At 74.3% G+C, this 114,522-nt stretch carries 97 protein-coding genes, 2 tRNA genes and 1 pseudogene (2 of these 100 only partly in view); 44 read left to right on the forward strand and 56 right to left on the reverse strand.

What is annotated here, in order from left to right:
- On the forward strand, positions 1-1,076 hold the 3' portion of the coding sequence (locus tag ABD080_RS07520; RefSeq protein ID WP_343904286.1) for a glycosyltransferase family 4 protein. The gene continues 43 nt to the left of window position 1, outside the view; only the last 1,076 of its 1,119 coding nucleotides appear in the window; the start codon falls outside the window, past its left edge; its stop codon occupies positions 1,074-1,076.
- A gap of 24 nt (positions 1,077-1,100) precedes the next feature.
- Here the strand turns inward: ABD080_RS07520 and ABD080_RS07525 are convergent, their stop codons facing one another.
- The 4 genes and pseudogenes from ABD080_RS07525 to ABD080_RS07540 form a co-directional block, all read right to left on the reverse strand.
- Positions 1,101-1,775 carry a DUF6596 domain-containing protein gene (locus tag ABD080_RS07525; RefSeq protein WP_343904287.1) on the reverse strand — a complete coding sequence of 225 codons (675 nt, stop codon included), beginning with the start codon at positions 1,773-1,775 and terminating at the stop codon, positions 1,101-1,103.
- A gap of 122 nt (positions 1,776-1,897) precedes the next feature.
- A pseudogene (locus tag ABD080_RS07530) lies at positions 1,898-2,299 on the reverse strand (sigma factor); the annotation flags it as partial.
- 34 nt (positions 2,300-2,333) lie between these two features.
- Positions 2,334-2,726, reverse strand: a complete 393-nt coding sequence (locus tag ABD080_RS07535) for a YciI family protein (RefSeq protein WP_137769827.1) — start codon at positions 2,724-2,726, stop codon at positions 2,334-2,336.
- Positions 2,727-2,993: 267 nt separating this feature from the next.
- A complete protein-coding gene (locus tag ABD080_RS07540) occupies positions 2,994-3,893 on the reverse strand; it encodes a C40 family peptidase (protein WP_137769828.1) in 900 nt (299 codons plus the stop codon).
- 426 nt (positions 3,894-4,319) lie between these two features.
- Here ABD080_RS07540 and ABD080_RS07545 point away from each other — a divergent pair, with 426 nt between their 5' ends.
- Genes ABD080_RS07545 through ABD080_RS07575 form a run of 7 tightly spaced genes read left to right on the forward strand, consistent with a single transcriptional unit; the run spans position 4,320 to position 12,353 of the window.
- Entirely contained in the window at positions 4,320-5,150 is an 831-nt protein-coding gene (locus tag ABD080_RS07545) for an ABC transporter ATP-binding protein (RefSeq protein ID WP_137769829.1), read from the forward strand.
- A complete protein-coding gene (locus ABD080_RS07550; protein WP_343904288.1) occupies positions 5,147-6,226 on the forward strand; it encodes an aliphatic sulfonate ABC transporter substrate-binding protein in 1,080 nt (359 codons plus the stop codon). The genes ABD080_RS07545 and ABD080_RS07550 overlap by 4 nt, the downstream gene beginning before the upstream one ends.
- On the forward strand, positions 6,223-7,053 hold the full coding sequence (locus ABD080_RS07555) for an ABC transporter permease (protein WP_377827284.1): 831 nt from the start codon (positions 6,223-6,225) through the stop codon (positions 7,051-7,053). The genes ABD080_RS07550 and ABD080_RS07555 overlap by 4 nt, the downstream gene beginning before the upstream one ends.
- Entirely contained in the window at positions 7,050-9,134 is a 2,085-nt protein-coding gene (acs, locus tag ABD080_RS07560; RefSeq protein ID WP_343904289.1) for an acetate--CoA ligase, read from the forward strand. Before ABD080_RS07555 ends, acs begins: the two co-directional genes overlap by 4 nt.
- 50 nt (positions 9,135-9,184) lie before the next feature.
- Complete coding sequence (gene sfnG / locus ABD080_RS07565; RefSeq protein WP_343904290.1) at positions 9,185-10,369, forward strand: dimethylsulfone monooxygenase SfnG; 1,185 nt, start codon at positions 9,185-9,187, stop codon at positions 10,367-10,369.
- Positions 10,366-11,778, forward strand: a complete 1,413-nt coding sequence (locus tag ABD080_RS07570) for an O-acetylhomoserine aminocarboxypropyltransferase/cysteine synthase family protein (RefSeq protein ID WP_240811243.1) — start codon at positions 10,366-10,368, stop codon at positions 11,776-11,778. The genes sfnG and ABD080_RS07570 overlap by 4 nt, the downstream gene beginning before the upstream one ends.
- Positions 11,775-12,353, forward strand: coding sequence for a CoA-binding protein (locus ABD080_RS07575; protein WP_343904291.1), 579 nt, complete (start codon positions 11,775-11,777; stop codon positions 12,351-12,353). The genes ABD080_RS07570 and ABD080_RS07575 overlap by 4 nt, the downstream gene beginning before the upstream one ends.
- Before the next feature lie 64 nt (positions 12,354-12,417).
- Here the strand turns inward: ABD080_RS07575 and ABD080_RS07580 are convergent, their stop codons facing one another.
- Together ABD080_RS07580 and ABD080_RS07585 are read right to left on the reverse strand one after the other, a co-directional pair.
- Positions 12,418-13,035, reverse strand: a complete 618-nt coding sequence (locus ABD080_RS07580; protein WP_137769835.1) for a pentapeptide repeat-containing protein — start codon at positions 13,033-13,035, stop codon at positions 12,418-12,420.
- Positions 13,036-13,066: 31 nt separating this feature from the next.
- Positions 13,067-13,140: transfer RNA gene (locus tag ABD080_RS07585), tRNA-Met, on the reverse strand.
- A 151-nt stretch (positions 13,141-13,291) separates the two neighbouring features.
- Between ABD080_RS07585 and ABD080_RS07590 the strand changes: the two genes are divergently transcribed.
- Together ABD080_RS07590 and ABD080_RS07595 are read left to right on the forward strand one after the other, a co-directional pair.
- Complete coding sequence (locus tag ABD080_RS07590) at positions 13,292-14,995, forward strand: HNH endonuclease signature motif containing protein (protein WP_343904292.1); 1,704 nt, start codon at positions 13,292-13,294, stop codon at positions 14,993-14,995.
- 216 nt (positions 14,996-15,211) lie between these two features.
- Positions 15,212-16,657, forward strand: coding sequence for a tagaturonate epimerase family protein (locus tag ABD080_RS07595; protein WP_343904293.1), 1,446 nt, complete (start codon positions 15,212-15,214; stop codon positions 16,655-16,657).
- Positions 16,658-16,660: 3 nt separating this feature from the next.
- Here ABD080_RS07595 and hemL read toward each other — a convergent pair whose 3' ends face one another.
- The 8 genes from hemL to hemE form a co-directional block, all read right to left on the reverse strand.
- On the reverse strand, positions 16,661-17,965 hold the full coding sequence (hemL, locus tag ABD080_RS07600; RefSeq protein ID WP_343904294.1) for a glutamate-1-semialdehyde 2,1-aminomutase: 1,305 nt from the start codon (positions 17,963-17,965) through the stop codon (positions 16,661-16,663).
- 124 nt (positions 17,966-18,089) lie between these two features.
- Entirely contained in the window at positions 18,090-19,160 is a 1,071-nt protein-coding gene (gene hemB / locus ABD080_RS07605) for a porphobilinogen synthase (RefSeq protein ID WP_343904295.1), read from the reverse strand.
- Complete coding sequence (locus tag ABD080_RS07610; protein WP_343904296.1) at positions 19,157-20,002, reverse strand: uroporphyrinogen-III synthase; 846 nt, start codon at positions 20,000-20,002, stop codon at positions 19,157-19,159. Before ABD080_RS07610 ends, hemB begins: the two co-directional genes overlap by 4 nt.
- Complete coding sequence (gene hemC, locus ABD080_RS07615; protein WP_137769842.1) at positions 19,999-20,949, reverse strand: hydroxymethylbilane synthase; 951 nt, start codon at positions 20,947-20,949, stop codon at positions 19,999-20,001. Before hemC ends, ABD080_RS07610 begins: the two co-directional genes overlap by 4 nt.
- Entirely contained in the window at positions 20,946-22,196 is a 1,251-nt protein-coding gene (locus ABD080_RS07620; RefSeq protein WP_377827285.1) for a ferrochelatase, read from the reverse strand. Before ABD080_RS07620 ends, hemC begins: the two co-directional genes overlap by 4 nt.
- 34 nt (positions 22,197-22,230) lie before the next feature.
- Positions 22,231-22,968 carry a hydrogen peroxide-dependent heme synthase gene (gene hemQ / locus ABD080_RS07625; protein ID WP_343904297.1) on the reverse strand — a complete coding sequence of 246 codons (738 nt, stop codon included), beginning with the start codon at positions 22,966-22,968 and terminating at the stop codon, positions 22,231-22,233.
- A complete protein-coding gene (locus ABD080_RS07630) occupies positions 22,965-24,479 on the reverse strand; it encodes a protoporphyrinogen/coproporphyrinogen oxidase (RefSeq protein ID WP_343904298.1) in 1,515 nt (504 codons plus the stop codon). Before ABD080_RS07630 ends, hemQ begins: the two co-directional genes overlap by 4 nt.
- Positions 24,476-25,516, reverse strand: coding sequence for a uroporphyrinogen decarboxylase (hemE, locus tag ABD080_RS07635; protein WP_137771664.1), 1,041 nt, complete (start codon positions 25,514-25,516; stop codon positions 24,476-24,478). The genes ABD080_RS07630 and hemE overlap by 4 nt, the downstream gene beginning before the upstream one ends.
- Positions 25,517-25,754: 238 nt before the next feature.
- Between hemE and ABD080_RS07640 the strand changes: the two genes are divergently transcribed.
- Entirely contained in the window at positions 25,755-27,161 is a 1,407-nt protein-coding gene (locus ABD080_RS07640; RefSeq protein ID WP_343904299.1) for a glutamyl-tRNA reductase, read from the forward strand.
- Here ABD080_RS07640 and ABD080_RS07645 read toward each other — a convergent pair.
- Positions 27,126-27,506 carry a hypothetical protein gene (locus tag ABD080_RS07645; RefSeq protein WP_343904300.1) on the reverse strand — a complete coding sequence of 127 codons (381 nt, stop codon included), beginning with the start codon at positions 27,504-27,506 and terminating at the stop codon, positions 27,126-27,128. The two genes, ABD080_RS07640 and ABD080_RS07645, sit on opposite strands and share 36 nt — an antisense overlap.
- 2 nt (positions 27,507-27,508) lie before the next feature.
- Positions 27,509-28,306, reverse strand: coding sequence for a uroporphyrinogen-III synthase (locus tag ABD080_RS07650; protein ID WP_343904301.1), 798 nt, complete (start codon positions 28,304-28,306; stop codon positions 27,509-27,511).
- A 14-nt stretch (positions 28,307-28,320) separates the two neighbouring features.
- On the opposite strand from ABD080_RS07650, the gene ABD080_RS07655 reads away from it, so the two are divergent.
- On the forward strand, positions 28,321-28,614 hold the full coding sequence (locus ABD080_RS07655) for a hypothetical protein (protein ID WP_137769848.1): 294 nt from the start codon (positions 28,321-28,323) through the stop codon (positions 28,612-28,614).
- Positions 28,615-28,632: 18 nt separating this feature from the next.
- On the opposite strand, the gene ABD080_RS07660 is transcribed toward ABD080_RS07655, so the two are convergent.
- The 4 genes from ABD080_RS07660 to ABD080_RS07675 all read right to left on the reverse strand — a co-directional run bounded on the left by ABD080_RS07660 (position 28,633) and on the right by ABD080_RS07675 (position 35,834).
- Positions 28,633-30,012: a M18 family aminopeptidase gene (locus ABD080_RS07660; protein WP_343904302.1), complete on the reverse strand. Its 1,380-nt coding sequence runs from the start codon at positions 30,010-30,012 to the stop codon at positions 28,633-28,635.
- Positions 30,009-32,036: a DUF6541 family protein gene (locus ABD080_RS07665; RefSeq protein ID WP_343904303.1), complete on the reverse strand. Its 2,028-nt coding sequence runs from the start codon at positions 32,034-32,036 to the stop codon at positions 30,009-30,011. The genes ABD080_RS07660 and ABD080_RS07665 overlap by 4 nt, the downstream gene beginning before the upstream one ends.
- A gap of 1 nt (position 32,037) precedes the next feature.
- A complete protein-coding gene (locus tag ABD080_RS07670) occupies positions 32,038-34,320 on the reverse strand; it encodes an acyltransferase family protein (protein WP_343904664.1) in 2,283 nt (760 codons plus the stop codon).
- A gap of 197 nt (positions 34,321-34,517) precedes the next feature.
- Complete coding sequence (locus ABD080_RS07675) at positions 34,518-35,834, reverse strand: UDP-glucose dehydrogenase family protein (protein ID WP_343904304.1); 1,317 nt, start codon at positions 35,832-35,834, stop codon at positions 34,518-34,520.
- Between the two features lie 92 nt (positions 35,835-35,926).
- On the opposite strand from ABD080_RS07675, the gene ABD080_RS07680 reads away from it, so the two are divergent.
- The gene (locus ABD080_RS07680; RefSeq protein WP_343904305.1) at positions 35,927-37,789 is read left to right on the forward strand and encodes a hypothetical protein; all 1,863 of its coding nucleotides are present in this window, start codon (positions 35,927-35,929) and stop codon (positions 37,787-37,789) included.
- Positions 37,790-37,802: 13 nt separating this feature from the next.
- Here ABD080_RS07680 and ABD080_RS07685 read toward each other — a convergent pair whose 3' ends face one another.
- Positions 37,803-39,245, reverse strand: a complete 1,443-nt coding sequence (locus ABD080_RS07685) for a hypothetical protein (RefSeq protein ID WP_137769854.1) — start codon at positions 39,243-39,245, stop codon at positions 37,803-37,805.
- 218 nt (positions 39,246-39,463) lie between these two features.
- On the opposite strand from ABD080_RS07685, the gene ABD080_RS07690 reads away from it, so the two are divergent.
- The 5 genes from ABD080_RS07690 to ABD080_RS07710 all read left to right on the forward strand — a co-directional run bounded on the left by ABD080_RS07690 (position 39,464) and on the right by ABD080_RS07710 (position 45,840).
- The gene (locus ABD080_RS07690; protein WP_137769855.1) at positions 39,464-40,594 is read left to right on the forward strand and encodes a glycosyltransferase family 2 protein; all 1,131 of its coding nucleotides are present in this window, start codon (positions 39,464-39,466) and stop codon (positions 40,592-40,594) included.
- Complete coding sequence (locus ABD080_RS07695; RefSeq protein WP_343904306.1) at positions 40,591-41,706, forward strand: glycosyltransferase; 1,116 nt, start codon at positions 40,591-40,593, stop codon at positions 41,704-41,706. Before ABD080_RS07690 ends, ABD080_RS07695 begins: the two co-directional genes overlap by 4 nt.
- The gene (locus ABD080_RS07700; protein ID WP_343904307.1) at positions 41,703-42,704 is read left to right on the forward strand and encodes a lysylphosphatidylglycerol synthase domain-containing protein; all 1,002 of its coding nucleotides are present in this window, start codon (positions 41,703-41,705) and stop codon (positions 42,702-42,704) included. Before ABD080_RS07695 ends, ABD080_RS07700 begins: the two co-directional genes overlap by 4 nt.
- 188 nt (positions 42,705-42,892) lie before the next feature.
- Complete coding sequence (gene tgt, locus ABD080_RS07705) at positions 42,893-44,218, forward strand: tRNA guanosine(34) transglycosylase Tgt (protein ID WP_343904308.1); 1,326 nt, start codon at positions 42,893-42,895, stop codon at positions 44,216-44,218.
- Entirely contained in the window at positions 44,215-45,840 is a 1,626-nt protein-coding gene (locus ABD080_RS07710; protein WP_343904309.1) for an outer membrane protein assembly factor BamB family protein, read from the forward strand. The genes tgt and ABD080_RS07710 overlap by 4 nt, the downstream gene beginning before the upstream one ends.
- 24 nt (positions 45,841-45,864) lie before the next feature.
- Here the strand turns inward: ABD080_RS07710 and ABD080_RS07715 are convergent, their stop codons facing one another.
- Together ABD080_RS07715 and ABD080_RS07720 are read right to left on the reverse strand one after the other, a co-directional pair.
- On the reverse strand, positions 45,865-46,533 hold the full coding sequence (locus tag ABD080_RS07715) for a hypothetical protein (protein ID WP_343904310.1): 669 nt from the start codon (positions 46,531-46,533) through the stop codon (positions 45,865-45,867).
- Positions 46,534-46,638: 105 nt separating this feature from the next.
- A complete protein-coding gene (locus ABD080_RS07720) occupies positions 46,639-49,623 on the reverse strand; it encodes a glycoside hydrolase family 2 TIM barrel-domain containing protein (RefSeq protein ID WP_343904311.1) in 2,985 nt (994 codons plus the stop codon).
- A 121-nt stretch (positions 49,624-49,744) separates the two neighbouring features.
- On the opposite strand from ABD080_RS07720, the gene ABD080_RS07725 reads away from it, so the two are divergent.
- Positions 49,745-51,274, forward strand: coding sequence for a DUF3375 domain-containing protein (locus tag ABD080_RS07725; protein WP_259362091.1), 1,530 nt, complete (start codon positions 49,745-49,747; stop codon positions 51,272-51,274).
- Here ABD080_RS07725 and ABD080_RS07730 read toward each other — a convergent pair.
- A complete protein-coding gene (locus tag ABD080_RS07730) occupies positions 51,244-52,731 on the reverse strand; it encodes an MFS transporter (protein ID WP_343904312.1) in 1,488 nt (495 codons plus the stop codon). The two genes, ABD080_RS07725 and ABD080_RS07730, sit on opposite strands and share 31 nt — an antisense overlap.
- A gap of 101 nt (positions 52,732-52,832) precedes the next feature.
- Here ABD080_RS07730 and ABD080_RS07735 point away from each other — a divergent pair, with 101 nt between their 5' ends.
- On the forward strand, positions 52,833-53,729 hold the full coding sequence (locus ABD080_RS07735) for a helix-turn-helix transcriptional regulator (RefSeq protein WP_343904313.1): 897 nt from the start codon (positions 52,833-52,835) through the stop codon (positions 53,727-53,729).
- 15 nt (positions 53,730-53,744) lie between these two features.
- Here ABD080_RS07735 and ABD080_RS07740 read toward each other — a convergent pair whose 3' ends face one another.
- A complete protein-coding gene (locus tag ABD080_RS07740) occupies positions 53,745-54,119 on the reverse strand; it encodes an MGMT family protein (RefSeq protein ID WP_377827286.1) in 375 nt (124 codons plus the stop codon).
- Positions 54,120-54,240: 121 nt separating this feature from the next.
- Entirely contained in the window at positions 54,241-56,958 is a 2,718-nt protein-coding gene (locus ABD080_RS07745; protein ID WP_343904314.1) for a hypothetical protein, read from the reverse strand.
- A 161-nt stretch (positions 56,959-57,119) separates the two neighbouring features.
- Between ABD080_RS07745 and ABD080_RS07750 the strand changes: the two genes are divergently transcribed.
- The 8 genes from ABD080_RS07750 (at position 57,120) to ABD080_RS07785 (ending at position 68,298) form a co-directional block, all read left to right on the forward strand.
- The gene (locus ABD080_RS07750) at positions 57,120-57,839 is read left to right on the forward strand and encodes a DUF4194 domain-containing protein (protein ID WP_343904315.1); all 720 of its coding nucleotides are present in this window, start codon (positions 57,120-57,122) and stop codon (positions 57,837-57,839) included.
- Between the two features lie 203 nt (positions 57,840-58,042).
- Positions 58,043-59,116 carry an ABC transporter substrate-binding protein gene (locus tag ABD080_RS07755; protein WP_343904316.1) on the forward strand — a complete coding sequence of 358 codons (1,074 nt, stop codon included), beginning with the start codon at positions 58,043-58,045 and terminating at the stop codon, positions 59,114-59,116.
- A gap of 3 nt (positions 59,117-59,119) precedes the next feature.
- On the forward strand, positions 59,120-60,118 hold the full coding sequence (locus ABD080_RS07760) for a FecCD family ABC transporter permease (protein WP_137769866.1): 999 nt from the start codon (positions 59,120-59,122) through the stop codon (positions 60,116-60,118).
- Positions 60,115-61,134: a FecCD family ABC transporter permease gene (locus ABD080_RS07765; protein WP_343904317.1), complete on the forward strand. Its 1,020-nt coding sequence runs from the start codon at positions 60,115-60,117 to the stop codon at positions 61,132-61,134. The genes ABD080_RS07760 and ABD080_RS07765 overlap by 4 nt, the downstream gene beginning before the upstream one ends.
- A gap of 4 nt (positions 61,135-61,138) precedes the next feature.
- A complete protein-coding gene (locus tag ABD080_RS07770; protein WP_343904318.1) occupies positions 61,139-62,986 on the forward strand; it encodes an SIP domain-containing protein in 1,848 nt (615 codons plus the stop codon).
- Positions 62,987-63,029: 43 nt separating this feature from the next.
- The gene (locus tag ABD080_RS07775; protein WP_343904319.1) at positions 63,030-64,064 is read left to right on the forward strand and encodes an alcohol dehydrogenase catalytic domain-containing protein; all 1,035 of its coding nucleotides are present in this window, start codon (positions 63,030-63,032) and stop codon (positions 64,062-64,064) included.
- Positions 64,065-64,250: 186 nt separating this feature from the next.
- Complete coding sequence (locus ABD080_RS07780) at positions 64,251-67,649, forward strand: ATP-binding protein (protein WP_343904320.1); 3,399 nt, start codon at positions 64,251-64,253, stop codon at positions 67,647-67,649.
- A gap of 160 nt (positions 67,650-67,809) precedes the next feature.
- Positions 67,810-68,298, forward strand: coding sequence for a hypothetical protein (locus ABD080_RS07785; protein ID WP_137769871.1), 489 nt, complete (start codon positions 67,810-67,812; stop codon positions 68,296-68,298).
- Here ABD080_RS07785 and ABD080_RS07790 read toward each other — a convergent pair.
- Positions 68,273-69,730: a maltokinase N-terminal cap-like domain-containing protein gene (locus tag ABD080_RS07790; protein ID WP_343904321.1), complete on the reverse strand. Its 1,458-nt coding sequence runs from the start codon at positions 69,728-69,730 to the stop codon at positions 68,273-68,275. The genes ABD080_RS07785 and ABD080_RS07790 overlap by 26 nt on opposite strands.
- Before the next feature lie 109 nt (positions 69,731-69,839).
- Here ABD080_RS07790 and ABD080_RS07795 point away from each other — a divergent pair, with 109 nt between their 5' ends.
- Positions 69,840-71,819, forward strand: a complete 1,980-nt coding sequence (locus tag ABD080_RS07795; protein WP_137769873.1) for an Ig-like domain-containing protein — start codon at positions 69,840-69,842, stop codon at positions 71,817-71,819.
- Here the strand turns inward: ABD080_RS07795 and ABD080_RS07800 are convergent, their stop codons facing one another.
- The 6 genes from ABD080_RS07800 to ABD080_RS07825 all read right to left on the reverse strand — a co-directional run bounded on the left by ABD080_RS07800 (position 71,820) and on the right by ABD080_RS07825 (position 79,155).
- The gene (locus tag ABD080_RS07800; RefSeq protein WP_343904322.1) at positions 71,820-72,422 is read right to left on the reverse strand and encodes a LytR C-terminal domain-containing protein; all 603 of its coding nucleotides are present in this window, start codon (positions 72,420-72,422) and stop codon (positions 71,820-71,822) included. It lies immediately after the preceding gene.
- A 22-nt stretch (positions 72,423-72,444) separates the two neighbouring features.
- Entirely contained in the window at positions 72,445-73,854 is a 1,410-nt protein-coding gene (locus tag ABD080_RS07805) for a beta-N-acetylhexosaminidase (protein WP_343904323.1), read from the reverse strand.
- Positions 73,855-74,084: 230 nt separating this feature from the next.
- Positions 74,085-75,185: a C40 family peptidase gene (locus ABD080_RS07810; RefSeq protein ID WP_343904324.1), complete on the reverse strand. Its 1,101-nt coding sequence runs from the start codon at positions 75,183-75,185 to the stop codon at positions 74,085-74,087.
- Positions 75,186-75,673: 488 nt separating this feature from the next.
- Positions 75,674-75,750 (reverse strand) — tRNA-Pro (locus ABD080_RS07815).
- A 67-nt stretch (positions 75,751-75,817) separates the two neighbouring features.
- Positions 75,818-76,747 (reverse strand): metallophosphoesterase, encoded by a 930-nt coding sequence (locus tag ABD080_RS07820; protein WP_343904325.1) that lies wholly within the window; start codon positions 76,745-76,747, stop codon positions 75,818-75,820.
- The gene (locus ABD080_RS07825) at positions 76,747-79,155 is read right to left on the reverse strand and encodes a penicillin-binding protein (RefSeq protein ID WP_137769878.1); all 2,409 of its coding nucleotides are present in this window, start codon (positions 79,153-79,155) and stop codon (positions 76,747-76,749) included. Before ABD080_RS07825 ends, ABD080_RS07820 begins: the two co-directional genes overlap by 1 nt.
- Before the next feature lie 221 nt (positions 79,156-79,376).
- Here ABD080_RS07825 and ABD080_RS07830 point away from each other — a divergent pair, with 221 nt between their 5' ends.
- From ABD080_RS07830 to ABD080_RS07845, 4 genes are read left to right on the forward strand one after another with little or no spacing between them, the layout of a single operon-like run.
- Positions 79,377-79,679, forward strand: coding sequence for a WhiB family transcriptional regulator (locus tag ABD080_RS07830; protein ID WP_137769879.1), 303 nt, complete (start codon positions 79,377-79,379; stop codon positions 79,677-79,679).
- A gap of 42 nt (positions 79,680-79,721) precedes the next feature.
- Positions 79,722-79,898 (forward strand): Sp36 family protein, encoded by a 177-nt coding sequence (gene sp36 / locus ABD080_RS07835; RefSeq protein WP_137769880.1) that lies wholly within the window; start codon positions 79,722-79,724, stop codon positions 79,896-79,898.
- A 3-nt stretch (positions 79,899-79,901) separates the two neighbouring features.
- Positions 79,902-80,399: a RidA family protein gene (locus tag ABD080_RS07840; protein WP_137769881.1), complete on the forward strand. Its 498-nt coding sequence runs from the start codon at positions 79,902-79,904 to the stop codon at positions 80,397-80,399.
- A 1-nt stretch (position 80,400) separates the two neighbouring features.
- The gene (locus ABD080_RS07845; protein ID WP_259362115.1) at positions 80,401-81,216 is read left to right on the forward strand and encodes an MBL fold metallo-hydrolase; all 816 of its coding nucleotides are present in this window, start codon (positions 80,401-80,403) and stop codon (positions 81,214-81,216) included.
- A gap of 100 nt (positions 81,217-81,316) precedes the next feature.
- Here ABD080_RS07845 and ABD080_RS07850 read toward each other — a convergent pair whose 3' ends face one another.
- Positions 81,317-81,994 carry a Crp/Fnr family transcriptional regulator gene (locus ABD080_RS07850; RefSeq protein ID WP_137769883.1) on the reverse strand — a complete coding sequence of 226 codons (678 nt, stop codon included), beginning with the start codon at positions 81,992-81,994 and terminating at the stop codon, positions 81,317-81,319.
- 159 nt (positions 81,995-82,153) lie between these two features.
- On the opposite strand from ABD080_RS07850, the gene ABD080_RS07855 reads away from it, so the two are divergent.
- From ABD080_RS07855 to ABD080_RS07875, 5 genes are all read left to right on the forward strand, one after another.
- On the forward strand, positions 82,154-82,849 hold the full coding sequence (locus ABD080_RS07855) for an endonuclease III domain-containing protein (RefSeq protein WP_343904326.1): 696 nt from the start codon (positions 82,154-82,156) through the stop codon (positions 82,847-82,849).
- Positions 82,846-83,580, forward strand: a complete 735-nt coding sequence (locus ABD080_RS07860; protein WP_137769885.1) for an NUDIX hydrolase — start codon at positions 82,846-82,848, stop codon at positions 83,578-83,580. Before ABD080_RS07855 ends, ABD080_RS07860 begins: the two co-directional genes overlap by 4 nt.
- 104 nt (positions 83,581-83,684) lie before the next feature.
- Positions 83,685-84,071 (forward strand): cold-shock protein, encoded by a 387-nt coding sequence (locus ABD080_RS07865; protein WP_137769886.1) that lies wholly within the window; start codon positions 83,685-83,687, stop codon positions 84,069-84,071.
- A 5-nt stretch (positions 84,072-84,076) separates the two neighbouring features.
- Positions 84,077-85,111, forward strand: coding sequence for a DUF3027 domain-containing protein (locus tag ABD080_RS07870; protein WP_343904327.1), 1,035 nt, complete (start codon positions 84,077-84,079; stop codon positions 85,109-85,111).
- Between the two features lie 115 nt (positions 85,112-85,226).
- Entirely contained in the window at positions 85,227-85,553 is a 327-nt protein-coding gene (locus ABD080_RS07875; RefSeq protein ID WP_343904328.1) for a hypothetical protein, read from the forward strand.
- A gap of 37 nt (positions 85,554-85,590) precedes the next feature.
- Here ABD080_RS07875 and ABD080_RS07880 read toward each other — a convergent pair whose 3' ends face one another.
- The 9 genes from ABD080_RS07880 to ABD080_RS07920 form a co-directional block, all read right to left on the reverse strand.
- Entirely contained in the window at positions 85,591-86,748 is a 1,158-nt protein-coding gene (locus ABD080_RS07880; protein WP_137769889.1) for a DNA polymerase III subunit delta', read from the reverse strand.
- Positions 86,745-87,476 (reverse strand): dTMP kinase, encoded by a 732-nt coding sequence (gene tmk / locus ABD080_RS07885; RefSeq protein ID WP_137769890.1) that lies wholly within the window; start codon positions 87,474-87,476, stop codon positions 86,745-86,747. Before tmk ends, ABD080_RS07880 begins: the two co-directional genes overlap by 4 nt.
- Positions 87,473-88,534, reverse strand: coding sequence for a Gfo/Idh/MocA family protein (locus ABD080_RS07890; protein WP_343904329.1), 1,062 nt, complete (start codon positions 88,532-88,534; stop codon positions 87,473-87,475). Before ABD080_RS07890 ends, tmk begins: the two co-directional genes overlap by 4 nt.
- A 77-nt stretch (positions 88,535-88,611) precedes the next feature.
- Positions 88,612-89,505: a carbohydrate ABC transporter permease gene (locus tag ABD080_RS07895; protein WP_137769892.1), complete on the reverse strand. Its 894-nt coding sequence runs from the start codon at positions 89,503-89,505 to the stop codon at positions 88,612-88,614.
- Positions 89,502-90,632: a carbohydrate ABC transporter permease gene (locus ABD080_RS07900; RefSeq protein WP_377827287.1), complete on the reverse strand. Its 1,131-nt coding sequence runs from the start codon at positions 90,630-90,632 to the stop codon at positions 89,502-89,504. Before ABD080_RS07900 ends, ABD080_RS07895 begins: the two co-directional genes overlap by 4 nt.
- Positions 90,629-91,975, reverse strand: coding sequence for an ABC transporter substrate-binding protein (locus tag ABD080_RS07905; protein ID WP_343904330.1), 1,347 nt, complete (start codon positions 91,973-91,975; stop codon positions 90,629-90,631). Before ABD080_RS07905 ends, ABD080_RS07900 begins: the two co-directional genes overlap by 4 nt.
- A 186-nt stretch (positions 91,976-92,161) precedes the next feature.
- A complete protein-coding gene (gene topA / locus ABD080_RS07910) occupies positions 92,162-94,855 on the reverse strand; it encodes a type I DNA topoisomerase (RefSeq protein WP_343904331.1) in 2,694 nt (897 codons plus the stop codon).
- A gap of 83 nt (positions 94,856-94,938) precedes the next feature.
- A complete protein-coding gene (locus ABD080_RS07915) occupies positions 94,939-96,009 on the reverse strand; it encodes a phosphatase PAP2 family protein (RefSeq protein ID WP_343904332.1) in 1,071 nt (356 codons plus the stop codon).
- Positions 96,006-97,640, reverse strand: a complete 1,635-nt coding sequence (locus tag ABD080_RS07920; RefSeq protein WP_343904333.1) for a DUF7059 domain-containing protein — start codon at positions 97,638-97,640, stop codon at positions 96,006-96,008. Before ABD080_RS07920 ends, ABD080_RS07915 begins: the two co-directional genes overlap by 4 nt.
- Positions 97,641-97,719: 79 nt before the next feature.
- Between ABD080_RS07920 and ABD080_RS07925 the strand changes: the two genes are divergently transcribed.
- A complete protein-coding gene (locus ABD080_RS07925) occupies positions 97,720-100,134 on the forward strand; it encodes a DEAD/DEAH box helicase (RefSeq protein WP_343904334.1) in 2,415 nt (804 codons plus the stop codon).
- 11 nt (positions 100,135-100,145) lie between these two features.
- On the opposite strand, the gene ABD080_RS07930 is transcribed toward ABD080_RS07925, so the two are convergent.
- From ABD080_RS07930 to ABD080_RS07960, 7 genes are all read right to left on the reverse strand, one after another.
- Complete coding sequence (locus ABD080_RS07930) at positions 100,146-100,478, reverse strand: Rv3654c family TadE-like protein (RefSeq protein ID WP_343904335.1); 333 nt, start codon at positions 100,476-100,478, stop codon at positions 100,146-100,148.
- Positions 100,475-100,927 (reverse strand): TadE family type IV pilus minor pilin, encoded by a 453-nt coding sequence (locus ABD080_RS07935; protein ID WP_137769898.1) that lies wholly within the window; start codon positions 100,925-100,927, stop codon positions 100,475-100,477. Before ABD080_RS07935 ends, ABD080_RS07930 begins: the two co-directional genes overlap by 4 nt.
- Entirely contained in the window at positions 100,927-101,127 is a 201-nt protein-coding gene (locus tag ABD080_RS07940) for a DUF4244 domain-containing protein (RefSeq protein WP_137769899.1), read from the reverse strand. The genes ABD080_RS07935 and ABD080_RS07940 overlap by 1 nt, the downstream gene beginning before the upstream one ends.
- 128 nt (positions 101,128-101,255) lie before the next feature.
- Positions 101,256-102,347 (reverse strand): type II secretion system F family protein, encoded by a 1,092-nt coding sequence (locus ABD080_RS07945; protein ID WP_343904336.1) that lies wholly within the window; start codon positions 102,345-102,347, stop codon positions 101,256-101,258.
- The gene (locus tag ABD080_RS07950) at positions 102,344-103,537 is read right to left on the reverse strand and encodes a TadA family conjugal transfer-associated ATPase (RefSeq protein WP_343904337.1); all 1,194 of its coding nucleotides are present in this window, start codon (positions 103,535-103,537) and stop codon (positions 102,344-102,346) included. The genes ABD080_RS07945 and ABD080_RS07950 overlap by 4 nt, the downstream gene beginning before the upstream one ends.
- Positions 103,534-104,658: a CpaE-like family protein gene (locus ABD080_RS07955; protein WP_343904338.1), complete on the reverse strand. Its 1,125-nt coding sequence runs from the start codon at positions 104,656-104,658 to the stop codon at positions 103,534-103,536. Before ABD080_RS07955 ends, ABD080_RS07950 begins: the two co-directional genes overlap by 4 nt.
- A gap of 396 nt (positions 104,659-105,054) precedes the next feature.
- Complete coding sequence (locus ABD080_RS07960; protein ID WP_137769901.1) at positions 105,055-105,870, reverse strand: exodeoxyribonuclease III; 816 nt, start codon at positions 105,868-105,870, stop codon at positions 105,055-105,057.
- A gap of 93 nt (positions 105,871-105,963) precedes the next feature.
- On the opposite strand from ABD080_RS07960, the gene ABD080_RS07965 reads away from it, so the two are divergent.
- A complete protein-coding gene (locus ABD080_RS07965; protein WP_137769902.1) occupies positions 105,964-106,812 on the forward strand; it encodes an SDR family NAD(P)-dependent oxidoreductase in 849 nt (282 codons plus the stop codon).
- Positions 106,813-106,855: 43 nt separating this feature from the next.
- On the forward strand, positions 106,856-107,455 hold the full coding sequence (pyrE, locus tag ABD080_RS07970; RefSeq protein WP_343904339.1) for an orotate phosphoribosyltransferase: 600 nt from the start codon (positions 106,856-106,858) through the stop codon (positions 107,453-107,455).
- 92 nt (positions 107,456-107,547) lie between these two features.
- Here pyrE and ypfJ read toward each other — a convergent pair whose 3' ends face one another.
- Complete coding sequence (gene ypfJ / locus ABD080_RS07975; RefSeq protein WP_137769904.1) at positions 107,548-108,468, reverse strand: KPN_02809 family neutral zinc metallopeptidase; 921 nt, start codon at positions 108,466-108,468, stop codon at positions 107,548-107,550.
- Between the two features lie 122 nt (positions 108,469-108,590).
- Here ypfJ and ABD080_RS07980 point away from each other — a divergent pair, with 122 nt between their 5' ends.
- The 3 genes from ABD080_RS07980 to fbaA all read left to right on the forward strand — a co-directional run bounded on the left by ABD080_RS07980 (position 108,591) and on the right by fbaA (position 111,050).
- Positions 108,591-109,259: a DedA family protein gene (locus ABD080_RS07980; protein WP_343904340.1), complete on the forward strand. Its 669-nt coding sequence runs from the start codon at positions 108,591-108,593 to the stop codon at positions 109,257-109,259.
- Positions 109,256-109,891, forward strand: a complete 636-nt coding sequence (locus tag ABD080_RS07985) for an RNA methyltransferase (protein ID WP_137769906.1) — start codon at positions 109,256-109,258, stop codon at positions 109,889-109,891. Before ABD080_RS07980 ends, ABD080_RS07985 begins: the two co-directional genes overlap by 4 nt.
- A 133-nt stretch (positions 109,892-110,024) precedes the next feature.
- Positions 110,025-111,050 (forward strand): class II fructose-bisphosphate aldolase, encoded by a 1,026-nt coding sequence (gene fbaA / locus ABD080_RS07990; protein ID WP_137769907.1) that lies wholly within the window; start codon positions 110,025-110,027, stop codon positions 111,048-111,050.
- Positions 111,051-111,130: 80 nt separating this feature from the next.
- Here fbaA and ABD080_RS07995 read toward each other — a convergent pair whose 3' ends face one another.
- The 5 genes in view from ABD080_RS07995 to ABD080_RS08015 are tightly spaced (at most 43 nt apart) and all read right to left on the reverse strand, a layout consistent with a single transcriptional unit that may run on beyond the window.
- Complete coding sequence (locus ABD080_RS07995; RefSeq protein WP_137769908.1) at positions 111,131-111,451, reverse strand: DUF2516 family protein; 321 nt, start codon at positions 111,449-111,451, stop codon at positions 111,131-111,133.
- A 43-nt stretch (positions 111,452-111,494) separates the two neighbouring features.
- A complete protein-coding gene (locus ABD080_RS08000) occupies positions 111,495-112,802 on the reverse strand; it encodes an FUSC family protein (protein ID WP_137769909.1) in 1,308 nt (435 codons plus the stop codon).
- Positions 112,799-113,242, reverse strand: a complete 444-nt coding sequence (locus ABD080_RS08005; protein WP_343904341.1) for a hypothetical protein — start codon at positions 113,240-113,242, stop codon at positions 112,799-112,801. Before ABD080_RS08005 ends, ABD080_RS08000 begins: the two co-directional genes overlap by 4 nt.
- 31 nt (positions 113,243-113,273) lie before the next feature.
- The gene (gene ygfZ / locus ABD080_RS08010; protein WP_343904342.1) at positions 113,274-114,410 is read right to left on the reverse strand and encodes a CAF17-like 4Fe-4S cluster assembly/insertion protein YgfZ; all 1,137 of its coding nucleotides are present in this window, start codon (positions 114,408-114,410) and stop codon (positions 113,274-113,276) included.
- Positions 114,403-114,522, reverse strand: partial view of a heme-binding beta-barrel domain-containing protein gene (locus tag ABD080_RS08015; RefSeq protein ID WP_137769911.1) — the 3' portion only. Its footprint extends 528 nt past the window's final position; the window shows 120 of its 648 coding nt (coding positions 529-648); its start codon lies beyond the right edge, outside the window — the gene reads right to left on this strand; it ends in the stop codon at positions 114,403-114,405. The genes ygfZ and ABD080_RS08015 overlap by 8 nt, the downstream gene beginning before the upstream one ends.

Genomic DNA, 114,522 nt, shown 5'->3' on the forward strand with positions numbered 1-114,522 from the left:
ACGGCGTGGTGACGAGGCTGCGCCACGCCGTCGAGCGCTACGTGGACCTCGGTCACGAGGTCATGGTCATCGCGCCGGACCTCGGCGTGACCGAGCACCACGGGGCGCGGGTGGTGGGCGTGCGGCCGGTGACGCTGCCGTTCTACAAGCATCGGCGCTTCACCCTGCCGAGCCCCACCGTGGACGGCATCATCCGGGGCTTCCACCCGGACGTCGTCCACGCCGCCCAGCCGATCCTGCTCGCCTCCTCGGGGGCCTTCGCCGCGCACCGCCAGCGGATCCCGCTGGTCGCGAGCTACCACACCCACATCCCGCGCTACCTGGACCTGTACCGGGCGTGGCGGTGGGGCAAGCCCGCCGTGTGGTGGCAGATCCGGCGCAACCACGCCCTCGCGGACGTCAACATCGCGACCTCGGAGACGATGCGCGCCGAGCTCGCCGAGCACGGCATCGAGAACCTCCACGTGGTCCGACGGGGCGTGGACACCCGCACCTTCCACCCCTCCTTCGCGAGCGACGCGATGCGTGAGCGGCTCACGCAGGGGCACCCGGAGAAGAAGCTCCTGGTGTTCGTGGGCCGCCTCGCCGCGGAGAAGGAGATCCACCGGCTGCGGCCGATGATGGACCGCCGCGACGACGTGGCCCTCGCGATCGTGGGCGACGGGCCGTTCCGCGGGGAGCTCGAGCAGCTCTTCCGCGGCACCTCGACCGTCTTCCCCGGCTTCATGGAGGGGGAGGAGCTCGCGAGCGCCTTCGCGAGCGCCGACGCCTTCGTGTTCCCCTCCGTCACCGAGACCCTGGGGCTCGTCATCCTCGAGGGCATGGCCTCCGGGCTCCCGGTGGTCGCCGCCCGCTCCGGCCCCACCCTCGAGCAGGTGACCGACGGCCTGGACGGGCTGCTCTTCGACTCCGGCGACGAGGCCTCCCTCGACGCCGCCCTCGAGCGGCTCGGCGACGGGGAGCTGCGCACGCGGATCCGCGCCGCGGCCCGCGCCGAGGCGGAGAAGTACTCCTGGGAGGCGGCGTCGGACGACCTCCTGCGCTACTACGAGATGGCGATCGCGCAGCACGGCTGAGCAGGCGGGGGCACCCCGGCGGGATCACCCCGGCCGGATCGCGCCGGCGAGGCGGTGCAGGTAGCGCTGCTCGGGCAGGCTGCGCGTGCCCTCGGCGGCGCGGAGGAAGGCCTCCCGGGCCTCGTCGGCCCGGCCGAGCCGGCTCAGGAGATGCCCGGTGACGGCCTGACGCCGGTGGCTCCCCTCGGGGAGCCGGTCGAGGATCTCGAGACCGGCCTCCGGCCCCGCGACCTCGGCGGTCGCGACGGCGAGCCCGAGCGTGACCGACGGCGCCGGCTCCACGGCGTCGAGCATCCCGTAGAGCACGAGAATCTGCGCCCAGTCGGTGTCCTCCATCGAGCGGGCCTCCGCGTGGACCGCGGCGATCGCGGCCTGCAGCTGGAACGGCCCCACGGGCCCCACCGGCAGCGCCCGCTCGATCAGCGCGATCCCCTCGGCGATCAGCCGAGGGCTCCAGCGCGACCGGTCCTGCTCGGCGAGCGGGACGATTTCCCCGGCGGCGTCCAGGCGCGCCGGGGCGCGGGCATGGGTGAGCAGGAGCAGGGCGAGCAGGCCCGCGTTCTCCGGGTCCGAGGGCGCGAGCCGGTGGATCCTCCGGGCGAGGTCCAGCGCCGCCGCGGCGAGCAGCGGATCCGTGCCGCGCACCCGCTCGGTGAGGGCGTGGTCCTGGGCGTAGACGGCCGCGACGGCATGGCGCACCGCGTGCAGACGGGCGGGGAGGTCCGCGGCGGTCGGCGCCTCGAACCGGGCCCCTGACCGGCCAGGGTGCGCTTGGCGCGGCTGATGCGCTGCCCCATCGTGCGCTCCTCGACGAAGAAGCACTGCGCGATCTGGGCTGTGGTGAGCCCGCCGACGGCGCGCAGCATGAGCGCCACCTGCGAGGCCGTGGTCAGCGCCGGGTGCGCGCAGAGCATCAGCAGCAGGAGGGTGTCGTCGGGCGCGTCGGACTCGACGGGGTCCGCCGGATCCGACGCCCGCCCGGGCTCGCGCGCCGCCGCCCGCTCCTCCCGGTCGCGCCGGGCGGCGTCGGCACGGAGGAGGTCCACCGCGCGGCGCGAGGCGACCCGCGTCAGCCAGGCGGCGGGATTCCTCGGCGTCCCCTCGCGGGGCCACTGCTCGGCGGCCGCGATGAGCGCGAGCTGGACGGCGTCCTCGCAGGTCGTGAAGTCCCCGTAGCGGCGCAGCAGCGTGGAGAGGACGTGCGGCGCCTCGCGGCGCCACACGTCCTCCCACTCGGGACAGCCCGGGCCGGGCCGCTCAGGAGACGTCGGGCTCGCCGCTCATGACGGGTCGGAGCTCGATCGTCTCGCCCCGTGCCCCGAAGATCCCGGCGATCTCCTCGGCCCGCTCGGCGGTGTCGACGTCGATGAGGAAGAACCCGGCGAGGTGCTCCTTGCCCTCGGCGTACGGACCGTCGACGGCGACCTTGCGATCGCCCTCCCAGCGCAGCAGGCGGGAGCTGGACGGTGCGGCGAGGGCCTCGGCGTGGACGAGCTCGCCGCGCTCGGTGATCGCGGCGAGGCCTTCCTCGAACGCCCTGCTCCCGGCCTCGCGCTCCTCCTGGGGGAGCGCCTGGTGCTCGGGCAGGAAATCCGGTGTGGGGTGTCCCCAGGGCTGCGGGTTCGAGTGGATGAGGATGACGTACTTCATGACTGCTCCTTCATGGCCTGCTCGGCTGATCGGTCGGGGTGACCGCTCTCGTGCGCGGCGGTGGCGCGGTGCGCCTCCGCCGTCCTGCACCCACACGTCGGAGCTGCGGGCGAGTTCTCGACATGGTCGCACCGACGGCGAGGGATCTCCCGCCGGACGGCCGATGTCGCCGCCCGGGAGACGCCGAGGCCCGGCCCCGCAGGATGCGGGACCGGGCCTCGGTGGAGAGCCCAGGGCTCAGGCGGAGGAGCCGGGCCGGGGGAAGGATCAGCGGAAGGTGACGAACCCGGTGGGGTTGCCCCAGATCTCGCGCTCGACGACCTGCTGCTTGGAGCCGGAGGCGTCGATGATCTCGCCGTCGCCCGCGTAGATCGCGACGTGGCCGGGCCAGGTGACGAGGTCGCCCGGCTGCGCCTCGGACTGGGAGATGCTGCGGCCCTGGTCGGCCAGCTGGCCGGCGGTGCGGGGCACGTCGATGCCCGCGGCGCTGTACGCGTAGTTCACGAGGCCGGAGCAGTCCATGCCGCCGAGCGAGGAGCCGCCCCAGGAGTAGGGGGTGCCGATCGCGGAGCGGGCGGCGTCGACGATCGTCGAGCCGCTCCCGCTCGAGTCCGAGGAGCTCGACGGCACGGCGGTCGCGCCGGCTGGGGTGCCGTTCGTGGAGCCCGAGTCGGAGTCGGAACCGGAATCGGCGGAGCCGCCGTCGAGCGCGGCCCGGGTGTCGGCGCCCACGACGCCGTCGGTCGCGATGCCGGCCCCGGACTGGAGGTCGATGACCGCGTCGCGGGTCAGGGAGCCGAAGAAGCCGGTCTCGGGGAGGTCGGCGCCCTGCGCGTTGAGGGCCTCCTGGAGGTCCTCCACGGCCCGGCCCGAGTCGCCCCGGCGGAGGGTGTCGGTGGACGCCGCGTCGGAGGCCTGCTCGGCGGACTCGGCGGACTCGTCGGAGCCGGAGGCCTGGGCGGGGGCGGAGGTCGCGGTGACCGCGGCCTCGTCGGAGCCCGCGAGCGCGGAGTCGTCGGCCAGCGCGGCGGTGCCGCCGGCGAAGGCGGTGCCGACGAGGACGGTGCCGAGCACGGCGCTGCCGCCGATCGCGTGCGCCGCACGGCGGGAGGCGGTGAGCGGGGTGACCGCGCGGCCGGCGGCGCGGTGGGTGTTCTGGAGCGTCATGGGGGTGGTGATTCCTTCGTGGCGATGCTGTGGGTCTCTCGCGTCCCTCGACGCGATGCTCGCTCCGGTCACGGGCGACATGCGGTGACGTCGAGGGTGGGGCCCGGGCGTCCGGGGAGCGGTCATCGACGCTAGGAGCCGTGCCGGCGGACCTGAAGCGCGTTGAACGAGCCGCATCGAGCCGTTGAACGGGATTTGACCCGCAGCAGCCGCCATTGACGCGGCGGTGGTCCGGCTTGACCTCCCGGCATGGCGTGCGCCATACGGGGCGGCGTCCGCGCGGTGGGGGACAGGGGGAGGGGAGCGGCCCGGCCATGTGACGGGCGCCGCACGGCCGTCACCCTCACGTCACCTTCGCACGGGGCATATGACGGCTGATGACATGGCGGTGGATCGAGTCCGCCATGCGCCGTCATGATCGGCCACATGACCGCACCCGCCCCCGCCCCTGCCCCGACCCGGGACCCGGGCCCGGACTCCCGGCCCGCCCGCGGAGTGCGCCTGGACGGCGTCGCCCGCGGCTTCGACGGCCCCCAGGGCCGCCACGAGGTGCTGCGCGCCCTCGACCTCGAGCTCGCCCCCGGCGGCATCCACGCCGTCATCGGCCCCTCCGGCTGCGGCAAGTCGACCCTGCTGCGCCTCGTCGCCGGACTCGACGCCCCGAGCACCGGGCGCCTCACGACCCCCGGCGCCGAGCGCACCGCCGTCGCCTTCCAGGAGCCGCGGCTGCTGCCCTGGCGCACCCTCGAGGCGAACGTCGCTCTCGGCCTGCCGCGCGGCACCGCCCGCCGCGAGGGCCGCGACCGCGTGCGGCGGCTGCTGCAGCTCGTGGGACTCGAGCACGCCGCCGGCCAGCGCCCCCGCGAGGTCTCCGGCGGCATGGCCCAGCGCGCCTCCCTCGCCCGGGCGCTCGCCCGCGGCCCCGAGGTGCTCCTGCTCGACGAGCCCTTCGGCGCGCTCGACGCCCTCACCCGGCTGCGCATGCAGGACCTCCTGCTCGAGATCCACGCCGCGGAGCCCACCACGGTGCTCGTCGTGACCCACGACGTCGAGGAGGCCCTCTACCTCGCCGACCAGGTCCTCCTGCTGCGCAGCCTGCGCGGCGCGGAGGCCGGCGCCGCCTCCCTCGCCCGCCGGATCGACGTGCCCGGCGCCCGCCCGCGCGACCGCACCGACCCCGCCCTCGCCCAGCTGCGCGCCGAGCTCCTCGAGGGCCTCGGCGTTCCCACCCACCACCACACCGAGGATCCCCGATGACCCCCACCGATCCCTCCTCCCGCTCCCCGTTCCCCCGCCGCGGCCTGCTCGCCGCGGGCGCCCTCGCCGCGCCGCTCGCCCTCGCCGGCTGCGTGGCCGGGGAGAACGCCGACGCGGACTCCGCCGGCTCCGGCGGATCCGACGGCGGCGGCTCCTGGTCCACCGCGACCCTCACGATCGACTTCGCGACCTACAACCCGCTCAGCCTCGTCGTCCGCGACCAGCAGCTGATCGAGAAGGCGCTCGGCGACGGCGTGGAGGTCACCTGGGTGCAGTCCGCCGGCTCCAACAAGGCCAACGAGCTGCTGCGCTCCGGCTCCGCCGACGTCGCCTCCACCGCCGGCTCCGCGGCCCTGCTCGCCCGCGCGAACGGCTCCCCGATCAAGGTCATCGACATCTACTCGCAGCCCGAGTGGTCCGCGCTCGTGGTCCGCGGGGACAGCGACGTCACCGGCCCCGCGGACCTCGCCGGGCGGCCCGTCGCCGCGACCCCCGGCACCGACCCGTACTTCTTCCTCGTGCAGGCGCTCGCCGAGGCCGGCCTGGAGGTCGAGGACGTCGAGGTGCAGGCCCTCCAGCACGCCGACGGCCGCTCCGCGCTCGACGGCGGCTCCGTGGACGCCTGGTCCGGGCTCGACCCGATCATGGGCGCGGCCGAGGTCGAGTCCGGGGACGTGCTCGTCTACCGCAACGTCGACTTCAACACCTACGGCTTCCTCAACGCGACCGAGCAGTTCATCACCGAGCACGCGGACGTCGCCCAGGTCGTCGTCGACGCCTACGAGCAGGCCCGCGCCTGGGCCCTCGAGAACCTCGAGGCGACCGCCTCGCTGCTCGCCGAGGTCGCCGGCATCGCCCCCGAGGTCGCCACCACCGTCATCACCGAGCGCTCGAACCTCGACGTCTCCGGCGTGCCCGGCGACGACCAGACCGCCGTGCTCGAGCGGATCTCGCCCGTCCTCGCCGACTCCGGCGACGTCGCCGGCGGGGCCGACGCCGTCGCCGCGGCCCTCTCCTCGATCGTCCACGCGGACTTCGCCGAGGCGGCGTCCGCGGCAGCGGGGTCCGGGAAGTGAGCGCGGAGCTCCTGACCGGGCAGTCCGCCGACGCCTCCCGCAGCACGCCGCTGCTCGCGGCGCGGCCCCTCACACAGCGGCGCGGGGTGCGGCTCGCAGTCGGCGCGCTGCTGCCGCTCGTCATCCTCGTGGCCTGGCAGGTCGTCACCTCCACCGGCCTCGTGCCCGCCTACCGCCTTCCCGAGCCGCTGAGCGTGCTCACGGCCGCGGGACAGCTCGCCGAGGGCGGTGACCTCGGGCTGCACGTCGCGATCTCCGTGCAGCGCGTGCTCATCGGCTTCGCGATCGGCGCGACCGTCGGCCTCGCGCTCGCCGCGGTCGTCGGGCTGAGCCGCCTCGGCGACGCCCTGCTCGCCCCCACCCTCGCTGCGCTGCGCACCGTCCCCTCGCTGGCCTGGGTGCCGCTGCTGATCCTGTGGATGCAGATCGGGGAGAGCTCGAAGATCACGCTCATCGCGATCGGCGCCTTCTTCCCGGTGCTCACCACCGTCTCCTCCGCGCTGCGCCACGTGGACCCGCAGCTCGTCGAGGCCGGCCGCGCCTTCGGGCTGCGCGGATGGTCCCTGCTGCGCACCGTGCAGCTGCCCGCGGTGGTGCCCGCCGTCGTCTCCGGACTGCGCCTCGCCCTCGCCCAGGCGTGGCTGTTCCTCGTCGCCGCGGAGCTCATCGCCTCCTCGATGGGCCTCGGCTTCCTGCTCAACGACTCCCAGCAGAACGGTCGCGTGGACCGGATCCTGCTGGCCATCGTGCTGCTCGCCCTGCTGGGCAGCCTGACCAACGCCCTGCTGGGCGTCGCCGAGAAGCACCTGCTGAGGAGGTGGGCATGACCACCGCGACCCCCACAACCGCCACGAGCCCCACGACCACTGCCGCCCCGCCGGCGGACGAGTCCCGCCTGGTCGAGACCCGCAGCTACCCGGCCCCCGCGGCCGCCGCCGCGCGGGCGAACGTCGGCCCCGAGGAGCACGCCCGCGCCGCCGCCGACCCGCTCGCCTTCTGGGAGGAGGCCGCGCGCCGCCTCGACTGGGCCGAGCCGTGGCACACCGTGCTCGACTGGCAGGGCCCCGTCCCGGACCCCGCCACCGGCGAGGTGCCGGTGCCCCGCGCCCGCTGGTTCGACGGCGGCCGCCTCAACGTCGCCGAGAACTGCGTGGACCGCCACGTGCGCGCCGGCCGTGGCGAGAAGGTCGCCCTGTTCTTCGAGGGCGAGCCGGGGGACCGCGAGGCCGTCACCTACGCGGACCTCCAGGCGCGCGTCTCCCGCGCCGCGAACGCCCTGACCGCACTCGGCATCGGCCCCGGCGACCGGGTCGTCGTCTACCTCCCCGTGCTCGTCGAGACCGTCGTCATCGCGCTGGCCTGCGCCCGGATCGGCGCGGTGCACTCGCTCGTCTTCGGCGGCTTCAGCGCCGAGGCCGTGCGCTTCCGCCTCGAGGACACCGGCGCGAAGCTCCTCGTCACCTCCGACGGCCAGTTCCGCCGCGGCCAGGCCGTCGAGGTGAAGAGCCAGGCCGACGTCGCCGCCGCCGACCTCCCCGCCCTCGAGCACGTGCTCGTGGTGCGCCGCACCGGTCAGGACGTGCCCTGGACCGCGGGTCGCGACGTGTGGTGGCACGAGAGCGTGGACATCGCGAGCGAGATCCACGAGCCGCAGCCCTTCGACGCCGAGCACCCGCTGTTCATCATCTACACCTCCGGCACCACGGGGAAGCCCAAGGGTCTCGTCCACAGCTCCGGCGGCTACCTCACCCACGCCGCCTGGTCCCACTGGGCCGTCTTCGACGCCGAGGAGGAGGACGTCCATTGGTGCACGGCGGACCTCGCCTGGGTCACCGCCCACACCTACGAGATCTACGGGCCGCTCAGCAACGGCCTCACCCAGGTCATCTACGAGGGCACGCCCGGCGAGCCGCACCGCGAGCGGCACCTCGAGATCATCGAGCGCTACGGCGTCACCGTCTACTACACGGCCCCCACCCTCATCCGGACCTTCATGACCTGGTTCGGGGAGGAGCTCCCCGCGGGCCACGACCTCTCCACGCTGCGCCTGCTGGGCACCGTCGGCGAGGCGATCAACCCCGAGGCCTGGGTGTGGTTCCACCGCACCTTCGGCCGCGGCGAGCTGCCCATCGTCGACACCTGGTGGCAGTCGGAGACCGGCGCGGCGATGATCGCGCCGCTGCCCGGCGTGACGACCCTCAAGCCGGGCTCCGCGACCCGGCCGCTGCCGGGGATCGACGCCGCCGTCGTCGACGAGGCGGGGGAGGAGCTGCCCGCCGGCCGCTCCGGCACCCTCGTGGTGCGCCGCCCCTGGCCCGGCATGGCCCGCACCGTCTGGGGCGACCCCGAGCGCTACCGCGACTCCTACTGGAAGGCCTACGCCGGCCGCGGCGAGCACGGCGGCTTCTACGTCGCCGGGGACTCCGCGACCGTGGACGCCGACGGCTGCGTCTGGATCCTGGGCCGCCTCGACGACGTCGTCAACGTCTCCGGGCACCGGCTCTCCACCATCGAGATCGAGTCCGCGCTGGTCGCCGAGCCCTCCGTCACCGAGGCCGGCGCCGCCGGGATCGACGACCCCCTCACCGGCCAGGCCGTCGCGGTGTTCGTCATCGCGAGCGGCCGCGCCGAGGTGGACGCCGCCGCCCTGCGCGAGCGGGTCGCCCGGGAGATCGGTCCGATCGCCAAGCCCCGCCACGTGCTGGACGTCCCGGACCTGCCCCGCACCCGCTCCGGCAAGATCATGCGACGGCTGCTCGCCCAGCTCGTCCATGCCGAGCGCGACCGCCGCGCGGGCCGTGAGCCCTCCCCGCTGGGCGACGTGACGAGCCTGCAGAACCCCGAGGCCGTCGACGCCGTCGCCGCGCGGATCGCCGCCCTGCCTGCCGGCCACCCGGCCGTGTCCTGACCAGAGCCGTCCTGACCCGGCCCGACCAGCATCGACCCCCAGGAGGAACCATGACCCCCACCGTCCCCCGCTCCACCTACGAGACGCCGCTCAAGCTCGCCTACTGGGTCCCCAACGTCTCCGGCGGCCTCGTCGTCTCCACGATCGAGCAGCGCACCGACTGGGAGTTCGACTACAACCGGCGCCTCGCCCGCATCGCCGAGGACTCCGGCTTCGAGTACGCCCTCACCCAGGCCCGCTACGCCGCGAGCTACGGCGCGGACCGCCAGCACGAGGCGACTGCCTTCTCGCTCGGCCTGCTCGGCGCGACCGAGCGGCTGAAGATCATCTCCGCCGTGCACCCCGGCATGTGGCACCCCGGCGTGCTCGCCAAGTGGCTCATCACCGCGGACCACATCTCCGGCGGCCGCGCCGCCGTCAACATCGTCTCCGGCTGGCTCAAGGACGAGTTCGTCAACTTCGGCCTGCCGTGGCTCGAGCACGACCAGCGCTACGTGCGCACCGAGGAGTTCATCCGCGTGCTGCGCGGCCTGCTCACCGAGGAGGACTTCTCCCTCGACGGCACGTACTACCAGGTCTCCGGCATCGACCTCTCCCCGAAGCCGCTCGAGATCCCCGGCCGCGCGCACCCCGAGATCTTCTTCGGCGGCAACTCCACCGCCGCCCAAGCCACCGCCGGCCGCGTCGCCGACTGGTACTTCTCCAACGGCCGCGACCTCGAGGGCTACGCCGGGAACGTCGCCGGCGTCCAGGCCTCCGCCGCCGAGGCCGGTCGCGACCCGCGGTTCGGCCTGAACGGCTTCGTCATCGCCCGCGAGACCCGCAAGGAGGCCGAGGAGACCCTGCGCGAGATCATCGCCAAGGCCCACCGCCCCGCGGTCGAGGGCTTCGCGCAGTCCGTCAAGGAGGCCGGCCAGTCCACGATGGACGGCAAGGGCATGTGGGCGGACTCCTCCTTCGAGGACCTCGTCCAGTACAACGACGGCTTCAAGACGCAGCTCATCGGCACCCCCGAGGAGATCGCCGACCGCATCCTGGAGTACAAGAAGATCGGCGTGAACCTCCTGCTCACCGGCTACCTCCACTTCGCCGAGGAGGTCGCCGCCTTCGGCCGCGACGTGCTGCCGATCGTGCGCGAGAAGGAGGCGGAGCTCGCCCGCGCCCACGGCACCGAGCTGAACACCGACCTGCTCCCCGTCGCCCCCGGGGTGAGCGCCGAGGAGGCCGCCGCATGACGACCCCCGGCTCCGCGGCCCCCGCTTCCCCGACCCCCGGTTCTCAGGCTCCTGGTTCTGCGACTCCTGAGCGCAGCTTCGGCTTCCGCACCCGCGCCCTGCACGCGGGCGGCACCCCCGACGCCCAGCACGGCGCCCGCGCGGTCCCGATCTACCAGACCACCTCGTTCGTCTTCGACGACGCCGCGGACGCCGCGAACCTCTTCGCCCTCCAGAAGTACGGGAACATCTACTCCCGCATCGGCAACCCCACGGTCGCCGCCTTCGAGGAGCGGATCGCCTCCCTCGAGGGCGGCATCGGCGCGGTCGCGACGGCCTCGGGCATGAGCGCCGAGTTCATCACCTTCGCGGCGCTCGTCGGCGCGGGCGACCACGTCGTCTCCTCCGCGCAGCTGTACGGCGGCACCGTCACCCAGCTCGACGTCACCCTGCGCCGCTTCGGCGTGGAGACCACCTTCGTGGCCTCGTCGGACCCGGAGGACTACCGCGCGGCGTTCCGGCCGGAGACGAAGGTCCTCTACGTCGAGATGATCGGCAACCCCTCCGGGGAGATCGCGGACCTCGAGGGGCTCGCGGCCCTCGCCCACGAGCACGGCGTCCCGCTCGTCGTCGACGCGACCCTCGCGACCCCCTACCTCGTGCGTCCGCTCGAGCACGGGGCCGACGTCGTCATCCACTCCGCCACGAAGTTCCTCGGCGGGCACGGCACGACCCTCGGCGGCGTCGTCGTCGAGGCGGGCCGCTTCGACTGGGGCAACGGGAAGTTCCCGACGATGACCGAGCCCGTCGAGTCCTACGGCGGGATCCGCTGGTGGGACAACTTCGGCGAGTACGGCTTCCTCACGAAGCTCCGCTCCGAGCAGCTGCGGGACATCGGCCCCTCGCTGTCCGCGCAGTCCGCCTTCCAGCTGCTGCAGGGCGTCGAGACCCTGCCCCAGCGCATCGACGCGCACCTCGCCGGGGCGCGCGCCGTCGCGCAGTGGCTCGACGCGGACCCTCGCGTCTCCTTCGTGACCTGGGCGGGCCTCGAGGACCATCCCCATCACGCGCGGGCGCAGAAGTACCTGCCGCTCGGACCGGGCAGCGTCTTCGCCTTCGGCGTCACGCCGTCCGGCGAGTTCGCCGACGAGGCCGAGGAGGCCGCCGCGGCCCGTGCGACCGGCGAGGCCGTCATCGGGAACCTGCAGCTCGCCTCGCACCTCGCGAACATCGGCGACGCCCGCACCCTCGTCATCCACCCCGCCTCGACCACGCACCAGCAGCTCAGCCCCGAGCAGCTGCTCGCAGGCGGCGTGCGACCGGACCTCATCCGGGTCTCCGTCGGCCTCGAGGACGTCGAGGACATCCTGTGGGACCTCGACCAGGCGATCACCGCGGCCACCGGCCGCACCCGGGAGGAGCAGGCATGAGCGGCGCGAACGGCATCAGCATCGAGGGCGCCGGGGCGGCCTGCGCCGTGGGCGGCAGCGCAGGTGGCGGTACGGGGTCGGACGGGACCGACGGGCGCAGCTGGCAGGGCCCGACGGCCCCCGAGCGGCTCGCGATCCTCCGGCGCGCGCGGTCCATCGCGATCGTCGGCGCCTCCGCGAACCCCGCGCGGGCGAGCTACTTCGTGGCGACGTACCTGCTCTCCTCGAGCCCGTACGACGTCTACTTCGTGAACCCGCGGGCGGAGGCGATCCTGGGACACCCGGCCTACGATTCCCTCGCGGATCTCCCCGTGGTGCCCGACATCGTCGACGTGTTCCGCAAGGACGCCGACCTCCCCGGCGTGGCCCGCGAGGCCGTCGCCGTGGGCGCGAAGGCGCTGTGGCTGCAGCTCGGATCCTGGAACGAGGAGGCCGCGGCGATCGCCGAGGAGGCCGGCCTCGACGTGGTGATGGACCGCTGCGTGAAGATCGAGCACGCCCGCTTCCACGGCGGCCTGCACCTGGCCGGCTTCAACACCGGCGAGATCAGCTCGCGGAAGCAGCGCCTGGCCTGAGGCGGTGAGCTCGTGAGGCGGTGAGCTGCTGAGCCGGTGAGCTCCTGAGCGGAGGAGCCGCGGGTCAGTCGGCGACGCGGATCCCGAGCTGCTCGGCGAGCTGCGGGGCGAGATCCATCAGCTGCGCGGGGCCCACGGTGGCCCCGCGCAGTGCGTCCACCCCGTGCACCACGCCCGGGCGCACCTCGCGCAGGTCCACGTCGACGCAGGTCGCGCGGTCCATCGTGAGCTCGTCGATGCGGCAGTCCCGCAGCGCCACCCGGGTCAGCCGCGCCTCGGTGAGGTCGAGGCTCGTGATCGTCGCGTCCTCGATGACGACGTCGGTGAGCTCGGCGCCGCGCAGGCTCAGCCAGTCGACCTTGCCGCCGCTGATCAGCACCGAGCTGAGCGCGGCGCCGTCGAGGGCGAGCGCGCCCACCCGGGGCGAGAGCAGCTCGACCTCGCGCCAGGAGCCGTCGGTCGCCCGCAGCTCGGGCGCTCGGGGGCGGTCCAGGCGGCTGGCCACGATCCGGGAACCGCGCAGGTCGACGCCCGTGAGGTCCGCTCCCTCGAGGAGCAGGGAGTCGGCGAGCTCGTCCGGCCGCAGGGCCTCGGGGCCCGCCGGCTCGAGGGCGGCGGCGTCGAGGGCGGTGAGCGCGGGGGCGCGGAGGCGGGAGCGGGCGCGGCGGGGGAGCGGAGGCATGGGCCCGATCCTGCCATCCGGGTCCGACGGGACGCTCCGGCAGGATTCGAACCTGCGACGTACTCCTTATGGGGGAGCTGCTCTACCGGCCTGAGCTACGAAGCGATGCCACCACCGTGCCCGATACCGGGCTCCCGGGGCCAGCGTCGCGTCATCTTCTGTCGCGGGCCCGGCGATCGTTCCTCCCCATCGCCTGCTCGTCCACCGCCGGCGGTCATCCGCTGCGGGCGGGCGTGACCCGGCGGAGGCTGGGGACATGACCGAGCACGCACAGGACCCCGAGCACCCGGCAGGCGACCCGCCGCCGGATGTCGGCGAGAGCCTGCCTGGCCCCGCGCAGGGACCGGCGCCGCAGGAGCTCGCCGCCACCCTCGGCGACCACGCGCATGCGCTGCTGGGCGTGCTCCTGGACAGCGAGGGCACCTTCGACGCGGGCATCCACCCCAGTGCGCACTTCACGGCCCTGCTGCAGCGCATCGTCGAGCTCCGCGGCGTGCTGGACGCCCTGGCCCCCGCGGCGCAGACGGCGATCGCGGAGGCGACCCGACGCGAGGAGCGGGGCGCCCATGCCGCCGCCGAGGCCGATCATGATCAGCGCACGATGCGCAGCACCGACCGCGGCGCGGACCAGGCCGCCGCGCGGGAGGTCTCGATGGTCACGCGGCAGTCGCCCGCGCGGGCCGTCTGGTCCCTCTCCGCCGCGCAGCGCCTCGTCCGCTCCCTGCCCTCGATCCACGAGGCGGTCGCCGTGGGCGGCATCGGCGCGGAGGCCGCGCTGCGGGTCGCGCGCGCCGTCCGCGTGCTCGACGAGGACGGTCGCGCGCAGGCGGACCAGGCGCTCGCGGCGCGGCTCCCGTACCTCGACGCCGCCTCGACACGGCAGTGGGAGGACGAGGCCGCCGCCGCGGTCGAGGCCGCGGATCCGGAGGGTGCGGCCCGGCGCCGCCAGATCGCGCGCCGGCGGCGGCACCTGCGGGTGCACCGGCGGCAGGACGGCATGGCCTCGGTGACCCTGCACCTGCCCGTCGTGGACGGGGCGCTGATCGGCAAGCGGTTCGCGCTCGAGGCGGAGCGTCGGCGGGCGGCGGGCGACCGCACCGGGCACGGCGCCCTCATGGCGGACCTCGCCTCCACGGTGCTGCTGGGCGGCCCCGTCGCGGTGCCGAGCGTGATGCCGTCGTCGGAGACGGGACCGGAGACGGAGACGGCGCCGGAGCCGGTGTCCGCGCCGGAGCCGGTGTCGGTGGCAGATCCGGAGCCGGCGGCGGTGGAGGACTCGGCGCCGGGATCGGAGCCGTCACCGGAGGGGACGGAGAGCACGACGGAGGCCGAGGACGAGGCAGCGGCGCCGGGGGCGGGCCCGTCGGGCTCCCCGCCCCGGGTCACCCTGGAGATCGGCGTGCTCATCACCGAGCGCACGCTCCTCGCGCCCGAGTCCGGGGACGTCGCGCACCTCGAGGGCTACGGCGCCGTCCCTGCGGAGGCCGTGCGGGAGCAGATCCGACGGGCGCTCGACCCACCTCCACCCGGGGAGCCGGACCCCTTCGGGCTCGCGGGGGCGAGCGTGCGCACCGTGTTCCGGCGCTTGTTCACGCATCCCTCGACCGGCGAGCTGATCGCGGCCGACTCCCGTGCTCGAGCCTTCCCCGCGGGGATGCGACGCTTCCTCACCTGGCGCGACACGACTTGCCGCGGGCCGTTCTGCGACGCGCCCATCCGTCACATGGACCATGTGCTGCCGTATGCGGAGGGCGGGGCGACGAGCCTGGACGACGGCCAGGGCGGCTGTGCGTACTGCAACCTCGGCCGTGCGGAGCAGACGAGGTCGGTGGCGCGCGCGGAGGACGGCATGCCCGGGCACCGCGTCTCCTGGAGGAGCCGCAACGGGGTCACCCGGGTCACGGGACCGCGGGCGCTCACCCCGCCTGCACAGGCGCCCCCGCCGTCCGGCCCGGACTGACCCGTCCCCACCGGACCGACCCGTCCCACCCTGGCTGACCCGCCCCACCCTGGCTGAACCGCCCCCGGTGGGGGAGGCTCTCGTGAAGCTGCAACGTGTTTCAGGCAGACCATCGAGGGAAAGGGCTTGCCGGCGGGCGCGACGTATGGAAACGTTTGCAGTCCCAGGCTCCGCGGCACCACGCTGCACCCCGCGTCATCGAGGACACGAACAGACATGACCCTGCGCACCGCTTCCCTCACCGCCGACGTCACCCGCACCAGCGACGGCAGCAGGCTCCTGCTCCGCGCGAGCGACGCCGCCGCCCTCGCCGGGTTCGACGGCGAGCTCAGCACGGACGGCGGGGACCACCTGCTCGCAGGCCCGCTCTCCCACGAGAACGCCGTCGCCCTACGGGCCGCGATCCCCGCGCTTCGCCCGCAGCTCGTCACCGGTCACCGCACCTCCGTGGGCACCGGCGACCGGCTCGGCCTCGCCACCGCCGGCCAGGCCGCCGCCTTCGCCGCAGTCGGGGGGGACGTGCTGCCCGTGCTCGCCCAGCAGTCGATCCGCGAGATGGACCGTCTGGGCCGCAGCGCCCGCGAGGTCATGGACGAGGCGACCTTCGGCCTCGTCGAGGCGGGCTGGGACCGCGGCTACGGCGCGGACTGCGACCACATCAAGACCACCGAGGGCATCGACCGGGGCCTCGACGCGGGCTTCACGATGTTCACCCTCGACCCCGGCGACGCGGTCCAGGACGTCACCGCCGGGGCGACCCTCGAGCAGGCGCTCGCCCTGCCCTGGGATGTCCTCGAGGACACCTGGGAGGGCACCCTCGCCCGCTACGCCGGCATCCGGGTCGAGGTCGCGCCGGGCCTCGTCCTCGAGCCGGACGAGCAGGAGGTCCTCACCGCCGTCGTCAAGTACGCGGGCGCGGTCGCGGAGGCCATCGGGCTTTACCGCCACCTCCGCGAGGGCGCCGCGCGCGCCGGGTACGAGGTCGAGGCCGAGATCGCGGTGGACGAGACCGCGTGGCAGACCTCCTTCTTCGAGCACTACTTCCTCGCCGCGGAGCTCCGTCGGCTCGGCGCCGAGTGGTTCAGCTTCGCCCCCCGCTACGTCGACGGGTTCGAGAAGGGGCTGGAGTTCCTCGGCGACCACGAGGAGCTGCGCAGCAACCTCGCCGCGCACCACGCGATCGGCGAGCTGTTCGGCGGCTACAAGATCTCGCTGCACTCGGGCTCGGACAAGTACTCGATCTACCCGCTCGCCGTCGAGGCCACCGAGGGCCTCGTGCACCTGAAGACCTCCGGCACCAGCTACCTGTGCGCCCTCGAGGTCGTCGCCCGGCGTGATCCGGAGCTGTTCGCGGAGATCTGGCGGATCTCGCGGGCCGCCTACGCCCGCGCCGCCGCGTCCTACCAGGTCTCCGCGCAGGTGGAGAACACGCCCGAGTCCCTCGAGGGTGTGGACCTGCTGGCGCTGCTGGAGGGGGCCGACGGCAGGCAGATCCTCCACGTGGGCTACGGCGACTCGCTGACCACCGAGCTCGTGGACGGCACGCCGCTCGTGGAGCGTCTGCGCGCGGTGCTCCGTGAGCATCACGAGGACTACGTGGCCGTGTTGGTCCCGCACCTGAGCCGGCACCTCGAGGCCTTCGGGACCGTGGCCGTGCGCTGACCCTCAGTCCGAGGCGGCCGCTCGTGCCGCTGCGGGCAGGGCCTCGGCGATCCGGTCGATGACCTCAGGAGTGTGCGCCGTCGAGACGAACCAGGCCTCGAAGGCGGAGGGCGGCAGGTAGATGCCGCTGTCGAGCAGCGAGTGGAAGAACCGCGTGAAGGCGGCGGTGTCCTGCGCCTTCGAGTCCTCGTAGGTGCGCACCGGCTCGCTGCGGAAGAACACCGAGAACAGGGTCCCGGCGGTCTGGATCACGTGGGGAACACCCGCCGTCGTGAGCGCCTCGGCGACGAGCTGCTGGAGCGCCGCGGAGGCCCGGTCCAGGTGGGCGTAGGCGGCGTCGTCGAGGCCCGCGAAGGTCGCGAGCCCGGCGGCGGTCGCGAGCGGGTTCCCCGAGAGCGTGCCCGCCTGGTAGACGGGGCCGGCCGGGGAGAGCAGGTCCATGAGATCCGCCCGGCCGCCGAAGGCGCCCACGGGGAGACCGCCGCCGATCACCTTGCCGAAGGTCATGAGGTCCGGCGTCCAGCCCTCGCCGTCGATGCCGTAGTAACCCGCGGCGCTCGCCCGGAAGCCGGTGAGGACCTCGTCACTGATCACCAGGGCGCCGCCGCCGTGGACGATGCCCGCGAGCTCGCGGTGGAAGCCCTCCGGCGGGGTCACCACGCCCATGTTGCAGGGGGCGGCCTCGGTGATGACCGCGGCGATCTCGTCACCGCGGGCGGCGAACAGCTCGCGCACCGCGTCGAGGTCGCCGTAGGGCAGGACCACGGTGTCCTTCGCGGTGGAGGCCGTGACACCGGCGGAGCCGGGCAGGGCGAAGGTCGCGACGCCGCTGCCGGCCTCGGCGAGCAGCGCGTCCACGTGCCCGTGGTAGCAGCCGGCGAACTTCACGACCACGTCGCGGCCGGTCGCGGCGCGGGCCACGCGCAGCGCGCTCATCGTCGCCTCGGTGCCGGAGTTGACCAGGCGCAGCCGCTCGATCGGGCCCACGCGCCGGGCGATCTCCTCGGCGAGGGAGACCTCGCCCGGCTGCGGGGCGCCGAAGGAGAGCCCGCGGCCGGCGGCCTCGCGCACGGCCTCGACCACGGCGGGGTTCGCGTGGCCCAGGATCATCGGCCCCCAGGAGCCGACGAGGTCCACGTACTCACGGCCGTCGGCGTCGGTGAGCAGCGCGCCGGAGGCGGAGGTGAGGAACGGCGGGGTCCCGCCCACGGAGCCGAAGGCCCGCACGGGCGAGTTCACGCCGGAGGGGATCACGCGGCGGGCGCGGGCGAAGAGCTCCTCGGAGAGGCCGGCGGGGGTCGAGGTCATGGCGGGCTCCTGTATCAGGTGCGGTGGCGAGGTCAGGTGCGGTGGCGAGGGGGCGACGGTGGGGTCGGATGCGGGGTCGGATGCGGTGGCGGGGTGCGGTGACGATGCGTGGCGGAGGCCGGGCTCAGAGGAACTCGCGGAGCCCCTCGGGCAGGCCGTCGCGGAACCACCCGGCGACCTCGCTCGCGTGGTAGGTCAGCACGGTGCTCGCGCCGGCGCGGCGGAAGGCCAGCAGCGACTCGAGGATCGTGCGCTCGCGGTCCAGCCAGCCGTTCGCGGCGGCCGCCTCGATCATCGCGTACTCACCGGAGACCTGGTAGGCGCCGACGGGCACGGGGGAGGCCTGGGAGACCTCCTTGAGCACGTCGAGGTAGGGCATGCCGGGCTTGACCATGACGAGGTCGGCGCCCTCGGCGACGTCGAGCTCGAGCTCGCGCAGCGCTTCGCGGCCGTTGGCGGGGTCCTGCTGGTAGGTGCGGCGGTCGCCCACGAGGGAGGAGTCCACGGCCTCGCGGAAGGGGCCGAAGAACGCCGAGGCGTACTTCGCGGTGTAGGCGTAGACGACGGTGTCCTCGTGACCGGTCACGTCGAGCGCGTCGCGGATCGCCGCGATCTGCCCGTCCATCATCCCGGAGGGCCCCACGAGGTGCGCCCCGGCCTCCGCCTGGGCGACGGCCATGTCGCGGTAGCGCTCGAGGGTCGCGTCGTTGTCGACGCGGCCGTCGGCGTCGAGCACGCCGCAGTGGCCGTGGTCGGTGAACTCGTCGAGGCAGAGGTCCGCCATGACCACGGTGTCGTCGCCGAGCTCGGCGCGGAGCCGGGCGAGGCCCTGGTTGAGCACGCCGTCGGGATCCGTCGCGCCGGAGCCGATCGCATCCTTCTCGGTCGGGACGCCGAACAGCATGATGCCGCCGACCCCGCGCTCGACGGCCTCGGTCGCGGTGCGGGCGAGGGAGTCCAGGGAGTGCTGGGCGACGCCGGGCATGGAGGTGATCGGGCGGGAATCGCCGCCCGTGAGGTCCTCGGCGACGAACATCGGCAGCACGAGGTCCGCGGGGCGCAGGGTGTGCTCGCGCACGAGCGAGCGCAGGGCGGAGGTGGAGCGCAGGCGGCGGGTCCGCTCGACGGGCAGCGGGCCGGTGGGCAGGGAGTTGCGGGCATCCGACGGGGTGCGGGGCTGGGACGGGGTGGTCATCGATCCTCCTGGGGGTCGTCGGTGGGGGTCTGCGAGGCGGGGCCGGGCCCGTGCAGCGCCTGCTGCACGGCGGCGGCGAGGTGGGCATCGTCCGGGGCGTCGGCCTGCACGCTCACCGTGAGACCGGCCTTGCGCGCGGCCTCGGTGGTGGGTGCGCCGATGGTGACGACGGCGGTGCCGGCGCCCACGCCGATGCCGGCGACGTGGCGGGCGATCATCGGGCTGGTGAGGACGACGGCCGCGTAGCCGCCCTCGCGGAGCGCCGCCGCCACGGCGGGCGGCGGGGTGAGCGCCTCGGGCCGGTAGGCGGTGACCTGATCGACCTTCTCGACCAGGTCGCCGAGCGCCTCGAGCCCGCGGCGCACGGTCGGCGCGGCGGCCGCCGAGGTCGGGAACAGGACGCGAGCGGGGGCGGCGCCGCCACCGGTCGTCGACGAGCCGGCGATGGCCGGGCCGGCGAGCGTCGGGAACTCCTCGACGAGCGCGGCGCCGGAGCCCGCGGCGACGTGATCCACACGGATCCCCGCCGCTCGCAGCTCGGCGGCGGTGCCGGGGCCGACGGCGATGACCAGCGTGCCCGCGGGCACCACGATCCCCTCCGCCGCGCCCTGCCGCTCCCGGACGGTGAGCAGGGCGCCGACGGTGGTGCGGCTCGTGACGACGAGGTGGGTGTACCGGCCCGCCGCGAGAGCGTCCAGGGCCGTGCGCAGCGCGGGGGAGTCCTCCGCGGTGAGCGCGAGCAGCGGGTGGTGGTCGACGCGCACTCCCTGCGCCCCGAGCAGCGCCGCGAGATCCCCGCCCCGCCCGAAGGGGCGGGGGAGGAGCACCGGGCGGGGCGTCACAGCGCGGTCGCCTCCGCGAGGATCGTGCCGGCGCCGCGGTCGAGGAGGTCGCGGGCGAGCTCCTGGCCGAGCTGCGCGGCCGACTCGCCCTCGCGGGCACTCCGCTCGCCCTCGACGACGCGGGCGCCGTCGGTCGAGATCGCGAGCGCCCGCAGGTTCAGGCTGCCCGCACGCCGCTCCGCGAAGGCGGCGACGGGGGCGGAGCAGCCGGCCTCGAGGGTGCGCAGCAGCGCCCGCTCGGCCGTCACGGCGTCACGCGTGGCGGCGTCCTCGTGCCCGGCGAGGGCCGTGGCGAGCCAGGGCTCCGTGCTCTCGCGGGTCTCGACGGCGAGGGCGCCCTGGGCGGGCGCGGGGAGCATGACCTCGACGGGCAGCAGCTCGCTGATCGACTCCTCCTTGCCCACGCGGCGCAGGCCGGAGGCGGCGAGCACGACCGCGTCGAGGTCCGCGTCGGCGCCGAGCGCGCGGGCGAGGCGGGTCTCGACGTTGCCGCGGATCGCGACGACCTCGAGATCGGGGCGGGCGCGGAGCAGCTGCGCGGCGCGGCGCGGGGACCCGGTGCCCACGCGGGCCCCACGGGGCAGCTGGTCGAGGGTGCGGCCGCCCGCGGCGCAGAGCGCGTCGCGGGGGTCCTCCCGCGCGGGCACGCAGGACAGGGCGATGCCGGGCGCGGGGGCCGTCGGCAGGTCCTTGCAGGAATGGACGATGACGTCCACGTCCCCGTCCAGGAGCGCCTGGCGCACGGCGGTGACGAACACGCCCGTTCCGCCGATCCGGGCGAGCGGGCTCGTGCGGTCCACGTCGCCCTGCGAGCGCACGTGCACGAGCTCCACCTCGCGGTCCGTGCCGGCGACGAGGGCCTCGCCCACGAGCCCGGACTGCGTGAGGGCGAGAGCGGAGGCCCGGGTGCCGAGGCGCAGGGGTGATCGTGCTGGTCGCCCTGTCACCGCTCAGCGCCCGCCTGCTGCTGTCCGGCGCGCCGGACGTCCTCGGCGGAGTCCACGCCACTGGTGGTGGGACGACAGACCCGGCCCACGCAGCAGTTCGCTCCGCAGACATCGGGGGTCGATCCGAAGTCCGTCACCTCCTCGCGCGGGAAAGCGGGATCCAGGCGCTCCTGGACGAGATCCGCGAGGGCGGACACGAACCGAGGATCGGTCCCCGAGGTCGCCACCCGGCGGAACGCGAGCCCGTGCTCGGCGGCGGTCTCCTTCGCCTCGGTGTCGAGGTCCCACACCACCTCGACATGGTCGGTGACGAAGCCGATCGGGACCACGACGACAGCTTCGACAGGGTGCTCCGTCCCGCTGTCGCCGGTCTCCGCGAGCCTGGTGATCACGTCGTTGACGTCCGGCTCGAGCCACGGGATGTGGGGAGCGCCCGATCGTGACTGGTAGACGAGCTCCCACTGCGGCGCATGCGGCGCGTCGTCGTCGATCTGGTCCATGACCCAGCGGCACGCGGCGAGATGCTGCTCGACGTACCAGCCGCCCGAGCCCTCGACGCGCGTCTCCTCCGGGCCCGAGGCCTCAGCCATGGACAGCGGGACCGAATGCGTGGAGAACAGCACCCGGACGTTCTCGGCATCGTGGCCCTGGCTGGCGAGATCGTCGAGCGCGCTGCGCAATCCGTCGAGCACGGGCTCGAGGAACCCGGGGTGGTTGAAGTAGACGCGGGCCTTGTCGATGGTGACCTCGCCGGCCAGCCCGGTCTCCTGGAGGACCATCCCGAAGTCCTCGCGGTACTGACGGCACGAGGAGTAGGAGGAGTATGCGCTGGTGACCAGCGCCAGCGCATGGCGTCTGCCGTCGGCGTGCAGCGCGCGGACGGCATCGGCGTGGTACGGCTCCCAGTTGCGGTTGCCGAAGTAGACGGGAAGATCGATGCCTCGGCGCGAGAGCTCCTGCTCCAGCGCGGCGATGAGCTGCCGGTTCTGCGCCGTGATGGGGGACCGCCCGCCGAGCGCACGGTAGTGCCCCGCGACCTCTTCGAGCCGTTCGTCGGGGATGCCGCGCCCTCGGGTCACGTTGCGCAGGAACGGGATGACGTCGTCCTGGCCGTCCGGCCCGCCGAAGGAGGCGAAGAGGATCGCGTCGAAGTCGCGCGGCTCCGCCCGGCGGGTGTGCGTCGCGGAGCGCGGATCGACGGAGAGCGGGGTGGTCAGGTGCTGATCGGTCTGGGACGGAGTGGTCACGGTGTCCTCGTGGGGGGGTGCTGGCGGTGGGAGGTCAGGCGAGCAGGGCCGCGACGTCCGCGAGGGAGGCGAGGCGGCGACCGGCGTGGAAGGGGAGCTCGTCGCGCACGTGCAGACGGGCATCGGAGTAGCGCAGGTGGCGCATCATGTCGACGAGGTCGTGGAGGTCATCCGCCTCGAAGGAGAGCAGCCATTCGTAGTCGCCCAGGGAGAAGGCGGCGACGGTGTTGGCATTGACCTGAGGGTAGTCGCGGCCCAGGAGGCCGTGCTCGCGCAGCATGCGCTGACGCTCCTCCTCGGGCAGCAGGTACCACTCGTAGGAGCGGACGAAGGGGTAGACGGTGATCCACTCCTTGCGGTCCCGCTCGGGGTCGATGAAGGCGGGCACGTGGCGCGAGGCGAACTCGGCGCGGCGGTCCACGCCCACGGCGGCCCACGTGCGCTCGAGGAAGCCGCCGGCGGCGGAGGACTCGAAGACGCGGATCGCGGCCTGCAGGGCGGCGGCGTCCTCGGAGCGGAGCCAGATCATGACGTCGGCCTTGGCGCGGAAGCCGGTGAGGTCGTAGTAGCCCAGCAGGTGCGCACCGAGCTCCTCGATGCGGGCGGAGACCGCGGCGAGGGCGTCCTCGATGCGGGCGGCGGTGGTGGTGCCGTCCTGGGTGAGGCCCGCGAGACGGCGGTAGACGGTGTAGCTCGTGTAGTTCGTCGTCGTGAACTGGTCCGAGGGACCCTCGGCCGTGGGAGCCGTCGAGGAGAGGGGAGCGCTGGTCATGAGGGGTTTCCTTCCGCGGTGGTGGGCGTGGTGGACGAGGTCGGTTTCGAGGCGCGGATGATCGCCGCGATGCCGGTGCCGGCGCGCCAGGTACCGGCGAGGTCGAGGCCTGCGTGCTCGGGCCGGGCGAGCAGCGCGGTGACCTCGGCGAGGGCCTCGGCGTGGCCGGGACGGGCCTGGCGCATGGCGCGGTCCCAGTCGATCACGGCGCTGCCGAGGAGGTCCTCCCGGCGCAGCGGCGTCCCGAGGATGACGCTCGCGTCCGCGATGGCGAGGTCGACGATCCCCGACGGGTCGGGGAGGATCTCGCCAGGCCGGCCGTAGGACAGGCGCAGCACGTGCGGGGAGCGGGCCTCGGGCAGGGCCGCGCGGGCGGCGGCCTGCACGTGCTCCCATTTCGCGCTCACGTGGGTGAGCGCCTTGGCCCGCACTCCGCTCCTGCCGGCGGCACCGACGGTCCCGGGGGCCACCAGCGCGCCGGTGCCGGCGGGGAAGGCGTCGAGCGCGGGGGCGTCGACGACGAGGGCGACGAGGCGCACCGCTGCGGCGGGGGCCTGGGGGATCGCGGCGGAGAGCGTCGGGGCGGCCTCTGCGAGCAGATCGCGCGCGGTGTCCGGCGGGACGGCGAGCACGAGCTCCTCGGCGCTGACGGACTCGGTGCCGAGCGCGACCGTCCAGCCGCCGTCGGCCTTTCGGGAGATGCGGCGCACGGGCGCCTCCGTGCGGATCTCGCCGCCGTGCGCGCGGATCTCCGCGGCGAGGGCCTCGGGCAGCGCCCCCATGGTCGGCGCGAGCGAGCGCACCCGCGTGCCGGGGCTGCCGCGGCGCGCGGACTCCGCGGTGATCGCGCGCACGGCGGCGGTGAGCGAGCCGTGCCGCGCGAGGCCGGCCGCGAGCGGCTGGGACGCGCTCGCGAGCTCGAGCGTGCGGGGATCGGCGGAGTGCACGCCGCCGACGATCGGGGCGACCAGCCGCTCGGCCACGCGAGCCCCGCAGCGGGCGCGGATCACGGCGTCGACGCTCGCGCCGGGGCGTGATCCGATGCGGGCGGGGAGCAGCGGCTCGAGCGCCGCGCGCAGCGAGCCCACGAGGCCCAGCACGGCCCGGGCGTCCCGCGCGAGGGGGCGGGAGGGGACGCCGAGCACGGAGCCCGACGGGGCGGGATGGGTGCCGGCGTCGGAGACGATCCTGCTGCCGAGCCCGGAGCGCGGGGTGACGACCGTCGGGGACCCCGCGGCATCGGGCGCCGAGCCGTCGAGCCCCAGCTCGCCGAGCAGCGCGTCGACGTGCCCGCCGGCGACGGAGTACGCCTCCGCGCCCGTGCTGAGCGGGACCCCGGCGACGTGACCGGCCGCGATCGCCCCGCCGAGGGCGGGACCGGCCTCGAGCAGCAGGACGGAGCGGCCCGCGCGGGCGGCGGAGCGCGCGGCGAGCAGCCCCGCGAGGCCGCCGCCGACGACGACCGTGCGGGCCTCGCGGGTGCGGCCGGCCACCTGCCCCTGAACGGTCATCGCTGGGCGTGCAGGAAGGCGACGAGGTCGGTGAGGACCTGCGGGTCCGTCTCGGGCGGGACGCCGTGGCCGAGGTTCACGACGTGGCCGCTCGCGCCGGCGCCGGCCGCGAGCACCGCGCGGGCCTCCGCGAAGCGCACCTCCTCGGAGGTGAAGAGCACCGCGGGGTCGATGTTGCCCTGCACCGGGGTGCCCTCGGGGAGGATCTCGAGCGCTTCGTCGAGCCGCATCCGGTGGTCGACGCCGACGACGGTCGCGCCGGCCTCGTGCATCGGGCGCAGCAGGTGCGCGGCGCCCACGCCGAAGTGGATCCGGGGGACGGGGAGGTCCGCGACGGCGCCGAGCACCTCGGCGGAGTGGGGGAGCACGGCCTCGCGGTAGAGGTCCGCGCCGAGCGCGCCCACCCACGAGTCGAACAGCTGCACGGCGGAGGCGCCCGCGAGCACCTGCGCGCGCAGGAAGCGGCCGGAGAGCTCGGCGACCCAAGAGGCGAGGCGGTGCCAGGTCTCCGGCTCGGTGCGCATGAGCGCGCGGGTGCGGAGGTGGTCGCGGCTCGGACCGCCCTCGACCATGTAGCTCGCGACGGTGAACGGTGCGCCCGCGAAGCCGATGAGCGGGGTCGTGCCGAGCTCGGCGACGGTCAGGCCGACGGCCTCGCGGATGGGGTCGAGCGCCGCCTCGTAGTCGTCGCCGAGCTTGGGCAGCGCGTCGACGTCGGCCGCGGTGCGGATCGGGTGGTCGAAGACGGGCCCGACGCCCGGTCGGATCTCGACGCCGAGCCCGGCGAGGCGGGCGGGGACGACGATGTCGGAGAAGAAGATGCCGGCGTCCACGTGGTGGCGGCGCACGGGCTGCACGGTGATCTCCGCGGCGAGCGCGGGGGTGACGCACGCGTCGAGCATCGCGGTGGTCCCGCGGGCCTCGCGGTACTCGGGGAGGGAGCGCCCGGCCTGTCGCATGAACCACACCGGGGCGGAGGTGTCCTCACTCTCACCGCGCTCCCCGCGCAGATGCCGCAGGAGTGGCGCATCGCTCACGCCGCCGTCGGCGACGGGTCGCGCGGCGGGATGGGAGGCGGGCAGGAGGGACGGGGCGGCCGTCCGGGAAGACGCCCCCACCTGCGGGAGCGTCGGGACGGGGGTAGGTTCTGACGCGCTGTCGCGAAAAACCTGCTCTGACGTGCTGTTCTGTGCCATGACGCCTCTATTGTGCACACCTCGGGGCGAGCGTGCTCCCAGGGGCGCCCGATCCAGGCCGCGGGCCTAGACTGCGGCCATGCTCGCTGCCCTCCGCGCCTCCCACGAGCACCTCGATCTCGATGTGCTCGACGCCCTCACACAGGACGCGGACACCCTTCCCGCCCGCATCGCGGAGCTCAACGCCGCGAGCGGGGCGCTCGAGGGATGGGCCGTCGTCTCCACCTGCAACCGCCTCGAGATCTACCTCGACGCCGTGCGCTTCCACGACGGCGTGGACCTCGTGATCGACGCCGTCTCCGCCGCCTCGGGCCTGGACCGCGAGATCGTCTCCCTCTGCTTCGAGGCCGCGATGGGCGACGCGGTCGCCCGCCACCTCGACGAGGTCACCTCGGGGCTGCGCTCCGTCGTCCTCGGCGAGGCGGAGATCGCCGGGCAGGTGCGCGCCGCCTACGAGGCCGCGCGCCGCACCGGCCACACCACCTCCCTCCTGCACGACCTCTTCCAGCACGCCTTCCGCTGCGCCAAGCGCGTCGCCACCCAGGCGCCGATCGGCGCGTCCGGCCGCTCCGGCGCCGCCGTCGCGATCGACCGCGCTGCCGCGGAGCTCGGCGGCATGGAGGGGCGCAGGGCGCTCGTGGTCGGCACCGGCGCCTACGCGCGCCTCGGCGTCGCCGAGCTGCTGCGCCGCGGCGCCGAGCGCATCCAGGTCCACTCGCCCTCGGGCCGCGAGCTCGGCTTCGCCCGCCGCCACGGCATCGAGGCCGTCGGCGCGGAGAGCCTCGAGCAGGCGATCGCGGAGGCGGATCTCGTGGTCGCCTGCTCCGGCCGCGGCACGAGCCTGTTCCCGGACCGCTTCCTCGGCGCGGGCCGCACCGTCGTCCTCGACCTGGCCCTGCACTCCGACCTGCACCCCCTCGTGCGGCACCTGCGCGGCGTGACCGTGCTGGGCCTGCGCGACCTCGAGGTGGGGACGGACGACGCCGACCCGGCCCTGCTGCTCGCCCAGGACATCGTCGAGGAGACCGTCGAGGCCTTCCGCGTGCAGCAGGAGGTGCGTCGCGTGGACCCGGCGATGGCCGCCCTCCGCCGCCAGGTCGCCGACACGGCCGATGCCGAGATCGACCGCCTGCGCCAGGACGTCGACGGCGAGACGGCCGACGTCCTCGAGCGCAGCATCCGCCGGATCCTCGCGAAGGTCATGCACGACCCCTCCGAGCGCGCCCGGCACCTCGCGCAGACCGGCCAGGCCGACGCCTACGTCGAGGCCTTCCACACGATCTTCGGCATCGACATCTCGGGCGAGGGCGTGAGCGCCGCCGCGGTGACCGGTGGCGCCGGCGCCGCCGAGGACGACCCGATGCACACCGCGGGGTGGATGCGCGTGGACCTCACGGTCCCGCCGTCCTCCGCGCGCGATCTCGCCCAGGCCGCCGTGCGCCGCGGGATCTCAGCGACGACGCCGGAAGAGGCGACGACGGCCTGAGCGCGAGGGCGCCGCCGCGTGCGGCACCTCGGGCTCGTCAGCCCCTTCGGCCTCAACGGGCACATCGGGTTCGTCCGTCTCGATCCAGACGTCGGTCCAGCCCACGTCGCTCTCGTCCCGCGGGCGGTACTCGCCCCGCGGCGCCAGCTGATCGGCGACGTCCGCGATCTCGATCTGCTCGGGCGCCCGCACCTCCTCGCCGCGGTGCGGCACCGGGCAGGTCCAGAAGTAGGGGCAGCCGGGGCATCCGGCGGTCTCCTCGCCGGGCGTCGCCTCCCGCTGCTGCTGGACCGAGTCGACCTGCTGCAGCATCCGCAGCCGGGCGTCGTACGGGTTGATCTCCATGCTCAGGGCCTGCCCGTGACGGGGACGGCGGCGCGGACGGCCGCGTCGACCGCCGCGGCGAGCGCCCACGGGCTGGGCTCGGCCGCCTCGCCGTGGACGGTGAGGCCCTTCGCCTGGGCGGCGCCCGTGGCCTCGTGGTGCACGGTGACCACCCGGATGTCCCGGTGGATGCCGAGGTGCCCGGCGAGGGAGGCGAGCAGCGTCGTGGGCAGCACGACCGCGCTGTACCCCGCGAGCCGCAGGTCCCGGACGACCTGCGGGTCCAGGCTCGTGGTGCGGGGCCGGTAGCCGACGACCGTGGTCACCCGGTGCCCGGCGCGCTCGAGGGAGGTGCGCAGGGTCGGCGGGAGCAGGGCCGAGCCGAGCAGCAGCAGCTCGGACGGCCCGGCTGCCGCGCGGTCACCGGTAGCACCGCCGCCCGCAGGACCGACGGCCTGCGCGATCGAGGCCTCGGCGTCCGAGGCGGTCGCGGTGGGGGTGATGCCGCCCGCCCGGAGCGCCTCCGCCGTCTCGAAGCCGGCGGAGACGACGCGCAGCCCGGGCGGGAGCGCGGAGCCCGTCCCGAGCACGTCCTCCACGAGCAGCTGGGCGGAGAGCGGTCCCTCGACCACCACCACCGCGTAGCGACCCTCGAGGAGGTCCTCGATCGCGAGGCGGGTGTCCGCATCCCGCTGCGGACGCAGCTCGAGGAAGGGGCAGTGGTCGATCGTGTACCCGCGGGACTGCAGCGCCTCGATGAGCGGGACCCCGTGCCCCGCGGCGGAGGGGACGAGGACGGGGAGGGCGCTGGCGGCGGTCATGGCACCATTGTGCCGTGACCAGTCCCGCCCAGCGTGTCCACGACGCCACCCATCGCCTGCTCGAGCTGCTCGAGGCCGGCGAGTCCACGACCGAGGAGGCCATGGCCGTGCGCGGCGAGCTCGCCCTCGCCACCGCCGAGACCGGTCACCTCGAGGACGCCTGGTACCAGGCGGAGGAGCTCGTCAAGGACGCCCAGCGCCGCAGCGGCGGCGACCCGGACCACCCGGCGATCGCCGAGGCCCGCGCGGTGCGCGACGAGGTCGAGCGGATCGCGATCGCCCGGGACCGGGAGAGGAATCCCACCTGAGCCCGGCCGCCGCCGTCCTCAGCCGCGCAGGAAGGCCGCGCAGGCCTTCTGCAGCAGCAGCGGGTCCTCGACCGCGCACATCTCGCGCGCGGAGTGCATCGACAGCAGCGTGATGCCGACGTCCACCGTCGTGATCCCGAGCCGGGTCGCCGTGATCGGGCCGATCGTCGACCCGCAGGGCATGGCGTTGTTCGAGACGAAGTGCTGGTGGGGCACGCCCGCGTCGTCGCAGGCGGCGACGAAGGCCGCGATGCCCACGGCGTCGGTCGCGTAGCGCTGCTGGGCGTTGATCTTCAGCATCGGCCCCTCGCCCAGCCGCGGACGGGTCACGGGGTCGTGGCGCTCGGGGTAGTTCGGGTGCACCGCGTGGCCGGCATCCGCCGAGACCACGAGCGAGGAGGCGAAGGCGCGTCGGCGCGAGGCGTCGTCCCCGCCGAGCGCCGCGTGCATCCGCACGAGCACGTCCTCGAGGAACGGCCCGGCGGCGCCCGAGCGGCTCGCGGAGCCCACCTCCTCGTGGTCGTTGGCGACGAGGAGCGCGATCGGGTCGCCCTCCTCGCGGGGGCCGTCGGCGACGGAGAGCAGGGCCTCGACCTCCGCGTGCACCGAGGTGAGGTTGTCGAGCCGCGCGGAGGCGAGGAACTCCTCGTGGGCGCCGAACAGCGCGGGGGCCTGTGCGTCGACGGTGACGACGTCGAACCCGGCGACGTCCTCCGCGTCCACGCCGGCCTCCGCCGCGAGGATCGCCATGACGTCGAGCCCGCCCTGACCGCCCTGGCCCGCCTGACCCGCCTGACCCTCGAGGCCCAGGACCGGCTGCAGGTGGCGCTGCGGGTCCAGGACCAGCCCCTCCTTGTTCACGGCGCGGTCCAGGTGCACCGCGAGCTGGGGGATCCGCAGCAGCGGGCCGGTGGAAGTGAGCACGGTCGTGCCGTCCCAGAGCGTCAGCCGGCCGGCGAGGCGCAGCTCGCGGTCCAGCCACGAGTTCAGCAGCGGCCCGCCGTAGACCTCGACGCCCACCTGGGCGACGCCCTCCCCGCCGCCGTACCGGGGCGTGGGCTTGAGCTTGAGGGCGGGGGAGTCGGTGTGCGAGCCGACGATCCTCCACGCGCTGCGGGAGTCGGACCCCTCGGGGGCGGACCACGCGATGATCGAGCCGTCGCGGATCACGTAGCGCTCGCCGGCGACGTCCTCCGCGGTCCAGTCCTCGGTCTCCAGCAGGCTCCGGAAGCCGCCGGCCTCGAGCCGTCGGGCGGCCTCGGCGACGGCGTGGTAGCTCGAGGGCGAGGCGGTGACGAAGGCGCCCAGGTCGAGGGCGACGTCGCGGGCCTGCGAGGAGGGGCCGGAGGGGCCGGTGGAGCCGGACGGGCGTGCGGGATGCTCAGCGGTGGAGGTCACGACCTCATTGAACCATCGGTGCCGCGGCAGGGGAGCAGGCGCAGGAGCTTCGCGTCGCCCTCCTGCGCGACGATGACCCCGACGCCGGAGGAGGAGAGGTCCGTCATCCCGGACATCGTGTCGCGGCGGTCCCAGAGCTCCTCGGGCCCGAAGTCCAGGGCGTACTCGACGCCCTCCTCGTGCATCGCGTCGCACACCCGCGGGTCGTGCCGCGCCTCGTCCAGCCGGTCGTGCAGCAGCTTCGTGGAGCGCGGCACCTCCTCGGACATGTACAGGCTCGTCACCTCGCGGTCCGCGAGCGCGTAGACGAGGGAGCTGCCGTTCCAGGGGTTGGTCGCGACCACGGCGTCCGGAGGCACGATCCCCGGCACCTCCGCGAGCAGCGCGCGCTCGTCCGGGGAGAGCAGCTGTCGCCCCTGCCACTGCGGGAACGCGCCGCGCTCCGCCTGGCCGGTCGCGGGGGAGGCCCAGGAGACGGCGAGGACGAGCGGGGCGACGAGCACGCCGAGCGCCCCGATCGCGGTGAGCACGGACGCCGGCGCGCCGCGCGCCGCCGCCCGGTCCCGGAGCGCCCGCCCGATCGCCTCGAGGCCCACGGCGAGCAGGGGCACGGCGAGCACCACGGTCAGCGCGGAGACCCGGTGGTTGTCGCTGTAGAAGGGCCCGGTGAGCAGGTAGCGCAGGTCCCCCTCGGGCAGGGAGCGGATGAGGACGTCGGCGCCGGCGGCGACCAGCCACGGGGCGAGCAGCCAGCGCGAGCGGCTCCGCAGCGCGACCGCGAGCACCGCGACGAGCAGGATCAGCGCGAGCGGCAGGAAGGCCTGCGACGAGTTGGGGGCCAGGGAGAGCACCTGGCGCACCGCCTCCCCGGGACGCGCGGTGCGGTCCCAGGAGGAGGCGCCGCGGGACGGCCGCGCGATGCTCCACCCGACGAGGCCGGCGGCGAGGGCGAGCAGGGCGAGCCCCGCGGTCGCCGCGAGCCCCGCGGGGGCGTCCGCGTCCCCGCGGCGGAGCGAGCGCACACGCATCCCCACGGCGACGAGCGCCATCGGCAGCCCGAGCACGATCGCCGCGAGCGACCCCTGCGGGTGCGCGAGGGTCACGGCGAGCAGGGAGGCGATCAGGATCGCCGCTAGCTGCGCGGGATCGGGCCGGCGCGCGGCGGGGGAGAGGGCGAGCAGGTGCGCGGCCCCGAGCAGCAGCGTGGGCAGCAGGGCGATCGAGAGCAGGTAGGGCAGCAGCAGCCCCCAGCTCATGAGCTCGAGCGGGAAGGCGCCGCTGATCCCGGCGAGGGCTCCGGCGAGGCCGACGGCGGCCCGACCGCCCGAGGTCGCGGAGCCGACGAGGGCCATCATCCCCAGCGGCCACACGAGGCAGCCGGCGGCGAGCATGAGCACGTTCGAGGCGAGGGCGACGTCCTGCCCCGAGAGCTGGGCGACGAGGCTCGCCGCCTGGTGCCACAGGGCCGGGTAGTAGCCGGACTCCCCGGGCAGGCGGGTCATCCCGCCGACGACGCCGACGGAGGCGTCGTGCAGGCGCATCACGTGCCGCACGGCGCTGAGGTGGAAGACGTTGTCGAAGGTCTGGCTGACGGCGTCCACCGACCCCATGCGCCGCAGCTGCAGCACCAGCAGGCTCCCGCCGCCGAGGAGCAGTCCCGCGGCGGGCGCGAGCGCGGCCCGCAGGCCCTCGCGCCCCGTCGGCAGGAGCGGAAGCGCGGGACGGCCTGCGGCAACCAGGTGTCGGGGGCGCGGCCCCGCACGCCGACGGTGCAGCTCGCGCGCCCCGAGCACGACCCCGGCGAGCAGGATCCCGAGGGCCAGCGGCACGAGCAGCGACCAGTCCGCCCGCAGTTCGTGCCCGACCTCCGCGGAGAGCGCGATGACGGCGAGGGAGAGCACGGGCAGCACCGCGCACAGCGCGAGCCCGCGCATCCGCAGGGCGAGCGCGAGGGGCAGCCCCGGCAGGGCCAGCACCGCGATCGTGGCGATCGCGGCGAGGAGGGTCCCGGCGAGCAGGTCCATCTCAGGAGCCTCCTTCCGCGCGCTCCCGGACGCTGAGCGGGCCGGTGGGCCCGTCGAGGACCGCGGTCGCCGCGGGGGCGAGGGCCAGCTGCGTGAAGCGCTTGGTGAGGTGGTCGTCGTCCATGTACACGTAGGTGTCGCCGAGCACGGGGGAGCAGCGGCCCTCGGGGCAGATCTGTGCGCTGAGGTCCAGGAGCGTGAGGCTGCCGCCGCCCTCGGCGGGGGTGAGGCCCGCGGCCGGGTTCTCCGGGGCGAGCTTCGCGGAGGCGTCCGCGCCGCAGGCGGCGTCGGCCTCCACCGGGGTGCCGTCGGCCCCGATCACCGCCTCCGCGCACGCGTACTCGTCCTCGGTCCAGCGCGGGGTGTCGCGAGCGCTGATGACGTCGATGCCGCGCGAGGTGAGCTCCTGCACCGCGGTGACCATGCCCTCCGGCGTGGTCTCCTCGGCGGAGTCCGGGACGGTGCGCGTGGAGCTCGTGAGCACCACGTCGGGCTGCACCGCGTCGAGGTAGGAGAGCACGTAGTCGTTGTACCCCGAGCAGTACCGGCTCTCCTCGGTGCCGGGCACGAAGTCGCAGCTGTCCATGTGGAGGTTCACGACCTGCAGGTCGTGCTCCTGGGCCCAGGGCAGGATCGCGGGGATGTACTGGCGGGCGTGGGAGCTGCCGACGACGACGAGCAGCCCGGCGTGAGCGGTGCCGTCGGGCAGCAGCTGCTGGCAGGGGACGTGCCGGAAGGTCGTCGAGGGGGCGAGGTCCCCGGCGCAGGACTCGGGCAGGTTCGGCCACTGCGAGCCGAGCTCCCAGCCCTGCGGCAGGATCTGGGCGGGCGCCTCGGTGAGCACCTCGTCGGTGGGTTCGGCGGGGGCGGCGGTCGCCGCGGGCTCCGCGGCCGCCTCGCGCTGGAGCAGGCCCCACCAGGTGCCGGTGGTCCCGGCCACGAGCGCCACGCTGAGGCCGACGGCGGCGAGCGCGCGCCAGGGCCGCGCCTCGAGCCAGGCGGAGCGGCGGATCGGCGCGTCCACGAGCCGGGTGAGGCCCCAGGCGAGGAGCACCGCGGCGGTGAGCAGGACGAGCCCGTCCAGCAGACCGGCGCGCTGGTGGCCGCTCACGTGCAGCCACAGCACGAGCATCGGCCAGTGGACGAGGTAGAGCGCGTAGGAGATGTCGCCGACGAACGCCGCGGGCCGGGTCGAGAGCAGGCGGTCCGCGCCCCACCGCGTGCCCGAGTGTCCGGCGACCACGACCGCGCCCGCCGCGATCAGCGGCACCACGGCGATCCAGCCGGGGAACTGCGAGGACACGTCCAGGACGATGCCGACGGCGAGCAGCCCCGCGATGCCCGCCCATCCGGAGAGCGCCCGCAGCGACCGCAGCCGCGGGGCGGTCCCGTCCTCCGGCCGGGCCGCCCCGGTGAGGCGGTCGATCGCGGGCAGGGCGAGGGCGAGCAGGGAGCCGGCCGCGAACTCCCACAGCCGGGCCAGGGTGTCGAAGTAGGCGACCGGCTGCTGGATCGCCGTGGAGTGCACGGACCAGGCGAGGGAGGCCGCTCCGATCACGAGCATGAGGACTGTCAGGGGGCGTCGCACGCCGCGGCCGCGGCGTGCGAGCGGGAGCGCGAGGGCGAAGAGCAGGGGCCACAGCACGAACGCCTGTCCCTGCACGCTGAGGGACCAGAAGTGCTGCAGCGGCGAGGCGGCCCCGGCGTCCCGCGCCTGGTAGTCGACCTGCAGCTGCACGAGCACGAGGTTCTCGACGTAGGCGGCGGAGGCCACCGCCTGCTGCATGATCGAGGGCCAGGCGGAGGCCGGCAGCAGCAGGCCCGTCCCCAGCAGCACGAGCAGGATAGTCACCGCCGCGGGCGGCAGCAGCCGCTTGAAGGTGTGCAGCCAGTAGCGGGGCACGCCGAGCGGGCGGCCGCTCTCCAGGCGGCGCACGAAGGTGCCGGTGAGGAAGAAGGCGGAGAGGAACAGGAAGACGTCGACGCCGCCGGAGACGCGGCCGAGCCAGATGTGGTAGACCGCGACGAGCCCGAGGGCGACGGCGCGCAGGCCGTGCAGCTCGGCGCGGAACGCGGGCCGGGCGCGGGGCCGCTCGGGGAGACCCGCCGGCGCCGGGGCCGGGTCGTCCCCCGGAGCGGCTGCTCGGTCCGGCGTCTCCTCCCGCCCGGAGACCGACTCGCCCGTCGACCAGGCGTCCTGGGCCTCCTGCTCGACGTGCGCCTCGATCGGGCCCTGCAGCCAGTCCTCGAGCGCGGTGGCGCGCGGCGCGAGGGGCGGGCTCAGCCAGTCCCCGAGCCGCGAGCGGGGCGCCGTGCGGGGCTCGGGCTCCTGCTCACCCTGCGTCCAGTCCTCGAGCGCGTCACGCGGCGGGGCAGACCGATCGGGGCGCCCGCGCGGTGCGGGCGCCCTGTCGTCGTCGGGCGAGCGGATCGTCGGCTCTCTGGCGCGGGTCCGAGCTCAGGCGGGGCGGTGCCCGCCGCTCAGGGACGGCCCAGGGACTGGTAGGTCCAGCCGGCGTCGCGCCACTGCTGCGGGTCCAGGACGTTGCGGCCGTCGATCATGTGCGCCGTGCCGACGACCTCCTTGAGGGCGACGGGGTCGAGCTCCTTGAACTGTGTCCACTCGGTGAGCAGGAGGACGAGGTCGGCGTCCTTCGCGGCGGCGTAGGCGTCCTCGGCGATGGCGAGGTTGGGGCGCTCGGCGTGGACGCGCTCGTTCGCGGCGGGGTCGGTGACGACGACGTCGGCCCCGCGGCCGGAGATCTTCGAGGCGATGTACAGCGCGGGGGACTGGCGGGTGTCGTCGGAGTCGGGCTTGAAGGCGGCGCCGAGCACGGCGACCCGCTTGCCGGTGAAGCTGCCGCCGAGGGCCTTGCGGGCCATGTTCACGACGTGGTCGCGGCGGCGGTTGTTGACGTGGTCGACCTCGCGGAGGAACCCGAGGGCCTCGGTGACGCCGAGCTCGCCGGCGCGGGCCATGAAGGCGCGGATGTCCTTGGGCAGGCAGCCGCCGCCGAAGCCGATGCCGGCGCGGAGGAACTTCGGGCCGATCCGGTCGTCCAGGCCGATCGCCTCGGCGATGACGGAGACGTCGGCGCCGGTGGCCTCGCAGACCTCGGCGACGGCGTTGATGAACGAGATCTTCGTGGCGAGGAAGGAGTTCGCGGAGACCTTCACGAGCTCGGCGGTCGCGTAGTTGCCGATCACCAGCGGGGTCTCGACCTCGAGCATCGGCGCGTACATCTCGTCGAGGACCTCACGGGCGCGGGCGGCCTCGGCGGGGTCCTCGGGCAGGCCGTAGACGATGCGGTCGGGGTGGAGGGTGTCCTTGACGGCGAAGCCCTCGCGGAGGAACTCGGGGTTCCAGGCGAGCGGGGCGTTCGAGCCGCCGGCGCGGAGGCGCTCGCGCAGGGAGGCCGCGGTGCCGACGGGCACGGTGGAGCGGCCGAGGACGACGGCCGTGTCCGAGAGGTGGGGGAGGAGGGAGTCGACCGCGGCGTGGACGTAGGTGAGGTCCGCGCCGGCGCCGTCGATCTGCTGGGGGGTGCCCACGCAGATGACGTGCGCGGTGTAGTCCGCGGCGTCGGAGTAGTCGGTGGAGAAGCGCAGGCGGCCGGAGGCGAGCGCCTCGGCGAGGACCTTCTCGAAGCCCGGCTCGTGGAAGGGGGCGATGCCCTCGTTCAGGCCGTCGATCTTCCTCTGGTCCACGTCCAGGCCGAGCACCTCGTGCCCGATCGAGGCCATCGAGGCGGCGTAGACCGCGCCCAGGTATCCACATCCCACCGTCGTGATTCGCATGTCCAGAATGGTAGTCGCAGGCGGCGCCCGTACGATGACACGGTCCCGCGACCCGACCGGGCTCGCTCCGTCTCCGCCCCCGGGAGTCCCCGATGACCGCCCTCGACGCACCGCCCTCCTGGACTCCGTGGAGGGACGGGGACCGTGCCGACGACGCCCGTGCCGCGCGCCTCCCGTGGACGGTCCTCGCCGGGATCGCCGTCCTCGTCTGCGCGGCGCTGAACTGCTACATCGCGCTCGGCGCGGTGACCCCGTCGTTCCCCTTCGACGAGGTGACCCTGCTCGAGTACGCGAGGTACTTCGCGCAGGGCGGCGGGCAGATCACCCCCGTCGAGGGAGCCGGCTACTTCCCGGCGTGGTCGCTGATGATCGCGCCGCTGTGGTGGGTCACCTCCAGCCCGGCCGTGTTCTATGCCGCGGTGATCTGGGTCGGGGTGGGCGTGGCGATCCTCACGATCTGGCCGCTCGCCCTCATCGTGCGGCGCTTCGGCCTGACCCCCGCGCAGGCGGTGGTGGTCGGCGCGATCGTCATGAGCATTCCCTCACGCGCCGTCCAGTCGGACTACACGATGAGCGAGAAGCCCCTCTTCCTCGTCATCGCCCTGCTCGTGCTCGCCGCCATCCGGCTGTGGGAGAGGCCGACGATGCCGCGGGCGGCGGTGTTCTCACTGCTTGCCGTGCTGACCGGGTTCATGCACTCCCGCGCCACCGTGCTGCTCATCGCCTGCCTCATCTGGCTGGCCCTGTTCGCGCTGCGCAGCTGGAAGGCCTCGCTGGTGGGCCTCGCGGTCGCCGCCCCGCTGGGATGGCTCAGCTATCGCTACGCCATGCAGCTGAACGTCGACCTCCTGCAGGGCAGCTTCAAGCAGGGGCTGAACCTCACCGAGAACCTCTCCACCGCACGCCCGTCCATCATCCTGCGGGTCGTCCTCGGACAGAGCTGGAACCAGACCGTGGCCACGCTCGGGGTGTTCCTCGTCGGGGTGGTCGTCGTGCTGTGGATCATCTGGACCGAGCTGCGGCGGCACCGCGCCGTCGGCCCGGCGAGCCTGGTGGGGGCCATGTTCCTCGGGATCTTCCTGGTCTCGATCGCCTCCTGGGCGAACGAGGAGTCCCTGTACCTCGCCGACTGGCGACGCCTGGACGCCTGGATCTACGGACGCTACATGGAGCCCGTCACCGCCCTGATCGTCGCGGCGGGGCTCGCCGCGCTGGTGCGAGGACTGCGCACCTCCGTCCTCGTCGTCGCCGGCCTCGCCGCGCTCGCGGTCATCGTCCCCACCGTGCTGTGGGTCGCTCCCGACGCCCCCACCTGGGGCTACATCACGCCGGCGCACATCGGCGGGGTCATGCCCTGGGCCTCCCTGCTGCCTCACGCGGACGCGGCCACCTGGACCTGGGGACTCGTCCCCACCCTTACCAACGCCAACCGGTTCTGGGCCGTCGCGTCCGTGACCACTGTGGTCGCCATGCTCGTGCTGCTCGCGACGACCCTGGGGAAGGGGCGCCGGGTGCCCGCGATCGCCCTGGCCGGTGCGCTCCTCGCGGCGGCCGGGGTGGGCACCGTCGCCGCGGACCCCGCGACCGACAGCTTCCAGGAGCGCGAGGGCGGGGTGCCGGCGATCGCCGTCGAGGTGCAGCAGATCGAGAGCACCTACGGCCCGCAGGAGGTCGACTACGACCGCACCTGCAAGCCGGCGGGGGTCAACAACGCGGTCGTCCAGAACTACGTGGCCTACTGGATCACGCCGACCACCATGGACACGGTCTTCGACCCCGCCGACTACGACGCCGACGTGGTCCTGTCCTGCGAGGACTGGCCCGAGGCCGCCTCGCTCGGGGCGGTCGCCGCCCGCGGTGAGATCACCGACGGCTACCGGGTGTGGATCATGCCCGGGCCGCTGCAGGACGAGATGCGGGCCGCTGGGGCGCTGGAGGAGCCCTCCGCCGGCTGAGCGGGTGAGCGCGTCAGGCGCGGTGCGCTCTGCCCCGCTCACGCTGCGAGGCGACGACGACCAGCACCGTGGTCGCCGTCGCCGCGAGCACGGCCACCACGAGCAGCGGCAGGGCGAGGTCGGGCCGCAGCGCCGCCTGGTCCGGGGCCGAGATGCGCGGACGGTCCAGCAGATAGCCGACGACCTGCCACCAGGCCAGGACGGACCACGCCGTCAGCAGCACCGGCACAGCTCGGCGCAGCCCCCCGAGTCCCCAGGCGAGCAGCAGGCAGGTCGCCGCCAGGACCGGCAGCGAATAGCGCGGGAAGAGGTTTCCCGCCTCCTTCGAGACGTACACGAACTGCATGAGCAGCAGCACCGCGGTGACCACGGCGAGCATCAGGACCCCCGGCAGGACGAACGGCCGCGGGACGGTCTGCGCCGCCTCGCCCCCGACGACGGCGGTGCGACGGTCCCGCCGCGCGGCGACCAGGGCGAGCACCGCGCCGAACACGACCGGTGCGACCAGCAGGCCCCAGAGCGTGATCCCGCCCGGGGTGTTCCCCGGGGAGAAGACACCCAGCAGCTTCGCCCAGTACGTCGGGTCCGTGACCACCTCGGGCACCGACGGCGGATCGGTGCGGTCGGTGTGCGCCATCGCCCAGTCGGGGTGCCCGCCCGAGACCGACCCGGTCAGGCGCAGGTTGCGCAGGTAGAACCAGCCCGACGCCCCGATCATCGCGAGACCGATCACCGTGGGTCGCAGCAGCCAGCGCAGCCGCGACAGCGGCCCGGGCGCCGCCAGTCCGCGCAGCACGAGCGCGGCGAAGACCACGAGGACCAGCGGCATCAGAGCCAGCCGGGTGAGGGAGGCGCACACCGCGGCGATCCCGAGCACCCACCAGATCCTGCCGCGACCCGGCGCGGCGGGATCGCGCGGCACGGTGATCAGCCGCAGAGCCGCCCCCAGCACCACCGTGAGCTCGAGGGCGGCGATGTCGTCGTTGTAGATCGCGCTGCCCACGCCCATCACCCAGGGGGAGGCGCCCGCGGCGAGTCCGGCGATCCACGGGATCCAGCGCCGCCCGCCCGAGAGCGGCCGCACGGCCCACATGACCGCCGCGCAGAGGGCCGCGGCGAGCACCGTGTTGAGCACGCGCCCCGCCATGCCCGCGATGTACGGGTGCCCGGCGTCGTAGAGGGGCCCCACCACGGGGGCGAGCAGCAGGTAGAACAGAGGCGGGTGCTGCGAGGTCCACTGCACGGGCGGGCGCGTGCCCCAGGGCAGCTGCACCTGCAGGCCCTCTTCGAAGACCGGCAGGTCCCCGTGCCACACCTGCACCGCGTAGTCGAAGTGCGCCATCTCGTCCCCCGAGGAGAACAGCGGGGTGAGGAAGCTGCGGGCGGTGGTCGCGGCGAGCACCATGACCAGGATTCCCGCGGTCACGGCGGCGTCGGCGGACAGGAAACGGCGCACGGGGTGGCTCCTTGGGCGGTACGGGGCGGGACCGGCTCAGCGTAGCGAGCCCGGCGACCCCACTCGGTGGTGGCCGGGGTCACGACATGCGGGTGACGACCGCTACGGCGACCCCCTGGGGTGACCTGGATACACTGACCCGGTTCCGCGCAGTGCCGGGGGCCGTCGGCGGAAGCGTCCGCGGGACCCGGTCACGTCCACGACAAGGTGATGTCCCCATGAAGGTCTTCGTCCAGATCCCGTGCCTGAACGAGGAGCAGACGCTCCCGCTCGTCCTCGACACGATCCCCAAGGAGCTGCCCGGCGTCGACTCCGTCGAGGTGCTCATCATCGACGACGGCTCCACGGACCGGACGATCGAGGTCGCGAAGGCGCACGGTGTGAAGCACTTCGTCGTCCACGCCCGCAACATGGGGCTGGCGCGCTCCTTCCGCGACGGTGTGGACTACGCCCTCGCCCACGGCGCGGACATCGTCGTGAACACCGACGGCGACAACCAGTACAAGCAGGAGCGCATCGCGGATCTCGTCGCGCCCGTCGTCTCCGGCGAGGCGGACATCGCCATCGCGGACCGCCAGACCAAGAAGATCGCGCACTTCTCGCCGTTCAAGAAGGTCATGCAGCAGGTCGGCTCGCAGGTCGTGAACATCGCCGCGGAGACCGAGCTGCCGGACGCCGCCTCCGGCTTCCGCGCCTACTCCAAGGCGTCCCTGCTCCGCCTCAACGTCATCACGCAGTTCTCCTACTGCATGGAGACGATCATCCAGGCCGGCAACAAGCGGCTGCGGATCGCCTCGGTCGCGATCGACACGAACCCCAAGACCCGTGAGTCGCGGCTGTTCAACAACATCTTCCAGCACATGGCGAAGTCCGGCTCCGCCATCGTGCGGGCCTACCTCATGTTCAAGCCGCACCACGTGCTCGGCTGGATCGCTGCGGTCACCGGGGTCATCGGCCTCATCCCGTTCGTGCGCTTCCTGGTCTACGCGATCATGGGCGAGGGTGACGGCCACATCCAGTCGCTGATCTTCGGCCTGATGCTGCTCACCTGCGCGTTCATGACGCTCGTGCTCATGATCATCGCGGATCTCCAGCGCACGAACCGCGTGCTCGTCGAGGAGGCCCTCGAACGGATCAAGCTCGTGCAGTACGGGACGCCGAACAACCCGCTCGTCGGCTCCGGCGAGACCGTGCCCACCTCCACCGGGCCCGTCGCCACCGGATGGGTGGACGGGGAGCGCGTGCTCGACCCGGCGCAGCACACCGGACCCGTCACCGACGACGCGGTCGTGGACCAGTGGGCGACGGCCGTGGGCCGAGAGTCCACGGCTCCCCGCCGCGACGCATGAGCCGCCTGCTCGGGTTCGGCACCTACGACCGTGACCAGCACCCCCGCGTCGGGGTGCTACTGGACGGTCTGGCCGCGAGCGGCTGGGAGGTCACGGAGCTGAACCGCCCGCTCGGGCTGAGCACCGCGGAGCGGGTCGAGCTGCTGCGCAAGCCCTGGCTGCTCGGGAAGCTCGCGCTGCGACTGGGCTCCCGCTGGGCGGGCCTCGCGGCCGGCAGCCTGCGCCTGCGCGGCCGCCGGGCGCCCGACGCGATCGTCGTGGGCTACCTGGGCCACTTCGACGTGCTGCTCGCGCGGGTCCTGTTCCCGCGCACCACGATCGTGCTGGACCACCTCATCTTCGCGGCGGGCACCGCCCAGGACCGCGGCGAGAGCGGCGGCCTCAAGCTCGCCGTGCTGCGGGTCCTGGACCGCCTCGCGACCTCCGCCGCCGACCTCGTCGTCGTGGACACCCCCGAGCACGGCGCCCGGCTCGCCCCCGCCGTCGCGGACCGCGGCGTCGTGGTGCCCGTCGGCGCCCCCGAGGACTGGTTCGCCGCGGCGGAGGCTCCGCGAGCCCCCGCCGGCGAGGAGCTCTCCGTCGTCTTCTACGGCCTGTTCACGCCGCTCCAGGGCACGCCCACGATCGCCCGCGCCCTGCGCCTGCTCCACGAGGAGGGGGCGCCGGTGCGCGCGACGCTGATCGGCGGCGGCCAGGACCTCGAGGAGTGCGAGGAGATCCTCGCCGGCGTCGACTCGGTGACCTGGACCTCCTGGGTGCCCGCGGCGGAGCTCCCGGCCGTGGTCGCCGGCCACGACGTGTGCCTCGGCATCGTCGGCACCTCCGCGAAGGGGCAGGACGTGGTCCCCAACAAGGTCTACCAGGGCATCGCCGCCGGGTGCGCCGTGGTCACCTCGGACACCGCGCCCCAGCGCCGGGTGCTCGGCGACGCCGCCGTGCTCGTCCCCGCGGGGGACGAGGGCGCGCTCGCCGCGGCCCTGCGCCGCCTCGCGGGGGATCCCGCGGCCCTCGCGGCCGCGCACCGCGCCGCCGCCGCGGCCCGGGACGCCTTCCATCCCGCGGCCGTCGTCGCCCCGCTCCGGGACCGGCTCGCGGCGGAGGCCGCCCGATGAGCCGCGTGCTCGAGGTGCTGCGCTCCCGCGCCGTGAAGGCCGGGTTCCTCGTCGTCGCGCTCGCGCTCGCCGTCTGGGCGGTCGTCTCGCAGTGGGACGAGGTCTCCGCGGCGCTCGTCTCGATGGACCCGCTGCTGCTCGTCGCGGCGCTCGCCCTGGGACTCGTCTACGTGGTCCTGACGATGCTGTCCTGGCGGGCGGTGCTCGCCGACCACGGCACGCCGCTGCCCATGAGCTCCGCGGCGCCCGTCTTCCTCGTCTCGCAGCTGGGCAAGTACGTGCCCGGCGGCGTGTGGAACATCGTCGCCGCGGCGGAGATGGGTGCGGACCACAGGATCCCTCGCCGCCGCAGCGTCTCCGCGATGCTCGTGACGCTGCTGATCTCGATGGTCACGGGTCTCATGCTCGCCGCGATCTCGATGCCCTTCTCCCCGCCCGCCCTCGCGGACCGCTTCGGCTGGGTGCTGGTGCTGCTGCCGCTGTTCGTCATCGTGCTGCTGCCGCCCGTGCTGGGCCGGATCGTCGCGCTCGCGCTGCGCGTGACCAAGGGGGAGCCGCTCGAGCGGCCCCTGCGCTGGCGCGGCATCGGCGCGGCCGTGGGCTGGCAGCTGCTCGCCTGGATCGTCGCGGGTCTGCAGGTGTGGGTGCTCGCGGTCGGCGTGGGCATGGAGGCGGACGCCCGCTCGGTGCTCCTGTGCATCGGCGGCTACGGCTTCGCGTGGGTCGTGGGCTTCCTCGTCGTCGTGGTGCCCGCGGGCGCCGGGGTGCGCGAGTCGATCCTCGCGATCATGCTCGGTGCGAGCCTGTCCACGGGCGGGGTGCTGGCGGTCGTGCTGCTCTCTCGCGTGGTGCTCACCCTCGCGGATCTGCTCCTGGGCGGCCTGGGTCTGCTGCTGTCGCGCCGGGCGCGGGCCGCCCGTGCGGCGGCGGCGGTGGGGCGGACGGGACCGACGGAGCCGACGGGGCCGACGGGGCCGACGGGCGCGGACGTCCGCTGAGCCGGTCCGCGGCGGCGCCCGCCGCGAGCGCCCCCGCGGCGAGGAGCCAGCAGGCGGCGAGCACCGGCACTGCGGTGAGGGGCGACGTCGTCCCGGGGGTGGCCGCGGTGAGGGGAACGCGCCGCCGGCCCCCACCGCACGCTCCCCGGGCATGATCCCACGAGCCCGTGTCGTGGGACCATGTCCCGGTGACCCCTGCAGACGCCACCGCCCCCGCGGCCCCGACGGGCGCCGCCTCCGCCGTCCCTCCGCCCTCGGCGCATCCCGGGCGCGCGAGCACCGGCTTCGCCGTCACCGCGCAGGACGGCGAGAAGGCCCGCGCGGGGGTCATCTCCACGCCGCACGGGGAGATCGCGACGCCCGCCTTCATCCCCGTGGGCACCAAGGCGACCGTGAAGGCCGTGCTGCCGGAGTCGATGACGGAGCTGGGCGCGCAGGCGCTGCTCGCCAACGCCTATCACCTGTACCTCCAGCCGGGGCATGATCTCGTGGACGAGGCGGGCGGGCTCGGCGCCTTCATGAACTGGCCCGGTCCCACGTACACCGACTCGGGCGGCTTCCAGGTGATGAGCCTCGGCGCCGGCTTCAAGAAGGTGCTCTCGAGCGAGTTCTCCGGCGGGGAGAAGGCCCGCACGGCCTCCGGTGAGGACGATGCCGTGGCGGAGGGCAAGGAGCGTCTCGCGCACGTCGACGACGACGGCGTCACCTTCCGCTCCTTCATCAACGGCGACGTCCACCGGTTCACGCCGGAGATCTCCATGCAGATCCAGCACGGCCTCGGGGCGGACGTCATGTTCGCCTTCGACGAGCTGACCACGCTCATGAACTCCCGCGGCTACCAGGAGAGCGCCCTCGAGCGCACTCGGCTCTGGGCGATCCGCTGCCTCGCCGAGCACGCCCGGCTGAGCGCGGACCGCACCCATCGGCCCTACCAGCAGCTGTGGGGCGTCATCCAGGGTGCCCAGTACGAGGACCTGCGCCGGAAGGCGGCGCGCGACCTCGGCGCGATGGACGTCGAGGGCTGGGGCTTCGACGGCTTCGGGATCGGCGGGGCGCTCGAGAAGGAGAACCTGGGCACGATCGTGGGCTGGGTGACCGACGAGCTCCCGGAGGCGAAGCCCCGGCACCTGCTCGGCATCAGCGAGGTCGACGACCTCTTCACCGCGGTCGCGGCGGGGGCGGACACCTTCGACTGCGTCTCCCCGTCCCGCGTGGCGCGCAACAGCGCCGTGTACACGCGCACGGGCCGCGTGAACCTCACCGGCTCCCGCTACCGCCGGCAGTTCTCGCCGATCGACGAGACCTGCGACTGCTACACCTGCACGCACTACACGGCGGCGTACGTGCACCACCTGTTCCGGGCCAAGGAGATGCTCTCCTCGACCCTCTGCACGATCCACAACGAGCGCTTCGTGGTGCGCCTCGTGGACCGGATCCGCGCGGCGATCACCGCCGGCGAGCTCGACGCCCTGCGGGAGGAGACCACCGGCGCCTACTACGGCACCCCGCGGTGACCGAGGCCGACGTCCCGGACCCCGGGAGCGCCCGACGTCCCGGGAGCGCCGGAGCAGCCCCGGACGACGGGCCGTCGCGGCCGGACCCGGTCGCCTGGACGGGCGCGGCGGTCGTGCTCGGGGCGCTCGCCGGGGTGTGCGCCCTGCTCGGCGACCATCTGCTGCTGGGTGTGCTGCGCGTCGCCGCGGGCGTCCTCGTGGGGCTCGCGGCGGGGGCCGGCCTGGTGGCGCTGCGGCGGGGCCGGGGTTCGCTGCTCCTGCCCGCTGCGGCGGTGCTGGCGCTCGGGGTCGCGACGGCGCTCACGGCGCCGGCGCTCATCGCCGCCCGCGCACCGTCGCTGGACTCGGCCGCCCTCTCCCGGATCGCCCCGCTCGGCGACGGCGACACGGTGGTCGGCCTCGGCGCGACGGGCGCTCCCGTGCTCGTGCGCCGCGCCGCCGGGGGAGGGCAGCTGCTGAGCGGCACCCGGGTCCAGGCGGTGGGGTCCGGGGCCGACGAGGCGCTCGCCCTCTCCGCGGACGGGACCCGCCTGCTGCGGACGAGCGAGGCGGGCACCACCGTGCTCGACGCCGGCGGGGGCGGGGAGCCCGTCGCCCTCGCGACGCTCCCCGGGCCGGTGCTCGCCCTGGCCGGGGACGTGGCCGTGGCGCGCGTGTGCGAGGCGGGGGCGTGCCTGCTCACCGGGTACGACCTGGCAGAGGCGCCGTCGGCGGATGCCGCGCCGGAGCCGCTCTGGCAGGTCCTCGACGGGGACGCCTCGACGACGCCGCGCGGGCCGGACCCGGGCACGGGCGGCCCTGCCGCCCCGGCGATCGCGGTCGACGACGCGCCCGCGGGTCTGCTCGACGCGATCACGGACACCGGTGTGTTGCCCGCAGTCCCGCTGCGCTTCGACCCGGCCCAGGGGTGGGTGCAGCTGGACCCGACGACCGGCTTCCCGATGGGCCGGGTGCTCGCCGGGCCCGAGGACCTGTGCCGCATCGCCGCGACCGATCCCGCACCCGGCGACACGGAGCCCGTCGTGCTCACCGTGTGCGCGGGGGAGGACGGCGCGATCACCGCGACCGGGTTCCGCGACGGCGAGGAGCTCTGGACCTCGGACCCGTCACCCGCGGGGGAGTGGACGGTGCGGATGGAGGACGGCCGGGTCCTCGCGAGCGGGACCGAGGCGGGGTCCGGCGCGACCGGTGAGATCGTCGCCTCGGAGGCGGGTGGGGCATGGTCCCGCCCCGGCGGGGCCGGGGTGGAGCAGGCGAGCGCGTTCACGAGCCGGGTGGGCATCGACGGCTCCCGCATGGTCGTCACGAACGATCAGGGCCAGCTGCTCGCCTACGACACCGCGACGGGGGAGAACACGTGGAGCGCGCCGCTCGCCTCCCCGCTCGAGGACCTGCGCGGCGACCTCGCGGCGGGCACCGTCGCGGTGGTGACGCCGGCGCCGCGGGAGCGGTCGCTGGACCCGCGCTCAGGCGTGCGGGTGCGCACGATCGACGCGGCGAGCGGGCGGCTGCGGCTCGACCTCGTGGCGCTTGACGGCGACGAGGTCGAGAGCGTGCACGCGCTGGGTGACGGTCGGGCGCTCGTGACGACCGGGGATGCCGCCTACCTCCTCGGCCCGTGAGCGCGGGCGCGAGGGCGCCGGGTGTCAGGCGCGCTGGGCGACCCAGCGGCGGATCATGATCGCGCCGACGAGGAGCGCGCCGCAGATCACGAGCCAGCGGATCGCCTCGAGGACCGCCGAGATGATCGCGACGGCGGTGTACGCGTCGTATCCGGCGTTCGCGACGATCACCTGCGTGATGATGCGGAGGATCCAGGAGGCGACCACGCCCAGCAGGAGCGCCGCGACGATGACGATCGCGCCGGTGCGGCCGCGGCCGGTGCCCTGGACGATCGTCATGATCGCGAGGACCAGCAGCGCGATCGAGAGGATGCCGTTCACCGCGAGAGCGAGGAGTGCGAGGATCCCGCCGATCCCGGCGGTGACGAGGGCGGCGTCGGAGTCCCCTGAGGAGGCGCCGATCGCTCCGGCGGCGAATCCGGTCGAGAAGCCGATGATGTCGACCAGGGCGCGCACGGCGACCACGGCGATCGTGAGGATCAGGATCCACTTCGCGTAGGCGGCGACCTTCTCCTGCGGGCTGCGCGTCACCGGGGCCCACTGTCCCTGGGGTGCCTGGCCCGGCTGGGCCCACTGGCCCTGCTGCGCCTGGCCCTGCGGGGCCCACTGCCCCTGCGGTGCCTGCCCCTGCGGTGCCGGCTCCTGGCCCTGCGATCCGTACCCCTGGCCCTGCGAGCCGTACCCCTGCGTCATGGTGCTCCTCCGTGTCCCCGGGACACGAGCGCGCCCCCGCGTCCAGCCTATCGGCCGGTCACGGGGGCGCTGCACCCCTGTGGACGGGGCGCATGCCTGCTCGGGTCAGGCTCCCGGTGTGAGGCGGAAGCCGAAGCTTCGCTCGGAGGCGTCCAGCACGTACTCCGGGAGCGGCGCGGGGCCGCAGGCCGCGGAGCCCACGCCCTGCAGCGCCGCGGAGAGCGTCACCCAGGTGCGGCCGTCGGCCTCGAGCGCGCCGTCGTGGTCCTTGCGGTCGAGCTCCGCGGTGGACCAGGGCCGCACGGCGAGGCCCAGGCCCTCCGGCGCATGCAGCGCGAGGGAGCCGGCCTCGCCGCGCAGGTCCGCGGCGACGACGCGGGCCCGATTGCCGTTCTCCTGCGGGAACACGTACCGCACCTGCAGGTCCTCGAGGGTCGAGGTCCACAGCCCCACGGTCGCGCCGCCGCCGGTGTCCGGGTAGGACTCGTGCGGGCCGGCGCCGTCGTAGGCGACCTCGTCGAGGCCGCCCGGCAGGGCGAGGGTCCAACCCACGCGCGGCAGCGGGAGGCCCGCGGGCCAGTGCGCGGCCGGGGTGACGGTCACGGCCGCCTCGACGGCGGAGGCGTCGCCGCGCCAGGTGGTCGTGACGTCCGCGCCGAGCGAGCTGCCGTCCAGACCCAGGCGGGTGCGGACCACGAGCGCGTCGCCCTCCGCCGTGAGCGAGACGAGGCGGCGGCGGGGCACGTCCAGACCGATCCGCTTCCAGCGCGCCTCGAGCGGGTAGTGCGTGCGGGCGCGCTCGTTGTCGACGGGGGCGCGGTAGAGGTCGACATCGCTGTGCTCGACCTCGAGGCCGCCCAGGGCGACCAGGCGGCCGAGGTCGTCGAAGCGGGCCGGGCCGAGCGTCCAGGAGCCGTCCTCCGCCCGGACCGGCGCGGCGGCCGCGCCGAGGGCGGGCACCGCGGCCGCGCGGGCCGCGTCGTCCACGTGGTCCGCCGCGACGATGAGGTGGTCGGCGGGGACCGGACCCTCGGCCTCGCGGGTCAGCAGGCGCACCACGGTGACGCCGGCCTCCGCGGCGGGGAGCGCGAGCGTGCCGCTCTCGCCGGGGGCGAGCGCGGGCAGCTCGAGCTCCTGCCACTTCAGCTGGCCGTCCACGGAGACCTCGGCCCGCAGGTGGGAGAGGTCGCGGAAGGCATGGCGGTTGGTGAGCGTCGCCGTGCCGGCGCCCACCTCGAGCTTCACGGGGGAGTAGTGGTGCTTCGCGTCGAGCAGCGCGGGGGAGGGCGTGCGGTCCGGCAGCACGAGGCCGTCGGCCACGAAGTTGCCGTCGTGCAGGCGCTCGCCGAAGTCGCCGCCGTAGCCCCAGATACGGTTCCCGGCGGCGTCGGTCGTGACGAGGCCGTGGTCGATCCACTCCCAGATGAAGCCGCCCTGCAGCGAGTCGAACTCGTCGGTCAGCGCCATGTACTCCTTGAGGGAGCCGGCGCCGTTGCCCATCGCGTGCGCGAACTCGATCCACAGGAAGGGCTTGGTGAGGGCGGGGGCGTCGTCGAAGCCGTCGTCGGACGCGTCGAGCCCCAGGGCGCGCAGCATGCCCACGAGGCGCTCGCGGAACTCCGGGCTGAGGGACTTCTCGCCGATCTCGCGGCTCTCCTGCACCGAGGGGTACATGAGGGAGAAGAGGTCCGCGTCGTCGGTGCGGTAGTCCTGCTCGTAGAGCACGGGGCGGGTCGCGTCGGCGTCCCGCACCGCCTGGATCATCGCGGTGGTGACGGAGCCGGTCGCGGCCTCGTTGCCGATGGACCACAGGACGATCGAGGCGTGGTTGCGGTCGCGGCGCACGAAGCGGTCGCTGCGCTCGACGAGGGTCTCGAGGAAGCGGGGGTCGTCCGCGGGTCGACGGGCCGCGCCGGTGGGGTCCTCGCCCCAGGTGGAGTCGGCGTGGAAGCCGTGGGCCTCGAAGTCGCCCTCGCAGATCACGTACAGGCCCTGCTCGTCGCACACCTCGAGGAAGCGCTGGTGGGGCGGGTAGTGGGAGGTGCGCACGGCGTTGAGGTTGTGCCGCTTCATGAGCGCCACGTCGAGGTCCTGGTTCCCCGGGTGCTGGGTGCGGCCCACGTGCTGGTCGACCTCGTGGCGGTTCACACCGCGGAAGACGACGCGCTCGCCGTTGACGCGCAGCACGTCGCCGTCCACGACGACGCGGCGGAAGCCGAGCTTCAGGCGCACGGTCTCCGCGCCGGAGTCGGCGGTGACGGTCGCCTCGTACAGGGAGGGGACCTCCGCGCTCCAGGGGTCCACGGGGCCGACGGGAACGGGGGTGCCGTCCGCCGGGACCTCGAGGTCGAGGCCGGGGATCCGCACGGTCGCGGGCACGGGCGCGCCGTCGGCGTCGGTCGCGAGCGCCGTGAGGGTGCCCTCGCCGGTCGCGGGGTCGTAGTCGGCGTGGGTGACGAGGTCGTGGATGCCGCCCGCGGGGCGCAGCAGCAGGTCCACGCTGCGGAAGATCCCGGACATCCACCACATGTCCTGGTCCTCGACGTAGGTGTTCACGGACCACTGGACGACCTGCACGTCGAGCCGGTGCTCCGCGGCGCCGTCCTCGCCGGCACCGGCGAGGACGTCGGTGACGTCGAACTCCTGGGTGAGGCGGCTGCCGGAGGTCACGCCCACCTCGGTGCCGCCGATCAGCACGCGTGCGGCGGAGTCGACGCCCTGGAACCGCAGCAGCACGCGGCCGCCCGCGGCGAGGGCATCGGCCCAGTCGGCGGGAACGGCGACCTGGCGGGAGTAGTGCCCGGTGGGGTTCTCGTCCGGGACGTGGGGGACGTCCACGGGGATCGGGTAGACGACGTTCGTGTACTGCGGGGCGCCGTAGCCCTGCAGCTGCCACAGGCCGGGGACGGTGATCGGGGCGGGCTCGCCGAGGTCGGAGCCGTCGGCCCGGGTGCCGTAGCGGAAGTCCCAGGTGCCGTCGAGGCTCAGCTCGGGGGCGTCGGTGTGCAGGTGGGCGCGGCCGCGCAGGCGGTTCCGGCCGGCGGGGAGCTCCTCCCACCACGGGGCGGTCTGCGGAGTGGGGGTGGTCATCGTGCGGCTCCTCGTCGAGTGCGGTGGGACAGGATTCGTGAACGTTCCCGAGGGACAGCGTAGACCCTCGCGCCGCCCCGTCGGGCGACGCTGACCGCCCGCGCCGTTAGACTCGCTCCTCGTGACCTCGCCTGCGCCCGACGACCGGTGGACCGACCGCCGCCATGACGCCGTCGCGGCCCGCAAGGACGCCTACGAGCAGCTCCGCCGGGCGAGCACGTGGCGCCTGCTCGCCGCGACCAAGGCCCCTGCGGTGCTCTCGATCCTGCAGGCGACCTTCCCCCCCGGCGACCGCCGCCTGCCCCGCTCCGAGCTCGTCGCCCGCGTGGGCGCGCACGTCGGCCTGCTGCGCGACGAGGAGCCCGCTCCCGAGGACGGCGCCGTCACCGGCCGCACCGCCGGGGACTACGTCGACACCTGGGTGCGCGAGGGCTACCTCACGCGCCGCGACGACCAGCAGCACAGCGAGACGACCTTCGAGCCGAGCCCCGCCACGATCGACGCGATCCAGTTCATCGCCTCCCTCGAGGACCACCGGCCCACGACCACCCAGTCCCGCCTGACCCTCGTCATCCAGCAGTTCGACCGCCTCGCCCAGGAGACGGAGACGGACCGCGACGTGCGCCTCGCGGATCTGCAGCGCCGCCGCGAGCGGATCGAGCAGGAGATCCGCGACCTCGCCGAGGGGGAGCTGCTGCTGCCCAGCTCCGAGGCCTCCGCGGACCGCCTGCGCGACATCCTCCAGATCGCCGGCGAGCTCTCCGGCGACTTCCTCCAGTACCGCGAGGACCTCCGCGCCGTCGACCTCCACCTGCGCGAGCAGATCCTCTCCCCGGAGACCGCGCGCGGCGAGATCCTCGAGCAGCTGCTCGCGGGCGACGACCTCCTCGGCCAGTCCACCGTGGGCCGCACGTTCACGGCCTTCTTCCGCATGCTCAACGACCCCGTGCAGACGCGCGAGGCGCAGGAGCTCGTGGACCGCCTCCTCGAGCGCGACTTCGCCCGGGACCTCGACCGCACCGAGCGCGAGCGGCTCGCGAACGTGTTCAGCGACCTCTACGAGCCGGCGCAGGAGGTGCTCGACGTCAAGACCGAGCTCTACCGCTCCCTCGCCCGGTTCGTGCGCTCCCAGGACTTCCGCCAGCACCGCGTGCTGCTCGAGGTGCTCCAGGAGGCGCAGGGGCTCGCCCTCGCGCAGAAGGACGAGGTCCCCACGCGCACCCCGTTCCCGCTCGAGCTGGACCTCTCCCGCGTCCTGCTCTCCTCCGTGTCCCAGCAGCGTCTGAAGGACCCCACGGACCCGGGCGCCCCCGCGGAGGCCGAGGTGCACGACGCGACCGCGCTGAGCGTCGAGGTGCTCCAGGACCTCGTGCGCACGAACGACATCGACATCGTGGGCCTCACCGGGCACGTCAACGCCGTGCGTGGCTCGGGCGCGCAGGGAGGCCAGGCCTCGATCGGGGACGTGCTCCGGGCGCGCCCCGCCGAGCAGGGCCTCGCGAGCGTCATCGGCCTCATGTTCCTCGCGACCCAGCACGCCCAGCAGCGCGAGGGCTCCACGGAGATCGTCACCTGGCGGGAGCTGGACGGGAAGGACTACGCGGCGAAGGTCCCCGCGTACTACTTCCTCGAGGACGTCCCCGTCGACTGACGCAGCGAGCGCGCGAGCGCGGCGAAGACGAGCGCGCACAGGGCGTGCACGGCCAGCACGATGACCAGGGCGTGGTCCGCCGCGCCGCCGTCGGCCCCGGCGAGGCCCCGGAACAGCCCGCCGAGCACCGCGACTCCCAGGGTCAGGCCGAGCTGCTGCGCGGTCGTGAAGAGGCCGCTCGCGATCCCGGCGGCCCTCTGCGGCGCCTGCGAGAGTACCGTGCTCAGCAGCGGGCCGAACATGAGGGCCTGCGCGGCGCCCAGCGGCACGAGGCCCCACTGCAGGGCCATCGGCGAGGAGTGGCCGGTGAGCACGAGCGCCGCGAGGGCGAGGAGTGCGAGGGCCTGCGCCACGGCCGCCCGCGTCATGGCGCGCGGCCCCGCCCCGGGCAGGAGCCGCGGCAGCAGCGCGGAGGCGGTCACGAAGGCGATGCCGAAGCCGAGCACGAGCAGGGCCGGGCCGAGGGTCCCGCCGTCCGTCCGCAGCTGGGCGAAGGAGGTCACCTCGTAGAGGAAGGCCCCGTAGGTGACGAAGAACAGCAGGGCCATGAGCAGCCCGCGGTGCACGACCGGCAGGGCGAGGGCCGAGGGCGGGACCACGCCGAGCCGGCCGGCCCGCTCGGAGCGCCGCTGGAGGATCCAGAAGAGGGCGAGGGCGAGGACGCCGGCAGCGAGGGAGAGCAGGGTCCACAGCGGCCACCCGGCGGAGCGGCCCAGGGTGAGCGGGATGACGAGCAGCAGCAGTGTCGACCCGAGCAGCGCGGCGCCGCCCGCGTCGAGGGCGAGCGGGGCCGAGGAGCGGGTGCGGGGCACGCGGGGGAGCCCGGCCGCGCCGATCAGGGCGATGAGGCCGATGAGCAGCTGCACGGCCCGCCAGCCGAGGTGCTCGGGCAGGGCGCTCGCGACGAGACCGGCCATGAGCTGTCCGACGACGGTGCTCACCCCGGCGACGGCCGCGAAGAGCATGAGGCCCGTGGTGCGCAGCGGCTCGGGGGCCGCGGCGCGGATCGTGGAGAGCACCTGCGGGGTGAGCAGGCCCGCGGCGATGCCCAGCAGCACCCGCAGGACGACCGCGGTGTGCAGCGTGGGGGCGAAGGCCGTGAGGACGCTCACGAGCACCATCGACAGGGACCCCACGAGCAGCAGCCGACGGCGGCCCCAGCGGTCCCCGAGCCGGCCCGCGATCACGAGGCTCGCGGCGAAGGCGGTGGTGTAGGCGGCGAGCACGAGCTGCTGGCCGGAGGCGTCCGCGCCGAGGTCCCGCCCGATAGGGTCCGCGAGCACGTTCGCGGAGCCGAAGACGATGTTGACCGGCGCGTACGCGAGCAGCAGCACGGCCAGACCGCCGTGCGTGAGGGCGCCCGCGGCGGGGTCGGGGTCAGCGGCGGGGCCGGTGGGCGGGGCGTGCGCCGCGAGGGCCGGTGGGGTGGGCGCGGGAGCGCGGAGGGAGGACGACATGCCCCGACCCTCCGCCCGCGCGGGTCCTGGGACCAGGAGTGCGCTCATACGGGTACCAGCACCACCTGGATAGCGGGGCCCGTGGGGTCCAGACTGGTCCGGTGTCCGATGCAGAAGTCTCCGCCACCCGCCGCAAGGAGCTCGGTGCGTTCCTGCGCGCCCGCCGCGAGAAGGTGACGCCGCAGCAGGCGGGGCTCCCCGGCTCCGGCCGCCGGCGCACCCCCGGCCTGCGCCGTGAGGAGGTCGCCCAGCTCGCCGGGATCGGCACCACCTGGTACACGTGGCTCGAGCAGGGGCGCGCGACCGGCGTCTCGGACCAGGTGCTCGACGCGGTCGCCCGGGTGCTGCGGATGACGGACGCGGAGCGACGCCACCTCGCGGTGCTCTCCGGCCGGGCCCCCGCGAAGCGGACGCCGCTCATGGAGGTCCGCCCCGAGCACACGGCGCTGCTCGAGCAGCTACTGCCCTTCCCCGCGGCGGTGCAGACCGACGCCTACGACCTCATCGCCGCGAACCGCACCTACCGCCACCTCTTCGGCGATCTCGACGCGCTCCCCGTCGAGGACCGCAACTGCGCCTGGCTGCTGTTCACGGACCCCGACTGGCGCGGCGCCCTCCCGGACGAGGACGAGGTGCTCCCGGACATCGTGGCCCGCCTGCGCGGTCGGCATGCCGAGCACCGCGGCCGCGGCCGGGTCGGCGAGCTGGTCACGCGCCTGCAGGGCACGTCGGAGGACTTCGCACGGCTCTGGGAGCGCGGGGACGTCGCCGACGACCGCTCCCGGCTGCGCCGCTACCGCTCGCCGCGGGCGGGGCTGCTCACCGTGCACTTCCAGAGCCTGTGGCTCGACCCCGACCGCGGCTCCCGGATCGTGGTCATGGTCCCGGCGGACGACCTCACCCGCGAGCGTCTGGTGCGCCTCGCGGCGGCGGTCGCGGAGGATCCGGCCTGGACGGCCCCGCTCGCGGCGGTCGACGGCGCCTCCCTCGTCGGCTGAGCAGCGGCCGGGGAGTCAGTCCTCCTCGAGCTCGGCGAGCGCCGGTGCGGCGTCGGCACGGAGCTGCGCGAGGTCCGCGCCGAAGCGGCTCATCCGGCAGCCGAGCCCGTTGGGCTTGATCTCGATGCCCTCGGCCTCCCAGTGCGGACGCGCCCGGGCGAGCAGGGGATGGTCGCCGCTCGCGTTCGTCACCCGCCACCACGCGACCGACGATCCCCAGGTGCCCATGATGCGGCCCACGAGGCGCGGGCCCACGCCGACGATCGCCCCGACCTCGCCGTAGGCGACGACGCGGCCCGGCGGGATCGCCTCGACCACACGCAGCACCCGCTCGACGGTGAGGTCGTCCATGCGGGTGCGCGGGGTGGTCGGCCGACGGTCGCTGCGCATGGGGGAAGTCTGGCACGCGGGGGAGGACCGGACACGGACGAGCGGCACCCGTCCTGCCGGGGCAGGGCGGATGCCGCTCGTGGTCCGCCGGGTCCCGCGGTGCGGGCTCAGCGGTGTGGGATCAGCGCCGGGGCTGGTCGCCCTCCTCAGGAGGGATCACGCCGTCGGTGCCCTCCTCCGGAGCGCGGAACTCGGGCGATCGGTCGTCGGCCCGACCCTGCCCCTGACCCAGGTAGTCCTCGTCCTCCCGGAGGAACTCCGCCGGCTCGGCGCCGAACTGGCCCTCGCCGTAGGGGGAGACGCGGGGCTGGTGAGGGCCCTGGCCGGCCTGCTGGTCGCCGTAAAGCGGGGCCTGCTCGCCGTACCGCTGACCCTCTCCGTACTGCTGGCCCTCGCCGTACGTCTGGCCTGCCTGGGCGGTCTGGCCGTCCTGGGTGCCCTGGCCGTACTGCGGGGCCTGCTCGCTGTACTCACGGCTCACGCCGTCGTACTGCGGCAGCGACTCGGAGGAGCCGTCCGTGGCGGAGGTCCGCTCGGCACCGGTCGACGCATCCCACCGGGCCTTGTTGGCGGACGCCGTGCGGTCGTCGGCCGCGTAGTCCTCCTGCACGGTCTCGAAGACCGGGGTGGAGCCGGCGGACCCGCCGTCGTTCCCGTCGCCGTCCTCGCGCACCTCCGCCCAGCGCTGCTCGGCGCCGCCCTGCACGGTGGTGCTCCGGCCGTAGGAGCTCTGCTCGTACGAGCCCTGCCCGGCACCGTACGAGGCGGACGAGTCCGGCTCGGACCCGCGGACCTCGGCGCCCTGGCCCTCACGGGTGGACTCGCCGGAGGCGCCGGCGAGGCCGGCCCCGCCGACGGCACCGGCTGCCACACCGGCACCGGCGCCGGTCGTGGTCGTCCCGGACTCCACCGGGCGGGCCTCGCCGTACTCGGTGGAGCGCTCCTGTCCGTCCCGGCGGTCCCCGATCTCGCCGGAGGCGGTGGCGCCGCCCAGGTCGCCCTGCGGATCGCGGATCACGTCGGGGTTGTCCGCGGCGGAGCCGTACCGGGTCTCGTCGCGGTCGCCGTCGGAGCGCTCCTGGCCGTCCAGCGCACGACCCTCCTGCACGAGCCCGTCCTGCTCACGCCCGGAGCGGTCCTGAGGATCGCGACGATCCTCGAGGCCTTGGCGCGTGCCGTCGGCATCACGGTCCTCACGGTGGTCACCGTCCTCGCGGTGATCCCGGTCGGCGCGGTGAGAGGCGGCGGCACCGGCGGCGACGCCACCGGCGGCACCGGCGCCCACGGCGGCGGCGGTCGCGCCGCGGCCGCTCCCGTCGCGCTCCGACTCGTCACGGCCCGCACGGTCACGGTCCGTCTCGTCACGAACGGCGTCGTCACGAGCGGCGTCGTCACGACCAGCGCCGTCACCGACCGGCGCAGCGCGGCGGTCGTCCTGAGCCTCCGGACGGTCGCCGAGGGTGCGATCCTGCTCGGCGCTGCGGTGGCTGTCGACACGGTGGTCCTCGTCGGCACGTCGGTCACCCTCGAGCGAACGGTCGCCCTCCGCGCGGTGGCCGTCCTCGCGGTTCCCGAGGTCCCCCTGCGGGTCGCGGATCACGTCGGGGTTGTCCGCGGCGGAGCCGGGGTCGTAGCCCCCGGCAGCACCACCGGCGGCGCCTGCTGCGGCGGCGGTCCCTGATCGTCCCGCCCCGTTACGATCCGAGCCGACACGACCGGAGTCGTCGCGGAGCTCGGAGCCATCGCGGACGTCGGAGTCGTCCCGACGAGCGGTGTCGTCCCGGCGGTCCGTGCCGAGGCCCGCGCCCTCGTCGCGACGGAGGCCGTCGCGATCGGACGAGGCAGGGTGCTGCTCGGCGCTCTGGGCGCCCTCGGTGCTCTGGGTGCCCTGGGTGCCCTGGGTGCTCTGGGTGCCCTGGGTGCCCTGGGTGCTCTGGACACCGCCGTCGGCCGGACGGTCCTGCCCGCTGACGGCCCGGTCCTGCGTCGTGCCCTCGGCGACGGGCTCCTGGGCATGGCGACCGCGGTGCTCCTCATGTCGCGAGGCGGCGGTCCCGGCGGCGACGCCGCCCACCGCACCGGCACCGAGGCCCACCGCGGCGGCGGTCCCGGCGCCGCTGCTGCGGCGGTGCTCGTCCTGGTCCCCGTGGGTCTGCTCGGTCGTGCGGGACGCGTCGGCGGCGGTGCGGTCGTCGACGGAGCGGTCGACGGCGGCGTCCGCCGTGGTCTCGTGCCGGGTCCCGACCGTGCGGTCCTCCGCACGCGTGTCGCGGCCGTCGGCTCCGGTCACGCCGGCCTCGGAGCCCGTGGGAGCGGGCTCCGCGCGGTGGTCCCGGCCCTGCGAGGCGGCGACCGCGGTCGCGCCACCGGCGCCCGCCCCGGCGGCCGCCGCGGTCCCGGCACCCGAGCCGTCACGCTCGGTGCGGCCGGACGCCTTCTCGTGATCCTCGACATCGGGGTCCAGGCGATCAGCCTCGGCGAGCTGCTCCTGCACCGCCGAGCGGTCCTGCTCGACCGCGGTGCGCTGCTTCTCCGCCTCGGCGCGTCGGCGCTCGGCGTTGATCTGCTCCTGCTCGGCCTCCTTGGCCTTGCGCTCCGCCTCCAGGCGGGAGCGGTCCGCATCGAGCTCGGTCTCGCGGGCCTTGAGGTCGCGCTCCTTCACGGCGGCCTCGTCGGCGCGTGCCTTCTCGCGCATCTCCGCGGCCCGCTGGCGGTCCGCGGCCTCCTGCGCCTCGCGGCGCTTCCGGGCGCTGCGCGCACCCAGGACGATGAGGAGGATGATCAGGAGGATCACCACCACGGCGATCACGATGATCAGGGGGACAGAGACGTCTGACATGGCTGCTCCTTGCCGTCGGTCCCCGGCCCGGCCGGGACGGGGATTCCTGCGGGATGCCCCCTGATTCCACCAGATCACGTGGCCCGGGTCACGCTTTCGACACAATCGGCTTCTCATCCGCCCGGCGTGCACCCCAATGTCCGCCGGTAGGGTAGGGCGCTGTGACGAGCACCGGATACCGCCCCGAGCCCGGCGAGCAGGATGACCTCGACCAGGCCGTCGACGCCCCCACCGCCCCCGGCGGCGCCCTCGTGGACGAGTCCCGCCGGGTGCTCGTGCACCTGATGCAGGGGCCCTTCCTCGACGGCCGCCGCGACCCGAACCGCTACGGGCAGCTGCTGCGGGACCGCGCCGCGATCGAGCGGCGGCTCGCCGACCTCTTCCTCGAGCTCGTCGTGGACGACGATGCGCAGGTCGCCTTCGTCCGGCAGAGCGAGGACGACCCCGACGCCCCCAAGCTGCTGCGGCGGCTGACGGGCCTGAACCGCCTGGACTCCGTGCTGCTGCTCGTGCTGCGGCAGATGCTGCTCACCCAGTCCTCGCGCGGCCAGCGCACCGTCGTCTCCGAGGCGGAGATCCAGCAGGCCCTCGCCGCCTACCGCCGCACCACCTCGACGGACGAGGCCGGCTTCGCCAAGGAGGTGCGCGCCTCGATCGCGAAGGTCCAGCGCGCCGGCCTGCTCGACGAGCAGGGCACGGACTACGAGGTCTCCCCGGTGCTGCGGCTCATGATCGGACCGGACGTGGCGCGCGAGTTCATCGACCTCTACCGGCAGGCGGGCGTCGGCGGGCTCGACGACCCGGCCGACGCCGATGGCGCGGAGGAGGACGGGGACGGCGACGAGGACGCCTCCGCCCAGGAGACCCCCGCGGCGCCCTGATCGCCGGGGGCCGTCGCAGATCTCGCGGACGTGATCCGGGCCGCATTCCGCGTGGGGCCCGACGCTGTGACGGGCACCGATGCCCGGAACGGGTGCTGAGCACGGGTTTCCTGAACGAACTCCAATTGAGCGCATCGGGCGTTGCGTAATAAGGTCAGCCTCACCTCATCCTCTTCCCGAGGGTGCCGAGAGAAGGACCGTCCATGTCGCGCTCGCTCCCGCGCCGCTCCGTCGTGCTCACCGCCCTCGCCGTGCCCGCGCTGACCGCGCTCGCCGCCTGCAGCGGCGGCTCGACGACCACCTCCGCCGACGGCGGCAGCTCCCCCTCCGACGGCGGCTCGGCCGCGACCGGCAGCTTCCCCGCAACCGTCGAGCACATCTACGGCACCACCGAGATCGCCGCGGAGCCCACCCGCATCGCGACCGTCTCCTGGGTCAACGGCGACACCCTCCTCGCCCTCGACATCGTCCCCGTCGGCATGCCGATCGTCGAGTGGGGCGCCAACGACAACAAGTCCACCGACTGGATCGACGCGAAGCTCGAGGAGCTCGGCGCCGCCTGGGGCAGCGACAAGGCCCCCGCCACCTACTCCGAGGCCGACGGCGTCAACACCGACGAGATCGCCGCGCTCACCCCGGACCTCATCGTCGCCGCCTACTCCGGCCTCACGCAGGAGGAGTACGACACGCTGAGCAAGATCGCGCCGACCATCGGCCCGCTCGCCGCCGGATACACCGCCTCCTGGAGCGACGTGCTCACCGCCGTCGGCACCGCCACCGGCCGCAGCGACCGGGCGAAGGAGCTCGGCGAGCAGGTCACCGTCGATCTCGCGAAGGTCGGGACCGACAACCCCGAGGTCGGCGAGTCCACCTTCATCGCCTCGAGCCTCTCGCTGACGGACCACACGATCAGCATCTACTCGGGCGACGACACCCGCCCCCGCTTCTTCACCGCGCTCGGCATGACCCAGGCCGACGTCGTCACGGAGAACACGAAGGACGCGAGCACCTTCTACTTCGAGTGGTCCGCCGAGCGCGGCGACGAGCTCGTCTCCGACGTCATCTACACCTGGGCCTCCGCCGGGGACACCGTCGAGACCTTCCAGAAGGATTCCCTGTTCCAGCAGATCCCGGCCGTCGCGAGCGGCGCCATGGTGCTCACCACGGACGACCACCAGACCCTCTCGATCTCCGCGGCGAGCGTGCTGAGCCTCCCGTGGGCGATCGAGAACGTCGTCCCCTCCGTCGTCGAGGCCGCGAAGACGGCGCAGGCCTGAGACGTGCCCTCCCGCACCACCGTGCTCGTGATCGCCGGGAGCGTCCTCGCCCTGGCGATCGCCTGCGCGCTCTCCCTCATGGTGGGGGCGCGGACGGTCCCCCCGGGCACGGCGTGGCAGGCCCTCGTGGCCTACGACCCGACGCTCGCGGACCACGCGGTGGTGCACAGCCGGCTGCAGCGGACCCTCGCGGGCCTCGCCGTCGGCATCGCCCTCGCCCTCGCCGGCGCGGGCCTCCAGGGCATGACCCGCAACCCGCTCGCCGATCCCGGCATCCTGGGGCTGAACAGCGGCGCCGCCGCCGCGGTCGCCCTCGGGGTGTACCTGCTGGGCCTCGGCTCCGTCACCCAGTTCATGGTCGCCGGCTTCCTCGGCGCCGCGGTCGCCGCGGTGATCGTCTACGCGATCGCCTCCGCCTCCCGCTCCGGCGCCACCCCCGTCACCCTCGCGATCGCCGGGGCCGCCGTCACCGCGGGGCTCGGCTCCGTCGTGAACGGCCTCGTCATCCTCGACCAGGGCGCCCTGGACCGGATGCGCGCCTGGCAGGTGGGCACCCTCGGAGCCCGCGACCTCGGCGACCTCGCCCGGGTGGCACCGTTCCTCGTCGCCGGCGTGCTCGTGGTGCTCGGATCCGCGCGCGCCCTCAACGCCCTCGCCCTCGGGGACGACGCCGCGACCGGGCTCGGCGTCCACGTGGGCCGGGTGCGGACCGTCCTCGGCATCGGGATCGTCCTGCTCGTCGGCTCCGCCGTGTCCCTCGCGGGCCCCGTCGGCTTCCTGGGCCTCGTCGTCCCGCACGCCGTGCGCCTCCTCGCCGGCTCCGACCACCGCCGCCTGCTGCCGATCTCGCTGATCGTGGGGCCCGCGGTGCTGCTCCTGGCCGACGTCGCCGGCCGCGTCGTCGCTCCGCCCGCGGAGGTGCAGGTGGGCGTCATGACCGCGCTGCTGGGCGTGCCCGTCTTCCTCGTCCTGCTGCGCACCCGGAAGCGGGTGGCCCTGTGAGCGCCCGCCGCCGCCTCCGCGTCCCTCTCGCCCTCGCGCTGGTCGTCGCGGGCCTCGTCGTCGTGCGCGTCCTCGTCGGCACGCCGATGGTCTACGCGGACCTCGCCGTGCGCGCCGTGCTCGGCGAGCAGATCCCCGGGGTCTCCTTCATCGTCATGGACGACCGCCTGCCCGCCGCCGTCGTCGGGGTCCTCGGCGGCGCCGCCCTCGGGCTCTCCGGCACCGTCTTCCAGACGATGCTGCGCAACCCCCTCGCGAGCCCCGACGTCATCGGCGTGACCCTCGGCTCCTCCGCCGCGGCGGTCGCCGGGATGGCGCTCGTCGACGCCCAGGGCCTCGCCCTGTTCTGGTGGACCCTGCTCGGCGGGCTCCTCACCGCGCTCCTCGTCCTCTGGATCGCGCAGGCGCACCGCCGCGGCGGGCACGGCGCCGGGGGAGCGGGAGCGGTCGACGACCGCTTCGTGCTCGTCGGCATCGGCGTGGCCGCCGCCCTCCTCGCGCTCGTGCAGTACCTGCTCAGCCGCATGGAGACGAAGAAGGCGGGCGACACCATGCACTGGCTGGTCGGCTCGCTCTCCGGGGCCACCTGGCCGCGGGTCGCGGTGCTCGCCGGAGCGCTCGTCGTCCTGGTCCCCGTGCTCGCGGCGCTCGTGGGCCGCCTGCGGATCCTCCAGCTGGGCGACGACACCGCCGCGAGCCTGGGCCTGCCCGTCCCCGCCACACGCATCGCGCTCGTGCTCGTGGGCGTGCTGCTGAGCTCCTTCACCGTCGCGGTCGCCGGCCCGCTGGCCTTCGTCGCCTTCCTCGCCGGGCCCATCGCGCGGCTCCTCGCCGGGCGTCCCAGCTTCGTCCTCGCCGCGCTGCTCGGCGCGGTGCTCGTGCTCGCGGCCGACGTCGCGGGCCAGAACCTCTTCGGCCGCGTCGAGATGCCGGCCGGCGTCATCACCGGAGCGCTCGGGGCGCCGTTCCTGCTGTGGATGCTCATGCGCTCCTCGACCACCGGCCGCGGAAGGTGATCCCATGGCCCAGCTGACCGCCTCCCACCTGCGACTCGCCTACGACCGCCGCGTCGTCGTCGAGGACCTCGACCTCGCCCTGCCCGAGGGGAGGGTGACGATGATCGTCGGCGCGAACGGCTCGGGGAAGTCCACGCTGCTGCGCGGGCTCTCCCGGCTGCTCCCACCGCAGAAGGGACAGGTGCTGCTCGACGGGCAGGACGTCCACGCCCTGCGCGGCAAGGACCTCGCCCGCCGCCTGGGCCTGCTGCCGCAGTCGCCGATCGCCCCTGACGGCGTGACCGTGCGCGAGCTCGTCACGCGCGGCCGCTACCCCCACCAGGGGCTGTTTCCCCAGTGGACCGACGAGGACGAGCAGGCCGTCGCCGAGGCGCTCACCCTCACCCGCACCGAGGAGCTCTCCGACCGCCTGCTCGACGAGCTCTCCGGCGGGCAGCGCCAGCGGGCCTGGATCGCCATGGCCCTCGCCCAGCGCACCGACGTGCTGCTGCTCGACGAGCCCACCACCTACCTCGACGTCACCCACCAGCTCGAGGTGCTCGACGTGGTCCGCGAGCTCAACCACCGCCGCGGCACGACCGTCGGCATCGTGCTCCACGACCTCCAGCTCGCCGCCCGCTACGCCGACCACCTCGTGGCCGTGCGCCAGGGCGCCATCCACTCCCAGGGCAGCCCCGCCGAGGTCATCACGGCGGAGACCGTCCGCGAGGTCTTCGCCCTCAACGCCCTCATCTCACCCGACCCCGTCACGGGCACCCCGATGGTGCTGCCGCTGACCCGAGAGACGCCCCCCGACTCCCAGGAGGACAGCATGACCGCGACCGAGAGCCCCGCCCGATCCGACGCCGCCGTGCGGGTCCCCGCCCTCGAGGCCAGCCCCCAGCTCGCCTTCTCGCTCACCGTCGCCGCCCGGCGGATGGTCGGCGCGAACCTCGTGCGCCTCACCTTCACGAGCCCCGACCTGCGCCACCTCGGCGTGGGCGGGCCGCTGCTGGACGTGCGCGTGAAGCTCATCGTCCCGGCGCCCGGGAGCACCACGGACCACTTCGCGGCGCTGCGGCCGACGGCGGTCTCCGATCCCTCCGCCTTCGACGGCTGGTACCGCGACTGGCTGCAGGTGGACCCCGCCGAGCGCGGCTGGATGCGCACCTACTCGGTGCGGGCGCTGCGCGGCGCGGGCCACCCCGGGAACGTGGGCCCCGACCCGGAGCTCGACATCGACATGGTCCTTCACCTCGAGGAGCCCGTCGTCGAGGGGACCGGCGTCGCCGCCCGCTGGGCCGCGTCCGCCCAGGTGGGCGACGAGATCACGCTGCTGGGCCCGAACACCCACCTGGTGGGCCCCGACTACGGCGGCATCGAGTTCCGCCCCGGCACGGCGCGCCGCCTCCTGCTCGCGGGGGACGAGACGGCGCTGCCGGCGATCTGCGCGGTCATCGAGTCGCTCCCGGAGTCGTTCACCGGTCACGCCCTCATCGAGGTGCCCGACGCGGCCGACGAGCAGCGCGTGCCCACCCGATCCGGCGTCGAGATCACGTGGCTCGCCCGCGGCGACGCCCCGCACGGCACCGTGCTGGACCCGGCCGTGCGGGCCCTCATCGAGGAGCGGCCCGAGCTCTGCCGGGACTGCACCGTGGGCGTGCCCTCGACCACGGGGGAGTTCGAGGAGGTCGACGTCGACGAGGCGATCCTCTGGGAGACCACCGAGGGCCAGGGACCGTTCTACGCCTGGCTCGCGGGGGAGGCGAAGGTCATCACGACCCTGCGCCGCCACCTCGTCAAGGAGATCGGCGTGGACCGCAAGCAGGTCTCCTTCATGGGCTACTGGCGCCAGGGCCGCGCCGAGGGCTGAACCCGTCGGTCGCGGCGGCACGGGGACGCGCGAGACTGGTCCCATGAGAGCCGTCGTCATCGAGCAGTTCGGGGTGCTCCCCGCCGTCCGCGAGGTCCCCGCGCCCGCCGCCCCCGCCGGGGCGGTGGTGCTCGACGTGGAGGCGACGGGCCTGTGCCGCTCCGACCACCACGCCTTCACGGGGCATGACGGAGACGTCACGCTCCCGCACGTGCCCGGCCACGAGCTCGTGGGCCGGGTCGCGGCGCTCGGCGAGGGCGTCCGGCGGGTGCAGGTCGGCGACCGCGTCACGACGCCCTTCGTCGAGGGCTGCGGCCGCTGCCGCTGGTGCCGCGAGGGCGCCTCCCAGGTGTGCCCCGACCAGACCCAGCCCGGCTTCACGCACGACGGCTCCTGGGCGGAGCAGGTCGTCATCCGCGCCGCGGACCACAACCTCGTGCCCGTCCCCGAGGACCTGCCCGCGGAGGCCGTCGTCACCCTCGGCTGCCGCTTCGCGACGGCCTACCGGGGACTCACCGCCCGCGCCGGCCTGCGCGCGGGAGAGGGCGTCGCGGTGATCGGCTGCGGCGGCGTGGGGCTCTCCGCGGTGATGATCGCAGCCGCGCTCGGGGCGCGACCGATCGCGGTGGACGTCGACCCGGGAGCGCTCGCGCTCGCCCGCGACCACGGCGCCGAGGTGCTCGTGGACACCTCGGGCCTCGACGCCGCGCAGGCCGCGGCGGCGATCGTCGAGGCCGCGGGGAAGCGTCCCACCGTGACCGTCGAGGCCCTGGGCCGGGAGCAGACCACCGACGCGGCCCTGTTCGCCCTCGCCCCGCTCGGCCGGCACGTGCAGATCGGCCTGTACGCGGCGCCGCCGCGGCTCGCGATGCCGCGGGTGATCGGGCAGGAGCTGACGGTGCTCGGCAGCCACGGCATGGCCGCCGCCGACTACCCGGGCCTGCTCGAGCTCGTGGTCTCCGGGGCGCTGCGCCCGCAGGACCTCGTCACGCGCACCCTCGATCTCGAGCAGGCGGGGGAGGCGCTGCTCGAGCTCGGTGAGCGCACGCGGCCCGGGGTGACGATCATCCGGCCGTGACCGGCGGGCGGCGTTCCAGCGCCGCGCGCAGGCTCTCCTCGAACGGGGTGCGGGTCTCGCCGAGCTCCTCGCGAGCGGGCAGCAGCGCGCGGTCGACGCCGCGGGCGCGGGAGCAGAGCGAGCCGGCGAGGACCGCGCGGTCCCTCGGCCTGCCCGGGGCCTGATCCGGACCGGTACCCTTCCAGGGTGACTTCCGCGACCGACACCGCCCAGGACGGGCTCGACCTCCCGGGCGTGCCCGAGGGTGCGAGCGCCCCGGACGAGGGCCCCACCGATCCCCAGCACCCGCACCCGGGCCAGTGGCGACTGACGCACCTGCAGGTCTCGAACTGGGGCACCTTCCACGGCACCCACGACCTCGCGATCTCGCCCAAGGGCTTCTTCCTCACCGGCGGGCCGGGTACGGGCAAGTCCACGCTCCTGGACGCGATCAGCGCCCTGCTCACGCCCCCGCGCACGCTGCAGTTCAACGCCGCCGCCTCCGATGCCGGCCCGGCGCGCTCGAAGTACCGCCGCACCGTCGCGAGCTACGTGCGCGGCGCCTGGGCGATGCACTACGACCAGGCCACCGGTGAGTTCAGCCAGGAGGTGCTGCGCGACCGCAGCACCCTGTCCGTGGTCACCCTGCGCTTCTCCGACGGCCGCGGCGGGACCGTGCAGCTCTCCCGCCTGCTGCTGCTCCACGCCGGTCACAGCGCGGACAGCGACGTCAAGAGCCTCTACGTCATCGCGCGGCAGCCGCTCGACGTCGCGGACCTGCGCCCCTTCGTCTCCACCCAGATCGAGGGCAAGGCGCTCGCCGCGGCGTTCCCCGGCACCGAGACCTACCGACAGTTCCGTGAGTACCGCGCCGCCTTCTGCCAGCTCCTCGGGATCCCCGACGAGAAGGCGCTCGGCCTGCTGCACAAGATCCAGTCCGCGAAGGAGCTCGGCGACGTCAACGCGCTGCTGCGCGACTACATGCTCGACGAGCCCCGCACCTTCGACCTCGCGGACCAGGCGCTCGCCAACTTCCACAACCTCTCCGAGGTCCACGAGGCCCTCGTGACCGCCCGCGAGCAGCGGGACCTGCTGCGCGGCCTGCGGGAGAACCACACCTCGTGGACCGAGATGCGCCGCCGCGGCGGGGAGCTCGTGGACCGTCGGGCGGACATCGACGTGTTCGCCGCCCAGCACCTCGTGCGCCTGCTCTCCGGCGAGGAGGAGCGGCTCCAGCTGGACCGCGACCGCCTCACCGCGCAGCAGCGCCGGCTCACCCAGGACGTCGCCGAGGCGCGCGGGGACCTGTCCCAGCTCAAGGAGCAGCGCAAGCGGGCCGGCGGCGGCGAGATCGACGACTGGAAGCAGCAGATCGCCGGCCTCGAGGTCGAGCGGGAGCGGCGCCGCGAGCGGGCCACCGAGTTCTCCGCCCAGCTCGCGACCGTCGAGCTGCGCTCCCCGGCCGGTGAGGACACCTTCCTCGCCCTCCAGCGGGAGGTGCAGGCGCTGCGCGCCTCCCTCGAGGAGGAGGAGCGCGGGGCCGACGCCGCGCGCTGGGAGGCGGAGGCGGCGGTGCGCGAGCTCGGCACCCAGCTCCAGCGCACCCGGGAGGAGCTCGCCTCGCTGAGCTCCCGCGCCTCGAACCTGCACTCCGAGGACGTGGCCCTGCGCGACGCGATCGCGCAGGAGGTCGGGGTCGCCCCCACCGAGCTGCCCTTCGCGGCGGAGCTGCTGCAGGTCAAGGCCGGGGAGGAGGAGTGGACGGCCGCCGCTGAGCAGGCGCTGCGCGGCCTCGCCCGCTCGATCCTCGTGCCGGACCGCGTCTACCGGCAGGTCGCGGCCGTCATCGACCGCACGAAGCTGCGTCGTCGCATCTCCTACAACCGCATCAACACCGACCTCCGTCGGCCCTCCCGCGGGATCGACGAGCGCTCCCTCGCCGCGAAGCTCGACGTCAAGGACGGCGAGTTCCACGCCTGGCTGAGCGGGGAGATCGCCTCCCGCATGGACTACACCTGCGCGGAGGACCTCGAGGAGTTCACCCGGCTGGGCCGCGCGGTGCTGCGCTCGGGCCAGATCAAGCACTCCGCCTCCCGCCACGAGAAGAGCGCGGACCGCCAGATCAACGACCGCTCGCAGTGGGTGCTCGGCTTCGACAACCGTGCCAAGCGCTCGGTCTTCGAGGCGGAGCGCACGCGCGCCGAGCAGGCCCTGTTCGAGGCGCAGGCACGCCGGAAGGACGTCGAGACGGAGGCCGGGCGCCGCCGCGAGCGGCTCTACGCCCTGCAGGCGATCAGCACCGTCTCCTGGGACGACATCGACGCCGCCTCCGTGGCCCGGCGCGTGGCGAACCTGCGGGACATGGTCCGCGCGGCGGAGGACGGCTCCGCGGCGCTCACCGAGCTGGCGCGCCAGATCGACGAGGTCGAGGCGAGCATCGCCGAGAGCGACGAGGAGCTGCTCGAGGTGGTCCGCACCGCCGGCCGCCTCGGCGAGCAGGCCGAGCGCGCCGCGGAGCGCCTCGCCGAGGCCCGCGAGCGCCTCGAGGGAGCGACCCTCGCCCCCGAGGTCGAGGAGGAGCTCTCCGAGCGCTTCGCCGCGATCGCGCCGACGATCGTCCTGTCCACGATCGACCAGGTCACCAAGGACGCCTCCGCGACGCTCGACGCGGAGCTCATGGACCTCACCCGGCGCACCTCGCGCGCGGAGGAGGACATGCGCACCGCTATGCGCGAGTTCGTGCGGCGCTGGCCCGCGCAGGCCGGGGACACGGTCGCGACCCTCGAGGGGGTCGACGACTTCCTCGCGATCCTGCAGCGGATCGAGGAGGAGAAGCTGCCCGAGGTCGAGGACCGCTTCTTCGAGTTCTTCACCGGGAACACGCTCGGGGACGTGCAGGCGCTCGCGACCGCGATCGCGCGCGAGCCCGCGGAGATCCGCAAGCGGCTGCAGCGCATCAACGCCCTGCTCTCGCAGGTGGAGTTCCACTCCGGTCGCTTCCTGCAGCTGTCGATGCGGCCCGTGCACCTCGCCGCGCTCGACGAGTTCCGCGCGGCGCTCGAGGACGCGGTCACGGGCTCCACGCTCAACGACATGAGCCGCGACCGTGACCTCGCCGAGGAGCGCTTCCTCTCGCTGCGCCACCTCATGGACCTCATCGGCGCCGCCCGCACGCGGGACGACCAGGTCTCCCGTGCGATCCTCGACGTGCGCCGCCACGTCCACTTCCACGCCGAGGAGGTCGACGCCGAGGGGACCGTGGTGCACGCGCACGAGTCCGGCGGTCCGCTCTCCGGCGGCCAGAACGAGCGCCTGACGACCTTCTGCCTCGCCGCGGCGCTGCGCTACCAGCTGGCCGGCACCGGCCAGGAGGTCCCGCGCTACGCCCCGATCATCATCGACGAGGCCTTCTCGAAGGGCGCCGGCAAGTTCATCACCGCGGCGATGGAGTCCTTCCGCCACTTCGGCTTCCAGGTGCTGCTCGCGAACCCGGGCAAGAACCCGCAGGCCCTCGCGCCGTTCATCGGCGGCGTCGGCGTGGTCTCGATCCGGCAGGACCGCTACTCGCAGGTGGCGCCCGTCGAGTTCGTGCCGGTCCCCGGGTGAGGCCGGGCGCTCGGGCGCCATGGGGAGAACTCCCCATGGCCCGCCCCGGCCGCCGTCGATACCCTGACCGCTTCCCCCTGCCCGGCGCCGCGCCGGGAGGGGGACGCGGCGCAGCGCCTCCCGGCGCCGGCCAGGAACGGATCACGAACGGAGTCGCCGCATGACGACCGCGCCGAGCACCGTCGGGACCCCTGCGCAGGCCGCGGTGCACGACCGGGTGCGGGAGCTGCTCACGGCGGCGGGCCGCGCGCTGCTCGCCGAGCAGCCGTCGCTCCAGGGCTTCGAGGACGCCCGCCCCGAGCGGGACCGTCCCTCGGGGGAGAGCGCCGAGGGAGCCCCGACCCTCGTGCACGTGAGCGCGCTGCTCGCCGCCCGCCGCGCCCCGGATCCGTCCCCGGCGGCGGCCGACGCGCTCGTCCGCGCGGTGGACGTCGTCGCCCGTCGGCGCCGCTCCGCCCCGGGCGCGTCCCGCACCCGCCACGGGATCCGCCACGTCGTGTGGGAGCTCGAGGACGGGGACCGGCTCGAGCTCGTGCTCGGCGTGCGGGCCGCGCTGCGCGTCATCAGCGCGCCCTTCCTGCCCTCCCCCGAGGAGGCGGCGCCGACGAGCCCGGCGGCGGTGCTCAGCCCTCGCGCACCGTCCCGCTGATCCTGGTCAGGGCCGCGAGCGGGATGTCGATCCAGTCCGGTCGGTTCCGGGACTCGTAGAGCGCCTCGTAGACGGCCTTGTCCGCCTCGAAGGCGGCGAGCAGCACGCGGGTCGCCGGGTCCTGCGGGGGGATGCCGGCGCCGGTGAGGTAGCCGTCGAGGAAGGCCTCCCGCGCCGCGTGCGCCCAGCCGGAGGCGTCGGTGCCGTGCTCGCGGGCCGTGACCGCGGCGGCGTAGTCGAGGCTGCGGAGCATCCCGGCGACGTCCCGCAGCGGGCAGTCCTCCCGGAGGCGCTCGGCGAGCGGGCGCAGCGGCTCGCCCTCGAAGTCCAGCAGCACCCAGCCGTGCCCGGGCGCGGCGAGCACCTGCCCGAGGTGCAGGTCGCCGTGGATCCGCTGCATCGCGGGCCAGGGGACCTCCGCCGCGCGGTGCAGCAGGGTCCCGAGCGCCTCGACGTGCGCGGCGACGGTCGGCACGGAGGAGGCGACGTCGGTGAGGCGGCCGCGCATCTGCGCGAGCATCCGCCGTGCCTCCGTGTCCCCCGTCGGCACGGTGCCCAGCGCGAGGGCGAGGTCCGCGTGGACGCGGGCGAGCACCGTGCCTAGCTCGCGGAGGGCGGCCTCGTCGAGCCGGCCGGCGGCGGCCTCGCGCAGCATCGTGCGCCAGGCGTCCTCGACGCCCGGCAGGAACTCCTGCGCCACGAGCGCATGGGTGCGCCGCTCCCCGAAGGAGATCTGTGCGGAGCCGAGCACTGCCGGCACGTGCGGGCTGCCGGCGGAGGTCAGCGCGGACTGCAGGATCACGTCGGGGTTCTCGCCGTCGCCCAGGAGGCGGAACACCTTGAGGATCACCGGGGTGCGGCCGGGCTGCTCGTGGATGAGGGAGGTGTTGGACTGCTCGCCGCTGAGCACCCGGGAGGAGGCGCCGGGCCCGGTCGGCGGTGCCGCCAGCGCCGACCGCACCATCGGCGCGGGGTCCGCGAGCAGCCGCAGCCCGGGGCCCAGGGCGCCCGAGCCCTCGGCGAGCAGGGCGAGCACGGCGTCCCGGCCGGCCGGGAGCGCGAGCGCGTCGGCGACGGCGACCTCGTCGGTCCTCGTCACGAGGGCGTCCTCGGCCACCTCGGCATCCGGGGCGAGCAGGGCGAGGGGCACCTGGTAGCGGGCCCGGCCCACGCGATGGTCGTCCACGGCGAGCACGGTCCACAGCACGGCGACGTCGGCCTGCACGCGGAGCCCGGCCCAGGCCTCGACCTCCACGTCGAGGGGCTGGGGAGCGGGGCCCGCGGGACGGTGCGCGAACCAGCGCCGCGTGGGCAGCCAGGCCCCGAGCGGGGCTCGGAGCCGATCGAGCAGCGTCTCCGGGGCGGGCAGCGAGGTGAGGTCGAGGCGTCCGCGAGCGGCATCGGTGGCGGAGGCGGCGGCCGAGGCGTCCATGCGGCCCATGCTAGGGCGGCGACCGGCCCGCGGGGTGCGAACCCCGCACACCGGCCGGTGCGCGCACGAGATCCGGGCGCGGCCCGGGCGCCCTTGCTACCCTGGGCCGGTGCTCGATCCGATGCCGTGCTCCCGGTCGTCCGCCCGGCCGCGCGGCGACCGGCGCGGCCCCCTGGTGCGCGTCGCCGCGACCGCAGGGGCGACGCTGCTGCTGGGCCTCTCCGGGATCCTCCCGGCCTCCGCGCTCGGCGAGGACGGCACCTTCCCCCTCCCGCTCGAGTCCTCGAGCATCTCCGTGCTGCCGGACGCCGTCACCTCGGTCCCGCTCGACGCGCTGATCGACGACGCGCAGCAGGACCAGCTCGACGAGTCCACCGCACGCCTGGTGGTGCCGCCCTCCCTCGGCGAGACCGACGCCGCGGCGATGGCGGTCTCCGAGGACGGTCGCACGCTCACCGTCTCGGGGGAGGGGACCTGGTCGCTGCTCGGCACGACCCTCGTGTTCACCCCGGACGACGGCGTCACGGCCCCCACCCTGCCCGTCGCGATCACCGTCGGCAGCATCCACGGCACCCGCTCGGAGCCCGCGGAGCTGAGCCCGACGGTGCTCGACGTCGCCTCCGTCGCGAACCACTCCGCCGCGGGCGTCGACGTGCCGGTGGAGCTCGGCCTGACGGTGCCCTCGGGCGGCGGGGTCCGGATGACGCTCGACGGGCTGACCGCCCGGTCGAGCCTCTCCTCCGACGGCAGCCGCCTCGTCATCCCCGAGCAGGGCGGCTGGCAGCTCTCCGCGGACGGCTCACGGGTCACCTACTCCCCGGGCTCCACCCGGCTCGGCTACCAGCCAACCCCGGTGCGCTTCGTGGCCCTCGACGCCGAGGGCGCGCCGGTCGGGGCGACGGAGGTCGAGCTGACCGTCCCGATCATCTCGGACCTCAACTGGTCGGCCCCCTACGGCCAGGAGATCCGCTACTCGGTCTCCGAGGGGCAGCAGTACGTGGACCTCTCGACCCTGCGGCTCGAGCCGCCCGAGGGCGGGGAGGGTGTCGAGCTGTCCCAGGACGGCACCCGCGCGGTGGTGCCCGGCCAGGGGGTCTGGACGCTCGACCGCAGCGCGGGGGCGGTGCGCTTCACCCCGGAGAGCGCGGACGTCCACGTCACCGTCCCCATGACGGTCACGGGCACCGACGACCAGGGCAACGACGCGTCCCCCGGGGTGCTCTCCACGGCCTACCCGATCCTCCAGGACCGCTCCCAGGCGGCGACCCCGGGCAGCCCCGTCGTCTTCGACCTCTCCTCCGGGACCCGCGACCTCAGCGCGGACTCCCTCCACCTGGACGAGGCGGCGCTGCCCGACGGCGCGACGCTCTCCGCGGACGGTCTGACGGCGCAGCTGCCGGGGGTGGGGACCTGGACCCTGGACCTCGACGCGCTGACCCTCACCTTCGAGGCGTCGGAGGAGAGGACCGGGGTGGAGAGCGCGGTGACGGTCGCCGGCACGGGCATCTACGCCGACAACACGGCGACCGGGCTGTTCACAGCGCGGATCGTGGATGCGGTGCCGGTGCTCCGCGACGACGCCGAGCGGACCGGCACGGGCGCCCCGCGCACGATCGACGTGCTCGCCAACGACACGGCCGGGACCGCGGCGGCCCCGCTCGTCGCCTCGAGCGTGCGGCTGCGCTCGCTCGACGCGACGAACCTGCAGGACCTCGACCAGTTCACGGGCAAGCGCCTCGTGATCCCGGGGGAGGCCACGTACACGGTCTCGGCCAACGGCTCGATCACCGTCACCCCGGTCCCGGGGTTCACAGGGGCGACGGAGGCGATCGAGTACACGGTCGAGGACGAGGACGGCGTGCCCGCGAGCGCGACCCTCTCGATCGAGGTGGATCCGGGCGGCGCGGTGGTCGACGGCGCCCGCACCGAGCCGAGCGGGATCAACTCGCTGCTGGTGGGTCTCCTGCCGAGCTCGCAGAGCACCTCGGTGGTGTTCGGGACGATCGTGCTGCTGCTGGTCTTCGGCGGCGGGGTGTCCCTCGCGATCGGCCTGCGCATGGAGCGGGACCGCCGCGACTGGGAGGACTGATCAGCCGCAGCCCTCGGGGGTCGCGACCGGCGTCCCGAGCGCCTTCTCCGCGGCGCCGCTGCCGGCGAGGTCGGAGAAGCCGTCGCCCAGCAGCAGGTCCACGCTCGCGTCGTCCCGACCGTCGAGCGTGAGCTCCGCAGTGCCGACCTGCGCGAGGACCGACTGCGCGGCGAGATAGCCGGAGGGCCCGTAGACGATCACGGCGGCGCCGGAGGCCTGCGAGGTGTTGCCGACCTTCCCCGCGGTGTAGCCGCGATCGGCGAGGGACTCGGAGACGCGGCCCGCGAGGCCGCTCCGCCCGGTGCCGTTGAGGACGTTCACGGTGACGTCCTCCGGCGCGGCGGGCACCGCCCCCGCCTCGGGGCAGGTCACCTCCGGCTCGGCCCTGCCGAAGGTCTTCGTGTCGATGACGCCCGGGGCGGGGTTCGGCGTCCGCAGCTGTCCGATCGCGTACGCACCCACCCCGAGCAGCAGGACGGCGGCGACGGAGAAGACCGCGATCTGGGTGATGCGGAACCGCCGGGTGCGGCGGGCGCGCAGGTCGCGGCGTCGGACGTCGTCGGCCGAGCGGCCGTAGGGGTGGGTGCGGTGCGGATCGGACATGGTGGCCTCGCGGGGTCCCGGGTCAGTCCAGCGGGCGGTACCGGATGCCGAAGGCGTCCAGCCGCGGGAGGTGGGCGCGCAGCCGCTCCTCGAACTCGTCCCAGCTCTGCTCGGGGGAGCCCCAGGCGCGCTCGGCGAGGGCGCACACGCGCGGGAACGCCATGTACTGGACCTGCTCCGCGTCCGGGAGGTACTCGGACCAGAGCTGGCCCTGGATGCCGAGGATCAGGCGCTCCTGCTCCTCGGTGATCTTCTTGGGCAGGAGGCGGCCGGTGTAGACGTCCTTGACCGTGGTGAGGCCGCCGATCGCGAGAGGCTCGTCCTCCGGATCGGCCTGGTAGTGGTCGAAGTAGAGCAGGTCCGAGGTGGACACGATGGTCTGGAAGCCTCGCGAGACGGCCTCGGTGACGCCCGCCGGGCTGCGCCAGTTCATGATGACGGTGTCGTCGGGCAGGTGCGTCTCGAGCACCTCGTCCCAGGCGAGGACCCGCTTGCCGCTCTCGGCGAGGACCTCGGAGGCGAACTGCGTGAAGCGCCCCTGGATCTCGGAGACCCGGGTGAGCCCCCACTCGTTCATGCGGCTGCGGGCCGCGCTCGAGCGCTCCCACTCCCCGCGCGGGACCTCGTCGCCGCCGATGTGCACGTAGGGGGCGGGGAAGATCTCCGCGACCTGCGTGAGCACGTCGCGGACGAAGTCGAAGGCCTCGTCGGAGACGCCGAGCACGTGGTCGGAGATCCCCCAGACCTGGCGCACCTCGAGCTCGCGGTCGGGGACGTTGCCGAGCTGCGGGTAGGCGGCGATCGCGGCCTGCATGTGGCCGGGCAGGTCCACCTCGGGGACGATCATGACGCCGCGGCGGCGGGCGTACTCGACGAGCCCGCGCAGCTCCTCCTGGGTGTAGGAGCCCTCGTGGACGGTCTCGTCGAACTCGAGGCCCTCGGCCATCTCGCCGTGGCGGCCGACGACGGTGCGGGTGCGGCGCGCGCCGATCTCCGTCAGGCGCGGGTAGCCCTTGATCTCGATGCGCCAGCCCTGGTCGTCGGTGAGGTGCAGGTGCAGGACGTTGAGGCGGTGCAGCGCGAGGGCGTCGATCATGGTCTCGACCTCCTCGACCGGCAGGAAGTGCCGGGAGACGTCGAGGTGGAGGCCGCGCCAGGCGTACTTCGGGGAGTCGGCGATGGTCACGCAGGGGATCGAGCCGCCCGCGCCGGTGACGATCTGCGCGAAGGTGTTGCGGCCGTCCGCGAGGGCCGCCTCGCTGCCCGCCGTGAGGCTCGCGCCCGAGGGGGAGATCGACAGCGTGTACTCGGTGCGGGGGAGCTCCTCGGACAGCCCCACGGAGAGGCCGTCCCAGGGATCGGTGGTCTCCCAGGTGCCCGCGCTCCAGATGACCGAGCGCGGGAGCGGGACGAGAGCGATGGGATCCGGCATGGACATGTCTCCTGAGACGGCGTCGTTCCTGGCGAGAGGCTTCAGTCTGCCACGTCGCGCGCGTGGTCGTGACGACGGCCACACGGGTGCGCCCCGGGCATGGCGGAGCCCCGGTCGGCGGACCGACCGGGGCTCCGGTCACGGCGTCCTGCTCCTTCCCGGTGACGCGTGCGCGTCGAGCAGGCCGTCGTGGTCCCGAGCGGGCTCGGGAGTCTCGTGGGACCTCCGCGTCAGCGGTAGGTCACGAAGACGTGGGGGGCGCTCCAGATCGAGCGCTCCATGACCCGCTGGCGCGAGCCCGAGGCGTCGATGATGGTGCCGTTGCCGGCGTAGATGCCGATGTGCCCGTAGTCGTTGCCGGTGAAGGCGACGAGGTCGCCGACCTTCGCCTCGGACTGCGAGATGATCCGGCCGCCGAAGGTGTACCCCTTGGCGGTCTTGCGCGACAGGTCGATGCCGGCCTGGTTGTACGCGTGGTAGACGAGGCCGGAGCAGTCGAAGCCGGTGGACGGGCTGGAGCCGCCCCACTTGTAGCCCACGCCGATCTGCGCGCGGGCGGCGGAGACGATGGCCTGGCCGTCGAAGCTCGAGCCGACCTCGTCACGGCTCGTGCCGCGATCCGAGCCCGTAGAGCCGATGCGGACCCCGCGGTCCAGGGCGGACCAGGTCTTCGGGCCCACGACGGTGTCGACGCGGAGCCCGGCGGCGGACTGCAGCGAGCGGACCGCGGAGGCGGTGCCCCTGCCGAAGACGCCGTCGACCTTGAGGTTCGCGCCGGCCTCGTTGAGCGAGGACTGGAGGGTGCGCACGGCCGATCCGCGCGAGCCCTGGCGCAGCAGGGACGAGGAGGAGCCAGCCGAGCTCGAGGAGGAGCCGCCCTTCTTCTCGGACCCGTTGAGGGCGGCCCAGGTCTGGGGGCCCACGACGCCGTCCACCGTGATGCCCGCGGAGGACTGGGCGCTCTTGACGGCGCGGAGGGTCTTCGAGCCGAAGACGCCGTCGGCGGAGATGCCGGCGCCCTGGTCGTTGAGGCTCCGCTGGAGGCTCGTCACGGCGTCGCCGCGGGCCCCGAGGCGGAGCTTCACGGAGGAGTAGGACGAGCTGGTGGCCGGAGCGGCGACCGGGGCGGTCACGGCGCTGCGGACGGTGCTCGCGGCCGGTGCCGGGGCGGCCTGGGCGGAGGGTGCGGACTGGAGGGCTCCGGTCGCGGTGACGGCGCCGAGGACGGCGACGCCTCCCACGCCCTTGCCCACCGGGACCGCGAGTCCTCGGTAGTCGATGACGGCACGGCCGGTCGCCCGGTGCGTGCCTCGTGATGCGGTGCGGAACATGTCCGTCGAGCTCCTTCTCCGTCGCCGCACAGGCTTCACCGGCACGGGGGAGCTGCCGGCCTGCGCCCGTCACCCAGGGAAGCGGAGGAAGCGTCCTGGGCGGTGACGGGAAGGCGGCACCCGGGACGGGTGCCCGGTCGAGGCGGCACCGCCACCTACCGTAGGTGGCGTTCTCAGGGTTCCCCCAGGGAGTTTGCGTCGCACGCGACCTTATTTGACGAAGCTTTTACTCGATTTCGCGAACTACCGCCGTGTCGTTCGGTCGAAACGGGCATCGTCGTGTTAATCACACCGGTGTCATTCGCTCGCGGTGAGAGGGGCGTGCTCGAGATGTGGAGGAGCTGCGGTCGCGAGCTGGGAGCGGGCTGACGGTGCTCGGCGACAGCATCGGGGCCGACGGGGTCATCGGGACGGTCGGGGCCGGGAGGGTTCCGGGCAACAGGAAGGCCCGGGGCTCGCATCCTCGTGGATGCGGGCCCCGGGCCTGGTGGTCGGGGTGACAGGATTTGAACCTGCGACCTCCTCGTCCCGAACGAGGCGCGCTACCAAGCTGCGCCACACCCCGGTGCGGATCCTCGCCTCAGCGAGTCACCGATCAGGAACATTACCAGTGCTCCGGGCGTACGCGGGACTCAGTCGGGCCGTCGGGCCCGCAACGTGAGCAACGTCGCCTCCGGTGGCGTGAACAGACGATAGTTCGAATAGGGGCTCGCCCCCATCCCGGCGCTCACCGTGAGCGGGACGCCCTTCCAGATGGAGAGGCCGCGGGCCTGCTCCCGAGGGATGTCGCAGTTGGTCACGAGGGCGCCGTAGCCCGGCAGCCGCAGCTGCCCGCCATGGGTGTGGCCCGCGAGCACCAGCTCCGCGCCGTCGGCCACGAAGGCGTCCAGCACGCGGCGGTAGGGCGCATGCGCGACGCCGAGCCGCAGCACGTTCCCGTGCTCCGGGGCGGAGGGCTCCACGGGCGCGGGATCGGGGAAGCGGTCGCGCTCGAGATGAGGGTCGTCGACCCCGGCGAGCCGCACCTCGAGCCCGCCGAGCTCGATCGTCGCCCGGGTGTTGGTGAGGTCCTTCCAGCCGAACTCCCCGAGTCGCCGCGCGAGCTCCTGCGTGGGCAGGTCGCCGTCCGTGCGCTCGGTGAGGCCCGCGGGGCGGGCATCGGGGAGGAAGTAGCGCAGCGGGTTCTTGCGCACGGGCGCGAACATGTCGTTCGAGCCCATGACGAAGGCGCCCGGCCGGCGCAGCAGCGGCTCGATCGCCTCGGCGAGCACGGGGACGGCCGCCGCGGAGGCGATGTTGTCCCCGGTGTCGATGACCAGGTGCGGCCGGTAGGTCGCGAGGTGGCGCAGGAAGTCGAGCTTGCGCGACTGGTCCGGCACGAGGTGGATGTCGCTGATGTGCAGCACGCGGATCGTGCGGGCACCGGGCGGCAGGATGCGCAGCTCCTGCTCGCGCACGGTGTACCTGTGGATCTCGACGTGGCGCGCCCACACGTGGGCGGCCGCCACCGTGGCCGCCGCGGCACCGGCGGTGCCCAGGGCGGCCAGGGGGAGGGCGCGCATCAGCCCTTCCCGCTGGACTGGCGGATGGTGACCGTGCTGCCGGGGGCGAGCTTCGTGCCGGGCGCGGGATCCGTCCCGATGACGTACCACTGGCCCACCGTCGCCGAGGGCTCCCGCACGACCTTCGTCGTGTAGCCGGCGGCCTGGAGCGTGGACTGCGCCGCGCTGAGGTAGTTCCCGGAGACGTCCGGGACCGTGCCGGTCTCGGCGGGCTTGCCCGCGGCCGTGTTCGGCGCCGCTCCCGAGGGGGCGGCGGGGAACGCCTCGTTGGGCAGACCCTCGGAGGCCTTCGTCATGTACTCCTGCCAGGTGGGCAGCGAGACCGTGTTGCCCCAGACCTTGCCGCTCTGGAGGACCTCGCCGTCCACCGAGAAGCCCGCGGGGCGCACGTTGGCGTTGGGGTGGCCGAACCACACGGCGGTGGACATCTGGCGGGTGAAGCCGACGTACCAGGTGTGGAACTGCGAGCCGGAGGTGCCGGTCTTGCCGCCGGCGTCGTGGCCCGGGATGACCTTGCCCTTGCCGGTCGCGCGGGGATCGGTGAGGTCCTGCTCGAGGGTCCAGGCGATCTCGTCCGCGACGGACTTGTCCATGACCTGGTCGCACTTGGAGCCCGTGGTCTCCATCTTGTCGCCGTTGCGGTCAACGACCTCGTTGATGCCGGTGGGCTTGCAGTAGGTGCCCTCCGCGGCGAAGGTCGCGTAGGCGGAGGCCATGTCGAGGGCGGAGATGCGCAGCTCGCCGAGGACCACCACGGAGGGGGCCAGCTCGGTGCCGTACATCTCGTCGATCGGCATGTCCCAGGTGGTCTGGTCGTACGGGTTGTAGGTCGCGGGGATCGCGCCGAGGTCGCGCGCGGTGTCCGCGATGTCGCACAGGTCGAGCTGTCGCGCCATGTTCGCGTACGAGGTGTTCACGGAGAACTTCGTCGCGTTGAGGACCGTCTCCATGGAGGAGAGCGGGACGGAGACGGCGTTGTCCGGGTTGTAGCCGGCGGTCTCGTACCAGCGGCCGCGGTTCAGGCACTTCGCGGGGAAGGTCTTCATGACCTCGCGCTTGGTGCCCACGGTGTCGTAGATCGACTTCCCGCTCTCGAGCCACTGGGCGAGCACGAAGGGCTTGAAGGTCGAGCCGACGGGGAAGCCGCTGCCGCCGCCGAGGGACTTCGGGACGTTGTAGTTGATCGCGGTCTCGCCGGCGCCGGCGTCTGCGTACGGGTTGAAGGTGCGGTTCTCCGCCATCGTGAGGATCTTGCCGGTGCCGGGCTCGACCGTGACGATCGAGTGGCCGAAGCCGCTCGCGGAGTCCGCGGGGACCTTCCGGTTGAGGATCTCCTCGGCGTCCTTCTGGAGCTTCGGGTCCAGCGTGGTCTTGATGGTGAGGCCGCCGCCGTAGAGCAGCTTCCGCCGCTCCGCGGCCGTCGGCGCGAAGGACTGGTCGTTGAGGAGGGTGCGCGTGACGTAGTCGCAGAAGAACCCGCTGCCGTCGGCGGAGGCGCAGCCGGCGCGCACCGTCTTGATCTTCAGCATGTCCTCGACGGGCTGCTTCGTGTACTTGTCGTAGTCCGCCTGGTCGATGTAGCCCTGGTCGAGCATCGTCCACAGCACCTCGTTGCGGCGCTTCTGGCCGGCCTCGGGGTGCTTCACCGGGTCGTACTGGTTGGGGCCGTTCGTGATGCCCGCGAGCAGCGCCGCCTCACCGGGGTTGAGGTCCTTCGCGCTCTTGGAGAAGTAGTGCTGGGCGCCCGTCTCCACGCCGTACTGGGAGGGGCCGAACTGGGCGACGTTGAGGTAGCCGTTGAGGATCTCGTCCTTGCTCCACTTCTTCTCGAGCGAGATCGCGAGCTTCGCCTCGCGCAGCTTGCGGCCGTAGGTCTGCTCGGTCGCCGCGTCGATGTCCTCCTGGTCGCCGCGCTGGACGGCATCCATGAGCAGGGCGTTCTTCACGTACTGCTGGGTGAGGGTCGAGCCGCCCTGGGTCGAGCCGCCGCCCGCGTTGCTCGCGAGGGCGCGCGCCATGCCCTTGGGGTCGATGCCGCCGTGCTCGTAGAACCGCTTGTCCTCGATCGCGATCACCGCGTGCTGGATGTTCGGGGAGATCTCCTCGAGCGGGACCATGATGCGGTTCTCGGTGTAGAAGGTCGCCAGCAGCGAGCCGTCCGAGGCCTCGATCCGGCTCGCCTCGTTCAGCGGCTCGACCTCGAGCTCGCTCGGGTACGAGTCGAACAGCGTCACGCCGTCCTCGGCGACGGCCGAGGAGGCGGAGACCGCCGGGAGGAAGAACGCCGCCAGCAGGACTCCACCGAGGAGCGCCACGGCCACGAGGCCGAGGAGCAGGTAGAGGGTCTGGGCCAGGGCGACGGGGAGCGAGCGGGCTCCCTCGGGGCGCGAGGACGTGGAACGGGCCATGCTCCCTACAGTACGGCGGGCCCGTTCCCAGGTTCCATCTGCCATGCCCGCCTGGACGGAATCTTCACGAAGGCTCCCTGTCCTCGGGGAGCGGGTGCGGGGCCCGAGGTCGTGCCCGACGGACCGATCGCCCGGGGCCCGCTTTTGCGCTGTGGCATGGGTCTCCCTAGAGTGAGGGGGAAGCCTACGGATCGACGGAGATCCATGAAGGGGGAGGATCGATGATGATCGGGGCCACCGGGGCCGGGGACGACCAGAGCTGGGCCGCGCGCGGGGCGTGCGCGGGGATGGATCCCGACGAGTTCTTCGTCCAGGGGACGGAGCAGAACCAGATCAAGACTGCATGCGGGAGCTGTCCCGTGCGCACGCAGTGCCTCGCCGACGCGCTCGACAACCGCATCGACTTCGGTGTCTGGGGCGGCATGACCGAGCGCGAGCGCCGCCGCCTGCTGCGCCGGCACCCCGAGGTCAGCAGCTGGACCGCGCTGCTGCAGCGGGCCACGCGGGAGGCGGTCAGCAGCTGAGCCGCCCGCCGCGCGGGGCGCGGCGCCGGTAGGCTCGCCCCCATGAGCGCACCGACCCGCTGGGAGTACCTGACCGTCCCGCTGCTGATCCACGCGACCAAGCAGATCCTCGACAACTACGGCGAGGAGGGATGGGAGCTCGTGCAGGTCGTGCCCGGCCCCAATCCCGAGTCGCTCGTCGCCTACATGAAGCGGCCCCTCGACACGGCGGGGGCCTGAGCCGTGACCGCCGCCCCCGCCGGGCGCATCGCCGCACGCCTCGAGGCGCTGGGGCTCGCCCTGCCGCCCGTCGCCGCGCCCGTCGCGGCCTACGTGCCCGCGATCCGCACCGGTGACCACGTGCACACCTCCGGCCAGCTGCCCTTCGTGGACGGCGCCCTGCCCACGACCGGGAAGGTGGGCGCCGGGGTCGATCCGGAGGAGGCCGCGCGCCTCGCCGCGATCAGCTGCCTGAACGCGCTCGCCGCCGTCGCCGACCTGCTCGGCGGGGTCGAGGCGCTCGACGCCGTCGTCCGGGTCGTGAAGGTCACCGGCTACGTCGCCTCCGCGCCGGAGTTCACTGGTCAGCCGGCCGTCATCAACGGTGCGAGCACGCTGCTCGGCGAGATCCTCGGCGAGGCGGGCACGCACGCCCGCAGCGCCGTCGGCGTCGCCGTGCTCCCGCTGGACTCGCCGGTCGAGCTGGACCTCCACGTCGAGCTCGCGCCCGGGACCGCCTGAGATGGGCCCGGAGCCGCAGCGCGAGCCCGCGGCGCCTCCGGTCGAGCTGCGGCTGGTCCGGGCCGCGAACCCCGGGGCGATGACCCTGGACGGCACGAACTCCTACGTGATCGTCGACGGGGAGCGCAGCTGGGTCGTGGACCCCGGTCCCCGGGACCCGGAGCATCTCGCGGAGCTGCTCCTCGCCTCCGCGCCCCGGCCCCAGGGGGTGCTCGTCACCCACCGCCACCTGGACCACACCGCGGGAGCGGCGACCCTCGCCCGGCAGCTCGCCGCGCGCAGCGGCCTCGAGGTGCCGCTGTGGGCCGCCGATCAGGACGCGGTCACCGGCTCGCGGCCCCTGCCGTCCACCTTCGAGGGGGACCACGGGACCGTCGCGCACGTCATCCACCTGCCCGGCCACACCGCGGACTCCGTGGGCCTGCTCGTGGACGGCGGGCGGCTGCTCAGCGGCGACACGCTGCTGGGCGGCGGCTCCTCGACCGTCATCGTGCCCGACGACGGCGGCACGATCCACGAGCACCTGCAGTCCCTCGCGATCCTGCGGGCCATGGCGATCGACGGCCGGATCAGCGCGATCCACCCCGGCCACGGGCCCGCCGCCGAGGGACCGCTGGACGCGCTCGCCCTCGTGGAGACCGCGATCGCGCACCGCGAGGAGCGGATCGAGCAGGTGCGCCGCGCACGCCGCGCCGGGGTGCTGACCCTGGACCGCCTGGTGCGCGCGATCTACGGCACGGAGCTCCCGCCCGAGCTCGAGAAGGGTGCCCGCTGGAACCTCCGCGCGACCCTCGAGCACCTCGCCGCCGGGCGCTGAGGCCCCGCACCCCACACCTCTCGCATTCCCCTGTCCCCGTCCCGGACGGCACGAGCGCCCGCCCCCCGTGAGGAGGACGGGCGCTCATGCGTGCGAGGGGTCAGCGGGCGCGGCGGCGCAGGCGCTCCACGTCGACGATGAGCACGGCGCGGGCCTCGAGGCGGATCCAGCCGCGCGAGGCGAAGTCCGCGAGGGCCTTGTTCACGGTCTCGCGGGAGGCGCCGACCAGCTGGGCGAGCTCCTCCTGGGTGAGGCCGTGGGCGACCATGACGCCGTCGTCCGTCTGCCGGCCGAAGCGCTGCGCGAGGTCGAGGACGTTCTTGGCCACGCGGCCGGGGACGTCCGCGAAGACGAGGTCCGCGAGGGACTCGTTGGTCTTGCGCAGGCGGCGGGCGAGGGAGGCGAGCAGGTGGCGGCCCACCTCGGGGCGCTGCGCGAGCACCCGGTAGAGGTCCTGCTGGGAGAGCGAGTACAGCGTGGACTCGGCCACCACGGTCGCGGTCGCGTTGCGCGGGGCGGGGTCGAAGAGGGAGAGCTCGCCGAGGGTCTCGCCCGGGCCGAGCACGGCGAGCAGGTTCTCGCGGCCGTCGCCCGAGGCGTGGCCCACCTTCACCTTGCCGGCGCCGATGATGAACAGGCGGTCGCCGGGATCGCCCTCGCGGAAGATCACCGCGCTGCGGTGGTAGTCCTCCTGCTTCATCGACGCGAGGACGGCCTGCTTGCCGTCCTCGTCGAGAGCCGCGAACAGCGGCGACGACCGTACGATGTTCTCGTCCACGGGTCCTCCTGGTGATCGGGTCCCGGAGCCGCCGGGACCGTGCCTGTGCCGATCGTGACGGCGTTCCACCCCTCGGTGGTCGCAGTCACATCATGGGGGAACACTATCGCGCCTGGCGCCCCCAGACCCGCCGCCCCGCCAGACCGAGGAGCCGAAACGATGTCCCAGGCCGCCCCGCGCCGCACCCCTGCGGGCTCCCGGACGGTCCCTCGGGGAGCGGCCGATGCCGCCGCCGTGAGCCTGCGCCTGGCCGCTGAGCACCCTGGCGCACGCACCGAGCTCGACCATCGGGACGCCTTCGAGCTGCTCGTCGCGACGGTGCTCTCGGCGCAGACGACGGACGCGAGGGTGAACAGCCTCACGCCCGCGCTCTTCGGGCGGTGGCCCGGTCCCGCCGCCCTCGCGGCCGCCCCCGAGGAGGAGGTCGCCGCGCTGCTGCGCCCGCTCGGCATGGGCCCCACGCGCGCCCGGCGCGTCGTCGGCCTCGCCGCGGCGCTGCTGCGCGACCACGGCGGCGTGGTGCCGGACGACCAGGCCGCCCTCGAGGCTCTGCCCGGGGTGGGGCGGAAGACGGCGCACGTGGTGCGCGGCGCCTGGTTCGGGCACGAGCTGCTCGCCGTGGACACGCACGTGGGGCGTCTCGCGCGCCGGCTCGGCTGGACCGCCGCGACGGATCCTCGCGCGGTGGAGAAGGACGTCGTGGCCCGGGTCGCCGCCGACGGCGCCCCGGGCGAGCTCACCCGGCTGGGCCTGCGCCTCATCCTCCACGGCCGACGGGTCTGCACCGCCCGGGCGCCCCGCTGCGAGGACTGCGTGCTCGCGGACCTCTGCCCGAGCGCGGGAGCCGCCGCATGACCGGGGGAGCGGGGCTGCCCGCCTTCCTCTCGGGGATCGCGGAGCGCGCCGCCCGGGGCGACGAGGTGCTCGTCGCGGACGTCGGACGCCCCGACGCGCCCCTCCTGCCGCCGCGCGAGGAGGCGCGGCGCAGCGCCGTGCTCGTGCTGCTGAGCGGGACCACCGCGGAGGACGCGGAGCTCGTGATCGAGGAGCGCGGCCACCGTCTGCGCTCGCAGCCGGGCCAGTTCTCGCTGCCCGGCGGCGCCATGGACCCCACCGACCGCGACGAGGTGCACACGGCGCTGCGGGAGGCGCAGGAGGAGACGGGCCTGGTCGAGGGGGCGGCGCGCGTGCTCGGCGCGTTCGCCCCGATCGGCATGCCCTGGCGGCGCCAGTACGTCACGCCGGTGCTCGCCTGGGCGCCCGAGCGGCCGGTGCTCGGCGTGCAGGACCCGGTCGAGGTCGAGCGGGTCGTGTGGGCGCGGCTCCAGGGCCCCGGCTCCCTCGGCGACCCCGCCCGACGGCTGCGCGGCCGGCTCGACGGGATGGACGTCGGCCCCGCCTTCGACCTGCCCGAGCAGGCCTTCGTCTGGGGGTTCACCGCGCTGATCCTGGACCGTGTCCTCGTCGAGCTGGGTCTTCCGTCGGTGCCCCCGGACGCCCCCGCCCGGGAGGTCCCCGCCGAGCGCCGGAGGCAGCGTCCGGACCCCGCACCGGGACGGCGCGTCCCGGGGAGCGCGGGCCTGTAGACTCGATCGGCGGCGGCCCCGTGGGCGGCCCCGCCACGCCCGCGTCCCCGACGCGGGCCCCTCCAGTGACCAGCCCCCAGACCCCAGGACAGGACGGGATCAACGTGCCACGCGGCAAGGTGAAGTTCTACGACGCCGAGAAGGGCTTCGGCTTCATCCTCGATGACGAGGACGGACAGAGCGTCTACGTCCACGCGACCTCGCTCCCCGAGGGAGTGACGACGCTGCGCCCCGGCGCGCGCGTCGAGTTCGACATGGTCGACGGCCGTCGCGGCCCGCAGGTGCTGTCCCTGCAGCTGCTCGAGCCGGCGCCCTCCGTGTCCCGTGCGCGCCGACCGAAGCCGGAGGAGATGGCCACGATGACCGAGGACCTCATCCGGCTCCTGGACGACGCCTCCAACGGCCTGCGGCAGGGGCGCTTCCCCGACCGCGGCCATTCCCAGAAGATCGCCACCGTGCTGCGCGCCGTCGCGGACAACTTCGAGGCCTGAGACCCATGACCCAGCCGACCACCGCATCCCGCCGTCCCCGCACCGCGAAGCCGAAGCTCGACGCCGTCGCGGCCGCCGCGATCGAGCAGGCCCGGGAGGCCCTCGTGGAGGTCACCGAGCCCGGGCAGGTGGGCGAGCACCTGCGCGCCGAGCCCGCCGGTGAGCGGCTGGTCACGCACGTCTTCGACTGCACGATGCCCGGCTACCGCGGCTGGTCGTGGGTCGTCGTCCTCAGCCGTGCGCCCCGAGCGAAGGCGGCGACCGTCGCCGAGACGGCGCTGCTGCCCGGCGAGGGCGCGCTGCTGGCCCCCGCGTGGGAGCCGTGGGCGGAGCGTCTGAAGCCCTCCGACGTGGGCGCCGACGACCTCCTGCCCTTCCAGGAGCAGGACGTGCGCCTCGAGCAGGGCTACGAGGCCACCGGCGACGAGGACGAGGACCGCGTGGCCCAGTGGGAGCTGGGTCTGGGCCGGGAGCGCGTGCTCTCGCCCGAGGGGCGCGTCGAGGCCGCCGAGCGCTGGACCGAGGGCGAGTTCGGCCCGCGGCAGACCTCGCACCGCGGACGCCGCGGCACGGTCACCGCGACCTGCTCGAGCTGCGGCTTCCTGTCGCTGCTCTCGGGATCGCTGCGCACCGAGTTCGGGGTCTGCACGAACGAGTGGTCCCCGGCCGACGGTCGCGTGGTGCACCTGGGCTACGGCTGCGGTTCCCATTCGCAGACCGGCCAGGAGGAGACCGATCACGAGGCCGCGCGCGGCGCCGGCGTCGTGATCGACGAGCTCGAGGCGGACCTCGAGCTCCAGGAGCCCACCTCCGACGAGCAGGCTGCTGACGAGTCGGCTGCTGACGAGTCGGCGTCCGGCGAGCAGGCCGCTGACGAGCCCGTCGTCGTGGACGCCCCCTCGGAGACCGCGGCCGACGCCGAGAAGGCCGATGCCGAGGTGGCCGCCGCCGATGAGGCCCCCGCTCCCGGCGAGGATGGGGATCCCGCTTCGTCCGAGGACTCCGGTCGTCCCGAGAGCGCCTCCACCACCGAGGTCTGAGCCGGGCTCGCACCGGACCGTCCCGTCCCTCGTCCACTCCGGGCAGGACGTGCGTCGCCGTGCCGCCATCGGGCGTGCTCCCCGCGCACTCGACGGGCAGGGCACGGTGGTCGTCATGAAGTCGTCAGTGACCGTCACGCCACGTGCCCACTGGGTCAACGCCTGGTTCCTGAGGCCGTTCGCCCGCCCCGTCGTGCGTATGGACGGGAACGACCACGAGGCGCGGTGGGGCCGGCCGCTCCGGTTCGAGGTCGCCGCCGGCCCCCACGAGATCGGCGTCGGGGCACGCTATCGACGCTCGACCAGCGTCCTCGGCGTGGCGGGGACGCGCATCGAGATCCCGCCGGAGCAGAACGTGATGGTCGAGGCGAGGAACGGCGTCCTCAACCACCAGCCCTTCGTGCTGCGCACGGCCCCGTCGGCGCCGGACCGCGCTGCATGAGACGGAGGACGGCCGGCCGGTCGCCCTTGGCGGCGGGTCAGCGCAGCGAGACCGCGACCCGGGACAGGAGCGCCTCGATCGCGAGCAGCGGCGGCACGTTCCCCGCGATCCGTGAGCGCGCGCCCTGGACCGCCTCGAGCAGACCGAGCGTGGTGTGCGCCGAGCCGCCGGCCGCGGCGTGCTCGATCTCCGGTGCGACCTCGACGTTCACGAGATCGCTGCCCGACCCCAGCTGACGCGTGAGCACGTCCCGCAGCACCGAGTGGGCATCCAGCAGATAGCGGTCCAGCACGTCCCGCACGAGACGGGTCTGGCGGCGCTTCGCGTCCTCCTCGAGCTGGCGCAGCTGGCCGCGCAGCGCCGGCGGGACCTTGCCGTCCTCGATGCCCGCCGAGCGCAGGAACCGCTCCTTCTCCTCGGTCGCGACGAGGTCCGCATGCTCCTTCGCCTCGGCCGTGGCACGGTCCACGAGCGCCTGAGCGGCGAGCACCGCCTGGCCCGTCCCGCGCAGCCCCAGCAGGCTCCGGGCGGACTCCTCCCGCGCCGCGAGGGTGCCCTCCTGGGTCGCGTAGCGCAGGGCGAGGCCGATGTGCCCCTGGGCGGCGCGGGCCGCGCGCACGGCGAGGTCCTCGGGGATGCCGTCCCGTCGCTGCAGCAGGCCGGCGACGACCTCCGCGGAGGGGACGGTGAGGGTCACGAGCCGGCAGCGGGAGCGGATCGTGGGGGCGAGATCCTCCGCGGAGGGGGCGCACAGCATCCACACCGTCGCCGGGGGCGGCTCCTCGATGGACTTCAGCAGCACGTTGAAGGTGCCCGCGCTCATGCGGTCGGCGTCCTCGACCACGATCACGCGGTGCCGCCCCGTCGCGGGGGAGCGCTGCGCGGTCATGACGAGGGAGCGCACCTCCTCCTTCGCGATGGAGAGCTTGTCCGTCGCGACGACGGTGACGTCGGGGTGGGTGCCCGCGAGGACGGTGCGGCACGCGGTGCACTCTCCGCAGCCGACGCCCTGCTCGCACTGGAGCGCCGCGGCGAAGGCGCGCGCAGCCGTGGAGCGGCCGGAGCCGGGCGGTCCCGTCACGAGCCACGCCTGGGCGAGGGACGCCTGACCGGTGGCCGCGCGGTGGAACTGGGCGACGGCGGCCTCCTGGCCCACGACGTCCCGCCACACGGCGCCCACGGCCGGGGCGCTCACAGCTCGTCCCGGTGCTTCGCGGGGACGGGCTGCTCGAAGGTCGGCTCGAACAGCTGCAGCACGCCGGAGACCTTCTCGAGCACCTGGGCGTGCACCTCCTCCTTGGGCAGTGCCGCGTCGATCACGGCGAAGCGGTCGGGATCGTCGGCCGCGAGCTGGAGGAACTGCTCGCGCACCGCCTCGTGGAACTCGAGGCCGGCCCGCTCGAGGCGGTCCATCTCCCCGGGCGCGCGCCGCTCCGCGAGCGCCGCGGGGGGCAGGTCCAGCAGGATCGTGCGGTGCGGCAGCAGGCCGTCCACCGCCCACAGCGACAGGGCGGCGATCTCCCGGGCCTCCAGCTCGCGACCGGCCCCCTGGTAGGCGACGGAGGAGTCGAGGTACCGGTCGCCGAGGACGAGGCCGCCGCGCGCCAGGTGCGGGCGGACCCTCGAGGCGATGTGGTGGGCGCGGTCCGCGGCGTAGAGCAGGGCCTCCGCCCGCGGGTCCACGTCGTCCCCGTGCAGCACGAGCTCGCGGATCTGTGCGCCCAGCGGCGTGCCGCCGGGCTCACGGGTGGTGAGCACGAGGTCCTCGTCGACCATCCGGTCGTGGATGAGGTGGTCGCGCAGCATGGACATCTGCGTGGACTTGCCCGCGCCGTCGCCGCCCTCGAAGGAGATGAACACGCCGCGGCGCGGCGGCCGCGGGGCGGGGACGGTGAGGGCAGGGGGCAGGCCTCCGGGCATCATCGGGCGGCCTCCCCGGGGTAGACGACGCCCAGCTCGGCGCGCACCGCGTCGAGGGTGTTCATGACGGAGAGGGTGTCCGCCCAGCTCATGAGCGGGGACTCGAGATCCCCGGCGGTGATGCGGCGGGCGGCCTCCGCGATCTCGTAGGCCATGCCGTCCCCGCCGATCCCCGGCGCCTCGAAGGAGGCGCTGCGGCCGTCGAGCAGGGTCACGGTGAGCGTGGTGGGCGCGAAGAAGGCGCCCGCGAGGCGCGCCTGCCCCGCGGTGCCGCTGATCACGGCCTCGGTGGGCGTGCGGGCGCGCAGGGTGGTCCCCAGCCGGGCTCGGCCGCGCTCGCCGCGGGCGAGGATGCCGACGTATCCGTCGACGCCCGTGGGGGTGAGGTCGCCGCGCACGGCGAGGTCGGTGAGGTCGCCGAGCACCATCTGGGCGAAGGAGACGGGGTACACGCCGAGGTCGAGCAGCGCGCCGCCGCCCAGCTCGGGGTCGTTCATGCGGTGGGAGGGATCGGTGGGCATCGACTGCCCGTGATCGGCGGCGACCTCGATGATCTCGCCGAGCAGCTTGGACTCGAGCACCTGGTTCAGCACGTCGTAGTGCGGCAGGAAGCGCGCCCACATGGCCTCCATGGCGAAGACGCCGCGCTCCCGCGCGAGGTCCAGCAGCTCCGCGGCCTGGCCGGCGTTGAGCGTGAAGGCCTTCTCGACCACGACGGGGATCCCGGCCTCGAGCACGGGGCGCGCGAGCTCCGCGTGCTGGGCGTGCGGGGAGGCGACGTAGACCGCGTCGATGCCGCCCGCGGCGAGCATCTCCTCGACGTTCGTGAAGGCGCCGTCGGCCCGGTGCTCCGCGGCGAAGGCGCGGGCGCGCTCCGCGGAGCGCGAGACGACGGAGACCACCCGGGAGGCGGTCGCGCGGTGCGCGGTCTCCGTGAACTGGGTGCCGATGTGGCCGGGGGAGACGACACCCCAGCGCAGACCCGGCGCGGCCGCCGGCTCGGGGGTGCGGGGGGCGGGGAGCTCGAGCGGCTCCCCGGGCGTGTTCTCGCGCGAGCTCATGCCCCTAATCTACCGAGCCGTCCCGACGTCCGTGCGGGACGTGGGGACGGCTCGGTCCTGGGGAGGGGAGGCCCGGCTCAGCCCTTGACGGCGCCGGAGGTCATGCCCCGCACGAGGAAGCGCTGCAGGGAGAAGAACACGATCATCGGCACCACCATCGAGATGAAGGCGCCGGCGGTGAGCAGCTCCGTGCCCTGGCCCTGGGTGCCGAGCATCTGCTGGAGGTCCACGATGATCGTCTTGTTCGCCCCGCCGCCGATGAACAGCTTCGCGATGAGCAGGTCGTTCCAGACCCACAGGAACTGCAGGGTCGCGAACGCCGCGATCGCCGGGGAGGACATGGGCGCCACGAGCCGCCAGAAGGTCTGGAAGTGGCTCGCGCCGTCGATCTTCGCGCTCTCCACGACGGAGCCCGGCAGGGTCGCCATGTAGTTGCGCAGCGTGTAGACGGCGAGCGGCATGCCGAAGCCGGTGTGCAGCAGCCACACCGCGACGAACTGGCCGTTGATGCCCAGGCCGCGCGGCCCCAGGAGGTCCAGCATCGGCTGGAAGGCCACCTGGATCGGCACCACCATGAGCGCGACGATGACGATGAACAGGAGGTCCTTGCCGCGGAACTCCATGAAGGTGAACGCATAGGCGGCGAAGGCCGCGAACATGATCGGCAGCACCGTCGCCGGCACCGCGACCACGATCGAGTTCACGAGCGAGGTGCCCATGGAGGCGCTGCCGAGCACCTGGGCGTAGTTGTCGAGGGTCCACCCGCCCTGGGTGAGGGCGCTCCACCAGCCGCTCGTGGCGGCGGCCTCGCGGGTGCGGAAGCTCGTCACGAGCAGGCCGAGGGTCGGCACCGTCCACAGCAGCGCGAGCAGCGGCATGACGATCATCGCGAGCGGGGAGCGCCGACGGCCGTCGGCCATGGTGCCCCGGGTCGACGCCGTCGGGGCGGGGGTGCGGGTCGTCGCGCTCATCGTCCTGCCTCCTGGGCCCGGAAGCTGCGCACCTGGTACACGAGGATCGGCAGCACGAGGATCAGCAGCACGACCACGACAGCGGAGGCCTGGCCCGCCTGCTGGTCCGTGAACAGCTTGCGGAAGAACAGGTTCGCGATGACGTCCGTCGAGTACAGGCCGTTGGTCGTCACGTAGATGACGTCGAAGACCTTGAGCACGAGGATCAGCACGGTGATGAAGACCGCGAGCAGGGTCGCGCGCACCTGCGGGAAGATGATCTGCCAGAAGATCCGCGCCTCGCTCGCGCCGTCCATCCGGCCCGCCTCGATCGTGTCCTCGGGGACCGCCTTGATCGCGGAGCTGAGGAGCACCATCGCGAAGCCCGTCTGCAGCCAGATGAGGATCACCATGAGCAGCAGCGAGTTCAGCCGCGCCGTGTCGAGCTGGTACCACGGCTGCGGGTCCCCGCCGAGGGCGACGACGATCGCGTTGAGCAGTCCCGTCTGCTCGGTGCCGGGGGCGTTGTACGCGTAGACGAGGCCCCAGATGGTCGCCGCGCCCACGAAGCTGATCGCCATCGGCAGGAAGATCAGGGACTTCGTGATCTTCTCGCCCGTGGGGGAGAGCTTGTCCGCGAGCACCGCGACCCCGAGGCCCAGCGCCACGGTCGCGATCGGCACCACGATGATCCACAGCAGGTTGTTCAGCAGGGCGGACCAGAACTCCCCGCTGCCGAGCACGGCCGTGTAGTTCGACAGGCCCGCCCACTCCGTGGAGTCCGCGTTCGCGAAGGAGTACACGACGGTCTGCACCGTCGGGTAGAGCAGCAGCAGGGCGATGAGGCTGAACCCTGGCAGCAGGAAGGCGTAGGGGATCACGCCCTCGGAGAAGCGGGAGGGGAGCCCCTCGACGCACATGTTGAGGAAGCGGAAGAACAGCACGGACCCGCCGATGCCGACCACGAGCCCCAGCAGCCCGATGACGACGCTCGAATTGCCGAACCACTGCGGGTAGTAGGCGAAGGCGAGGAAGATGTTGCAGGCGAGCCACGCGGTGAGCACCATGCCCACCGCGCCGACCACGAGCCGCACGGGCCGGGCGGGGGAGCCGGCCCGCTCCTCGCGCGCTGCGACGGCGGTGGTCACTTCGGCCACCCCGCCTCGATCTCGTCGCACACCTGCTGCGAGTCCTTCGAGCCCTTGAGCCACTCGACCATGCCGGTCCAGAAGGAGCCGCCGCCCACCGCGCCCGGCATGACGTCGGAGCCGTCGTAGCGGAACACCTGCGCGCCGGAGGCGATCTCCGCGACCTGGCGGGTGATCTCGTCCGGGTACTGCGAGGCGTCGAAGGTGGTGTGGGGGCTGAGCCAGCCGCCCGCCTGCGCCCACGGCCCGCCGAACTCCGGCGAGCTCAGGAACCTCATGAGCTTCACGGAGTCGTCGTTGAGGGTGAACAGCGCCGCGAGGTCGCCGCCGCCCAGGATCGGCTGGCCGTCGAAGCCGCCCTCCCAGGTGGGCATCGCGAAGACCCCCACCTCGGAGTCGAGGTTCTTCTGCACGTCCTCCGGGAAGAAGCCCGTGACGAAGTTGCCCTGGCGCACGTACATGGCTTTCGGCGGGTCCTCGAAAAGCGGCAGCGGGGCCTCGGAGAAGGGCGTGTTGAGGATCGTGTCCGTGCCGCCGAGCACGTTGCCCTCGCCCTTGAGCAGGTCGCCGAGGAGGTCGAAGACCTGCACGACCTTCTCGTCGTTGAAGGGCATGCGGTGGTAGATCCAGTCGTCGTAGACGTCCGGGCCGTGGACGCGGAGCATGAGCTCCTCGATCCAGTCGGTGCCCACCCAGCCGGTGGCCTGGTCCGCGGCCCAGCCGTCGGACCACGGGGTGATGCCGTCGGCCTTGATCTCGTCCGCGATGCCGTACAGCTCCTGCATGGTCGCGGGCTCGGCGGAGTACCCGCCCTCCTCGTACGCGGCCTTCGGATACCAGATGAGCGACTTGCAGGCCATGCGCATGGGGGCGCCGTAGACCCGGCCCTGCAGCCGTGCCGAGTCGAGGAAGCCGGGGATGAGCGTGCCGTCGAGCGCGTCGTAGTCGAGGTAGACGTCGATCGGGACCACCTTCCCGCCGCGCGCGAGGTCGAAGAGCCCGCCCGGCTGCGGGAACAGCGCGACGTCCGGGGCGTCGCCGGAGCCGACCCGCTGGCGGATCGTGTTGGTGAAGTCCGTGTCCGCCGTGTACTGCACGGTGACCCCGGACTCCTTCTCGAAGTCCTCGAGGGAGGCGAGGAAGGCCTCCTGCTCCTGGCCGCCGAAGGCGCCGAGCACCGTCACGGTCCCGGAGCCGGGCACGTCGCCCTCGGTGTACTTCTCCGCCGTGGCGGTCGTGCCGCCGGAGGAGTCCGGGTTCTGGAGGCAGCCCGCGAGCCCTACGGCGGCGGCCGCGGTCGCGGCCCCCGTCATGGCCGCGCGCCGGCTGAGGCGTCGTTGCATCATCACTCCTTCGTGGGAGGGCCGTCGGTGAGGTCACTGTAACCGTGCCCGCGCTCGGAAGAGGTCTCGGATCGGCGACGATCCCGCAGGTCGCACGGACGCACGCAGGGCGCGGAGCCTCAGCTCCGCGCCCTGCGCACCGGGGAGGCGGCGACCGACCGGTCGATCCTCACCCCACCCCCGCCGTCACTTCTTGGCGGCGGTGCTCTTCTTCCTCGTCGTGGTCGTCCGACGCGCCGGCTTCTTGGCCGGACCCTTCGCACGCTTCTCCGCGAGCTTCTCGATCGCGACCTGCTCGGTGATCTCCTCGACCTTCTCGGTCGCGCGGAGGGACACGTTCGTCGTGCCGTCGGTGATGTACGGGCCGAAGCGGCCGTCCTTGATGACGATCGGCTTCTCGCTCGTGGGATCCGTGCCGAGCTCCTTGAGCGGCGGCTTCGCGGCCGCGCGGCCGCGGGTCTTGGGCTGCGCGTACAGCGCCTTCGCCTCGTCGAGGGTGATGGTGAAGATCTGCTCCTCGGTCTCCAGGGAGCGGGAGTCGGTGCCCTTCTTGAGGTACGGGCCGTAGCGGCCGTTCTGCGCCGTGATCTCCGTGCCGTCCGCGTCCGTGCCCACCACGCGCGGCAGGCTCAGCAGCGCGAGCGCCTCCTCGAGGGTGATCGAGGAGAGGTCCTGGGACTTCAGCAGCGAGCCGGTGCGGGGCTTGGGCTGCTTGGACTTCGGGACCTTCTTCTCGCCCTCCGCGGGCTCGGGCAGCACCTCGGTGACGTAGGGGCCGAAGCGGCCGTCCTTCGCGACGATCTCGTGCCCGCTCGCCGGATCGGTGCCGAGCACGCGGCCGTCGTCCTTGGCGCGCTCGAGGAGCTCCTTCGCGGCCTCGACGGTCAGCTCGTCGGGCGCGAGGTCGTCGGAGACGTTCGCGCGCTGGGGGTCCGCCCCCTCGATCAGCTCGCCGTCCTCGCCGCGCGCCGCCCGCTCGACGTAGGCGCCGTAGCGGCCCACGCGCAGGGTGATCCCCTCGCCGATCTCGATCGAGTTGATGGCGCGGGCGTCGATGTCGCCGAGGTCGTCGACCATCGGCTTCAGGCCCAGCGGGCCGTCCTCGCCGGTGCCGTAGTAGAAGGAGCGCAGGTAGTCCGCGCGGGAGAGGTCGCCGCGGGCCATGCGGTCCAGCTGCTCCTCCATCTGCGCGGTGAAGTCGTAGTCGACGTAGGTCTCGAAGTGCTCCTCGAGCAGGCGCACCACGGCGAACGCGACCCAGCTGGGCACGAGCGCGGTGCCGCGGCGCAGCACGTAGCCGCGGTCCTGCACGGTCGCGACGGTCGAGGCGTAGGTCGAGGGGCGGCCGATGCCGCGCTCCTCGAGCGCCCGCACGAGCGAGGCCTCCGTGTAGCGGGGCGGCGGGGTGGTCGAGTGGCCGTCGGGCGTGAGGTCGCGGGTCTCGAGCTCCTGGCCCTCGCTCATCTGCGGGAGGCGCTTGTCGCCGCCCTCGTCCTCGCCGCCGTAGCGGCTCGCGTCGCGGCCCTCCTCGTAGGCGGCGAGGAAGCCGCGGAAGGTGATGACGGTGCCGGCGGCGCGGAAGGTCGCCGTGCGGTCGTCCTTCGCGAGGGTCAGCTCGACGGTCGAGGTGGTGCCCTTCGCGTCGGCCATCTGCGAGGCGACGGTGCGCTTCCAGATCAGCTCGTAGAGGCGGAACTCGTCCCCGGAGAGCTGGCCGGCGACGTCCGCCGGGGTGCGGAAGCGGTCCCCGGCGGGGCGGATCGCCTCGTGCGCCTCCTGCGCGGACTGCGACCTGTTCTGGTAGACGCGCGGCGTGTCCGGCACGTACTGGGAGCCGTACAGCTCCGAGGCCTGGGCGCGGGAGGCCCGGATCGCCTCGGAGGACAGCGTCACCGAGTCCGTGCGCATGTAGGTGATGTAGCCGTTCTCGTAGAGCGACTGCGCCACCCGCATCGCCTGGCGCGCGCCGAGGCGCAGCTTGCGGCTGGCCTCCTGCTGCAGCGAGGAGGTCGTGAAGGGGGCGGCGGGGCGACGCGTGTACGGCTTCGACTCGAGGCTCGTGACCTGCGCCGGGGCGCCCGTGAGCGCCTCGACGAGGACCCGAGAGGAGTCCTCGGTGAGCACCACGGCGCCCTGCGAGCGGGGCTTGAGGGATCCGTCGTCGGCGAAGTCGGAGCCGGAGGCGACCCGCGAGCCGTCGACCGTCTGCAACTTGGCGGTGAAGGCGCTCTCCTCGGTCGCGAAGGTGCCGGTCACGTCCCAGTAGTCCGCGGCGACGAAGGCCATGCGCTCGCGCTCGCGCTCGACGACGAGCCGCGTCGCGACGGACTGCACGCGGCCCGCGGAGAGCGAGGGCTTGATCTTGCGCCAGAGCACAGGGGAGAGCTCGAAGCCGACGAGGCGGTCGAGGATGCGGCGCGTCTCCTGGGCGTCGACGAGGCTGCCGTCGATCTCGCGCGTGTTCGACAGCGCGCCCTGGATCGCGTCCCGCGTGATCTCGTGGAAGACCATCCGCTTCACGGGCAGGGACTTCTTGGGCTTGAGGGTCTCGAGCAGGTGCCAGGCGATCGCCTCCCCCTCGCGGTCCTCATCGGTGGCGAGGTAGAGGTCGTCGACGTCCTTGAGCGCCTTCTTGAGATCGGCGACCGTCTTCTTCTTGTCCGCGCTGACGACGTAGTAGGGGTCGAAGCCGTTCTCGACGTCGACGCCGAACTTCCCGTACGGCCCCTTCTTCATCTCCGCCGGCAGGTCGCGGGGCACCGGGATGTCCCGGATGTGCCCCACCGAGGCGAGGACGATGTAGTCGTCCCCGAGGTATCGGCCGATGGTCCTCGCCTTCGCGGGGGACTCGACGATCACCAGATGCCGTCCGCCAGTCACGGTTCGTGTTCCTTCCTCGCCGCGCTCAGGCGGCCCGTCGTCCCGGGAGCGGGATCCGTACCCACCGGGCTCCCGGCGAGTGCTCACGGTACACGCTCGCCCCGGGGGCGCCCCGGGACGTGCGGGACCCGCAGGACCAGCACGAGCGCGAGCCACAGAGCGGTCCCGCCGCAGACCAGCGCGGCCGTTCCCGTGTATCCGGCGGCCTGCTGGGCCGCGTCCTGGAGGTCCAGCGGCAGCGAGAGCGAGGCGAGGGTGAGCAGGCCGACGATCGTCGAGACGAGGCCCACGAGGGCCAGCAGCGCCGAGGCCGCGGAGTCGAGCACACCGTGGCGGGGCCGGCCCCCGACGGGCGGGGCGCCCGCGCGGCGGCGGCCGCGGGCCGAGGCTCGGGCGAGACGGGAGCGGCGCAGCCGGGAGTGGATGCCGTCGACGCACAGGACGAGGAACGTCCAGGTCGCGACCACGAGGATCGCGCCGACCACGTCGCTCGGGCGGTGCCAGCCGAGCACGAGCGTCCCGATGCCGGCGCCGGCCGTCCAGACCGCGCCGAGCAGCGCCACGAGCCAGCGCGCGGCGCCCGAGGCGAGCACGAGCGCGACCGCGGCGCTCGCCGCGAGGGCCGTGTGCCCCGAGGGGAAGGAGTTCGGCGTCACGTCGATGCCCGGGCCGAGCGCCTCCCGCACGACCACGAGGTGCTTGACCACCTGCGTGGTCACGTTCGCCCCCGCGACGAGCGCCGCGAGCGGCACGAGCAGGCCGGGCCGCCGCCGGATGAGGACCAGCACGACGGCGAGCACGAGCACGCCGATGATCACCGGCACGCTCACGCTGCCCACGGCGAGCTCCGCGAGGGCGGAGAAGCGGTCCTCCTGCGACTGCGCGCCGGAGAGGATCAGCTGGTCCAGCCGCTGCCCGCTCGCGGTGCCGACGGCGAAGCGGGCGAGCACGACCGTCGCGACGACGCAGGCGGCCGCGACGAGCAGCGAGAGGATCGGCGCGACGACGCCGCCGCGCACGCGGACCCGCTCGGGCGGCGCGGGCGGCGCCGCGACGGGCTCGTACGTGCTGCGCGCGTCCGGCCCGTGCGGCTCGGACGCCGTGACGGGCTCGTCGGGCGTCCTGGGGTCGGTGGGCTCGGCGGGTGTCGTCACAGGCTCAGCATCCCGGTCGTGACCAGCTCGCGGATCTGCGGGAACAGCGTCTCGCGGGCGTGGTCGGGGTCGGTGTCGGTGAGGGCGCAGACGGCGGAGACGGTCTGGCCCAGGGTGAGGGTGCCGTCGAGGGCGCCGACGGTGGCGGCGAGCAGCTGGTCCGCACGGACCGCGCGGGCGAGGCCGGCCCCCTGGACGAGCTCGATGAGCGTGGGGTCCCAGGCGCCGGGGGTGAGGTGGCGCCGCTCGACGACGTCCGCCGCGCGCACGGGGCGGGAGGCGGCGAGGGCGTCGTCGTCGATCCCGGCGAGGACGTCGATCATCGTGAGCGAGGTGCTCAGGTGGGAGGAGAGGGTGCCCGAGCCGGTGCCCGTCGCCTCCTCGCTGCGCAGGATCCCCGGTCGCGGTGCGGACCCGTGCTCGGGCCGGCGCAGGAGCAGGTAGCCGAAGCCCAGGCCCTCCACGCCGCGCGCGGCGAAGTCGTCGAGCCAGGCCTCCTGCATGTCCTGCCAGCGGGGGTCGCGCTCGGTGACGCCGCCGTCGCGGCCCCAGGTCTCGGCGTACTGGGCCGGGTCCTCGGTTTCGCGGAGGATCACCCAGGCGTCCACGCCGTCGGCGAGAGCGGGGTCGAGCCAGGCGCGCGGGTGCGCGTCCGTCGCCTCGCCCGTGGGCACCTCCCAGTTGCCGAGCATGACGGCGCGACCGCCGGGGGCGAGGTGCGAGGGCAGCGCGCCCAGCAGCTCGGCGAGCAGGGTGTCCCCGGCGCGGCCGCCGTCGCGGTAGGTCCAGGAGCCCTCGGCGCCCGCGGTGCGGTCGTGCGCGAGCGCCGTGTCCCGCGGGGTGATGACGAAGGGCGGGTTGGAGACGACGAGGTCGAAGGTCTCCCCGGCGACCGGCTCGAGCAGGGAGCCGTGGCGCAGCTCGATCGGGGCGGCGCCCTCCTCCGCGTTCAGGGCCGCGTTGAAGGCGGCGACGGCGAGGGCCCGCTCGGAGAGGTCCGTCGCGACCACCCGGCGGGCGTGGCGGGCGGCGTGCAGCGCCTGGATCCCGCCGCCGCAGCCGAGGTCGAGCACGGAGCCCACCTCGTCCCGGGGCGTGATCCGGGCGAGGGTGAGGGAAGCGCCGCCCACACCGAGCACGTGCTCGCCGCGCAGGGGCCGCCCGGTCGCGAGCTCGGAGAGGTCCGAGGCGATCCACCAGGCGATCTCGCCGGCGTCGTCCTGCGCGGAGTAGGGGGAGAGGTCGATCGCGGCGCGCAGCAGAGGCTCCCCGTCGGCCGCGTCCGCCCCCGCATCTGCATGCGCCTCGCCGTCGCCGGCGGCGGGGACGAGGATCCCCAGCTCGAGGGCGCCCTCCGCGCCGAGCGAGGGGAGGGCGGCGTCGATCAGCGGGCGGGGGACCGCGGCGCCCAGGGTCAGCACCGAGAGCAGCACCGCGAGCGGATCCGTGCGGCCGCGCAGGACCCGACGGGCAGGGACGGGGTTCTCGCGCCGCACGGCGGCCACGGCGAGCGGGCCGTAGAGGTCCTCGGTCGCGGCGATCGTAAAGGGCGCCGCGAGGAGGTCGGCGCGCAGGGCGCTGACCAGGGGTGGGATCACCCGCGGCGGGGCGTCCAGGACGTCGGTCTGCATGGCTACGATTGTGCCCCAGCGGGCCCGACCGGGACGTCCGGACATCGGGGGATCCCGCGAAGATCCTGTGAGGAGGAGCATGCGTGCAGGGCAGGCGGACGACCTCCTCCGCGACCTCTCCCTGCCGCTGACCCGTCGCGGCTGCCTCACCCACGTCGAGCACCTCCCCGAGCGGGAGGGGAAGCGCGGAACGTTCCCGGAGTGGACGGACCCGCGGCTCGTGGAGCATCTCGCCGCACGCGGCATCACCGCGCCGTGGACCCATCAGGAGCAGGCGGCGACGCTCGCCCACGAGGGGAAGCACGTGGTGCTGTCCACGGCGACCGCCTCCGGGAAGTCGCTGGCCTACCTGCTGCCCGTGCTGAGCGCCGTGGGGGCGCGCGAGCTCGACCACGCGGCGCCGCGGGCCACGGCCCTCTACCTCGCCCCCACCAAGGCGCTCGCCGCGGACCAGCTCACGAACATCACCGCGATGGCGGACGGCGCCGGGATCCGCGACGCCCGGGTCGCGGTGTACGACGGCGACACCCCGACCGAGCAGCGGCGGTGGATCCGCCGGCACGGCTCGGTGGTGCTCACGAACCCGGACATGCTGCACTTCGGGATCCTGCCGGGCCATGAGCAGTGGGCCTCCTTCTTCCGGGCCCTGCGCTACGTGGTGATCGACGAGTGCCACAGCTACCGGGGCGTGTTCGGCAGCCACGTGTCCCTCGTGATGCGGCGGCTGCGGCGCATCGCCGCCGCCTACCGGGCCGAGCCCACCTTCGTCCTCGCCTCGGCGACGACCGCGAACCCGGAGCTCTCCGCGTCCCGGCTCGTGGGGGAGGACGTCGTCGCGGTGACCGAGGACGGCTCCCCGCGGGCCGGGCTCACCGTGGGGCTGTGGGAGCCGGGCACGCGCGAGGCGGCGATCGACGGCCGCCCGCTCGGGGACGATGCAGGACCCCCCGCTGCCCCCGACTCCCCGGGGCGCCGTCGCAGCGAGGAGCCGCTGCGGCGCTCGGCGACCTCCGAGGCCGGGGCGCTGCTCGCGGAGCTCGTCGCGGCGGACGTCCAGAGCCTCGTCTTCGCGCGGTCGCGCCGGGGTGCGGAGCTCGTCGCGAGCGGTGCCCGGCGGCTGCTCGAGCAGCAGGCGGAGCAGCACGGATCCGGCGCCCTCGCGGATCTCGCCGGGCGGGTGAAGGCGTACCGCGGCGGCTACCTCGCCTCCGAGCGCCGCGCCCTCGAGGACGACCTCCGCTCCGGGGAGCTGCGGGCGCTCGCCTCGACCAACGCCCTCGAGCTCGGCATCGACATCGCCGGTCTCGACGCGGTGATGATCGCCGGCTGGCCCGGCACCCGCGCCTCCCTGTGGCAGCAGATGGGCCGCGCGGGGCGGAAGCAGACCGGGCCCGGGGCGCTCGCCCTGTTCGTCGCGCGGGAGGACCCGCTGGACACCTACGTCGTCCACCATCCCGAGACGGTGTTCGGGGCGGAGGTCGAGGCGGCGGTGTTCGACCCCGCGAACCCGTATGTGATGACCCCGCACCTGTGCGCGGCCGCCTCGGAGCTCGCGATCAAGGACGGCGAGGAGGGGATCTTCGGGCCCACGGCGCGGGAGCTGCTGACGACCCTCGCCGCGCGCGGCGTGCTGCGCCGCCGCCCCACCGGCTGGTACTGGACGCTCAGCGAGTCGGCCCATGACCTCACCGACCTGCGCGGCAGCGGCGGGGAGCCGGTGCGGATCGTCGAGGCGGGCAGTGGCGCGCTGCTGGGCACGGTGGACGCCGCGAGCGCCCACACCCAGGTCCACGACGGCGCCGTCTACCTCCACCAGGGCCGCTCCTACGTGGTGGACCACCTCGACGTGGACCAGGCGGTCGCGATGGTGCACCGCGAGGACCCCCTGCACTCGACGCATCCGCAGTCCCAGTCGACGATCCGGATCCGGCAGGCGGACCGCGAGGTCGAGTGGGCCGACGGCGTGCGGCTGTGCTTCGGCACGGTCGACGTCACGGACCAGGTCACCGGCTACCAGGTGCGGGACGTGTTCACCCAGGCGGTGCTCGCCCAGCATCCCCTGGACCTGCCCGCCCGCACCCTCACCACGAAGGCCGTGTGGTGGGTCGTGCCGAAGGCCCGCACCGACGCCGCGGGCATCCCCGACGAGGAGCTCCCGGGGGCGCTGCACGCCGCGGAGCACGCGGCGATCTCGATGCTCCCGCTGCTCGCGACCTGCGACCGCTGGGACATCGGCGGGGTCTCCTCCGCGCACCACGAGGACACCGGCGAGCCGACGATCTTCGTGTACGACGGCGCGCCGGGCGGTGCGGGCTTCGCCGAGCGCGGGGCCGACGACGCCGCGGCCTGGCTGCGGTCCACGGCGGACATGATCGCCGAGTGCCCCTGCGAGAACGGGTGCCCCGCGTGCGTGGTCTCCCCGAAGTGCGGCAACGGCAACGAGCCGCTCAGCAAGCCGCGCGCCGAGGAGCTGCTGGCCCTCCTGCACCCCTGAGGCCGCCGCGCTCACGGCAGCTCCGCGGGGCCGGGGCCCGCCCGGGAGCGGGCCCCCATCGCGCCGAGCGGTGCGGCGTCGACCTCGACCCGGACCAGCACGTCCCAGCCCTGCACCTCGCAGGAGACGAGACGCGCCTCGTTGCGGGCGGCGGCCTCACCGGCGACCGTGCACGGGTCGCCGCTCGCCGCGGCGAGGGAGTCCGCCCCGGCGAGGGAGGCGAGATCGGCGGCGGTCTCCGCCCGGGACTGGGCGAGCAGCCCCGCGCCCAGCAGCGTGAGGCCGGCGACCGCGGTCGTCATCGCCCCGGTCCAGGCGAGCACCCCGGCGGCGCCGGTGCTCACGGCTGTCCTCCGCCCGCAGCATCCTCGCCCGGTCCGGCCCCACCCGGCCCACCGCCTCCCGCGCCGCCCTCGAGCAGCTGCGGCTCGAGGTGGGCCTGCGCATCGGCGCGCAGCTCCCAGTGGGCGCCGCCGAGCAGCGGGGCGTCCGCGCGATAGGTGCGCCGCGCCTCGACCCGCACCCAGCTGCCGTCCCCGCCGATGCTCACCGTGGTGCCCTCGCCGCCCAGGCGCTGCGCGACCTCGGCGGCGGTGCTCGGGTCCTCCCCGCGCGCGAGCTCGCGGGCGGCGCCGCGGGCCGCGCTCTCCAGGCGCACCTGGGCCCCGATGCCGAGGCCCGCGACGAGCAGCACGGCGACCATCGCGACCACCACGGGCAGCACGATCGCCGTCTCCGCGGTGGCGGATCCCTGGTCCTCCCGCAGGCGGGAGGACCAGGGCCGCCGTGGCATCAGGACCCCTTGGACAGGGCCGAGGTGATGATGCCCATGAGCAGCTCGCGGACCTCGCCGGAGGCCAGCAGGGCCACCAGCACGGCGGCGAAGCCGCAGGCGGCGAGCACGGTGATGGCGTACTCGGCGGTCGAGGCGCCGGTCTCGTCCCGCAGGGCGCGGTCCAGTCGGGAGCGCAGGCGCTCCAGGGTGAGGGACATGGTGTCCTCCTTCTTCTCGGTGACGGCGGACGCCGTCGGGGTGACGCCGGCGGGTGCCGGCGCCGGGCGTGCCCGGGAAGGGCCCGCCCACCGGGGTGTCCCGGTGGTCGTGGGGGAGCGGTGCGGGCTCACAGCGCCTCGCCGCTCAGTCCGACGGTGCCGCCGAGCAGCGACATGACGGTGGGGACGATGCCGAGCACGACGAAGGCCGGCAGCAGCGTCACCCCCGTGGGGACGACGAGCGTGACGCCGAGCCGGGCCGCGCGCTCCTCCGCCGCCCGGGCCTGGCCGCGGCGGGCATCGCGAGCGGCGGAGCGGAGCACCGGGGCGAGATCCGCGCCGGACGCCTCGGCGAGCGCGGCGGACTCGCCGAGCGGGGCGAGGGCCGGGGGCAGGGCGCGGGCGGCGAGGTCGACGGGGATCCCGGCGCGCAGGGCGGTCGCGAGACGGGAGAGGGCCTGCCGCTCGGGGGACTCGGTGAGCGCCTCCGCGACGGCGGCGCAGGACTGCGCGAGCGGCAGACCGGCACCGAGGGCGCCCGCGACGAGCTCGAGCAGCACGGAGGGGTCCACCCCGGTGCTCCGCGCCGGGTCCGCGCGCTGCAGCAGGCGGCGCATCCACCACCAGCCGGCGGCGGTGAGCAGCACCCCGAGGACCAGCAGGACGCGCCCCGCGGCGGTCGTCGCGAGCAGTCGCAGCGGGTCGCCGCCCAGCAGCATGCCGAGGCCCAGCCCGGCGAGCGGCAGCACGAGCAGGATGCGCGCCGTGGAGCGGGGGCCCGCGAAGGCCGTGCGCCGTGAGGAGGCCGCGTCGTGGAGGTCCCGCAGCGCCTCCGCGAGGGAGCGCAGCACGGCCGCCGTCGGTGCGCCGGTGCGCTCGCAGACGGCGAGCGCCGCTCCGAGGGAGGCGACCGGGGCGGAGCCGCGCAGGGCACCCGGCGCGCTGCGGCGGGGGTCCGCTCCCGCGGCGGCCGCCCGGGCGAGATCGGCGAGGTCGCCGGGCGGGAGGCTCCGCGCGACGGCCGCCCAGGCTCCGCGGAGGCTCGCGCCGGTCGCGAGCACGGTGGCGAGCCGCTCCACGAGACGGGCGAGATCGAGCGTCCCGGCGCGGGTGGGGCGCGGGGTGGCCGGTGCCGCCACCTCGCGGACGACGGAGGAGGGCGCGGGCAGCAGCCAGGCGAGAAGCGCCATCGCCGCGATCATGAGTCCGACGACGATCACGGCTCCCGCCTCCCCACGGTGCCGGCCGGAGCAGGAGCCGGAGCCGGGGCGAGGCGGGCGGCGAGGGCCTCCGCTCCCGGTCCCTCGAGGATCCGCTCGCCCGCGGTGCGCAGCGCGGTGCGGGCGACGAGCACCCCCTGGTCGTCCCTCCCGAGCACGGCGATCTCCTCGAGACGCCGCACGCCCTCCCGCCTCCCGAGGTGGACGACGACCTCGAGGGCGCTCGCGACCTGGGCGGCGAGAGCATGGCGGTCGAGCCCGCCGAGGGCGCCGAGCGCCTCGAGACGCGCGGGGACGTCGGCCGCGGTGTTCGCGTGGACGGTGCCGCAGCCGCCCTCGTGCCCGGTGTTGAGGGCCTGCAGCAGCTCCCGGATCTCACCGCCGCGGCACTCGCCGAGCACGATGCGGTCCGGTCGCATCCGCAGGCTCTGGCGCACGAGGGCCGTGAGATCGACGCCCCCCGCGCCCTCGGTGTTGGCGTGCCGGGACTGCAGGTGCACCACGTGCGGGTGGGCGATCTCGAGCTCGAGGACGTCCTCGACGACGACGATCCGCTCGTCGGGCAGCGCCGCCTGCAGCAGAGCCGCGAGCAGGGACGACTTGCCGGTCCCCGTGCCGCCCGTGACGAGGAAGGGCACACGGGCGCGGACGATCGCGAGCAGCACCTCCTGCACGGCGGCGGAGAAGGCCCCGTGGGCCGCGAGCGCGTCGAGGTCCCAGCGGCGACGGCCGGGCAGGCGCAGGGAGATGATCGCGCCGCCGGGGGAGAGCGGCGGCAGGACGGCGTGGAAGCGGATGCCGGAGGGGAGGTGGGCATCGGCCCAGGGCACGGCGTCGTCCAGCCGGTGACCGCCGGCCGTCGCGAGGCGCACCGCGAGGTCACGGGCCTCGGTGGCGGTCAGGTGCACCGCCGTCCGCCGCAGCCCCTCCGCGTCGTCGCGCCAGACGGAGCCGTCCTCGTTGACGAGGAGGTCGGTGACGCCCTCCGCGGCGAGTCCCTGGAGCGGGCCGAGCCCCTCGACGTGGTCGCGCACGGTCTCGGTGAGCTCGAGCATGGTCGCCGCGCCCACGACGACGCCGGCCTCCGCGAGCACCCGGGCGATCCGGGGCACGTCCACCGGTCCGGGCGCGTGGACCAGATCCGCGCGGACCCGGCCCAGGAGGTCGGCGCTCGCGGCCGCGGCGGTCATCGCGCACCGCCGTCCCGGAGGTCCTCCAGGAGCTCCTGGCAGGCGCGGTCGGCGCCGCGGCGGCGCACGTCGAGCAGGGGGACGGCACCGCGCGGGGAATCGCGGAAGTCTGCCGCGAGGGGCAGGCCGAGGTCGGCGGCGACCTCGCCGGGAGCCAGGGGCCCGCGGCGGCGGACCACGAGCGCGGCGAGGCCGGGCGGCAGGTCCCACCGGTCCAGGCGCCGGGCGGCGGCGCGGACGGCGTGGTCGCTCGCGGGGACGAGCACCAGCAGCCGGTCCAGCTGCCGAGCGGCGGCGGGCACGAGGTCCGCGCCGAGGTCCACGACGACGGTCCCGCCCCGGGGTCGCAGCGCGGCGAGGACGCCCGCGAGTGCGGGTGCGCTCGCGCCGGCGCCGTCGGGCCCGCTCGTGAGCAGCCGGATGCCGTCCACCCGGGGCAGGGACTCGCGCAGCGCCTCACCGTCCTCGACGCGAAGGGCGGCCGCCTCCCGCCATCGCCCACCTTCCGTGGGCGGCGCCTCGACGAGCAGGTCGAGGCCCCCGCCCAGCGGATCGGCGTCCACCAGCGTCACGTCCCCCTCGGGCCCGGCGCCGCCGGAGCTCCGGGAGCGGCCGGCGGCCCCGGCGAGGCGGGCGGCGAGGCTCGAGGTGCCGGCGCCGCCGCAGCCCCCGGCGACGCCCACGACGAGCGCGGCGTCGTCGGGCCTGCTGAGGGCGGCGAGCTCGGCGAGGAGACGATCGGACCGGGCGGGGAGGGGGAGGACGGCGCGGGCCCCGGCGGCGAGCGCGGCCTCCCACACCGCGGAGGGCACGGCGGACTCGTCGACGGCGTCGACGACGACCAGCAGCGGGAGCGGACGATCGGCGCGCGGAGGCCCGGCGAGCAGCGCGGCAGGGTCGAGGACCTCACAGGCGGCGGCCGCGGAGTCGTCCTCGAGGAGCGGGGAGCCGACGGCGGTCGCATGGTCCCGCACGAGGTCGCGGAGGTGGGGGTCCGCGCCGCGCCAGCGGGTCCGGGCGCCGCCGGTGCCGGGGCGGGGGAAGCGCGCGGCGCGGCGCGGGTCGACGACGCCGGGGCCGTGGCCGGTGCCGGCGGTGAGGAGAGCGGATTCGCTGGTCATGGCGACATCGTGGGCGGCGGAGCGCCGCGATGGGGCCCGGTGGGCGTCGCTGTGGACGGCGGCGCGATGGGGAGGAACCGTGCCGCCGCGCCTCCCCGGCGGGCCCCTCGTCCCCCGTCCACGCGAGTGCTTGCGCCCCCGGCGGGCCGGGCGTAGTGTGACGTGGACAACGACGAATATCGGCACCGGAACCCACGTGCGACTGGTCCCCGCAAGCGGACCGGCTGTGAGGCGTCGACAGCGCCACCGCAGCCAGACGGTTTTCACGCCTGATCCCGGTGCCGGAACGTCGAGGAGCGGCGGCCGCACAGCGGACCGCCGCTCCGTCCTGTCAGGCCCCGGTCACGCCCCGTGGCGCTGACACCCCGCGACCTCGATATCCCGAGGACGCCCCGCTCAGAGGTCGAGGTCGACGACCACCGGCGCGTGGTCGGAGGCCCCCTTGCCCTTGCGCTCCTCACGGTCGATGAAGGAGCCCGTCACGGCCTCCTGCGCCGCCGGCGAGGCGAGCACGAAGTCGATCCGCATGCCCTCCTTCTTGGGGAAGCGCAGCGCCTGGTAGTCCCAGTAGGTGTAGGTGCCCGGGCCCGGGTGCTCGGGACGCACCACGTCGGCATAGCCCGCGTCGACGACCGCGCGGAAGGCGGCCCGCTCGGGCTCGGTGACATGGGTCTTCCCCTCGAAGAACGCCATGTCCCAGACGTCGTCGTCCTGCGGGGCCACGTTGAAGTCGCCCACGAGCACGGTGCGGGAGCGCGGATCCGCGGCGAGCTCGCGCGCACCCTCGGCGCGCAGGGCGTCGAGCCAGCGCAGCTTGTACGGGTAGTGCGGGTGGTCGAGCTCGCGGCCGTTGGGGACGTACAGCGACCAGATCCGCAGACCGCCGCCCTCCGAGCCGGCGCCCACGGTCGCGCCGAGCGCCCGGGCCTCGACCACGCCCGTCTCGTCCTCCGGCCAGGTCGGCACGTCGGGCAGCTGCAGGGCGACGTCCGTGAGCCCCACGCGGGAGATGACGGCGACGCCGTTCCACTGGTTCAGCCCGTGCGCCGCGACCTCGTAGCCGGCGGCCTCGAGCGGGGCGAGGTCGAGCTGGGCGGGCTTCGCCTTGATCTCCTGCAGGGCGAGCACGTCCACCTGATGGCGGCCCAGGAAGGCCACCACCCGATCCATCCGGGCTCGCAGGGAGTTGATGTTCCAGGTCGCGATGCGCATGGGCCGATCCTACGGGCCCGCCCCGACCGCCCGGCAGGCCCCGATCGACCCGTCGCGTCACCCGCGGGCGCGGGACGGCTCTAGGATCAGCCCATGGCGCGCGCACTCGTCACCGGATCCACCACCGGCCTGGGCCTGGAGTTCGCCTGGCAGCTGGCCGGGACCGGGCACGACCTCGTCCTCGTGGCGCGGGACGAGAACCGGCTGCACACGGTCGCCGAGCAGATCCGCGACGTGCACCCCGTGCAGGTGGAGGTCCTGCCCGCCGATCTCTCCGACCGCCCCCGCCTCGACAAGGTCGCGATCCGCCTGACGGACCCCGTGGAGCCCGTGGACCTGCTGGTCAACAATGCCGGCTACGGTCTGCGCGGCGGCTTCCTCGAGATCCCCGTCGAGGACCACGAGCGGCAGATGGACACCCTCATGCGGGCGGTGCTCGTGCTCTCCCACGCGGCCGCCGGGTCGATGGTGCAGCGGCGCAAGGGCGCCATCATCAACGTCAGCTCCCTCGCGGGCTACACGACGGCCGGTCCCTACGCGGCCTCCAAGAGCTGGGTCACCGTGTTCACCGAGTCCCTCGCCATGGAGCTGCAGGGCACGGGCGTCACGGCGACCGCGCTGCTGCCGGGGTTCGTCCAGACCGAGTTCCACGAGCGCGCGTCGATGCGGATGGACGGCCTGCCGCGGATCACGTGGCTGAAGGCGCCGTTCGTGGTCGAGCAGGCGCTCAAGGACGCCTCGAAGGGGGCGGTGCTGTCCATCCCCTCGGTGAAGTACCGCACCGCCGGGGAGGTCTCGCGGATTGCGCCGCGCTCCATGGTCCGGGCGCTGACCTCGCCGAACTGGTACGGCCGTATGCAGCAGAAGGCCGTGCGCAAGGCCCGGCGCCGCGCCTCGAAGCGGGACCTGCACGCGCCGTGGCAGCGCGACGACGTCCCCTGATCGGGGACCGACCGCCCGGCCGGGACCGTCTACCCTGGGGCGCATGTCCGAGCCTGCCGCCCCCGCCGCCCCCGCCCCTGATCTCGCCGCCGATCGCGAGCGCCTCCGCGAGCTGATCCGCGACCTCGCCGTGGTGCGCGGCCGCGTGACCCTCTCCTCCGGTGCGGAGGCGGACCACTACGTGGACCTGCGCCGCATCACCCTGCACCACGAGGCCTCGCCGCTCGTGGGCCGCATCATGCTGGACCTGCTGCGCCGTGAGGGCCTCGTCCCCGGCGTCGAGGCCGTGGGTGGGCTGACCCTCGGCGCGGACCCGGTCGCGACCGCGATCATGCACGCCGCCGCGGCCGACGCCGAAGCCGCGCCGATCGACGCCTTCGTCGTGCGCAAGGCGCAGAAGGCCCACGGCCTCCAGCGTCGCATCGAGGGCCCCGACGTCACGGGCCGCCGCGTGGTCACGGTCGAGGACACGTCCACCACGGGCGGCAGCGTCCTCACCGCGTGCGAGGCGCTCACCGAGGCCGGCGCGGAGATCGCCGCGGTCGCCGTGATCGTGCACCGGGCCGACGCCTCCCGCGAGGCCGTGGAGAAGGCGGGCTACCGCTACCTCTCCGCGTACGACATCTCCGAGCTCGAGATCTGAGCGCACGCACCCCCGACACGTCGGTGGGCCGCTGTGCTCAGACAGTGCTCGACCGTCTGATCTCCTACCGCTCGTTCCTCGCAGTACGTCGATCAGACAGAGTCCGCGCCGAAGGTGTCGCAGGCCTCGACGGTGCCCTCCTGGTAGCCCGTCATGAACCAGTTCTGCCGCTGCTCCGAGGAGCCGTGGGTCCAGGTCTCGGGCTGCACCTGCCCGCCGGAGACGTCACCCTGGATGTGGTCGTCGCCCACGGCGGAGGCCGCGGAGAGGGCTGACTGGATGTCCTGGTCCGTGAGCGGCTGCAGCATCGTCACGCCGTTGTCGTCGGTCGTGGTCGAGGCGTGGTTCGCCCAGACGCCCGCGTAGCAGTCCGCCTGCAGCTCGAGGCGCACGCCGCCGGACTGCGGACCGGTCTCCTGATGATCGACCTTCGACATCGTCCCGGAGAGGTTCTGGATGTGGTGGCCGTACTCGTGGGCGACGACGTACATCTTCGCGAACTGGCCGCCGTCGGCCCCGAAGCGGGACTGGAGGTCGCCGAAGAAGCTGTCGTCGACGTAGATGGTCTGGTCCGCCGGGCAGTAGAACGGGCCGACGTCCGAGGTCGCGGCGCCGCAGCCCGTCTGCACCTGATCGGAGAAGATGACCGCCTGCGGCTCGCGGAACTCGATGCCGGAGTCCGGCCCGAGCTGCGCCCAGAGGGAGTCCGCGGACTCGACGACGCCCTGTACGAGGCACTTGTCGTCGGTGTTCGCGTCCTCGCCCGTGCTGCACTGCTCGAGCGCGCCGCCTTCCCCGGAGGAGGCGGCCTCGGTCTGGGTGCCCCCGCCGCCCAGCAGGTCCATCGGGTTCCCGCCCATGAGGGTGAAGACGATGACGATCACCAGCAGCAGGCAGCCGCCGCCACCGCCCAGGGCGATGCGACCGCCGCCCCCGCCGCGGGGGAGCATGCCGCCCCCGCCCCCGCTGCGTGTGTTGCCGGACTGGATCTCGGCATCAGGATTGAAGGTCATGGGGGCAGGGTAGACGGCAGGGGCCCCCGAGGGGGAGCGTTCAGGCGCTCCACCTACCATGGGGACGGATCGCGGCGCCGACCCGTCGCGCGAGCATCGACCCTCGAGGAGAGGATCTCTGCATGAACATCGTGGACTGGGCCGTCGCGACGATGGACCGCCTGGGAGGTCTCGGCGTCTTCCTGCTGATCTTCCTCGAGAACATCTTCCCGCCGATCCCCTCCGAGGTGATCCTGCCGCTCGCGGGCGTCGCCGCCGCCGGTCCGGAGCACACCTTCGTGGTCATGCTGCTGTGGTCGAACGCGGGCTCCCTCGTCGGCGCCTGGGTGCTGTACGGGCTGGGCCGGCTGCTGGGGCCCGAGCGGCTGCGCCGGATCTTCCTCGCCCTGCCGTTCGTGCACGTCGAGGACTACGAGAAGACGGTCGCCTTCATGGACCGCCACGGGCACAAGGCGATCTTCTTCGGCCGGATGGTGCCGGGCGTCCGCTCCCTCATCTCGATCCCGGCGGGCCTGTACGCCATGCCGTTCTGGGTGTTCAGCCTGCTCACGGTGTTGGGCAGCGGGATCTGGAACGGCATCTTCCTCACCTTCGGGTACATCCTCGGCAATAACTGGCACATCATCGAGCCGTACACCGACGTCTTCTCCAACGTCATCTACGCGGTCATCGTCATCGCCGTGATCGTGGTGGTCGTGCGGATCCTGCTGCGCGAGCGCCGCCGCCGCGCACTCGGCCTGCCCGACCCCGACGACGCGGTCCGCGAGCAGGAGCACGAGCAGGGCAAGTGAGCACCCCGGCCCCGCGCGAGGTGGGCCTCGGCCCACATCCGGAGCCGTGGCCGGTGGACGACCGCCTCGACCCCGAGCTGCTCGCCCACGGCGACCGGCGCAACGTCGAGGACCGCTTCCGCTACTGGCGACGGGAGGCGATCGTCGCGGAGCTCGACGAGCACCGCCACCCCCTGCACGTGGCGATCGAGAACCTCGAGCACGACGCGAACATCGGCTCGATCGTGCGCACCGCGAACGCCTTCGCCCTCGAGGCCTTCCACATCGTGGGCCGGCGCCGCTGGAACCGGCGGGGCGCGATGGTCACCGACCGCTACCAGCACGAGATCCACCATCCGGATGCGGCGCACCTCGTGGCCTGGGCGCGGGAGGCGGGGAGGCCGCTCGTCGCGATCGACCTCGTCCCCGGGGCGATGCCGATCGAGCGCACGCCGCTCCCGCGGGACGCGGTCCTGCTCGTGGGGCAGGAGGGGCCGGGCCTGAGCGCGGAGCTGCTCGCCGCGGCGGACCTCGTCGTCGGCATCACGCAGTTCGGCTCGACCCGCTCGATCAACGTCGCCGCGGCCGCCGCGATCGCGATGCACACCTGGGTGCAGCAGCACGCGGAGATCCCCGAGGGTCCGTTGCGCTGAACCCGCTCCAGGGACGGACGCGCACCGTCCGTGCCAGGGTGCCTATGGGACACTGTGAGCGATAGGACGACTGTGCGCTGCGCCCTCTGCGCCGACCGTCGTCGCCAGTCGCTTCAGCGAAGGAGAATGCCTCATGGCAGTCGCAACCCCGGACCAGTACGCCGAGATGATCGACCGCGCGAAGGCGGGGAAGTTCGCCTACCCGGCCGTCAACGTCTCCAGCTCGCAGACGGCCATCGCCGCGCTGCAGGGCTTCACCGAGGCCGGCTCCGACGGCATCATCCAGGTGTCCTTCGGCGGCGCCGAGTACCTCTCCGGCTCGACCGTGAAGGACCGTGTCGCCGGCTCCCTCGCGCTCGCCGAGTTCGTGCACGCCGTGGCCAAGAACTACCCGATCAACGTGGCCCTGCACACCGACCACTGCGCCAAGGAGGTCCTGCCCACCTGGGTGGAGCCCCTCCTCGAGTGGGACCTCGAGAACCGTGTGAACAAGGGCCTGGACCCGCTGTTCCAGTCCCACATGTGGGACGGCTCGGCCGTGCCGGTCGACGAGAACCTCGAGATCGCCGAGCGCCTGCTCGAGAAGACCGCCGCCTCGAAGAAGATCCTCGAGATCGAGGTGGGCGTCGTGGGCGGCGAGGAGGACGGCGTCTCCGCCGACGTCGACGAGTCCAAGCTCTTCTCCACCCCGGAGGACGGCCTGAAGACCGCCAAGGCCCTCGGCCTCGGCGAGAAGGGCCGCTACCTCACGGCCCTCACCTTCGGCAACGTGCACGGCGTCTACAAGCCGGGCAACGTCAAGCTGACCCCGTCGATCCTCAAGGACATCCAGGACGCGGTGGGCAAGGAGTACGGCAAGGAGAAGCCGTTCGACCTCGTCATGCACGGCGGCTCCGGCTCCACCCTGGCGGAGATCCAGGAGGCCGTGGACAACGGCGTCATCAAGATGAACATCGACACCGACACCCAGTACGCCTTCACCCGCCCCGTGGTCTCGCACATGTTCGAGAACTACGACGGCGTGCTGAAGATCGACGGCGAGGTCGGCAACAAGAAGGCCTACGACCCCCGCGCCTGGGGCAAGAAGGCCGAGGCCGGCCTGGCCGCTCGTGTCGTCGAGGCCTGCGAGAACCTCCGCTCGGCGGGCACCCACGCCTGAGCCGGGCCGTTCGCGGCAGAAGGCCCCCGGAGCGCTGCTCCGGGGGCCTTCCCCGTTCGTGCGGGGTGAGCGTCAGGCGCTCACCAGCGGTTGCCCGCGGCGCGGCCCATGACCCGGCGCAGGGCCGGCAGGACGTCCGCGAGGAAGATGCCGGCGATGATGATCCCGCCGATCATGAACAGCATCGACGAGCCGCCCGAGCCGATCGGGTAGGGCAGGGACAGGAAGCCGAGTAGCACCGCGACCCCCGTCAGCACGCCCCAGAAGACCTTCGACCGCTTGTCCGCGGCGGTGTAGGCGTCCGCCCGGAAGCGCAGGGCGTTCACGAGCGCCCAGATCTCCACGAGGAACAGGAGCAGGGCGAGCACGGCGAAGATCCAGAGCTGGGCGGAGGCGATCATCGGCCCAGGATACGGTCCCTTCCCGAGCGCGGGCTCCGAGGGATCAGCGCCGACGGGACGGGTCGGAGCGGTCCGTGATGAGCAGCTCGAGCGCCTCGGTCGTGGCGGGGGGCTCGACGGCGCGCATCTCCCGGGTCATCGGCCGCGGGCCGATGGAGTCGCCGTCGGCGGCGATGAGCAGGCTCGGCAGGAAGCGCTTGGCATCCTTCGCCTCGAGCCCCGTGGCCTGCAGCAGGTCGATCGCGAGCGCGCGCAGCTGCACCACGAGGGTGACGCCCTCGAAGTGGCCGGCGCGGCCGGGGCGCACGCCCTTGTCGTTCTTCAGCAGCACCTCGGGCGTGAGGTAGGCGGTGAACAGGCGGAGGCAGCGGCGCACCTCGGTGAAGTCGACCTCCTGGTGGCCGACGGCGGCACGCAGCGTCGAGACGGCGTCCTGCGCGGCGAGCAGGGCGTCGGCGAGCGTGGAGTGCGGGTCGCCGTCGACCGCCTCGAGGAACTCGACCTCGTGGCGGGCGATCACCCGGATGTTGCGCATGGCCCGGTCCGAGCCGACGAGCAGGTGGCGCAGCCGGCCGATCTCGTCGGCGTGCCGCAGGCCGGTGGGGGAGAAGGTGGCCATCTCGTTGGCGGCGTCGTTCGCGAGCCGCCACTCGTCGGTGTACTTCTGGGAGGTGTCGCGCACGGAGCGCAGGGCGGCCCGCGCGACGCCCGTGTCCCCGGAGCGCGCGGCGAGCGAGAGCGAGACCAGGGTGTTCTCGAGCTCCCGGTAGAAGGAGCGCGCGGCGCGGCGCTGGGCCCGACGGGGATCGCCTGAGAGCAGCAGGTGGATGACGATCGCGACGGCGGCGCCGGTGAGCGCGTCGAGCACGCGGCCGCCCGGGGACATGGTCGGCGTGATCGGCATGATCATGACCAGCAGCGACTGGATCGACATCTGGAAGCCGAGCACGACGGAGCGGTCGATGAAGCGGGCGAGCATGCCCGCGACGAAGACGACGACCGCGATCTGCCAGGTGCCCGAGCCGATCGTCGCCCGGGCGACCTCGCCGAGCACGACGCCCATCATCACGCCGCACGAGATCTCGACGACCTTGCGCATCTTCTTCTCGGTGCTGAAGCCGATGATGATGAAGGCGACGATCGAGGCGAAGAACGGGTGGGCGTGGCCCCAGATGAGGCCGCTGACGAAGTAGGCGGTGGCCGCGGCGACGGCGGCGCGGCCGATGCTCAGCGCGTCGACCCGGCTGCGGCTGAAGCCGTCGTGGAAGTGGCGCTCGACGCCGCCGCGCAGGCGCTCGCCGAGCGGCAGCGCCTGGGTGGGGGTGTCCGTGCCGGAGCGGCGTGCGGTCATGGTCGCACCGGGTCCTTCCCGCGCATGTCGAGCAGCTCGTCGAGGTCGAAGGTCTCGCCGTCGCGGGCGCCGCGGCCCACGACGAGCGGGGCGGGGGAGGGGTTCGGGGTGACGCCGCGGAGGCGGCTCAGCAGCGATCCGTCCACCCGCATGACGTAGAAGCGGCCCTCGGTGTCCACGGCGATCGAGCGGTCGTGCTTGAGGTACCAGCCGTGCAGGGAGGTGCGCACGCTGCCGGAGCCGGTGTACGGCTGGGCGCGCAGCGGGAGCGGGGCGATGCCCGCCTCCTGCCAGCGGCCGATCGCGGCGCGGAGCTTCGCGGTGGCGCGCTCGTGCTCCTCCTGGCGGGTACGGCGCAGGGCGTCCTCCTGGGCGGCGAGCACCTCGCGCCGGTGCGCGCTCCACGCCTGCTGCCCGCCGTCACCGTCCATGGCTGCCATCATCCCTGCCTCACCGGGCCCGCGGGCCCGATCAGAGCTTCGCGGTCGCGGGGCGCTGCCCGTGCTCGCGGGAGACGACGATCGGCTCCTGGGTCGCGTCCAGCCAGAGCGTGGTGGCGTCCTCGCCGGTGCCCGCGAGGGTCACGGCGAGGTGCAGCGGGGCGTCGAGCGGGACGGCGCGGCGCACGACCGCGAGGGCGATCGGGCCGAGGTCCGCGTGCAGGGCGGCGGAGGTCACGGTGCCCACGACCTTGCCGTCGGTCCCGCCCAGGCGCACCTCGCCGCCGGGGGTGACGGGCACGTCCTGCGAGCCGTCCACGTGCAGCATGACCAGGCGCCGCGGCGGCTGGCCGAGGTTCATGACCTTCGCGACGGTCTCCTGGCCGCGGTAGCAGCCCTTGGCGGTGTGCACCGCGGTGCGCAGCAGGTCCAGCTCGTGGGGGATCGAGCGCTCGTCGACCTCGCGGGCCTGGCGGGCGCGGTGGTCGGCGATCCGCAGGGCCTCCCAGGAGGACATGCCGGCCAGGTGCTCCGCCTGCCAGGGCAGCGCCTCGAGGGCGGCCGCGTCGAGCACGGTGAGCATCGCGCCGGAGGGGTCCTCCGGGTCCGGGCCGTAGGCGACGCCGCCGGGCGCGACATGGGGCCAGCGGTCGTCCCACACGGCGACGGGCTCGGGCAGCTCGAGCCCGGAGCCGGCGAGGACCTCGCCGGCGGGGCCGAGCGCGCCGAGCACGCGGAGGTCGTCGCGGTCGATGATCTCGACACGGGCGGCGAAGCGCATCATCTCGAGGTACCGGCGCAGCCCGGCGCGGGCGCCGGCGTCGGTCACGAGGAGCACGGACTCCTCGCCCGTGACGACGGCGGAGGCGAGATGCTCGACGCGCCCCTGCGGGGACAGCACCGCGAGGCTCGCCCCGGTGCCGACGGGCACGCCGGTCAGCACCTGGGAGGAGATCGTGGTGAGCCAGCTGCGGGCGTCGGCCCCGCTCAGCTCGAGCACCTCGAGCTGGCCGAGGTCCACGACCGCGCGACGGCGCAGGAGCCGGCGCTGCTCGCGCAGCGGGGCGCCGTAGTGCTCGGGGACCGCGGCGTCCGGCCCCTCGCCGAGCACGGCGGAGGTCGAGAGCAGGGGGCGCACGGTGCGGTCGGGCACGGCGGGGTCAGGCACGGTCGAGCTCCAGGGAGAGGTACGGGGCGAGCTCGTCGCTCGCGCCGGCGCTCTCGTCGCGGCGCTCCCACAGCCACATGAGGCGGCCGCCCACGTACCCGAGCATGCGGGT

The sequence above is a fragment of the Brachybacterium rhamnosum genome, assembly GCF_039526185.1.
In the GTDB taxonomy this organism is placed as follows: Bacteria; Actinomycetota; Actinomycetes; order Actinomycetales; family Dermabacteraceae; genus Brachybacterium; species Brachybacterium rhamnosum.

Bases quoted from the DNA above. Each gene is read 5' to 3' on its own strand.
- sp36 (WP_137769880.1), top strand. From the start codon at position 79,722: ATGAGCGCACCGACCCGCTGGGAGTACCTGACCGTCCCGCTGCTGATC.
- ABD080_RS07700 (WP_343904307.1), top strand. From the start codon at position 41,703: ATGAGCCGCGTGCTCGAGGTGCTGCGCTCCCGCGCCGTGAAGGCCGGG.
- ABD080_RS07730 (WP_343904312.1), bottom strand. From the start codon at position 52,731: ATGTCGTCCTCCCTCCGCGCTCCCGCGCCCACCCCACCGGCCCTCGCG.
- ABD080_RS07745 (WP_343904314.1), bottom strand. From the start codon at position 56,958: ATGTCAGACGTCTCTGTCCCCCTGATCATCGTGATCGCCGTGGTGGTG.
- ABD080_RS07940 (WP_137769899.1), bottom strand. From the start codon at position 101,127: ATGTCCCTCACCCTGGAGCGCCTGCGCTCCCGACTGGACCGCGCCCTG.
- ABD080_RS07590 (WP_343904292.1), top strand. From the start codon at position 13,292: ATGACCGAGCACGCACAGGACCCCGAGCACCCGGCAGGCGACCCGCCG.
- ABD080_RS07890 (WP_343904329.1), bottom strand. From the start codon at position 88,534: ATGAGCTCGCGCGAGAACACGCCCGGGGAGCCGCTCGAGCTCCCCGCC.
- ABD080_RS07595 (WP_343904293.1), top strand. From the start codon at position 15,212: ATGACCCTGCGCACCGCTTCCCTCACCGCCGACGTCACCCGCACCAGC.
- ABD080_RS07790 (WP_343904321.1), bottom strand. From the start codon at position 69,730: ATGGACGCCTCGGCCGCCGCCTCCGCCACCGATGCCGCTCGCGGACGC.
- ABD080_RS07580 (WP_137769835.1), bottom strand. From the start codon at position 13,035: ATGCCTCCGCTCCCCCGCCGCGCCCGCTCCCGCCTCCGCGCCCCCGCG.
- ABD080_RS08000 (WP_137769909.1), bottom strand. From the start codon at position 112,802: ATGACCGCACGCCGCTCCGGCACGGACACCCCCACCCAGGCGCTGCCG.
- sfnG (WP_343904290.1), top strand. From the start codon at position 9,185: ATGACCCCCACCGTCCCCCGCTCCACCTACGAGACGCCGCTCAAGCTC.
- ABD080_RS07570 (WP_240811243.1), top strand. From the start codon at position 10,366: ATGACGACCCCCGGCTCCGCGGCCCCCGCTTCCCCGACCCCCGGTTCT.
- ABD080_RS07755 (WP_343904316.1), top strand. From the start codon at position 58,043: ATGTCGCGCTCGCTCCCGCGCCGCTCCGTCGTGCTCACCGCCCTCGCC.
- ABD080_RS07545 (WP_137769829.1), top strand. From the start codon at position 4,320: ATGACCGCACCCGCCCCCGCCCCTGCCCCGACCCGGGACCCGGGCCCG.
- ABD080_RS08005 (WP_343904341.1), bottom strand. From the start codon at position 113,242: ATGGCAGCCATGGACGGTGACGGCGGGCAGCAGGCGTGGAGCGCGCAC.
- ABD080_RS07855 (WP_343904326.1), top strand. From the start codon at position 82,154: ATGTCCCAGGCCGCCCCGCGCCGCACCCCTGCGGGCTCCCGGACGGTC.
- ABD080_RS07925 (WP_343904334.1), top strand. From the start codon at position 97,720: ATGCGTGCAGGGCAGGCGGACGACCTCCTCCGCGACCTCTCCCTGCCG.
- ABD080_RS07960 (WP_137769901.1), bottom strand. From the start codon at position 105,870: ATGCGCATCGCGACCTGGAACATCAACTCCCTGCGAGCCCGGATGGAT.
- fbaA (WP_137769907.1), top strand. From the start codon at position 110,025: ATGGCAGTCGCAACCCCGGACCAGTACGCCGAGATGATCGACCGCGCG.
- ABD080_RS07800 (WP_343904322.1), bottom strand. From the start codon at position 72,422: ATGTCCGATCCGCACCGCACCCACCCCTACGGCCGCTCGGCCGACGAC.
- pyrE (WP_343904339.1), top strand. From the start codon at position 106,856: ATGTCCGAGCCTGCCGCCCCCGCCGCCCCCGCCCCTGATCTCGCCGCC.
- ABD080_RS07695 (WP_343904306.1), top strand. From the start codon at position 40,591: ATGAGCCGCCTGCTCGGGTTCGGCACCTACGACCGTGACCAGCACCCC.
- ABD080_RS07665 (WP_343904303.1), bottom strand. From the start codon at position 32,036: ATGGACCTGCTCGCCGGGACCCTCCTCGCCGCGATCGCCACGATCGCG.
- ABD080_RS07550 (WP_343904288.1), top strand. From the start codon at position 5,147: ATGACCCCCACCGATCCCTCCTCCCGCTCCCCGTTCCCCCGCCGCGGC.
- ABD080_RS07715 (WP_343904310.1), bottom strand. From the start codon at position 46,533: ATGACGCAGGGGTACGGCTCGCAGGGCCAGGGGTACGGATCGCAGGGC.
- ABD080_RS07640 (WP_343904299.1), top strand. From the start codon at position 25,755: ATGCTCGCTGCCCTCCGCGCCTCCCACGAGCACCTCGATCTCGATGTG.
- ABD080_RS07920 (WP_343904333.1), bottom strand. From the start codon at position 97,640: ATGCAGACCGACGTCCTGGACGCCCCGCCGCGGGTGATCCCACCCCTG.
- ABD080_RS07980 (WP_343904340.1), top strand. From the start codon at position 108,591: ATGAACATCGTGGACTGGGCCGTCGCGACGATGGACCGCCTGGGAGGT.
- ABD080_RS07820 (WP_343904325.1), bottom strand. From the start codon at position 76,747: ATGCGCGCCCTCCCCCTGGCCGCCCTGGGCACCGCCGGTGCCGCGGCG.
- ABD080_RS07675 (WP_343904304.1), bottom strand. From the start codon at position 35,834: ATGCGAATCACGACGGTGGGATGTGGATACCTGGGCGCGGTCTACGCC.
- ABD080_RS07575 (WP_343904291.1), top strand. From the start codon at position 11,775: ATGAGCGGCGCGAACGGCATCAGCATCGAGGGCGCCGGGGCGGCCTGC.
- ABD080_RS07785 (WP_137769871.1), top strand. From the start codon at position 67,810: ATGACGACCGCGCCGAGCACCGTCGGGACCCCTGCGCAGGCCGCGGTG.
- ABD080_RS07895 (WP_137769892.1), bottom strand. From the start codon at position 89,505: ATGAGCGCGACGACCCGCACCCCCGCCCCGACGGCGTCGACCCGGGGC.
- ABD080_RS07775 (WP_343904319.1), top strand. From the start codon at position 63,030: ATGAGAGCCGTCGTCATCGAGCAGTTCGGGGTGCTCCCCGCCGTCCGC.
- ABD080_RS07870 (WP_343904327.1), top strand. From the start codon at position 84,077: ATGACCCAGCCGACCACCGCATCCCGCCGTCCCCGCACCGCGAAGCCG.
- acs (WP_343904289.1), top strand. From the start codon at position 7,050: ATGACCACCGCGACCCCCACAACCGCCACGAGCCCCACGACCACTGCC.
- ABD080_RS07875 (WP_343904328.1), top strand. From the start codon at position 85,227: ATGAAGTCGTCAGTGACCGTCACGCCACGTGCCCACTGGGTCAACGCC.
- ABD080_RS07825 (WP_137769878.1), bottom strand. From the start codon at position 79,155: ATGGCCCGTTCCACGTCCTCGCGCCCCGAGGGAGCCCGCTCGCTCCCC.
- ABD080_RS07805 (WP_343904323.1), bottom strand. From the start codon at position 73,854: ATGCCGGATCCCATCGCTCTCGTCCCGCTCCCGCGCTCGGTCATCTGG.
- ABD080_RS07740 (WP_377827286.1), bottom strand. From the start codon at position 54,119: ATGCGCAGCGACCGTCGGCCGACCACCCCGCGCACCCGCATGGACGAC.
- hemB (WP_343904295.1), bottom strand. From the start codon at position 19,160: ATGACCACCCCGTCCCAGCCCCGCACCCCGTCGGATGCCCGCAACTCC.
- ABD080_RS07680 (WP_343904305.1), top strand. From the start codon at position 35,927: ATGACCGCCCTCGACGCACCGCCCTCCTGGACTCCGTGGAGGGACGGG.
- ABD080_RS07830 (WP_137769879.1), top strand. From the start codon at position 79,377: ATGATGATCGGGGCCACCGGGGCCGGGGACGACCAGAGCTGGGCCGCG.
- ABD080_RS07690 (WP_137769855.1), top strand. From the start codon at position 39,464: ATGAAGGTCTTCGTCCAGATCCCGTGCCTGAACGAGGAGCAGACGCTC.
- ABD080_RS07845 (WP_259362115.1), top strand. From the start codon at position 80,401: ATGGGCCCGGAGCCGCAGCGCGAGCCCGCGGCGCCTCCGGTCGAGCTG.
- ABD080_RS07810 (WP_343904324.1), bottom strand. From the start codon at position 75,185: ATGTTCCGCACCGCATCACGAGGCACGCACCGGGCGACCGGCCGTGCC.
- ypfJ (WP_137769904.1), bottom strand. From the start codon at position 108,468: ATGACCTTCAATCCTGATGCCGAGATCCAGTCCGGCAACACACGCAGC.
- hemQ (WP_343904297.1), bottom strand. From the start codon at position 22,968: ATGACCAGCGCTCCCCTCTCCTCGACGGCTCCCACGGCCGAGGGTCCC.
- ABD080_RS07630 (WP_343904298.1), bottom strand. From the start codon at position 24,479: ATGACCGTTCAGGGGCAGGTGGCCGGCCGCACCCGCGAGGCCCGCACG.
- ABD080_RS07955 (WP_343904338.1), bottom strand. From the start codon at position 104,658: ATGACCAGCGAATCCGCTCTCCTCACCGCCGGCACCGGCCACGGCCCC.
- ABD080_RS07995 (WP_137769908.1), bottom strand. From the start codon at position 111,451: ATGATCGCCTCCGCCCAGCTCTGGATCTTCGCCGTGCTCGCCCTGCTC.
- hemL (WP_343904294.1), bottom strand. From the start codon at position 17,965: ATGACCTCGACCCCCGCCGGCCTCTCCGAGGAGCTCTTCGCCCGCGCC.
- ABD080_RS07535 (WP_137769827.1), bottom strand. From the start codon at position 2,726: ATGAAGTACGTCATCCTCATCCACTCGAACCCGCAGCCCTGGGGACAC.
- tmk (WP_137769890.1), bottom strand. From the start codon at position 87,476: ATGATGCCCGGAGGCCTGCCCCCTGCCCTCACCGTCCCCGCCCCGCGG.
- ABD080_RS07770 (WP_343904318.1), top strand. From the start codon at position 61,139: ATGGCCCAGCTGACCGCCTCCCACCTGCGACTCGCCTACGACCGCCGC.
- ABD080_RS07540 (WP_137769828.1), bottom strand. From the start codon at position 3,893: ATGACGCTCCAGAACACCCACCGCGCCGCCGGCCGCGCGGTCACCCCG.
- ABD080_RS07645 (WP_343904300.1), bottom strand. From the start codon at position 27,506: ATGGAGATCAACCCGTACGACGCCCGGCTGCGGATGCTGCAGCAGGTC.
- ABD080_RS07950 (WP_343904337.1), bottom strand. From the start codon at position 103,537: ATGACCGCCGCGGCCGCGAGCGCCGACCTCCTGGGCCGGGTCCGCGCG.
- ABD080_RS07650 (WP_343904301.1), bottom strand. From the start codon at position 28,306: ATGACCGCCGCCAGCGCCCTCCCCGTCCTCGTCCCCTCCGCCGCGGGG.
- ABD080_RS07935 (WP_137769898.1), bottom strand. From the start codon at position 100,927: ATGCCACGGCGGCCCTGGTCCTCCCGCCTGCGGGAGGACCAGGGATCC.
- ABD080_RS07965 (WP_137769902.1), top strand. From the start codon at position 105,964: ATGGCGCGCGCACTCGTCACCGGATCCACCACCGGCCTGGGCCTGGAG.
- ABD080_RS07905 (WP_343904330.1), bottom strand. From the start codon at position 91,975: ATGCAACGACGCCTCAGCCGGCGCGCGGCCATGACGGGGGCCGCGACC.
- ABD080_RS07720 (WP_343904311.1), bottom strand. From the start codon at position 49,623: ATGACCACCCCCACTCCGCAGACCGCCCCGTGGTGGGAGGAGCTCCCC.
- ABD080_RS07860 (WP_137769885.1), top strand. From the start codon at position 82,846: ATGACCGGGGGAGCGGGGCTGCCCGCCTTCCTCTCGGGGATCGCGGAG.